This window comes from Candidatus Babeliaceae bacterium, from assembly GCA_041660765.1.
Lineage (GTDB): Bacteria > Babelota > Babeliae > Babelales > Babelaceae > JBAZVR01.
Map to the genome: position 1 here is coordinate 229,481 of JBAZVR010000001.1, position 115,343 is coordinate 344,823.

The 115,343-nt window shown below is 37.4% G+C and carries 114 protein-coding genes, 6 tRNA genes and 1 other RNA gene (2 of these 121 running past the window's edge); 64 read left to right on the plus strand and 57 right to left on the minus strand.

Annotation, left to right across the window (positions count from 1 at the left end):
* From topA to WC707_01245, 3 genes are all read right to left on the minus strand, one after another.
* On the minus strand, positions 1-195 hold the start of the coding sequence (gene topA, locus WC707_01235) for a type I DNA topoisomerase (GenBank protein MFA6065786.1). 2,082 nt of this gene lie to the left of the window's left edge; only the first 195 of its 2,277 coding nucleotides appear in the window; its start codon is at positions 193-195; its stop codon lies beyond the left edge, outside the window.
* Between the two features lie 150 nt (positions 196-345).
* Positions 346-1,620, minus strand: a complete 1,275-nt coding sequence (locus WC707_01240; GenBank protein MFA6065787.1) for a hypothetical protein — start codon at positions 1,618-1,620, stop codon at positions 346-348.
* Positions 1,617-2,906: a hypothetical protein gene (locus tag WC707_01245; protein MFA6065788.1), complete on the minus strand. Its 1,290-nt coding sequence runs from the start codon at positions 2,904-2,906 to the stop codon at positions 1,617-1,619. Before WC707_01245 ends, WC707_01240 begins: the two co-directional genes overlap by 4 nt.
* 177 nt (positions 2,907-3,083) lie before the next feature.
* On the opposite strand from WC707_01245, the gene WC707_01250 reads away from it, so the two are divergent.
* From WC707_01250 to WC707_01335, 18 genes are all read left to right on the plus strand, one after another.
* Complete coding sequence (locus tag WC707_01250) at positions 3,084-3,893, plus strand: hypothetical protein (protein ID MFA6065789.1); 810 nt, start codon at positions 3,084-3,086, stop codon at positions 3,891-3,893.
* 27 nt (positions 3,894-3,920) lie between these two features.
* The gene (locus tag WC707_01255) at positions 3,921-4,733 is read left to right on the plus strand and encodes a hypothetical protein (GenBank protein MFA6065790.1); all 813 of its coding nucleotides are present in this window, start codon (positions 3,921-3,923) and stop codon (positions 4,731-4,733) included.
* A 27-nt stretch (positions 4,734-4,760) separates the two neighbouring features.
* On the plus strand, positions 4,761-5,576 hold the full coding sequence (locus WC707_01260; protein ID MFA6065791.1) for a hypothetical protein: 816 nt from the start codon (positions 4,761-4,763) through the stop codon (positions 5,574-5,576).
* A gap of 2 nt (positions 5,577-5,578) precedes the next feature.
* Positions 5,579-6,322, plus strand: a complete 744-nt coding sequence (locus tag WC707_01265; GenBank protein ID MFA6065792.1) for a 1-acyl-sn-glycerol-3-phosphate acyltransferase — start codon at positions 5,579-5,581, stop codon at positions 6,320-6,322.
* Positions 6,315-7,304, plus strand: coding sequence for a VWA domain-containing protein (locus WC707_01270; protein MFA6065793.1), 990 nt, complete (start codon positions 6,315-6,317; stop codon positions 7,302-7,304). Before WC707_01265 ends, WC707_01270 begins: the two co-directional genes overlap by 8 nt.
* Entirely contained in the window at positions 7,301-8,260 is a 960-nt protein-coding gene (locus WC707_01275) for a VWA domain-containing protein (GenBank protein MFA6065794.1), read from the plus strand. Before WC707_01270 ends, WC707_01275 begins: the two co-directional genes overlap by 4 nt.
* Positions 8,257-9,003 carry a tetratricopeptide repeat protein gene (locus tag WC707_01280; protein ID MFA6065795.1) on the plus strand — a complete coding sequence of 249 codons (747 nt, stop codon included), beginning with the start codon at positions 8,257-8,259 and terminating at the stop codon, positions 9,001-9,003. Before WC707_01275 ends, WC707_01280 begins: the two co-directional genes overlap by 4 nt.
* A complete protein-coding gene (locus WC707_01285; protein MFA6065796.1) occupies positions 8,987-9,220 on the plus strand; it encodes a hypothetical protein in 234 nt (77 codons plus the stop codon). Before WC707_01280 ends, WC707_01285 begins: the two co-directional genes overlap by 17 nt.
* Positions 9,217-10,638 (plus strand): BatD family protein, encoded by a 1,422-nt coding sequence (locus WC707_01290; protein MFA6065797.1) that lies wholly within the window; start codon positions 9,217-9,219, stop codon positions 10,636-10,638. Before WC707_01285 ends, WC707_01290 begins: the two co-directional genes overlap by 4 nt.
* Complete coding sequence (locus WC707_01295) at positions 10,635-11,195, plus strand: hypothetical protein (protein ID MFA6065798.1); 561 nt, start codon at positions 10,635-10,637, stop codon at positions 11,193-11,195. Before WC707_01290 ends, WC707_01295 begins: the two co-directional genes overlap by 4 nt.
* Positions 11,182-12,021, plus strand: coding sequence for a M23 family metallopeptidase (locus tag WC707_01300; protein MFA6065799.1), 840 nt, complete (start codon positions 11,182-11,184; stop codon positions 12,019-12,021). The genes WC707_01295 and WC707_01300 overlap by 14 nt, the downstream gene beginning before the upstream one ends.
* A gap of 14 nt (positions 12,022-12,035) precedes the next feature.
* Positions 12,036-12,896 carry a signal peptidase I gene (lepB, locus tag WC707_01305; GenBank protein MFA6065800.1) on the plus strand — a complete coding sequence of 287 codons (861 nt, stop codon included), beginning with the start codon at positions 12,036-12,038 and terminating at the stop codon, positions 12,894-12,896.
* A 14-nt stretch (positions 12,897-12,910) separates the two neighbouring features.
* On the plus strand, positions 12,911-13,408 hold the full coding sequence (locus WC707_01310) for a rhodanese-like domain-containing protein (protein ID MFA6065801.1): 498 nt from the start codon (positions 12,911-12,913) through the stop codon (positions 13,406-13,408).
* Positions 13,409-13,429: 21 nt separating this feature from the next.
* A tRNA-Cys gene (locus WC707_01315) sits at positions 13,430-13,503 on the plus strand.
* A gap of 27 nt (positions 13,504-13,530) precedes the next feature.
* Positions 13,531-13,614, plus strand: a tRNA-Leu gene (locus WC707_01320).
* A gap of 119 nt (positions 13,615-13,733) precedes the next feature.
* A complete protein-coding gene (locus WC707_01325) occupies positions 13,734-14,009 on the plus strand; it encodes an HU family DNA-binding protein (GenBank protein ID MFA6065802.1) in 276 nt (91 codons plus the stop codon).
* An 87-nt stretch (positions 14,010-14,096) separates the two neighbouring features.
* Positions 14,097-14,450, plus strand: coding sequence for an FUN14 domain-containing protein (locus WC707_01330; GenBank protein MFA6065803.1), 354 nt, complete (start codon positions 14,097-14,099; stop codon positions 14,448-14,450).
* Positions 14,451-14,463: 13 nt separating this feature from the next.
* Positions 14,464-15,621 carry a GspE/PulE family protein gene (locus WC707_01335; protein ID MFA6065804.1) on the plus strand — a complete coding sequence of 386 codons (1,158 nt, stop codon included), beginning with the start codon at positions 14,464-14,466 and terminating at the stop codon, positions 15,619-15,621.
* A gap of 6 nt (positions 15,622-15,627) precedes the next feature.
* Here WC707_01335 and WC707_01340 read toward each other — a convergent pair whose 3' ends face one another.
* Together WC707_01340 and WC707_01345 are read right to left on the minus strand one after the other, a co-directional pair.
* Positions 15,628-15,963, minus strand: a complete 336-nt coding sequence (locus tag WC707_01340) for a hypothetical protein (protein MFA6065805.1) — start codon at positions 15,961-15,963, stop codon at positions 15,628-15,630.
* 78 nt (positions 15,964-16,041) lie between these two features.
* Complete coding sequence (locus WC707_01345) at positions 16,042-16,362, minus strand: hypothetical protein (protein ID MFA6065806.1); 321 nt, start codon at positions 16,360-16,362, stop codon at positions 16,042-16,044.
* Between the two features lie 137 nt (positions 16,363-16,499).
* Between WC707_01345 and sufC the strand changes: the two genes are divergently transcribed.
* The 4 genes from sufC to WC707_01365 are packed head-to-tail and all read left to right on the plus strand — an operon-like array spanning position 16,500 to position 20,647.
* Entirely contained in the window at positions 16,500-17,240 is a 741-nt protein-coding gene (gene sufC / locus WC707_01350; protein ID MFA6065807.1) for a Fe-S cluster assembly ATPase SufC, read from the plus strand.
* The gene (sufB, locus tag WC707_01355) at positions 17,221-18,564 is read left to right on the plus strand and encodes a Fe-S cluster assembly protein SufB (protein ID MFA6065808.1); all 1,344 of its coding nucleotides are present in this window, start codon (positions 17,221-17,223) and stop codon (positions 18,562-18,564) included. Before sufC ends, sufB begins: the two co-directional genes overlap by 20 nt.
* Positions 18,565-18,566: 2 nt before the next feature.
* Positions 18,567-19,418 (plus strand): SufD family Fe-S cluster assembly protein, encoded by an 852-nt coding sequence (locus WC707_01360; GenBank protein ID MFA6065809.1) that lies wholly within the window; start codon positions 18,567-18,569, stop codon positions 19,416-19,418.
* Positions 19,419-19,459: 41 nt separating this feature from the next.
* Positions 19,460-20,647 (plus strand): cysteine desulfurase, encoded by a 1,188-nt coding sequence (locus tag WC707_01365; protein ID MFA6065810.1) that lies wholly within the window; start codon positions 19,460-19,462, stop codon positions 20,645-20,647.
* A gap of 64 nt (positions 20,648-20,711) precedes the next feature.
* Here WC707_01365 and WC707_01370 read toward each other — a convergent pair whose 3' ends face one another.
* The 8 genes from WC707_01370 to WC707_01405 all read right to left on the minus strand — a co-directional run bounded on the left by WC707_01370 (position 20,712) and on the right by WC707_01405 (position 28,510).
* Positions 20,712-21,164, minus strand: coding sequence for a hypothetical protein (locus WC707_01370; GenBank protein MFA6065811.1), 453 nt, complete (start codon positions 21,162-21,164; stop codon positions 20,712-20,714).
* A gap of 39 nt (positions 21,165-21,203) precedes the next feature.
* Positions 21,204-23,123, minus strand: a complete 1,920-nt coding sequence (locus WC707_01375; GenBank protein MFA6065812.1) for a hypothetical protein — start codon at positions 23,121-23,123, stop codon at positions 21,204-21,206.
* A 15-nt stretch (positions 23,124-23,138) separates the two neighbouring features.
* A complete protein-coding gene (locus WC707_01380) occupies positions 23,139-23,720 on the minus strand; it encodes a hypothetical protein (GenBank protein MFA6065813.1) in 582 nt (193 codons plus the stop codon).
* 209 nt (positions 23,721-23,929) lie between these two features.
* Positions 23,930-24,739 (minus strand): M48 family metalloprotease, encoded by an 810-nt coding sequence (locus tag WC707_01385; protein ID MFA6065814.1) that lies wholly within the window; start codon positions 24,737-24,739, stop codon positions 23,930-23,932.
* A 248-nt stretch (positions 24,740-24,987) separates the two neighbouring features.
* The gene (locus WC707_01390; GenBank protein MFA6065815.1) at positions 24,988-25,863 is read right to left on the minus strand and encodes a M48 family metalloprotease; all 876 of its coding nucleotides are present in this window, start codon (positions 25,861-25,863) and stop codon (positions 24,988-24,990) included.
* Between the two features lie 11 nt (positions 25,864-25,874).
* On the minus strand, positions 25,875-26,753 hold the full coding sequence (locus WC707_01395; GenBank protein MFA6065816.1) for a M48 family metalloprotease: 879 nt from the start codon (positions 26,751-26,753) through the stop codon (positions 25,875-25,877).
* A gap of 2 nt (positions 26,754-26,755) precedes the next feature.
* Entirely contained in the window at positions 26,756-27,613 is an 858-nt protein-coding gene (locus WC707_01400) for an HAD-IA family hydrolase (protein MFA6065817.1), read from the minus strand.
* 27 nt (positions 27,614-27,640) lie between these two features.
* On the minus strand, positions 27,641-28,510 hold the full coding sequence (locus WC707_01405) for an HAD-IA family hydrolase (GenBank protein ID MFA6065818.1): 870 nt from the start codon (positions 28,508-28,510) through the stop codon (positions 27,641-27,643).
* Positions 28,511-28,956: 446 nt separating this feature from the next.
* Here WC707_01405 and WC707_01410 point away from each other — a divergent pair, with 446 nt between their 5' ends.
* Together WC707_01410 and WC707_01415 are read left to right on the plus strand one after the other, a co-directional pair.
* A complete protein-coding gene (locus WC707_01410) occupies positions 28,957-29,334 on the plus strand; it encodes an iron-sulfur cluster assembly scaffold protein (protein ID MFA6065819.1) in 378 nt (125 codons plus the stop codon).
* The gene (locus WC707_01415) at positions 29,324-30,436 is read left to right on the plus strand and encodes a DNA double-strand break repair nuclease NurA (GenBank protein MFA6065820.1); all 1,113 of its coding nucleotides are present in this window, start codon (positions 29,324-29,326) and stop codon (positions 30,434-30,436) included. Before WC707_01410 ends, WC707_01415 begins: the two co-directional genes overlap by 11 nt.
* A 1-nt stretch (position 30,437) precedes the next feature.
* Here the strand turns inward: WC707_01415 and WC707_01420 are convergent, their stop codons facing one another.
* The 4 genes from WC707_01420 to WC707_01435 form a co-directional block, all read right to left on the minus strand.
* Entirely contained in the window at positions 30,438-32,555 is a 2,118-nt protein-coding gene (locus WC707_01420) for a hypothetical protein (protein MFA6065821.1), read from the minus strand.
* A gap of 84 nt (positions 32,556-32,639) precedes the next feature.
* Positions 32,640-33,779, minus strand: coding sequence for a molecular chaperone DnaJ (gene dnaJ / locus WC707_01425; protein MFA6065822.1), 1,140 nt, complete (start codon positions 33,777-33,779; stop codon positions 32,640-32,642).
* Between the two features lie 64 nt (positions 33,780-33,843).
* Complete coding sequence (locus WC707_01430; protein MFA6065823.1) at positions 33,844-34,842, minus strand: NAD-dependent epimerase/dehydratase family protein; 999 nt, start codon at positions 34,840-34,842, stop codon at positions 33,844-33,846.
* A 3-nt stretch (positions 34,843-34,845) separates the two neighbouring features.
* Entirely contained in the window at positions 34,846-36,216 is a 1,371-nt protein-coding gene (locus WC707_01435; GenBank protein MFA6065824.1) for an FAD-dependent oxidoreductase, read from the minus strand.
* Positions 36,217-36,352: 136 nt separating this feature from the next.
* On the opposite strand from WC707_01435, the gene WC707_01440 reads away from it, so the two are divergent.
* The gene (locus WC707_01440; GenBank protein MFA6065825.1) at positions 36,353-36,661 is read left to right on the plus strand and encodes a hypothetical protein; all 309 of its coding nucleotides are present in this window, start codon (positions 36,353-36,355) and stop codon (positions 36,659-36,661) included.
* Between the two features lie 94 nt (positions 36,662-36,755).
* On the opposite strand, the gene WC707_01445 is transcribed toward WC707_01440, so the two are convergent.
* Entirely contained in the window at positions 36,756-36,962 is a 207-nt protein-coding gene (locus tag WC707_01445; GenBank protein ID MFA6065826.1) for a hypothetical protein, read from the minus strand.
* Positions 36,963-37,136: 174 nt separating this feature from the next.
* Between WC707_01445 and WC707_01450 the strand changes: the two genes are divergently transcribed.
* The 3 genes from WC707_01450 to WC707_01460 all read left to right on the plus strand — a co-directional run bounded on the left by WC707_01450 (position 37,137) and on the right by WC707_01460 (position 38,300).
* On the plus strand, positions 37,137-37,847 hold the full coding sequence (locus tag WC707_01450) for an ankyrin repeat domain-containing protein (protein MFA6065827.1): 711 nt from the start codon (positions 37,137-37,139) through the stop codon (positions 37,845-37,847).
* The gene (locus WC707_01455) at positions 37,834-38,028 is read left to right on the plus strand and encodes an ankyrin repeat domain-containing protein (GenBank protein MFA6065828.1); all 195 of its coding nucleotides are present in this window, start codon (positions 37,834-37,836) and stop codon (positions 38,026-38,028) included. The genes WC707_01450 and WC707_01455 overlap by 14 nt, the downstream gene beginning before the upstream one ends.
* An 83-nt stretch (positions 38,029-38,111) precedes the next feature.
* Positions 38,112-38,300: a hypothetical protein gene (locus WC707_01460; GenBank protein MFA6065829.1), complete on the plus strand. Its 189-nt coding sequence runs from the start codon at positions 38,112-38,114 to the stop codon at positions 38,298-38,300.
* 17 nt (positions 38,301-38,317) lie between these two features.
* Here the strand turns inward: WC707_01460 and WC707_01465 are convergent, their stop codons facing one another.
* Entirely contained in the window at positions 38,318-39,199 is an 882-nt protein-coding gene (locus WC707_01465; protein ID MFA6065830.1) for a hypothetical protein, read from the minus strand.
* Positions 39,200-39,375: 176 nt separating this feature from the next.
* On the opposite strand from WC707_01465, the gene WC707_01470 reads away from it, so the two are divergent.
* The 5 genes from WC707_01470 to WC707_01490 all read left to right on the plus strand — a co-directional run bounded on the left by WC707_01470 (position 39,376) and on the right by WC707_01490 (position 43,321).
* Entirely contained in the window at positions 39,376-40,203 is an 828-nt protein-coding gene (locus tag WC707_01470; GenBank protein MFA6065831.1) for a hypothetical protein, read from the plus strand.
* Positions 40,204-40,249: 46 nt separating this feature from the next.
* Entirely contained in the window at positions 40,250-41,326 is a 1,077-nt protein-coding gene (locus WC707_01475; GenBank protein MFA6065832.1) for a hypothetical protein, read from the plus strand.
* Positions 41,327-41,357: 31 nt separating this feature from the next.
* Positions 41,358-42,173 carry a hypothetical protein gene (locus WC707_01480; protein MFA6065833.1) on the plus strand — a complete coding sequence of 272 codons (816 nt, stop codon included), beginning with the start codon at positions 41,358-41,360 and terminating at the stop codon, positions 42,171-42,173.
* An 80-nt stretch (positions 42,174-42,253) separates the two neighbouring features.
* On the plus strand, positions 42,254-42,784 hold the full coding sequence (locus WC707_01485; GenBank protein ID MFA6065834.1) for a hypothetical protein: 531 nt from the start codon (positions 42,254-42,256) through the stop codon (positions 42,782-42,784).
* A 201-nt stretch (positions 42,785-42,985) separates the two neighbouring features.
* Entirely contained in the window at positions 42,986-43,321 is a 336-nt protein-coding gene (locus tag WC707_01490; protein MFA6065835.1) for a hypothetical protein, read from the plus strand.
* Here the strand turns inward: WC707_01490 and tilS are convergent.
* Positions 43,287-44,279, minus strand: a complete 993-nt coding sequence (tilS, locus tag WC707_01495) for a tRNA lysidine(34) synthetase TilS (protein ID MFA6065836.1) — start codon at positions 44,277-44,279, stop codon at positions 43,287-43,289. The genes WC707_01490 and tilS overlap by 35 nt on opposite strands.
* Positions 44,280-44,458: 179 nt before the next feature.
* Positions 44,459-46,876 (minus strand): DNA topoisomerase (ATP-hydrolyzing) subunit B, encoded by a 2,418-nt coding sequence (gene gyrB, locus WC707_01500; GenBank protein MFA6065837.1) that lies wholly within the window; start codon positions 46,874-46,876, stop codon positions 44,459-44,461.
* Positions 46,877-47,074: 198 nt separating this feature from the next.
* On the opposite strand from gyrB, the gene WC707_01505 reads away from it, so the two are divergent.
* From WC707_01505 to WC707_01535, 7 genes are all read left to right on the plus strand, one after another.
* Positions 47,075-47,539, plus strand: a complete 465-nt coding sequence (locus WC707_01505) for a nucleoside deaminase (GenBank protein ID MFA6065838.1) — start codon at positions 47,075-47,077, stop codon at positions 47,537-47,539.
* 1 nt (position 47,540) lies between these two features.
* Positions 47,541-47,879: a TraR/DksA C4-type zinc finger protein gene (locus WC707_01510; GenBank protein ID MFA6065839.1), complete on the plus strand. Its 339-nt coding sequence runs from the start codon at positions 47,541-47,543 to the stop codon at positions 47,877-47,879.
* Positions 47,880-47,950: 71 nt separating this feature from the next.
* A tRNA-Thr gene (locus WC707_01515) sits at positions 47,951-48,025 on the plus strand.
* Positions 48,026-48,070: 45 nt separating this feature from the next.
* Positions 48,071-48,508, plus strand: coding sequence for a 30S ribosomal protein S9 (rpsI, locus tag WC707_01520; GenBank protein ID MFA6065840.1), 438 nt, complete (start codon positions 48,071-48,073; stop codon positions 48,506-48,508).
* A gap of 18 nt (positions 48,509-48,526) precedes the next feature.
* Positions 48,527-50,371, plus strand: a complete 1,845-nt coding sequence (gene glmS / locus WC707_01525; protein MFA6065841.1) for a glutamine--fructose-6-phosphate transaminase (isomerizing) — start codon at positions 48,527-48,529, stop codon at positions 50,369-50,371.
* 73 nt (positions 50,372-50,444) lie between these two features.
* Positions 50,445-50,726 carry a septum formation initiator family protein gene (locus WC707_01530; protein ID MFA6065842.1) on the plus strand — a complete coding sequence of 94 codons (282 nt, stop codon included), beginning with the start codon at positions 50,445-50,447 and terminating at the stop codon, positions 50,724-50,726.
* 29 nt (positions 50,727-50,755) lie between these two features.
* Positions 50,756-51,364, plus strand: coding sequence for a superoxide dismutase (locus WC707_01535; GenBank protein MFA6065843.1), 609 nt, complete (start codon positions 50,756-50,758; stop codon positions 51,362-51,364).
* Between the two features lie 55 nt (positions 51,365-51,419).
* Here the strand turns inward: WC707_01535 and WC707_01540 are convergent, their stop codons facing one another.
* Positions 51,420-51,773 carry a hypothetical protein gene (locus WC707_01540; GenBank protein MFA6065844.1) on the minus strand — a complete coding sequence of 118 codons (354 nt, stop codon included), beginning with the start codon at positions 51,771-51,773 and terminating at the stop codon, positions 51,420-51,422.
* Positions 51,774-51,967: 194 nt separating this feature from the next.
* Here WC707_01540 and WC707_01545 point away from each other — a divergent pair, with 194 nt between their 5' ends.
* From WC707_01545 to rpsT, 3 genes are all read left to right on the plus strand, one after another.
* Positions 51,968-52,309 (plus strand): hypothetical protein, encoded by a 342-nt coding sequence (locus tag WC707_01545; protein ID MFA6065845.1) that lies wholly within the window; start codon positions 51,968-51,970, stop codon positions 52,307-52,309.
* 105 nt (positions 52,310-52,414) lie between these two features.
* Entirely contained in the window at positions 52,415-52,618 is a 204-nt protein-coding gene (gene rpmB, locus WC707_01550) for a 50S ribosomal protein L28 (GenBank protein ID MFA6065846.1), read from the plus strand.
* A 14-nt stretch (positions 52,619-52,632) separates the two neighbouring features.
* A complete protein-coding gene (gene rpsT / locus WC707_01555) occupies positions 52,633-52,917 on the plus strand; it encodes a 30S ribosomal protein S20 (GenBank protein ID MFA6065847.1) in 285 nt (94 codons plus the stop codon).
* A gap of 59 nt (positions 52,918-52,976) precedes the next feature.
* Here rpsT and WC707_01560 read toward each other — a convergent pair whose 3' ends face one another.
* Together WC707_01560 and WC707_01565 are read right to left on the minus strand one after the other, a co-directional pair.
* Positions 52,977-54,707: a penicillin-binding transpeptidase domain-containing protein gene (locus tag WC707_01560; protein MFA6065848.1), complete on the minus strand. Its 1,731-nt coding sequence runs from the start codon at positions 54,705-54,707 to the stop codon at positions 52,977-52,979.
* Positions 54,692-55,573: a tyrosine-type recombinase/integrase gene (locus tag WC707_01565; GenBank protein ID MFA6065849.1), complete on the minus strand. Its 882-nt coding sequence runs from the start codon at positions 55,571-55,573 to the stop codon at positions 54,692-54,694. Before WC707_01565 ends, WC707_01560 begins: the two co-directional genes overlap by 16 nt.
* A 202-nt stretch (positions 55,574-55,775) precedes the next feature.
* Between WC707_01565 and WC707_01570 the strand changes: the two genes are divergently transcribed.
* The gene (locus WC707_01570; GenBank protein MFA6065850.1) at positions 55,776-56,378 is read left to right on the plus strand and encodes a hypothetical protein; all 603 of its coding nucleotides are present in this window, start codon (positions 55,776-55,778) and stop codon (positions 56,376-56,378) included.
* 62 nt (positions 56,379-56,440) lie between these two features.
* On the opposite strand, the gene WC707_01575 is transcribed toward WC707_01570, so the two are convergent.
* Complete coding sequence (locus WC707_01575) at positions 56,441-59,074, minus strand: sigma 54-interacting transcriptional regulator (protein ID MFA6065851.1); 2,634 nt, start codon at positions 59,072-59,074, stop codon at positions 56,441-56,443.
* 170 nt (positions 59,075-59,244) lie between these two features.
* Between WC707_01575 and WC707_01580 the strand changes: the two genes are divergently transcribed.
* The 9 genes from WC707_01580 to WC707_01620 all read left to right on the plus strand — a co-directional run bounded on the left by WC707_01580 (position 59,245) and on the right by WC707_01620 (position 67,082).
* A complete protein-coding gene (locus WC707_01580; GenBank protein ID MFA6065852.1) occupies positions 59,245-59,379 on the plus strand; it encodes a hypothetical protein in 135 nt (44 codons plus the stop codon).
* A gap of 137 nt (positions 59,380-59,516) precedes the next feature.
* Positions 59,517-60,194 (plus strand): endonuclease III, encoded by a 678-nt coding sequence (gene nth, locus WC707_01585; protein ID MFA6065853.1) that lies wholly within the window; start codon positions 59,517-59,519, stop codon positions 60,192-60,194.
* 211 nt (positions 60,195-60,405) lie between these two features.
* Positions 60,406-60,978 (plus strand): hypothetical protein, encoded by a 573-nt coding sequence (locus WC707_01590; GenBank protein MFA6065854.1) that lies wholly within the window; start codon positions 60,406-60,408, stop codon positions 60,976-60,978.
* Positions 60,979-61,597: 619 nt separating this feature from the next.
* The gene (locus WC707_01595) at positions 61,598-62,167 is read left to right on the plus strand and encodes a hypothetical protein (protein MFA6065855.1); all 570 of its coding nucleotides are present in this window, start codon (positions 61,598-61,600) and stop codon (positions 62,165-62,167) included.
* 389 nt (positions 62,168-62,556) lie between these two features.
* Positions 62,557-63,090 (plus strand): hypothetical protein, encoded by a 534-nt coding sequence (locus WC707_01600; protein MFA6065856.1) that lies wholly within the window; start codon positions 62,557-62,559, stop codon positions 63,088-63,090.
* A gap of 339 nt (positions 63,091-63,429) precedes the next feature.
* Complete coding sequence (locus tag WC707_01605; GenBank protein MFA6065857.1) at positions 63,430-64,362, plus strand: hypothetical protein; 933 nt, start codon at positions 63,430-63,432, stop codon at positions 64,360-64,362.
* A gap of 294 nt (positions 64,363-64,656) precedes the next feature.
* Positions 64,657-66,432 (plus strand): hypothetical protein, encoded by a 1,776-nt coding sequence (locus tag WC707_01610; protein ID MFA6065858.1) that lies wholly within the window; start codon positions 64,657-64,659, stop codon positions 66,430-66,432.
* Positions 66,433-66,434: 2 nt separating this feature from the next.
* On the plus strand, positions 66,435-66,737 hold the full coding sequence (locus tag WC707_01615; GenBank protein ID MFA6065859.1) for a hypothetical protein: 303 nt from the start codon (positions 66,435-66,437) through the stop codon (positions 66,735-66,737).
* A 189-nt stretch (positions 66,738-66,926) separates the two neighbouring features.
* The gene (locus tag WC707_01620) at positions 66,927-67,082 is read left to right on the plus strand and encodes a hypothetical protein (protein ID MFA6065860.1); all 156 of its coding nucleotides are present in this window, start codon (positions 66,927-66,929) and stop codon (positions 67,080-67,082) included.
* A 53-nt stretch (positions 67,083-67,135) separates the two neighbouring features.
* Here the strand turns inward: WC707_01620 and WC707_01625 are convergent, their stop codons facing one another.
* Positions 67,136-67,564, minus strand: a complete 429-nt coding sequence (locus WC707_01625; GenBank protein ID MFA6065861.1) for a hypothetical protein — start codon at positions 67,562-67,564, stop codon at positions 67,136-67,138.
* Between the two features lie 191 nt (positions 67,565-67,755).
* Positions 67,756-69,456 carry a threonine--tRNA ligase gene (gene thrS, locus WC707_01630; GenBank protein MFA6065862.1) on the minus strand — a complete coding sequence of 567 codons (1,701 nt, stop codon included), beginning with the start codon at positions 69,454-69,456 and terminating at the stop codon, positions 67,756-67,758.
* Between the two features lie 154 nt (positions 69,457-69,610).
* On the opposite strand from thrS, the gene WC707_01635 reads away from it, so the two are divergent.
* A complete protein-coding gene (locus tag WC707_01635; protein ID MFA6065863.1) occupies positions 69,611-71,014 on the plus strand; it encodes a PhoH family protein in 1,404 nt (467 codons plus the stop codon).
* 516 nt (positions 71,015-71,530) lie between these two features.
* Here WC707_01635 and WC707_01640 read toward each other — a convergent pair.
* The 16 genes from WC707_01640 to WC707_01715 form a co-directional block, all read right to left on the minus strand.
* Entirely contained in the window at positions 71,531-71,854 is a 324-nt protein-coding gene (locus WC707_01640) for a hypothetical protein (GenBank protein MFA6065864.1), read from the minus strand.
* A 198-nt stretch (positions 71,855-72,052) separates the two neighbouring features.
* Positions 72,053-72,403, minus strand: a complete 351-nt coding sequence (locus WC707_01645) for a hypothetical protein (protein MFA6065865.1) — start codon at positions 72,401-72,403, stop codon at positions 72,053-72,055.
* Entirely contained in the window at positions 72,396-72,950 is a 555-nt protein-coding gene (locus WC707_01650; GenBank protein ID MFA6065866.1) for a GNAT family N-acetyltransferase, read from the minus strand. Before WC707_01650 ends, WC707_01645 begins: the two co-directional genes overlap by 8 nt.
* Before the next feature lie 30 nt (positions 72,951-72,980).
* The gene (locus WC707_01655; GenBank protein MFA6065867.1) at positions 72,981-73,424 is read right to left on the minus strand and encodes an NUDIX hydrolase; all 444 of its coding nucleotides are present in this window, start codon (positions 73,422-73,424) and stop codon (positions 72,981-72,983) included.
* Between the two features lie 139 nt (positions 73,425-73,563).
* Positions 73,564-74,838, minus strand: a complete 1,275-nt coding sequence (locus WC707_01660; protein ID MFA6065868.1) for a metallophosphoesterase — start codon at positions 74,836-74,838, stop codon at positions 73,564-73,566.
* Positions 74,839-75,276: 438 nt separating this feature from the next.
* Positions 75,277-76,920 (minus strand): hypothetical protein, encoded by a 1,644-nt coding sequence (locus WC707_01665; protein MFA6065869.1) that lies wholly within the window; start codon positions 76,918-76,920, stop codon positions 75,277-75,279.
* Positions 76,921-77,010: 90 nt separating this feature from the next.
* Complete coding sequence (locus WC707_01670; GenBank protein ID MFA6065870.1) at positions 77,011-78,861, minus strand: hypothetical protein; 1,851 nt, start codon at positions 78,859-78,861, stop codon at positions 77,011-77,013.
* A 68-nt stretch (positions 78,862-78,929) separates the two neighbouring features.
* The gene (locus WC707_01675; GenBank protein ID MFA6065871.1) at positions 78,930-80,624 is read right to left on the minus strand and encodes an OPT/YSL family transporter; all 1,695 of its coding nucleotides are present in this window, start codon (positions 80,622-80,624) and stop codon (positions 78,930-78,932) included.
* Between the two features lie 34 nt (positions 80,625-80,658).
* Complete coding sequence (locus WC707_01680) at positions 80,659-81,030, minus strand: HPF/RaiA family ribosome-associated protein (protein MFA6065872.1); 372 nt, start codon at positions 81,028-81,030, stop codon at positions 80,659-80,661.
* 10 nt (positions 81,031-81,040) lie between these two features.
* A complete protein-coding gene (gene der / locus WC707_01685; GenBank protein MFA6065873.1) occupies positions 81,041-82,360 on the minus strand; it encodes a ribosome biogenesis GTPase Der in 1,320 nt (439 codons plus the stop codon).
* Positions 82,353-84,011 carry a DNA polymerase III subunit gamma/tau gene (gene dnaX, locus WC707_01690; GenBank protein MFA6065874.1) on the minus strand — a complete coding sequence of 553 codons (1,659 nt, stop codon included), beginning with the start codon at positions 84,009-84,011 and terminating at the stop codon, positions 82,353-82,355. The genes der and dnaX overlap by 8 nt, the downstream gene beginning before the upstream one ends.
* A gap of 85 nt (positions 84,012-84,096) precedes the next feature.
* An RNA gene (gene ffs, locus WC707_01695) (signal recognition particle sRNA small type) lies at positions 84,097-84,191 on the minus strand.
* A gap of 4 nt (positions 84,192-84,195) precedes the next feature.
* Positions 84,196-84,287 (minus strand) — tRNA-Ser (locus WC707_01700).
* A 19-nt stretch (positions 84,288-84,306) separates the two neighbouring features.
* On the minus strand, positions 84,307-85,182 hold the full coding sequence (rpsB, locus tag WC707_01705) for a 30S ribosomal protein S2 (protein MFA6065875.1): 876 nt from the start codon (positions 85,180-85,182) through the stop codon (positions 84,307-84,309).
* A 147-nt stretch (positions 85,183-85,329) separates the two neighbouring features.
* Complete coding sequence (locus WC707_01710) at positions 85,330-86,742, minus strand: Npt1/Npt2 family nucleotide transporter (GenBank protein MFA6065876.1); 1,413 nt, start codon at positions 86,740-86,742, stop codon at positions 85,330-85,332.
* 112 nt (positions 86,743-86,854) lie between these two features.
* The gene (locus WC707_01715; protein ID MFA6065877.1) at positions 86,855-88,192 is read right to left on the minus strand and encodes an Npt1/Npt2 family nucleotide transporter; all 1,338 of its coding nucleotides are present in this window, start codon (positions 88,190-88,192) and stop codon (positions 86,855-86,857) included.
* Between the two features lie 272 nt (positions 88,193-88,464).
* On the opposite strand from WC707_01715, the gene lon reads away from it, so the two are divergent.
* The 3 genes from lon (at position 88,465) to WC707_01730 (ending at position 91,434) form a co-directional block, all read left to right on the plus strand.
* Positions 88,465-90,897 (plus strand): endopeptidase La, encoded by a 2,433-nt coding sequence (gene lon, locus WC707_01720; protein MFA6065878.1) that lies wholly within the window; start codon positions 88,465-88,467, stop codon positions 90,895-90,897.
* Positions 90,898-90,965: 68 nt separating this feature from the next.
* Complete coding sequence (locus WC707_01725; protein MFA6065879.1) at positions 90,966-91,136, plus strand: hypothetical protein; 171 nt, start codon at positions 90,966-90,968, stop codon at positions 91,134-91,136.
* 106 nt (positions 91,137-91,242) lie between these two features.
* Positions 91,243-91,434, plus strand: a complete 192-nt coding sequence (locus WC707_01730; GenBank protein MFA6065880.1) for a hypothetical protein — start codon at positions 91,243-91,245, stop codon at positions 91,432-91,434.
* Positions 91,435-91,473: 39 nt separating this feature from the next.
* Here the strand turns inward: WC707_01730 and WC707_01735 are convergent, their stop codons facing one another.
* Genes WC707_01735 through lysS form a run of 5 tightly spaced genes read right to left on the minus strand, consistent with a single transcriptional unit; the run spans position 91,474 to position 96,824 of the window.
* Positions 91,474-92,121, minus strand: coding sequence for an ankyrin repeat domain-containing protein (locus tag WC707_01735; protein ID MFA6065881.1), 648 nt, complete (start codon positions 92,119-92,121; stop codon positions 91,474-91,476).
* A gap of 12 nt (positions 92,122-92,133) precedes the next feature.
* Entirely contained in the window at positions 92,134-92,928 is a 795-nt protein-coding gene (locus tag WC707_01740) for a hypothetical protein (GenBank protein MFA6065882.1), read from the minus strand.
* Between the two features lies 1 nt (position 92,929).
* Complete coding sequence (gene cmk / locus WC707_01745; GenBank protein MFA6065883.1) at positions 92,930-93,616, minus strand: (d)CMP kinase; 687 nt, start codon at positions 93,614-93,616, stop codon at positions 92,930-92,932.
* On the minus strand, positions 93,604-95,325 hold the full coding sequence (recJ, locus tag WC707_01750) for a single-stranded-DNA-specific exonuclease RecJ (GenBank protein ID MFA6065884.1): 1,722 nt from the start codon (positions 95,323-95,325) through the stop codon (positions 93,604-93,606). Before recJ ends, cmk begins: the two co-directional genes overlap by 13 nt.
* A complete protein-coding gene (lysS, locus tag WC707_01755; GenBank protein MFA6065885.1) occupies positions 95,322-96,824 on the minus strand; it encodes a lysine--tRNA ligase in 1,503 nt (500 codons plus the stop codon). The genes recJ and lysS overlap by 4 nt, the downstream gene beginning before the upstream one ends.
* A 91-nt stretch (positions 96,825-96,915) precedes the next feature.
* Between lysS and WC707_01760 the strand changes: the two genes are divergently transcribed.
* Entirely contained in the window at positions 96,916-98,805 is a 1,890-nt protein-coding gene (locus tag WC707_01760) for a hypothetical protein (GenBank protein ID MFA6065886.1), read from the plus strand.
* A 74-nt stretch (positions 98,806-98,879) separates the two neighbouring features.
* A complete protein-coding gene (locus tag WC707_01765) occupies positions 98,880-100,031 on the plus strand; it encodes a hypothetical protein (GenBank protein ID MFA6065887.1) in 1,152 nt (383 codons plus the stop codon).
* On the opposite strand, the gene WC707_01770 is transcribed toward WC707_01765, so the two are convergent.
* The 9 genes from WC707_01770 to WC707_01810 all read right to left on the minus strand — a co-directional run bounded on the left by WC707_01770 (position 100,024) and on the right by WC707_01810 (position 107,791).
* Positions 100,024-100,716 (minus strand): hypothetical protein, encoded by a 693-nt coding sequence (locus WC707_01770; GenBank protein ID MFA6065888.1) that lies wholly within the window; start codon positions 100,714-100,716, stop codon positions 100,024-100,026. The genes WC707_01765 and WC707_01770 overlap by 8 nt on opposite strands.
* Positions 100,717-100,804: 88 nt before the next feature.
* Entirely contained in the window at positions 100,805-101,611 is an 807-nt protein-coding gene (locus WC707_01775; protein ID MFA6065889.1) for an ankyrin repeat domain-containing protein, read from the minus strand.
* A gap of 115 nt (positions 101,612-101,726) precedes the next feature.
* Positions 101,727-103,361 carry a trypsin-like peptidase domain-containing protein gene (locus tag WC707_01780; GenBank protein MFA6065890.1) on the minus strand — a complete coding sequence of 545 codons (1,635 nt, stop codon included), beginning with the start codon at positions 103,359-103,361 and terminating at the stop codon, positions 101,727-101,729.
* Positions 103,362-103,424: 63 nt separating this feature from the next.
* Entirely contained in the window at positions 103,425-104,528 is a 1,104-nt protein-coding gene (rodA, locus tag WC707_01785) for a rod shape-determining protein RodA (protein MFA6065891.1), read from the minus strand.
* On the minus strand, positions 104,525-105,352 hold the full coding sequence (locus WC707_01790; protein ID MFA6065892.1) for a hypothetical protein: 828 nt from the start codon (positions 105,350-105,352) through the stop codon (positions 104,525-104,527). The genes rodA and WC707_01790 overlap by 4 nt, the downstream gene beginning before the upstream one ends.
* Before the next feature lie 22 nt (positions 105,353-105,374).
* Positions 105,375-105,450 (minus strand) — tRNA-Pro (locus WC707_01795).
* Between the two features lie 50 nt (positions 105,451-105,500).
* Positions 105,501-105,576, minus strand: a tRNA-His gene (locus tag WC707_01800).
* Positions 105,577-105,639: 63 nt separating this feature from the next.
* Positions 105,640-106,950, minus strand: coding sequence for a hypothetical protein (locus WC707_01805; GenBank protein MFA6065893.1), 1,311 nt, complete (start codon positions 106,948-106,950; stop codon positions 105,640-105,642).
* Between the two features lie 10 nt (positions 106,951-106,960).
* Positions 106,961-107,791: a prohibitin family protein gene (locus WC707_01810; GenBank protein ID MFA6065894.1), complete on the minus strand. Its 831-nt coding sequence runs from the start codon at positions 107,789-107,791 to the stop codon at positions 106,961-106,963.
* A 174-nt stretch (positions 107,792-107,965) separates the two neighbouring features.
* On the opposite strand from WC707_01810, the gene uvrA reads away from it, so the two are divergent.
* The 5 genes from uvrA to WC707_01835 all read left to right on the plus strand — a co-directional run.
* Complete coding sequence (gene uvrA / locus WC707_01815) at positions 107,966-110,500, plus strand: excinuclease ABC subunit UvrA (GenBank protein MFA6065895.1); 2,535 nt, start codon at positions 107,966-107,968, stop codon at positions 110,498-110,500.
* A 35-nt stretch (positions 110,501-110,535) separates the two neighbouring features.
* Entirely contained in the window at positions 110,536-111,486 is a 951-nt protein-coding gene (locus WC707_01820; GenBank protein MFA6065896.1) for a hypothetical protein, read from the plus strand.
* 3 nt (positions 111,487-111,489) lie between these two features.
* On the plus strand, positions 111,490-112,371 hold the full coding sequence (locus WC707_01825) for a hypothetical protein (GenBank protein ID MFA6065897.1): 882 nt from the start codon (positions 111,490-111,492) through the stop codon (positions 112,369-112,371).
* Between the two features lie 71 nt (positions 112,372-112,442).
* Positions 112,443-115,010 carry a DNA mismatch repair protein MutS gene (gene mutS / locus WC707_01830; GenBank protein ID MFA6065898.1) on the plus strand — a complete coding sequence of 856 codons (2,568 nt, stop codon included), beginning with the start codon at positions 112,443-112,445 and terminating at the stop codon, positions 115,008-115,010.
* A 139-nt stretch (positions 115,011-115,149) separates the two neighbouring features.
* A protein-coding gene (locus WC707_01835) for a hypothetical protein (GenBank protein MFA6065899.1) crosses the window boundary here: on the plus strand, positions 115,150-115,343 show its start. It continues 985 nt past the right edge of the window; only the first 194 of its 1,179 coding nucleotides appear in the window; the start codon lies at positions 115,150-115,152; the stop codon falls past the right edge of the window.

The following is a 115,343-nucleotide window of genomic DNA, read 5'->3' on the forward strand; positions in this document are numbered from 1 at the left end:
AACTTTTTCTTTTTTGTCTAAAACAACATAGTCGATGACGACGTGGTGATCTTTTGGATCAAAATGAATCCCAAGTTCTTTTTGCGGCAAATCCTTAATGTGTCCCACGGTGGACATAATTTTAAAATCTTTACCTAAGAATTTTGCAATTGTTTTTATTTTAGCCGGAGATTCTACTATTAATAGTTTTTTCATGGTCATTCTTTTTGTTTTGTTATACAAGCCAGTCATTTTTAATGATATAAAAAAGCCGGCCCTTATCTATAGAGTAAAAAAGTTATTGACAAAAAGTCAAATAGTTTTCATAAAATATCTGTTTTTTGAAGTAAACAACTTTTGATTATATCATAAGTTTTGTTGTAATGTGGCAAAAAAGTTATTAAGGGATTCTTCTGATAGGCAATTATTACTATTGTCGTCCTCAAATTCTTGAGCATATCCTAATGATAATAGCTGATCTTTGAGTGCCATGACATGATCGCTTCCAACATAGAGAAGTATAGGTTTATGTGCATTTTTATTTTCAATAATTTTTGTCATAAAACCATAGTCAGCTAAATCGTTAGCCCAGATACTCCCGATATTGTTTTCTTTGTTAATGTATGATAAAACAGGTGAATAATCGTTATTCTGTGACCAAGCTTTTAATGATTCTTGTATCCAGGATTGCGTGGTTGCAAGAGTTTGTAATTGTAGTTGGTCTTGATGCACCGTTTCAAACTTTTGTTTATAAGATTTCCATAATGCTTTTTCATTTTTATCAGAGGTGCTTTGTATGCGTTGTTCAACGTCTTGTACATGATTGCGTGCGGTTGCAACAACACTATCTACAGAAATATCATAATCCATTTTTTTTACCATCGATTGTAATTTTTTGTTGAAATGCAGTTGTAATTCTTGCGGCTTATTATTTTCTTGAACAATTTTTTGCAATCGTGCATCAAGTAATAGCCTATTAAGTGCTTTTTCATCGGTATCAGCATCAAGTGCGAGAATTTTTTTCTGATATTTTTTCACATTACACAAGTTTTTTCTTTGCTTAAAGAGCAGCGAGACTATATTTTTTTTATGAGTATAATCTCTGAGACTTGTTAGCCTGCTGATGTGATTAGCTACTATTTCTTTCTTGAATTTTATTTTTTTTAAAGCATATCTTTGTGTTTCCTTAAAGGCTTGAGGCGCAAGAAAGACAATGGTATCAACTAATTTTCCTGCAACGCCTTCTCGCAAATCATGTATTTCTACGGGAGGATAATAAAAGGTTTTTCCGAAATATGTTGCAATGTATCTAAAATGTCGATCATTGCAGGGCAATGATAAAAAAGAGAGCTTTTTAAATAATGAAAGTTCATCGAAAGAATGTTTTTTTCTGCTCTCTAGCTCTTCTTGTGTAGCTTCAACAACGATTGTTGGTTTTTTGTCGTGTGCGAGGATGGTTGCAAAATGAGCTTGTGCTCGCATGCTAAATAAAGACTCATGCCGAGAAGTGTGGATGTCGCCGAGTAGACTTACCGTATGGCCTGTTTGTGGGTTGCGTAAAATATAAGCAGCCTCAGCCCATGGATGTATTATATTGCAATATAATAGCATAAAAATGATAGCAAGCGTTTTATTTTTCATATGTTTTTATGTAATGCTGTGAAAAAAGTATCTATTTGAGTTTGTGAAAGAGGCATGCAGTTTGATGTTTGCTCAAGTTCTATTTTATATCCAAGTTTTATGAGATGTTGTTTTATGATCTGCGCGTGATGAAAACCGATGTATAACAATGTTGATTTGTTGCTGCGTTGATTTTCAAGTATTTTTAACATAAATCCATACTCTGCCAGATCATTTGACCAGACGCTTGATAGCGTATCTTGTCTATGATCAGAAGACAATGCTGGTCTATAATCCCCGCGCTTGTAACTTAGGCGTAAGTTTTCTTGTAACCATGAATGATGCAATGCGCCGGATTGTATATGCAATTGATCTTGATATATTTTTTCAAATTTATTTCTGTAATAACTCAATAACCCTTTTTCTGCATGCGTAAGCGCTGCATTTTCATGACGTTGTGCATCTTCTATGTGTGTTTGTATGCACTGTATAACTTGATCAACCGTTACGTCATTTTTGTTTTCATGAGCTATTCTTTGTAATTTTTTATGAAAATTAAGTGCTATTTCATAGGGGTCAATAGTATGACGCATATAGAACTGCCGAAGTTGTGTGTCGAATAACAGTGTGTTAAGGGCAATTGACGTATCGTCATCGTTTATTTGAGCAATTTTTGTTCTAAACGTTTTTAAATCGCATAACATATTTCGCATGCGAATGCGGGAACGAAGTGTATTAAATTTATATTTTCTTAGTTTGCCGAGATTTTTTGTGATGACGCCGATACTCAGATTAATTTTTCTTAATATGTCGCACTTAGTTTCATTAAAAGCATATTCTGTATCAAACATTACTGAGTTAACGATTTTGCCAACAATATCTTTTCTTGCATCATTAATTTCTACTAATGGTTCTTGACTAATAATATTGAAATAAGATTGTGCTATTTGACAGGCAGGTTCTGCAGGTGATAATGAAAGAAGATATAATTTTTCTAACATCGTAAGTTCTGCAAAATCGCCGCGTTTGGCGCGCGATACATCTGGTGGAGTGCCTTCTGCAACTATGTTAAGACGTGGATATTGCAAGAGTGCAGATGTAAAATGATCCCGCGATGCTGTAATAAAAAATGCTTCTTCTCGTTCTGATGCATTTTCTCCATGACGATCAGGTAAAACATCGACCGCATTACCCATAGAATCCGTACAAATATACGCTTCACCCTCACCCCATCCATGTATGCTATGTATAGATAATAGTTGAATAAAATATATACAGCATAATACTAATTTGAGTTGTTGTTTCATACCCTGAGTCCACAATGTATTTTTTAAAATATATTTTGATTTTATATAATTATAGCTTGAAAATTACAATCGTAAATATTTTTCTTCTCATCCCGTATTCCCATCTGTTCGTTTTTTAGTCGCACCTTGATAAACTGAGCTTTATTATTGGTATTTCTTAAAAAACAGGAGTGAGTGATGGTAAAAAATGGTTTTTTGGGCATGCTGGTGCAGGCTTGGCGAGAATCGCTTGGGCTTTTGGCGCCCAAAAACAGTTTAAAGCTGTTAGCTTTAACGCTAAAAACGTACACGCAAATGTGGCGCGCCCTCATCACCGGCGCCTGGTGGTTCCTGCTGCCATCTATTATTGTTTTTCCTGCGGGCTTCCCCTTTGTTTTCTTTGGAGTGCATAGGTCTTTTCCGTATATTGCATTTATTTTTTATACACTTTTTCAATTTTTTTTATTATGCGCCATGCGTCCGTCAGTTGATTTAAAAAATAGTTATTATTTTTGGCATAAGCTTGTACAATATTTTTTTTATTTTCTTACATATCTGTTGATAAGTAGCTCCATATATGTGGGAATACAATATTTGCTTGGACTACATTCTAATCGAGAGTTGATGGCGCATGTTATTGTCCTGTATTTGCTAGCACCATGGTATATAGTAGGTTTAATAATGTTGGGCGTATTAATTGGCCTTTTTTTATTAGATTCTGGCGGTCGCTTTGACAAAATAATTACGGCATGGTGGCGGGCATTAAAGATGATTGTATATAATGCACCAATTTTTATTGTGCTCATCGCAATGATTTTGTTTATTTCTTATGGCTATGTTCAGGGTGCCTCATTTATAAATGGACATGTTCAAGATTGGCTTACGATCGCTGTTGTTAGTTCTGCTCTTTATTTACTTTTTATAGCACCATTCTTTATGTGCCTGTTAACAAATTTATATACCATGTGGATCCATCAGCAATTTAAGCTTTATTATGACGAAAAATAAATTTTATTTTAAATAGAGGAGAGAGTGATGGTAAAAAATAGTTTTTTGGGCGCGCTGGTGCAGTCTTGGCGAGAATCGCTGAGTCTTTTGGCACCTAAAAACAGTTTAAAGATTTTAGCTTTAACACTAAAAACGTACACGCAAATGTGGCGCGCGCTCATCACCGGCGCCTGGTGGTTCTTGCTGCTTGTTCCTATTATTTTTTTTGCAACGGCAATTATTACTTTTGGGTTTGGTGTAACGCAGCCATCACCGAGCTATTTTAGCTATATTCTTTTGATGGCGCTTTTTCATGGGCTCATTCAATTTTTTTTATTATGCGCCATGCGACCATCAGTTTCTTTAAAAAATGTTTATTATTTTTTTAAACAATTGAAACTTTTTTTCTTTTTTTACTTATATTTTTTAATCGGGCTTGCGCCAGCTTTTCGTTTTGGTTTTTTTACAATGGCTTCTTATAGTTCTGCTTTTGTAATATTTATGGTTTTTGAGACGCTTGCTGGTCTTTTTTTGCTTGATTCTGGTGGCAGGCTTGTCAAAGTCATGATGACGTGGTGGCGTGCGTTAAAGATGATTGTCTATAATGCGCCAATTTTGATGGCACTATTAGCTGTTTTTGGACTAAGCACGTATGGCTATTTTGCGAGCACGGGGTTTTTACTCAGGCCTTTATGTGAATCACATAATTATAATTTTTCTGCGGGTGGTTGTATTGCTAGCGCTCTGTTTGCCAGCATTTTTTATGTATTATGTCTTGCGGCATTCTTCATGTGTCTGTTAACAAATTTATATACCATGTGGATCCATCAGCAATTTAAGTTTTATTATGACGAAAAATAAATTTTATTTTAAATAGAGGAGAGAGTGATGGTAAAAAATGGGTTTTTCGGCACGTTGGTGCGGTCTTGGCGCGAGTCGTTGAGTCTTTTGTTGCCGAAGAATATGTATAGGCTTATGTTGCTGACGCTGACAACATATAAAGAGATGTGGAAGCGGGCTATTGCAAATCTTCAGTGGTTTGTGATTGCGTCAGTTGTCATGGTAGCGATTACGTTTGGTGCAGCACTTACATCGATGCTCTTTTTGATGTTTTTGCAACTTGAAGTGCCTATAATTTTCAGGATTGTGGATGCTCCCTGGGTATTGTTTTTTCTATTACAGATGTACTTTGTCATGTATCCCCCATTTATTTTTTATATAATATCTGTTATTCGATCGATAGTAGAATCTCATAAAACTTATTATTTTATTGACGATCTTAAGTATTTTATTATTTACATAGTTTATGGATTTTTGTGGATTTTTTTATATGCACGAGCAATGTACTATCTCAGGTTTATTGTAAAAGCAGATTCTACGTTTACTTCGATTAATTCTTTTGTTGGGGTGCTTTTTTTTGTGCTTGGTATTCTCACGTCTCTTCTTATATTAGATTCTAGCGAGCGTAAAATTGGAATTTTCTTAGTTTGGTGGCATGCGCTTAAAATGTTTGTTCTTGATGTACCATTTTTTATGAGCAGGGTTATTATGTTCTGGCTGGTGAGCTATCTGTATTTTAAAGCATTTATGTATACAGGTTTACCATTAGGCATAGCGCATGCGGTGTTTTTACTGCTTATCGTGTTGTTATTTATGTGTTGCATCGCAAATATATATGCACTGAGAATTAAAAAACGAGGTTGATTATGACGCAGCGTGAGAAAGTTTTTGAATTACTAAGAACATTATGTACGTATGTTTTGGTAGTGTGTGTAGGGATTGTTTTTTTGATGCCGGCGATGGTGCTGATAGTTATTTTGCCTGACTCGCGCCGCTATGATAATCGCGTATTATCTTGGTTGATTATGATGTTTTTTTGGTCATGTACCAAAATATTATTTATGCCAATTGTTGTTGAGGGAAAAGAAAATATTCCAGATAAGCCGGTTATTATTGTTGCTAATCATCAGTCCGTTATCGATATTGTTTTAGTAGGTTCTATTTTTTATAATTATCCGTTAATTTGGTTTGTGCTTGATTATTATGCAAAAAAAATTGCGTATGGTTTTTTTATAAAAAAAATGGGAATTCCTGTTACGCGCGATGACCCGCATCAAGCAGCACGTGCGCTTTTACGGAGTATACGTTTTGTAACGACAGGTAATCATAATTTGGTTATTTTCCCGGAAGGTACCCGTCATGTTGATGGCAAAGTGCATGACTTTTTTAAAGGCTTTGCTATTATAGCAAAGAGGTCTCAGTGCCCCGTGGTACCGGTGTACATGCCATATAATTATAGAGTGTATCCGCCCTATAGTTTTTTGGCACACCGGCATGAAATCGTAGTTGTGATCGGCAAACCGATCTATTATGAGCCGGACGACACAGACGAGACATTTGCTCAGAAAGTATATACATGGTTTTTAACAGAACAGAATAGGTATGATTGAGTTTTTGTATCCATGGATGATAATCGCAGGCGTGATTTTATTACTGTGTAGTATTGTCGCGCGTTATTATACCCATAAGCCAATACAATACACATTCCCTCTAACGTCTTTTATTAAAAAAGCATTGGGCTCTCGCTCGAATTTATCTCGCTTTTTGCGTACAGCATTATATGCGCTAAGAATTGTGGCAATTATATCTTTAATTATTGCTCTAGCGCGTCCTAGAATACCTGATTATTCAACTAGGCAGGATGTCGAGGGTGTTGATATTATGATGGTGCTTGATGTTTCTGGCAGCATGCAATGTTTTGATGATATGCATGATAGAAGACCGCGATTTGAAGTGGCAAGAACAGAAGCTATTAAGTTTATTAATCAACGCGTGCATGATCCTATCGGACTAGTTCTTTTTGGCGCAACGGCTATTACGCGGTGCCCGCTGACGCTTGATAAAAAATTACTTGTTTCATTAATTGACCAGACCAAAATTGGAGACCTTGATCCTGACGGTACGGTGTATAGTATAGCTCTTTCTATGGCAGTCAATAGATTGAAAACATCTAAGGCGCGATCAAAAATTATTATTGCGTTAACTGATGGGTCTCCGTCTGAGCATGATATTGATCCGCACATTGCGCTTGATCTTGCAAAAAAGAATGGCATAAAGATATATACTATTGGGATCGGCGGTGAGCATGGCGGGTATATACAGCATCAGATGTATGGTCTTTGTCAAATGCCGAGTCCTCTTAATAAACAGTTATTGTATGAATGTGCTCGTCAAACCGGGGGAACTTTTTTTGAAGCAAAAAATCCAAAGGACGTTGAGCGTATTTATGGCATGATTAATGATCTCGAAACAACAACGTTGTCGGCTCCAAGTTATCAATCTTATTTTGAATATTTTACGATTTTTTTGTGGATCGCCTATGTGGCGTTACTGTGTGAGCTTGTGTTAGCATTATGGTTGGTTGTCTTATGATATATGCCGGATCTTTCTATTACGTTATGCCCGCTATTGTACTAGCGCTTTTATTGTGTCTGTACCGTTTTTATCAACAAAGAAGAAGTATTTATAAGTTAGTTGCAGGGCGTACTGAATTACTGATTAATTTTTCGCGTATTAAGTTTATTATAAAACAGTTTTTATTAATCTCAGCTTTTTTTGCATTAGGCTTAGCGTTAATGCGTCCGGCTACGCAAGGTGCTGCGCAGGAAATTGATAGAAAGGGCCGTGATATTATTATTGCACTTGACGTGTCTCGTAGCATGAATGCTACTGATTGTTTGCCGAATAGGCTTGCAGCGGCGCGTGAAAAAATTAAGCATTTAATCGATCTTGATCCGAGTGCACGTGTCGGGTTATTGCTTTTTTCGGGTGATGCATCCATGCAGTGTCCATTAACTGATGATCATGATGTATTTAAGCTGTTTTTAGACATGGTGGGCAGTGAAACGGTCTCTTCCGGTACTACCTGTTTGTCGCGAGCGTTAGAAAAAATAGTAGGGCATTTTAGCGAGCATGATGCAACGAGAAGTAAGCTTGTTGTGCTTGTAACAGATGGCGAAGATTTTTCTGGGTCCCTTGACGTGGTTAAAAAGCAGTTGCAGGATCTTGATATACGCTTATGTATTATGGGTGTTGCAACGCCGGATGGCGCTCCTATACCATTACAAGAAGGGTATCAATTAGACTCATCTGGGAATATTGTCATTTCTTGTCTTAATGAACCATTATTAAAAGCTGTGGCAAACGAATGTCATGGCGTTTATATGCGTATAACTCCTGATAGTACCGATGTGCGACGTATTTTTGATTATATACAACATTTTGAACAGGAATATCAAAAAAAACAGTCGCTTGTTATTTTAGATGAAAAATATTGTTACGGTGCAGGTTTGGCGTTAGCATTACTGATAATTGAGTGGTTATTATGATGTATAAAATTTTTTGGTTGCTATGTATTGTTTTTTCTAGCGCAGCAGCGAGCTTGGAAAAACTGGAACAAAACATTATTAATAATCCTCGTGATTATGCATCGTGCTACAATGCGGGCGTGCATGTTTTTAAACAAAAAGATTATGCCCGTGCAGCAGAATTTTTTTCTGTTGCGCTTCAAAATTCTGAGTCGGCGATGTCTGCTCAACGTGAGCATATTTTGTATAATCGAGGCAATGCCTATGCAAAGCTTAAAAAGTATCAGCAGGCGTTAGAGGATTTTGAGTCGGTTGTACGAGAAAATCCTGAAAATAAAATTGCGCAGCAAAAAATTGCAGACATGAGAAGATTATTAGAAGAAGAAAAATCTCAAAAACCAGAATCCGAACAAGATAAACAAGAAGAAAAAAAAGATAAAGAAAAAAGCCAAGAGAAGCGGTCCGAGCAAAAAGAGCAGAAAGAGCAAGAAGAAAAATCCGATGACCAGCAAGAGAGCCCAGAACAAAACACAGAGAATAAAAAAACTCAGGAACATAATATACCTCAAGATAAGTGTAATGATAAAGACGAAAACGGTCCAGAGCAGCCCGGCTCAGAGCAATCTGTTCCAGAACAGTCTGCGTTAGAAAAAAAATTATGCGCATTGTTAGATGAGCAAGAAAAAGAGTCTCAGCAGCGCTATATGAAAGCTCAAGTGGTTCAGGGTAAGCAGAACGGAGTACCACATGAACATAATTGGTAATTTTTTTAAAATAATGTGTGTTCTGATGTGTGTGAGTATGCATGCACAGGTGACTGTTTCACTAGTAGATATGCACGAGCAGGTTGTTGATAAAATTGCTGTGCAGAGGCCGTGCAAAATTATTGTTCAGATAGAAAATTGCGGTGCAATCAGAGATGTTGTTTTTACGTGTCCCGATAGGTGTCGGCAGTTGAGCAATCAACGTCTACTGTTATGAAGCATATTAATGGGGTATCTGCTCGCATTGAACGATATGAATATAAAATTTTGCCGGAGATGATTGGCCAATTAGTTATACCACCTATACGTGTTATTACCGATAGAGGGACATACGATTCTCAAATTATTAAGGCAGAGGTTGTGCAAGCGCAACAGGTTGCTGGCGTTCCACAATCTAACGCTTTAATAGCATGTACGCTGACTGTTGATCAGCGCAACGTAGTTGTTGGAGAGCATGTAACGTATACTATTCAAGCACAGTATCAACCGAATGTTATCACCATTCATTCGCTGATGTCACCGACAATTGATAATGTTCAGATGATTGATATTGTTGGGCCTACGCCGGTATCGTCGCACAATCAATCAATGCAGATTATTGAATGGAAGGGAAGTTTTTACGCAAAAAAAACAGGACCACTTACGCTTACCCCGGCGTGCATATATTATTTTGAACGGGATAATTCTATTTTTTCCAGAATGGGTATTTTTGGTGGATTTGCGCCACGTGCAGAATGTTACTCGCAGCCATTAGATATTGTTGTTGATCAGTTGCCACGTAATTGTAGTGCCATAGGGCGTTTTAGTGAATATGTAGTACGAGCTGATAGAACGTCAGTTCCGTGCAGGCAGGCTGTGCGTTTGTCGTCTTATATAACGGGCTCGGGTACTTTTGATGAGTGTGAGCCTGCTGTAATAAATATTTCTGGTAACTGTAAAATATATCACGCGCCTGTATTGAAAAAAAATTCTGACACTACTATACATTATAGTGATTCGGTTGTTCAGCCGCTAGAGGATGGGTTCATGAATATACCTATGCAAGATTTTGTCTATTTTGACACGGCTCTGAGGACCTGTGTAACGTTACATGCTGATCCATCTGTTATACACGTTAGTCATGTAGAAATAGAGCCGCAGCTACCATGTATTGATAGCACAGATACTGGTGTTCAAGTGATACAAGAAGTGTATACGCCATATTATAGATTTTGTGATAGGTGGTATGTTCCGTGGCAGATTATGTTGTGCATACTGTTCTTATGTGCTCTTTTTGTAATAATAAATAAATATTGTTATCGTTTTATAATTTTTTGCATGTTTAAATTTTTTACATATAGATTGTTGTATGCAGCGCGTAAGCGATTAGCGCGCAAACAGTCGACTGTTTATGATATTTTTAAAGAATTATTTGTTTTTTTATTGCAAAAATATTCAGACGATATATCAGAGCAAGATATCGAGTGTTTTTTAGTACGCAATGGTCTTCCTGATGCTGATGTCGCTGAATGGCGAATTTTTTGGAACCATGCTTTGGAGGATAATTTTTCTGACAAAGATGGTTGTTTTGAAAAAGATTCATTATATACTAGAGCACGTTATTGGATTTTGTTGTTTCAGAAAAAAATTGTATGAAGAGAATGATTGCAGGTATGTTGTTGAGTGGTTGTGCATATAGTCAAGCAGTGCATGACGTTGAGCGAATTGAACAGTTGCGGGCTGCTCAAAAGTATGTTTCTTATCATGAATATAAAAAAATTAATGATGAAATTTATGCAATAAAAAAAGCGCATAATGCTACGCATTATTTTTCACCAACGCGTGATTATGTTGCCATTATGGCAGTTGTACCGCGTGTTTTGTGGCATATTGTATTTATTGGTTTAGCTTTTTTGCTGTGTTTTTTTTGGCAACGCATATCGTTTTTTGCGCGCGCAACATTGCTGGCGCTTTTTATTTTGCTTGGATTTTATATCGTATGGGATTATTATGATCTGCATTATTTGAGATACGTATGCGCTCCTGATCAGATGGTCGTTCGATATGGTCCAGACGAATGTTATCCTATTCGCGGCGCTATCTCCCCGTTTGATGAAATGTGCATGTATGAAAAAAAAGGTGATTGGTTGTTAGTTAAAACACCAACAATGTATGGATGGATTTTACCAATGGAACAACGTGAAGCTACGTAATACATTCTTGTTGCAGGGAGCAGGCATTATATGGTTTATTATTTTAATTGTTCTTACAGCGCTTTTGGTTTTTGAATATAAATCTTTCAAGAATGAATTGATGGATCTTGTTCAATTGAGAGAGGATTATCAGGGATTGTCGATTATGCTCAGGCGGATGATTGTTGATAATGAACGTTCAAAAACTGAAACAGCGAATGATTCTGAAATTCGAGAAAAAAAAAAAATAAATGAAGATGCTGCATTTATGGTTGTAAATAGAGATCAAGAATATTTACGAAAAGCTGCTATAAGTTTCGCCCGTGCATATAATCTTGATTGTGTTGTGGGTAAAATGTATGAAGTAAATGCTCCTAAAAAGGTTTCCATAATCAAGAAAAAAAGACGATCGTATCGGTCGCCAAGGCGCATTTTTCCGCATCTTGTTCGTAGGGAGGTTATTTTTGAGTGGCCTATAGAACGTAACCAATTTTGGCTAAGTTCTCCGTACGGTCCTCGCAAAAAAGGGTTCCATTATGGGATTGATCTTGCAGCGGTTCATGGTACTATAGTACATGCCGCGGGCGCAGGCATTGTTGTGGAGGCCGGTTATGTATCAGGTTACGGAAATACCATTGTTATTGAGCATAATACAAAATTTGCAACGCGCTATGCGCATTTAGCAAAAATATTTGTGCATGTTGGGCAACGAGTTAAGCAATGTGCCGTTATTGGTAAAGTTGGTGATACGGGACATATTTTAAAGCAAGGTAAGGACGGATCTCATTTGCATTTTGAAGTTAAAATGTATGGTAAAAAAGTGAATCCTCTCTATTTTCTTGCATAACAATGAAAGGTTGTATGATTAAAAAAGTAATAACGTGGTATAAACGTCCTCATAAATCGACAATAGAGCAATATATTGAGGCATTTATTATTATTGTGCCACTTGCTTTTTTTATACGAACATTTTTTTATGGTTTATATAAGGTTCCTACGGGATCGATGGAAACGACCATGCTTGTTGGTGAATATTTTTTGGCAGATAAGTTTACGGTATGGTTTACGCCTATTAAACGTGGCGATATTATAGCGTTTAATGATCCAAATTATTCTTATTCTGATAATAAAATTATTAATATTTGGCAGCGTTATGTGTGGGGGCCGTCTAATTGGACAAAGCGAGTGATTGGTCTTCCTGGAGAACGAGTTAAGGGCGTTATCGAAGACGGGCATCCCGTTATTTATATTAACGATATTAAATTGGATGAACCGTATATAAATAAATATCCTATTATTGCTTTATGGGCTGTTAAGCCCATGCTAGATAATCTAGAAAATGCTCGTTTTGATACCTATAAATCATATGATCCTGCTCTGCCATTTGATCAGCAAAATTTTTATAGAATTGATAAAGATATGATTATTGATATTCCCGGATTTGAAAATGTATTATCTCCTGGAACCCCAAAGAGTGATGGAGGTGATGTTTTTGAAGTTACGTTGGGTGATCATGAATATTGGGCTATGGGCGATAATAGGTTAGGCAGCTTTGATTCACGCGGTTGGGGCGCCTTAGATGGATCACAGATTCATGGAAAAATAATTTTTAGATTATTTTCACTTGATAGTTATCAATCATGGTGGATCGTTGATTTATTGCAGCATCCCCTTGATTTTTTTAAGAGAATTAGGTTTAGTCGTTGTTTGCAACGTGTTTAAATAAGGATAACAATATGATGTTTAATAAAAAAATAGGATTTTTTTCAGCAATTATATTGCTTGCTGGTTGTGGTAAAGAATCAACACACAATCAAGTTGAAAAACATGAAGCTAGTCTGTATGTGGTAAATGTTCTTGATCAAGCACAATATAATGATGCGCATATTAAGGGTTCGATCAATATTCAGTTGCAAGAGCTGGAAGAAAAAGTAAAAGATTGGAATAAAGATGCTACAGTTGTTTTTTATTGTTCCAATTATATGTGTACAGCAAGTGGGCAAGCCGCAAAAATGCTGACAGCGCTTGGTTTTAAGGATACAAGGGCGTTTGAAGGTGGAATGGCTGAGTGGTACCAATTACATAAAGACGATGCGGAGTATGCTCTGGTTGGTAAGGCTCAAGATGGTTATTTGACCATGGTTATTAAAAAACCTGCCACTGAACCCGCTGGAGTGCAAATAATTGATGCAAAAGAGTTGAAAAAACTTATGAAAAAAGCTAATCTATTATGACCAGTTAAAAATGGATAGTAGGGCGGCATAGCCAAGAGGTAAGGCATGGGTCTGCAAAACCTTGATCCCCGGTTCGATTCCGGGTGCCGCCTCCAAAAAAAAAGAAGTAGTAAATTATTCGTGCCGAGGTGGCGAAATGGTAGACGCAAAGGACTTAAAATCCTTCGGGGAGACCCGTGCCGGTTCGAGTCCGGCTCTCGGCACCACCCTTAAAATAACGAAAAGCTTGACAAAATTTGGCGGTTGAATAACGTTCAGTATAATGCTAGTTTTGTTGTGTTTGAATTATAAAAAATTAGAAACAAAAAGATTAAAGGGCGTTTTTATGAATAAGGCAAAATTAATAGAACATATGTCTAAGATGTCCAAATTGCCTAAAGCTTCTTGTAAAAAGGCTTTAGAAGCTTTCATCAAGTCAATTGGACAAACGCTAAAAGGTGGAAAATCTGTAGTATTAACCGGCTTTGGCACGTTTGCTGTTATGAAAAGAAAAAGCCGTACAGGTGTGAATCCAGCGACTGGTAAAAAAATGCAAATTCCTGCTAAAAAAGTTGCTAAATTTAAGCCAGGAAAAGCTTTGAGAGAAATAGTTGCGATTTAAATGAACTATGTATCTTAATAAATAGTAGGGCGCTTACATATTGTAAGCGCCCTTTTTTGTTAGAGTATTATAAAAAAGGATGTTCTCATGAAGGGTCAACTTACGTGGATGGATTCAATTAAAGCGCTGTTGCATAATTATCCATCATGGATTATTTCTTGTTGTTTATGGACGCTCGGTGGCGTTGTTGTTGGTTTTTTAATTAAAAATTTTGGGAAAATTATTTTTTATTCGCTTATTTTATTTTTTATACTGTTGCTGCTTTTTTATTATCTTAAAATTGTTACCGTTAATATATCTGTTGTAAAAGGCTTTTTAGGCTTGTCTTCAATATCCAGTGTTGATGCGGCCGCCCGTTTTTATGTAAGCGTGCTGCGTAATAATATTATTTCTTGTGTGGGCTTTGTTATTGGATTTATTATTGGATGGAGGTTTAGTTAATAAAGGAGTTGTCATGGATGAAGCACCGGCTATACGTCTTGTGTATGAGCTGATTAATAATGCGTTACATATTCAAGCATCTGATATCCATTGCGAGCCGTTACGAGAACATCTTCGGATTCGTTATAGAGTTGATGGGGTTTTGTTTGATCAGTCGCCTATCGAAACAAGTATTGCATCTCAAGTTCTTTCTCGTATAAAAGTTCTTGCTCATATTGATGTTGCTGAAAGAAGAATTCCTCAAGATGGTAAATTTTCAATTATTGTTGCTGCAGGAACGGTAGATTTTCGAGTTGCTACGTTTCCTTCATTGTATGGCGAAAAAATTGTTGTTCGAATTCTTGATAGATGCGCAACCATATTTAATATACAAAATATTGGTTTAAATCATGACATGCGTGCGTCGGTTTCATCGATTATGCACAAACCGCGCGGATTTTTTTTGGTAACAGGTCCTACGGGATCTGGAAAAACAACAACATTGTATGCAGCATTATCGCTGATTAATAATCACAAGAAAAATATTGTAACGCTTGAGGATCCTGTTGAATACACTATTGATGGTATTACCCAGGGTCTTATTAATCAGGATATAGGTTTTACTTTTGAGCGCGGGATACGCGCTTTGTTGAGACAGGATCCTGATGTTATTATGGTGGGAGAAATTAGAGATGCTCAGACAGCGCGGGTTGCTATACAGGCGGCACTGACAGGTCATTTAGTGATTAGTACGCTCCATACCAATGATGCGCCTGGCGCACTTATGCGATTGCTGGATATGAATATTGAGCCATTTTTGATTAATGCCGCATTGACGGGTGTGCTTGCTCAACGATTAGCTCGTAGATTATGTGCTTCTTGCAGGTATGAAGTCCCTCTTGATTCTAATATGCAAGCAGTTATTGAGCGGTATGGATTATTAATTAATCACGCTTTTATGGCTTCTGGATGTGAAGAATGTTATGGCCTTGGTGAGCGCGGTCGCATAGGTTTATTTGAGTGTCTTGCTATTTCTGAGCGAATTAGGACATTGCTGCACGATAAACCGGACTTTGATACCATTTCTGGTCAAGCATGGCACAATGGGTGGCGACCATTATTGTATGATGCTGCCTGTAAGGTTGATGAGGGTATTATTTCATTTAATGAAATTTTGAATCTTGTAGCATAATTTTTTTTATAAAACTACTATAAAAAATCGTTTTTTCGGCGTAAGAATGGATCCTAATATTTTTGTTGGATCTGTTGGGCGCTCTGGCATCGGCTTCACCTTCCAGGTTTTTGTTAGCCCCGTTGTTTTATTGGTGCAGGTTACAGCGTCAGCGGGGCCTTGTTGGGTAAGGAGTCCATTAGGGGTATAGGTACATGTTTCATTTTTTGTAAGATTGAAAACATCATTTTTTTCTATAATCATAGGGATGGGCACAATATTAACCAGGCTATTTTTTTCTATGCCCCATAGAGATACTTGATAGCAGCTTATTATTATAAAAAGCTTGAATAGCTTATCCATGTTTTTACCCCTTCCACTATTATTATAATTACATAATAGCAATTTTTAACAGGGGGTAGCAAGTGTTCTTTGTTTTCTCTATGAAATTATTTCCCAATGGTCATGCATGAGCTTTATTTCATTTGTGTAAGAAGGAACGTAGAATTCATAGAGCATTTCACGAAACATTGGTTGTTTGCTCACCGGGTGAAGCATGCATGAATATACTCTGAGCATGGCGTTTTCGGGGAGCGTTATGCTATTTTTTTTATATTCTTTGATAATGAGCGGATTATGCTTTTGTTGAGTGCTGCTAATCTCTATATACATGGGCGCAAAAGTGCCATTATGGAGCGACAATTGTTGGCCATATACCATTGCAGGTATGAAGGCTAGGTACGGTAGGGCTTGCTTGAACATATTTACTCCTATAAATTATTATTTTATCTTAATCATATTTAATTATATAGTTAGAATTATAATTGTCAATTCTTTTATATATATGCAGAAATGCGATTCTCATGCTATTATTAAAAAATAGTTGTTATGAGGGGTATATGTTGTTATCTATAAAAAATTTTTCTGTCGCTATTCAAGAGAAACAGGTGGTTAAATCGATCGATCTTGCCTGTTTGCCAGGGTCTGTTCATTTTATCATGGGGCCGAATGGATCCGGTAAAAGTTCATTGGTTTCCGCTCTTATGGGGCATCCCCGGTATGAAATTTTGGGCGGTTCTGTGCATTTAGGACAATTGGATATATTAGGACTTTCTATAGAAAAACGTGCCTTAGCAGGTATTTTTGTCGCTTTTCAGTATCCTTGTGAAATTCCAGGCGTCACTATTTTTACTTTTTTGCATGAAGCTTATCGATCTGTTCGTAAAATTGATATAACAGTTGCTGAATTCAAGCGCGTGATCGAAGAGGCATGTCATCTTGTGGGGCTTGATTCTTCGTTTATGTATCGTTATTTACATGATGGCTTTTCTGGCGGCGAAAAAAAAAGATTAGAGCTTATTCAATTGATTATATTGCAGCCAAAGGTCGCCATTCTTGACGAGCTTGATTCTGGTCTTGACGCGGATGGCTTGATAGCCGTTGGCGCAACATGTGCCATGATGAAAAAAAATCATCCCGATATGATCTTTATTATTATTAGTCACTATCAAAAATTAATTGATCATTTGCGGCCAGATTATATTCATATTATGATGCAGGGGCAATTGGTTGCTCAGGGAGACGTTTCTTTATTAACCACGCTTGAACATCAAGGATATCATGCATTCTTACAAGCTTGATAAGGGGCTCAATAGAGCAGTGGTGAAAAATATCTCCGATACGCATCATGAGCCTGGTTGGATGACCGATTTTCGATTATCAGCGCTGGAAATTTTTGAATCAAAGCCTATGCCAACATGGGGCGTTGATTTAAGTAAGCTTGATCCGTACGATATTTATTATTATGTAAAGCCGTCCGAGAAACAATATTCTCAGTGGACTGACGTTCCTGATGCTATAAAAACAACGTTTGAAAAATTGGGCATTCCTCAAGCAGAACAAACATTATTAGCTGGCGTTGGCGCTCAATTTGAGTCTGAAGTTGTGTATAAAAATTTAAAAAAAGAATGGGTCGATAAGGGCGTTATTTTTTGTGATATGTCGACAGCCCTTCGTGATCACGAAGCGTATGTAAAAAAATATTTTTCTACTATTATTCCCGCGCATGATAATAAATTTGCCGCGCTTAATTCTGCTGTGTGGTCAGGTGGTAGTTTTGTATATGTTCCCGAAGGTGTAGAAATTACATTGCCATTGCAAGCGTATTTCAGAATTAATCAATCGCAAATGGGACAATTTGAAAGAACACTTATTATTGCAGAATCGGGTTCTTCGGTTCATTATGTTGAGGGATGCAGCGCACCGATATATTCAAAAAATTCACTGCATAGTGCTGTGGTAGAGATTGTTGCCCATGCCCGTTCTCGAGTGCGGTATACTACTATCCAAAATTGGTCGACCGATGTGTATAATCTTGTCACAAAACGAGCAGTTGCATATCAAGACGCTCATGTTTCTTGGATTGACGGAAATTTTGGTAGCGCAAAGACTATGAAATATCCTGCTATTATTTTAAAAGAGCCAGGTGCTTGCGGTGAAGTTATTTCATTAGCGGTTGCCGGTGCAGGGCAACATCAGGATTCTGGTGCAAAAGTTATCCATTGTGCTCCTCATACGCAATCCACGGTGATTGCAAAATCTATTAGCAAAGAAGGTGGGCGATCCAGTTATCGTGGGTTGGTCAAGATTCCTGATGGCGTGACGCATGCTCGTTCCCGCGTTCAATGTGATGCACTTATTTTGGATGATAATTCCCGATCAGACGCATACCCAACAGTGCAGGTTGCGGAGTCACACTACAATGACATAGGGCACGAAGCTTCAGTCAGCAAAATACAAGATGATCAGCTTTTTTATTTGATGAGTCGTGGTATTTCTCGCCAAGCCGCTCTTGCAATGATTATTAATGGCTTTATTGAGCCCTTGGTTAGTCTATTGCCCATGGAATATGCAGTAGAAATAAATCGTCTCATTACGCATGAGATGGAAGGATCGATCGGTTAATCATGGTTGAATGTTGGAAGTTTTTAGGCCTCTCTGACCTTGTGAAAGACCAAGTACTTTTTGATCAAGATAGTGCATCTGTTATATATGATACGTCAGGGACGTATACTCTGCCCGCAGAAAATATTCTTTCGGTAACTATAGCATCTTCTGTGCATGTTACGTTATGTGATATGGATGCTTATACTAGTCGTAAAAAAATAACTATACGCATTAAAAATGGCGGCTCGCTGACCTATTGCTCTCAAGTAACGTTGGCCTCAGGAGATGCTGCGCTTTCGCTTTCTTTCATAACCGTTTTTTTAGAAGATAATGCCGTCTATAACGGATATGTTTTTTGTTCAGGATCCGGTGGTGTTATGTTGCAGTCGTTTGATTGTCATGTGGAAGGTCTTCGTGCGCAGGGTACCATGACCGTATTGCATTGGCTGACCGAACATGCTCGATTAGCGTTTACAAGTCGGCAAATGCATAATGTCTCGCATGGAACAAGTGCTATAACGGTAAAATCTGTCGTTGAGGATAGTGCTCGTATGTATTACGCCGGTCAAATTCATGTTGCGCAACAGGCTGAGCACACGGTGGCCTCGCAAGAATCTAAAGCATTGGTATTTAATGATGCACGTGCTCATGCTATGCCATCGTTAGAAATTTTAACCAATGAAGTGCAGTGTCGGCATGGAAGTGCAATTGGGTATGTTAATCAGGACCAGTTATTATATATGCAGTCTCGTGGTATTTCAGCTCATATGGCTGAGCAGCTCATTAAGCGTGGCTTTTTAGAAGCGCCGCTTAAGGCATGCTCTTTAGAGTATGTAAAAAGTTTATTTTTTGACAATTTTTACAAAAAATAATATATTAGTTGTAAATATTTTTCTATTATTTGGAATATGCTGTGAGTATTAAATATTTCCCCTTTTTTTCACATAATGCTATTAGATACTTGGATAATGCGGCTACGACGCATAAGCCGCAATCGGTGATCGATGCCGTCAGTCATTTTTATTCGCATGAAAATGCTTCTGTACATAGAGGTATTTACACGCTGGCGGAGCATGCAACCGCTCATTTTGAACGTGTTCGCACACAGGTTGCTCATTTTATAGGAGCCAAGGCACATGAAATTGTTGTGACAAAAGGGGCGACAGAGAGCATTAATATGATTGCCCAGTCATGGGCGGCACATAATCTTGTCGAAGGTGATGAAATTGTTATAACAGAGCTCGAGCATCATGCAAATTACTTACCATGGCAACGCCTTGCTCAAACACATAATCTTATTCTTACGATAGTGCCAGCGATGGCGCGGGGAATGAGTATCGACGCGCTTAAGCGTGCTATCACACAAAAAACAAAGCTCGTTGCCGTTACGCACTGCTCGCACGTATTAGGTTGTTATCTTGATATTGCAGATATTGTGAGCGCAGCACATGCTGTTGGCGCACGTGTATTGGTTGATGCGGCGCAATCTGTTGGGCACAAAAAAATTGATGTGCAACAATTGGGCTGTGATTTTTTAGTTTTTTCTGGGCATAAAATGCTTGCGCCTACGGGCGTTGGCATTGCGTATATTACAGAAGCGGTGCATTCTCAGTTATTTCCCTATCAGCTTGGTGGTGGTATGGTAGGGGCCGTTGAAAAAGATACTACAACGTATCGTCCAATGCCGTATATGTTAGAAGCCGGCACGCCGCCGATTGCTTCTGTTATGGGCCTCGGTGCTGCAATAGAATTTATTAATAATAATGTTGATTTTGATAATTTGCATAAGCATGAAGCATTATTATGTGCGCGCTTAATAGACGGGCTTGCCACTATTTCTGGCGTTACTATTTTTGGTGACCAGGATCAGCTTAAGCAATCAGGTCATATCGTGAGCTTTACGGTACAGGATATACATGCGCATGATGTCGCTGCGTATCTTGATCGCTTTTCAATCGCCGTCCGCGCCGGCAACCACTGCGCCCAGCCTTTACACAACGCATTGGGCATCAACGGTTCTGTTCGTGTTAGTTTTTATATGTACAATACTATAGAAGACGTCGACGCATTACTCGCCGCATTACAAAAATTGTGCGCTTAATAAATATGCTGCACCAATTCTGATGCAGCATAGTATGTAAAATCGTGTGCGTGTGATTTTATTATTAGCTTTGCGCGCTTTCAAGTAACTCTTTACATATATTTTTTTCAGCAACATGCATCAGTATTTTGTCGGCAGTCGCTTTATCGACTGTTCCACTGAGCGCTTGTGCTATTTCTTGATTGTTGCGTGCAATAGATTTTTTTAGATACCTGATAAGTTTTGTCTTAAAATCTACCGGTTCAATTTTTGATGCGACTTTTTCTTTTATAGTTCTTATTTCTTTATAATTATTTTTTGTAGCAATATGTTTTAGAATCTGTTCCGCTGCGGCTTTATCGACTACACCGTTCAACAACTGTGATATTTCTTGATTAAGATGCGTAATCTCTGCATCTACAAGCTCAAGCCCGATGTTACTGCATTTTTCATTCGCGCAGCTATTGGCACCCGCCAAAATCGCCAGCGTTAAAACCGAGAGTTTTAATGAAAAAATGTTTTTTTTATGTGTGTACATAGTATGCGTCTTTCGTAATATTGAATTAACTAATTGCCTTTAAATGTTTTTACGTTCTTCTAGATACGCATCTTTTTGAGCAATGCAACGTCTAATTTTCTCTGTATTTACTTTATCTATTGTTTTGCTTAATTCTGATATTTCGTCATTAAGATGTTCAATTTTCTTATTAATTTTGTTAATGCCTTTAAGCCGTTCAAGGATGTCAAATCGTTTAGATTTTTCCTGAAAATCTTTTTCAGATAAAGAATTTTTAAAATTTGGCATTTCGGGTTCCAGCTTCGGCTCATTAGATTCTGATAAAAATGGTTTTAACATGATACTCATGAATGATCCATGAATATCATGATCTTCTTGAAATTGACTTTTTTTAATCATATATTCAATTTCTGATTGAAGTTCTGCTTTTTCAATTACTCTTTCTGCTACTTGTTGATGCGCTGCAGTATCGGTTTTTTTAATGCTTACAATTTTATCATTAAATACGCCGTGCTTAATGGTAGGGTCAAATATTATAGAAGGCTTGTGAGTTGCTTTAATATGCGCATCAATAGCTGATTTGGTTATAATTACTTCGGCTCCATCTTCAAAGCGCGTAAATTGAGGAACGTCAAAGATTTTCCCGGGTTCTTGAACTGACAAGCTCACTTGAGAGCTCTGAATATTTCCATCAGCATCTTTTACATCGTTGATCTCGGCTTTAAAAAGACCGCTTGTTACATAGTTCATATAGTGAGTATCGCTTTGTAAACCTCTAACAATGTCCGGAAGACATCTTACTGCACTAATTATTCCAGAGTGAGTTGGTCCAACCAAACCTTTTAAAAAGGAATTATCTTTTATATCAACTACAGCTATGATCATTTTACTTTTAGGGCTCAAGCCGTGCTTCTTGATAAGATTTCTCATGAATGGCGCTTGTAGCGCCCCAACTGCTAAATGTGCAGTACTCGCTACTGTTAATGATGCAGCCGCCTTTTGAAGAGCTTCATTATCTGACCATACAGATGAAGCAACAAAAGTACTGAGTCCAGCTGCCGCAGTAGTAGCATTTAATGCCATAAAATCACAATAACCTTCTGGAAGTGAACCAATTTTATCAACAATATCATGGGATGATCTTAAAGCTATTACTTGTTCAGCATGTGACGCATAACGTTCTTCAGGTCTTTGCGGACCGGCAATGCAAATCTCTAATTTTACTGGAATACCTGTTTCTGCATTTTTTTCTTGACCATAAAGACGGAAGACATTGCATGCATGACTATGGCCAAACGTAACAACTTCTTTTACACCTTTGTAGGCTGCTTCAATATATTTATGAAGGAATGCTGCGCCATCCATACGACCTTTATCAGTCCTAAATCCTGACCACTTAAAAGATAGAAGTTCTAGTGGTCGCTGAGCAGCAGTTGAGTACCATGCGGCAAACTTTTTAACATGACGAAATTCTGGGCTCTTTGAACTATAAAATGCTGGTGTTTTGCGTCCCCATGTTCCATGACCAATAATAAATACAGTAAGTTGTTTATCATCTACAGTAGGTTCTACAGTAGGTTGTGTATTATTTAAAGCTGATTTTGGTGTGTATCGATATCTTTTTCTTATCCCGTATTCGTTCTTTGTCTTTATGTCAGAAAGGAATGGTAGCGAAAGTGACAGTGGGGCATTTTCATCAATAGGAACTCGTGGGACAGTTAATCCAAAACTTTGTGGTGTTTTCGGTTGTAGCTTTTTCCACAATGTTGGCGTTACAATATCATCAGGAACTAACTTTTCAATTTCGATGTTTTTTGAAGCTTGCAAATCTTCATTTGTTTTAATTGGTTCAGTGTGTCGTTCGTTCTGATTAAATAAATAACTATCTAAATCCATAGATTTTATATAATTAATACTATTTAATAATACTAAAAATATAGATAAATAAACTAAATAATTTTTTTCACTTTTAATAAGCATATTTTTATACCATTGTTATTTTGTACGTACTTGTACTTTCTTTTTGTTCTCGTTTATATACGACATTATTGGGCGTGTTTTTTTATCGGGAAACATTCTTGGTATATAAGCATAATCAGTCCCTTGTATCGCAAGCCATATTCCCGCGCTTGAATATCCAAGTCCGCATACAGATGCGCCTGTTAATACAACCGCCCCTATCGCTAAGGGAATTGTTTTTAGATATGAATCTTGTTGATTAAGGCAGGACCAAAGATAATGAGAGGCACGTAAGCCGCATCCGGAAAGAATCCCTACTGGTCCTATCAGATGGACACCAAAATCAATTCTATGTTTAAAGCACTCTGGGTGACAATGTCTAGCTTTATCTTCAACTATATCCCAAGGTATTTTTTCCTTATCTTCTTCAGTGGGATAATAACTTCCAATCACTGATTCAACGACTGTTTTATCATGCGTCTTTATCGCTCTTTTTATAGCCTTTTCAAACGTCTTAATGCTGCTGTCCATACCGTTACTATTTGTAGAAATGGTCAAAATGGCTATGGTTACAACCGAAAGATATGGTAAAAAACTGGATTTTTTATTTGTGTGCATATGTCCCCGATGCGATGTTGAATTTTTTACTATTTTTAATAGTAATGACTTTTATATAAAGAATCAAATTAAATGGGCGCTTTTTGTTGATAAAGTGCCGTATAGAAATGTTTATTGAGAAAGTGTGTGTTGGGTGAGAGTGTGAGTTTTTTGTTTTAAAAAAAACAAGAGAGATTGTGCGAGTGCGGCAATCTCTCTTGAAGTAGTAACTAATTTTTTAACTTTTCTTCCAACTCCCGCGCTGCTTTGGCAAATGTTTCTGCGCGTTCAGTAAATGTTGGATGAGTTTTAAGCATAAAAGCATGGGGGATTTCCTGTTGAGCCTGTTCGCGGCAAAAATCTTTTACTGCATGTAAAATTGCCGGATTTTGTGTACATCGTATAAGGTGTGCATCAGCTTTACGTTCATCTGCTCGTTGATACGCGGTAAAAATTAAACGATCGATTTCATGTTTAATGAGCATCGCTAAAATGAGATTATGGTTTTGCATTTTAGGAATAAAGGATTTGATGAGCATATGCGTGAATAAAAAAGTTGTTCCTGTAATAAGGCCAAGTGCCAATTTTCTATTGTCTCCACATACAACATGTCCTATTTCGTGCCCAATAATGGCTTGTGCTAACAAATGCTGCTGATGCCCAGAGTTTTTTAATGCGGTTTGGAGTTTTGGATAGGCTAATATGTAGTTATTCGTTGTGCTGCAATTAAGATATTGGAAATATTCTTCTTTGCGTAATGGAGAGTCTTTCTTGGTGCCATATATTTTTATATTTTTATTATCCGGTGCATACATTTTTATGAGATTGTTAATGGTAGAAGCATAAGATGGGGATGTATCAAGCAATTTTAAATGCAATTCTTGCTTTTTATCAGCATTTTCAAATTTTTTTTCATTTTTAAAGAAATGTATGCACTTAAAAATGGTGTACGTGTTAAAACCAAGTATATAAAAAGCGCCACTCGTAGTTGTGTGTATGTTATTGATGGCAATAAGTGATATGAGTAGTATTTTTTTCATTATTTGGCCTTAGCGATGATGTTATAGCAAAGAGAATTAGTAACATGCTACAACAATGATCATTAAAAGCAACCAAATATATGGTAAATGATTTTTTTAATTGGCGCTTTTTGTGGATAAAGTGCCGTATAGAAATGTTTATTGAGAAGGGGGTATGTGGGGTGTGTGTTGGGCGAGAGTGTGAGTTTTTTGCTTTAAAAAACAAGAGAGATTGTGCGAGTGTGCGGCAATCTCTCTTGAAGTAGTAACTAATTTTTTAACTTTTCTTCTAACTTCCGCGCTGCTTGAGCAAATGTCTCTGCGCGTTCTTGATCAGTTGGGTGTGTACTTAGTAATTTGTCGAATGTTGAAATATTTTTATGTTTTTCAGCACGCTGGGAAAACCAATGGGCCTGTGCATATAAAATTGATGGATCCTTAGTGTAATTAATGGCATGAGTATCAGCTTCGCGTTCAATTTTTCTGTTATATGTTAAAAAAATTAATCTGTCTGTTAAATTTTTTACTATAAGCGCTGGGATTATTTTTAAAAAATTATACTGTTTCATTTTTGTAATAGGCAGGTTGAGAAATTTGTGCGTTATGTAAAAAGTTGTTCCCGCAATTGCACCAAGTAGTAGTTCTTGTTTCTCGCCATGTTTGTGTATAACATGCCCTATTTCATGACCTATTATGGCTTTTGCGGCTAAATGTAACTCATGGGTTTGATTTTTTAATGCCTTTTTAATTAAGGGATCAACAAATATGCGACCATTAGGACCGGCTTCAGCATTATCTGAATTTTTGAGTTTATCATCTTGGCTGAATGATGATCGTGCTGTTGGACTATATATTCTGATTTCTTTATTGCCTTGAGCATAAGTTTCTAAAAGTTCATCAATAACGGACACATATTTTGAATCTTTATTAAGAAGTTTGAATTGGTCAGGGTTTGTCTCTATTGCCTCTTTAATTTTCGCTATGATTCTCCCCACTGCGTATGTTATAATTGCGTATTCATTAAAACCAAGCACATAGAAAGATTTTTTGGTAACCTTTTTTAATGCAGAATTAATTTGTATAGCACGGAGCGTGTTGACGCCCTGTCCAAAAAGTAACAATATTAATAATATTTTTTTTACCATGATATTTGTCCCTATTTTTTTAACTTTTCTTCCAAATCACGGGCCGCTTTGGCAAATGTTTCTGCGCGTTCGGTAAAACTTGGATGTGAGTTGAATAGTTTGTCTCGCATTGAAAGTGTTTTGTCATATTTGTCCGCACCCTGAGAACACCAATGAGCAAATGCATGTAAAACTGCCGGATCTTTTGCATATTTAATGAGGTGATCATCGGCATCTCGTTCATTTTTTCTCTTATATGCTAAAAAAGCTAATACGTCGGCTTGATTTTTTATTATGAGAGCTGGGATTATTTTTAAAAAATTATATCGTTTCATTTTTATAATGGGCAGATTAACAAGTTTATGCGCTATGCAAAAAGTTGTTCCCGCAATTACACCAATCGCTAATTTTTTTTTGTCAGCATCTTTATGAATAATATGTCCTGTTTCATGGCCAATACAAGCTTTCGCTAATACATGCAATTCATGGTCCGGATTTTTTAATGCTTTTTTAATTAAGGGATAAACAAATATGCGATCATTATTAAAAGCATAAGCTTGCAGTTGATCCTTGAGTTCTTCATCTTGATTGAATTGTGAAGCTGCTGTTGGGCCATATATTTTGATCATTTTGTTATCTTTTGCATAGGTTGCTAAGAGTTCATTTATAACTGGCTCATATTTCGCATCTTTATTAAGAAGTTTTGATGCTGGATCATTATCACCAAGTTTTTCTAAAGTTTTCTCTTGCATTTTGATCTCTGTATATACAAGGATGGCAAATGCATTAAAGCTCAGACCATAGAGAGCATTTTTGATGCATTTTTTTAATAAAGACGCTGCTTGTATGGCATGGAGCGTATTAATGCTGTTTCCAAAAAGTAATAAAGTTAATGCTATTTTTTTTATCATGATTAATTGCCTCTGAGTTCTTCCAATTCTTCGCGCAGCTTTTTGTAGTTCTTGTCTTGTAATTGTATCGCGGTGATGCCGCAGCTTTGCGCGCCGAGAATGTTTTCTTCTTGATCATCAATAAAGATACATTCTTGTGGTTTTATTTTATAGGTAGATAGCAAATACTGATATATATCTTTATGCGGCTTTATTTTATTAATGCGTCCAGAAATAACAATATTTTCTGGCTTAAAATAACTTAATAGTTCTTGCATTTTTTCTGATCGCGTAAAAATTTCAAATGATGTTGGATCCCAATTAGAAAGAATATACAATTCATATAATGGTTCGCCGTTTTCATCTGTTTGTTCCGCGCATTCTTTTACTAATTTGAGCGCTTTGCGTATCGGTTTCATACTGTTTGCCAGTGTTTCTGGATCAAGCATGATGCGTAATGCGTTTATCACCAAACGATATTCGCGTGGGCTGACAAAGTAACCAAGGTCATTAAGTTCTTCTACGTATTCTAATGCTTCTTCATGGATAATTTTTGGTTTAATGAATCCGCATTGCCAGTTTACGAGTGCCAGCGGGAATGGTCGTGCGTCATCTGCACGTACAATGTCACACTCAGGGCATGATTGCATGCCTTCAATGAGCGATAGTATGTCGAAAACGCATGACTTCATGTCGTCAGAATCTTTTCCGTCAAAAATTGAATAACCGCCATAGTCGATTACGCCAATTTCTGATGATAACGCTTGTTTGTTAGGTTTTACCAATGTGTAACCCAAATCAAAAACGAGTGTCGTTGGTTTGCTAAAAAGTGCGAGCGGTGCACTCATTAATAATATATAAAAATAGTTTGTGAGCTTCATAATTTTCTCCATTAAATTTAAAATTGTTTACGGTAATACTTTGAGAATTTGCAGCTGTCTTTTAACAGCTTTATAATCTTTGTTTCTCAGATGTATCCCTTTGATAGAACATGCTCGAGCTGAGTCGACATTTTCTTTTCTATCATCTATAAAAACACAATCATGCGGGTCTATAGCGTATTGCTTAAGCACTGTTTCAAAGAAACTTTTTTCTGGCTTAAGATTGCGATAATTACCAGAAATGATCATATTTTCTGGTGCAAAATAGCTGAATAAATTTTGTAATGCCGGTGTTTTACGCAGGCAGTCAAAGGTGAGCTGGTCCATATTAGAACAGATCATTAATGTATACAGCGGTTTGCCATCAGCATCCTTTTGAGCGCTTAATTCTGATAAAAGTTCCAGCGCTTCATCAACAGGGTAAAATACCTCTGCCAATAACTGAGGATCAAACATGGTGCGAATGGTTTTTAATATAAGTTTTTTTTCTCGGTTGCTGGTAAAGTAGTGTGGAATCAGTTTGCTATAACTGACTGCTTTTTTGTACACATCTTCACCGGTAATAATACCTGCGAGCCAATCACGCATGATGGGTGGCATAGCCCGGCCCTTTGTTGTTCGTGCTTCTATAGTATGCGGTGCAATGCTGCGTGTTTGAAGAAGAAAGAGATAATCGAAGGTTTTTTTCTCTATATGCATGGGATTTTGTAGGTCTATGAACATATGTCCTATAAATTTTTTTATACCGATATTACGCGCCATAGAAAAATTATTAGGCCTTGCTAGGGTATCACCAAAGTCAAACCATAGAACATGTGGCTGAGCTTGTAATAAGGGCGCTATTAGGCAAAAAATAGCTAAAAATAGCCTATTTCTACGTGTTTTTGATAAAATCATACTAACCTCCATAAGGCTTTAATTACTATACCTGTAGATAATTAATTCTAATATATTTATAATATTTGTCAATTTATTGTGATTATTTTCAATCTGAAACTTATTCTATGGCATGAAAAACGATCCCAGGGACGACATTTTAGAATTTTTTGGCATTTTATGCTAGAGTTCGCTTCGATTTGTTTAAAACCTCAATTTACCCCCTAAATAAGCAAAAGAAGATTTTATAATTTCGCTCACCCTGAGTGGCGATCCGATAGGATCGATGTATCGAAGGCGTTAGCGAAATAAAAACAAACCGCATGGTTCGATACGATTTCTGCGAAATCACTCACCATGAGCGAAACCACAGCCTGCTCACCCTGTTCTTTTGGTTGTTTTGCACATTAATGGTCTTTATCTTATACTTTTTATAGTAATATTTTTGTGTGTGTTAGTGAGTTCTTATGAAAAATACGTTATATCATGAAATTTTGATGGATCATTATAAGCATCCGCGCCATTACGGCACGCTGGATAACCCGACTTTTACGGTTGTGCATAGTAATCAGTCGTGCGGAGATAGTATAACGTTTGAAGGTATTATACGTAATAATATTCTTGAAAAGGTCGCTTTTGTGGGTAAAGGATGCGTTATTAGCCAAGCGAGTGCGTCATTGCTGGCGGAATCTGTATGCGGATTGGCAGTCGATTGCGTACAAAAACTTCATGTAGATCATGTTATGACATTATTAGGCAATTCACCATTGGGTCCGGTGCGCATGAAATGTGCTTTGTTAGCGCTTGAAGCGCTGCATAAAGGTGTGAGTCTCCATGCTCAATAGAGATAAACTGTTTAAAGATTTATCTCAGGTTACCAGCTCATTTGTAAAAGACTTCGCGCAGGGGCAGGAGCTGGCGCTGGCGTTGTGGTCGGCCATGCTGGGAGATCCTGACTATAAACAAAAAATTGAACAGATGCGTTCTAGTTATCAAATTCCATCATGGAGTGGGACATTAGACACGGCGATTTCCGTACCGAAAGAATGCGGTGATTATACCATTTTGTCTGTTGATGGATCTCAAATTTATCCTGATCGACATCAAGGATTTGAGTGCTCTTTGATTAACATCGGCACGGTGCTGATTCGTTATGGATCTACGAGTTCTGTATCCCTTGATTCTGTACCATCAGTGTTATTTAAAGATAGTTTATTTGAAAGTGACATGTCTCCGGAAGCTATTAATTGCTATCGTAGCGAAGAAGAGCTTACAGTTGCGCTCGCTGCAAGTGAAAAAGTACGTCACGAAAATCCACTTCTTCTGTTTGATGGATCACTGATTATGTGGCATTTGGAAGGCAAAGAAAAAAAATCAAAGCATTATTTTTTATCACGTTCGCTTGAGTTGATGAATAAGTTATATGATATGAAAATACTGCATGCCGGTTATATTAGCTTGCCGAAGAGTAAAGAGTTAGTAAATATTATTCGTCGAGCAGGTGAAATGGGCATGTATATGTCGCTTAATGCTCATCTATCATCACTTGATACCATAGTTGATACGGGAATCACCCATTTTTTTTTAGCTCCACATGCAAGAACCATTGTTTTCAAAAATCAATCGGCACTTGTTGATGCATATCCACAACACATAAGACCTCATTTTTTTTATCTCAATAATGGCTATGAAATAGTACGTATAGAAATTCCTGCATGGATTGCTGAAGATAATAATTTAGTTGATCGAATTGCCATTTTATCACTTGATCAGGCAATAAAGGGCAACGGGTATCCCGTATGCTTGTCAGAGGCGCATGAACAGGCTGTTGTCAAAAACGCTGATCGTGATTTTTTTTATGATCTCATGTATCGATTATCATATCAATATGGTTATGCATATCCTATGTCACAAAAATCACTTAAAAAGAAGATGAACGATATTTAAATCACGCTTTGTTGTGTGTAATTGTGGGTAATTTATGGGTTGTCAAACTCATGTTTAATTGTCGCGCAAGAAGATCTTTCTCTTTTTCGAGTAGTTGACTGCTGTATATTGCATTATGTATGTCAATTGCCGTTGCAAGAGCGATGTGTTGATTGAGCGTTGAGCCATGAAGCGCAGCACTCATGTCATTGAGCCCTTTTGCGTACGTTATGAGCAGGTCAGTTGTATTATAGATGTTAATTTTTATCGATTGATTGCAATATTGAAATGCTGCCAAGAAATTATAAAATGTATTGGATAAAACTTTTAATGTATCGAGATAGCGGTCCATGTCGAATTTTTCACTAGTTCTGCAATTTTCATACAGTAAATGTACCGATTTTGCATACCAGTTATTAATTTTTTCTGCCAGGGTAGGATCTATTTTTTTAATTTTTTGATTGCTGTTTCGTACTGCTAATAACAAGCCAGCGGTGCTTGCACAAAAACAATTCTCTTCAGCTCCAATTTGCGCGAATTGTAGTGCTTTTGTATCAGATTGGTTTATATGTATTCCATCGGCATAATATGCGTACATTAATAACATGGCAGCTTGTATTCTATATTCAGAATTTAATTGCGCTTCTACATATTTTAAAAAATGAGGCATTTGTTGCGTATTATTTGATTGTTCAAAAAAGCTTTTAAGTGTTCCATTGCAGAAGTCGTGGGTGCATAAACATTGAGCAAGATGTGAAAACGCATTGCTGAAATCATTTCTTTGATACGCCTGTATACTTAAAGACATATTTTCATGTTTAATTTCGGTAAGTTTATCCATAATTATATTGTATAGATCTTGGTAGATATAATATTGATAATTATCGTGTAATGCGTGGGGATTACAATTTTCTTGTAACATAATAATATCAGTTTCGAAATTATATACTTTTAACATATTTTTAACATTAACTTTTTTGATAAAATTTTTTATTTCTTCAGGTGTTCTGTTGATGCAATATTCTAATGCAGTAGAATATTTATCCACTATGAGATGAAATAGCGGCAAGTAAAGAGCATTGTTGACTTGTGTGGGATCGCTGATTATTCCACTCATTGTTGGAATAAGTTTTTTACGTTCTTCATTTGGTAATGTGCCGTAATAGTTGATGAGCCAGTATATATAATCTTGAAGAATGGCTTGATGTTGTTCTGAGGCTTTAATTAAAAAGGCATGAATGTGTGATTTTTTCTCAAATTTTTCGTGTATTTTTTCAAATTCTTTTTTTTGTAACAGTCCAAATGCTTCAAACGCTGGAATTAAATCGGCAAGTTGCTGTATTGTATATAAATTTTGTTCAGCTTTTTCTTGATGCAGTATATTGGTATTGGCTCTTTTACCAAGTTCTGCGGCCATTGTAGCGTATAACTGTGCTTTTTTTATGTGTATTTTTTTATCAGCTTCAAATGTTTTTTCGGTGAGCATGCAGTAGCAGTGCAAAAATGCTTGTGCTGTATACATATGATGAGATTTTTTTGGTAATTTTTCGGCAATATCTTTTAGCTGCTTGATCTGTGTAAGTGTCAGTTGCTTTTGAGGATCTGACGTAGGTATTAACAGATGAAAATAGGTATTGAAAAAAAGATCGTAATTTTTTTCCTGTACGGCATCTTCGAGTAGGTACGCTCCCGTTTTAAGATCAGATGTTTTGTCGAATAATATTTGAATTGCTTTTTTAGCGATTGGAATTAATGCGCGTTCATGCGGCGTCAAACTGAGAGCGGCAATTTTTTTTGCCGCATCTAAGTGCTGTAACGCTTTATTTTTTTGTATTTCGTTTGGTTCTTTGTTGAGCTCTAATAACCCAAGGTAGTAGTGACTAAAGGGGCACTCTACCGTGATAATTTTATGTCCAGTTATTTTTTTTCTGTACCCGCGCGCTCCGGCGTTAAAATATTTTGTTGCATGTTGCATATCGTTGTTATTAAATGCCGTAAATGCTGTTTCGCAGCATTGATCAAGATACCAATCGCCATCACTAGATGTTAGTGTGCCATCATAGTTAACCAGCAGGCGTTTTGCCATGCAAAAATTGTTGGTAAAAAATGTTAATGCGAGAATAAAAATACAATGTTTCATTACATACCTATTTTTTGAATATACAGAAGAGACTCTATATTATAAAAAAAATAGGCGTTTGTTAAGAAAAGTATCTTAGGTAATTTATCCCAAAAATTTTTTAAAAAATCCTGAGATGGTTCCTTGGCGATTATCGGTTTTTGTACCAATATGATCAGAATAGTCTCGTAGGGATTTTTCTGCATCAGCTGATAATTTTTTTGGAATATCACATACGGTGGTAATAACAAGATTGCCTCGGCTTTTGCCGCGAATTTTATTAAAACCCTTACCAGGAATAATTATTTTTTCTCCAACAGGACAACCCTGTGGAATTTTAATAGATTCTTTGCTGCCATCAAGTGACTCTATTTCCATGTGAGCGCCAAAAACTAACTGAGGATACGTTAAGGTTATAGTGCCTTCGAGATCGTCATCAGTGCGTTTAAAATGCTTATGAGGCATAACGCGTATTTTGATAAATAGGTCGCCAGCTTCTCCACCAAATATACCAGCATCGCCTTTTTCGGTTACGCGTAAATCAGCGCCATCATAGATTCCCTTTGGGATGTTGATGGTAAACGTATCATATTGCTGAATTCGGCATTGCCCTTTACAGGTCTTGCATGGCTGGGAAATAGTAAATCCTTGCCCCGAGCACGTTGTACAGGTCTGATTATAGGCAAAAATACCATGTCGATAATGAAGCTGTCCTGTTCCCTGGCAGGTTGAACACGTGTCTGGAGTGACACCGACAGGCACCCCTTTGCCGTGACAGGTAGCGCATTCGACAAAATGGTAATAAGTAATTTCTTTTTTTGCGCCGAGAAATGATTCTTCAAGAGTGATAGCGGTTTCTTGGCCAATATCATGACCACGCTTTGGTGTTGGTCCAGCCTTTTTGCCGCGTCGGCGCTGTTGTCCTGTGCCAAATAAGTCACTAAATATGTCGCCAAAATTTTCAAAAATATCGTCCGCGCTGCCCGACCCACTACCAAACCCGCCCATATTTTGACCGGCATGACCGAATTGATCGTACTGCTGTCTTTTTTGAGCATCTGATAATACTTCGTAAGCTTCTGCAGCTTCCTTGAATTGTTCTTCTGCTTCTTTGTTGCCCGGATTTCTATCAGGATGATATTTTAGTGCCAACTTTCTGTAAGCGGCCTTGATATCGTCCTGTGAAGCTGTTTTGGTAACGCCGAGAATTGTATAAAAATCTCGTTTTGTTTCTTTTTTTGCCATGGTATACAGTGCTAGATTATTAAAAAATAATAAATTTACTATAAAGTATAGCACAAATTATAGATTAATTAAGTGCAATATTATAAAGAGTCTTAAACTTTGTGCAATCTGCTGATGAATTTTTGATGTCTCCGGCGCGTGCGGGTTGGAAAATTGGCTCTTGCGCATACAGGGGATATTCTGTTTTGAGTTCATTATAGAGCTCAATTATATTTTTTGTGGTCCCTGAAGCTATATTGACTACTGTTCCGTCAAGTAATGCTGGTGGCAGCGTTGCAAACCATATGTTGGCATTGCTGACGTCTTCAACGCTAACAAAGTCTCTGGTTTGTAGACCATCGCCATAAATGGTTATTGACCTGTGTGCGTTCATAGACGTTCGCATTGTTTTTATGATACCCGTATACGCACCATTATCACGTTGTCGTGAGCCGAAAACATTAAAATAGCGCAGGCACAGCGTTTTAAGGTTGTACTGTTTGCTGTATAATTGACAAGATAATTCTCCTATTAATTTCGAGGTGCCATAGGGTGATGTGGGTGCACACGGCATGTTTTCTGTACAGGGAATTTCTTGAGTGCCGTATACGGCAGATGATGATGAAAAAATAAAACGATCAACATTGTTTATGCGCGCTGCTTCTAGAAGATTATAGGTGCCGTGAACGTTAATCAGATAACAGAGGTATGGTTTTTCTAGTGATTCGGGAACGGATACTTGTGCTGCGCAATGAAATATGAGCGTTTTATTTTGTGTTGCTTTTTTGCATGCATCAAAATTGGTAATATCGTCTTGAATAAATATGATAGAAGAAAGTACATGAGAGAGGTTGTCTAGATTCCCTGTTGTTAAATTATCTATAACAGTAACGTGGGCATTGAGTTCAACAAGTTTTTCTACGATATGTGAACCGATAAAGCCCGCGCCGCCGGTAACTAATACTTGTCGGTTATTATAAAATTCGGCAAGTTTTTTTTTGTATGGGGGAAAATTACTTGTCATAATTGCCTGCATAGTAACGTAATTGCACAAAATAAAGACACTGCTTATAAAAAGGTTCATGTATTATGATTCGGTATAAAGAGGTTGATTACTGTGTGATTGGTGCAGTATTGTTTTTTGATCTGTTTGTGATGGTGTAAACAGCAATCGATCAGCAATTTTTTTCCCATCCAAAATGGCTTCTTGCATGCTTGAGTATTTCCATTCGGCATACCTTCCACAGGTAAAAAGATCATATGATTCTAATGTCTGTAGCAGGCGAGATATATTACGATCACGCCATGCGTTATATATAACATATGCATGACTAATGGGTATAATTTTTTCTGTTACAATATCAGCAGGGCGAAGATGAAATAATTGCATGATTGCGCGACGAGCTTGTATCGTGAGTTGTGCAATTTTATGTGAGTCTGCATTAATATAAGAAATTTCTCCATATAATGAACTGCAATCTTTTGGAGCCATATACGGTGAAAAATTATGCGAGAATCCTATTCTATAAAAGGGATACTCTGACTCTGGATAATATACCCAGTGTTTATCAGAGAGTTCAGGAATTGATATGCCCATGTTAATATTGATAACTTTGGTGCACAGTAAATGACGTTGTGCTCTGCTGATATGCGATGAGCTTGGTTCTTGTAATTTTTGTATAAAAATATCAAGTGGTATGGTAGAAATTATTTGTTTATAGGGCTCTGTATGACCGTTTGCGCATACAATAATTTTATTTTTTATATCTATTTTTACAATAGTATGATCTGTTTGCACGGGCGTTGTAAGTGTTTGATGTAATGCATGCACCCATGAAAAAATGCCACCCTTAATTGGATATAAAAATTCAGAATTATATCCGATGTTTTTGTTTTTATGTATGGCGAGCGCTCCGTACAACATTTCTTGCAGTGATGTACTGGGGACAAATCTGCCAGTCCACGATGCGGTAAGTTTTTGTACATCATAATCAAAGATTTTTTTTTGATAGGGGAAGAAAAAATGTTTGCCCAGGCCTTCTCCGAAGCTTTTTAACACCCAGGAATAAAATGTTTTTGGATGATAGTTGGTGCGAGGGCGATTAATATATTTTTCTATGCATTCAACAATTACATGATGCGGCAGGCCATGAAGATTAATTTGAAAGGGGTAGGGTGTATATGTGTTGTGTGAATATATAAATGAGCGGCGTTCAATAGTGTTAAAATGCTCAAACCCGACAAGCTCCTGTACAAAATTTTTTACGTACAGATCGTTTATGTGCAGTAGGTGGCCGGTGTAATCGAACGTAAAACCATCTTGTGAAATACTTCTGCACAATCCGCCAACGCTTGATTCTTTTTCAAAGATTTTAAAGTCGTAATATCCTTTTTGTTCCAAGTGGTAGGCTATAGAAAGACCAGTTAGACCGGCTCCTAATATCACAATATCTGCCATTACAGCTCCCTTCTTTTTCTGATGAGAAGGTTATAAAATGAAAACATTAAAAAGTCTAGAAATATGTGTGGAAAAATTGTGGTAATTATATATACTGGTTGCGTTTAAAGACAATTCAATTTAGAGAAAGTTATATATGAAAAAAATAGCATATCTTATTCCGCTTTTTATTTTTTCGAACATCGTTTTAGGTGCCGCTCCGCGACTCAAAGTAGGGCGTCCCAAAAAAATAAAAATTGTGAAAAAGGAGAGAAAAAATGAGTCTACTAATCCCAGCGGCTATACTAAAAGACCGTATAAGCCTTGGGAACTGATTAATCAAGCGAAGCAAGAAAAAAAACATAACATAGTTAAGCCATGCATTATTGCAGGGGTAGCGTGTGTAGCGACAGGCGCATTATGGTATATTAATAGCATGATGCAAGCAGCAGAATCAGAAAAATAATTTTTTATAATATCAATTGTGCGGTGTCGGTAGCGTTTTTTATTGTACAGATGCGCTGCCGACGCCGCCATATCCATTACAAAAATATTCATATTTACCTAATAGCTGCGAATCTAACCCCGCTTGGACAAAGTTGTAGCCGTTCGCATGTCCTCTCTGGGCTACTTGTACCGCGGTCCAGCTCTATTATATGCTCAGACCCATCAGTGCATTTGCAGATTAAATGATGAGTCGCGTGAACTACATTAATAGCCACACCGCTTGCGAGCGCTAATACGATTAAAAGTAATCTTTTCTTCATACTATTTACCTTGTATTGTTTGTCTAAATATAATAATATCACAAATAGAAATTAAATATCAAGAGTGATATTTACACTCTTTGGGCCTGTGGTAATTATATTGATTAGTTGTATGGTGAAGCGTTATATTTTTATTTTAAAGTTTATTTTCCAGAAAGGGAGTATGTGAAAAAAATGTATAAAATAATTACAGCATTCGTTGTTGTTGGTATGAGTATATATCTGATCTATTATTTTCTTTTTGCTCCTGATCTTACCGATAAATTATTTATGGCCATAAAAAACAATAATGTTACAGAAGCAAAATTTTTAATTGATAAGGGTGCTGATATTAATGGTGTAAGAGGGCCGATAGCTGCAAAATCTATACTTACAGAGGCCATTGAATATGGAAGTTCCGAAATCGTTGCCTTATTATTAAGTAAGGGTGTACGTGTTGAAAAAAATCCAGAATGGTCAAAGCTGCCACTTGATCACTCAGCTGATATTGCATTGGGTTTTGATTCAATAACGCGTAAAGATTGGGAAACCATCCGTCAAAATCAAAGAAAAATCATTCCTCTTTTAATGGCAGGTCATGCTCCAACTAAGCATTCAGAAATTACTCTTGCTATATTAACTGGTGATCTTAATCTTGTTAAAAAACTATCTCATGAAAGTAAATTAGCTCTCGAACGTGGTGAAATAAGAATAAATGATCTTATTCGAGCAATTATTTTTTCTGGTAATAAAGAGATAATTAATCATGTGATCAATAATATGTTAGATGATAAAGATGCAGTAAATAAAATTGATTTATTGCAATTAGCTGTAAAAAGCGATAATCCAGAAATAATCGATTATATTCTCAGTTTGCCTAATATCAATATTAATGCTTCTGAATAGGTACGGAGATACAGCATTACATAACGCTGTATCATGTCGTCTAGGACATGGTGATATCAATATAGTAAAAAAACTTCTTGAAATGGGTGCCGATAAAAATATTAAAAATAAACAAGGTAAAAAGCCAATTGATATAGCACAAAGTTTTGGCAACCAAGAAATATATAACTTATTGGCTTAATCCTGATATAATCTATCTTTTTATTCAAAGTGGAGAATGGTAAGACATAAGAGAGATTAAAAATGTCTTAATTGGGAGGCCCTGTGAAGCATATATATATTTTTGATAGAGTATGTTACACGATTTGCATCGGATGTGCTTATTACATCATGCTGGTAACATTAAAATATTTTAATATAACGCTAGGCTTAGATTATTTGGGTCTTTGGATACTTATTGCAGTGACTGCGCTGAGATTATATGTGATTAATAATCAGGAGCATGAAGTATGAAGAGTATAAAGATTACTTTAAAATTCATGAAAAGTTACAAATACATTGTTGAGGCCTTGGCGTAAGACAATTTTTCCATTAACTCTAAAGATAAACACATCGCCCTTAAAATTGCGGGGAAGTTTGGGAAGTTCTGCAGAAGAAAAAAAATCTTTTATGATACGCATAACTTTTTCATCTTGATCCGGCTCTAATATAATAGAGCGCAATGTACCATCGCGGTTAATAAGCAGTTGAATGGTTGTTTTTATCCAGCGGTCGTCATGAGAGTAATAGGTTTTTGAAAAAATTCGAGCTGCTTGTGCGCATGCACGCGTCACTTTTGCATTGTAGAGATGTGTTTGAAATTCTTCAACGTGTGCCTGTGCGGTGTAATACGGCACGGGTTCTGCCTTTGGCGGCTGCTCTTGATGATAATTGGTGAGAAAATTTTTACATTGATTATCAAGTACCTGCGCTAATGCCTGTTGGTGTGTAGACTGTTTTTCAAAAATACTCGAGTTTCCTTGGACTGTTTTTTCGGTTGCTTTTTGTTCTGGTGGCTGCTTGTACCAACGATTATTGGAGCGGGCCGGTCGGCGTTTTTGCGTTATTACTGGTTGCAGCTCTCCTAATGCTTGTTCTTGCGTCGTTTGTATGGGCTGTGTTTGCTGAACTAGAGGCGTTGGCGCTGTTGTTGGTATGGCGAGTGGTAGAGGCGCGCTTGTTTGAGTATTCGTTTTTTGTCGTTTATTAAAAAAAATGGGAGCAGCTTTACGAGCAGCTTTGCTTGTAGGACCAAAGCTTTCTTTGAGCATGTGAATGGGGATGAGTAGTAAAATGGCAATAAGTATTATGTGTAAAATGCATGAAATGCTATAAGAAAAAACATGTACGATTTTTTCAATATGCGTGCTCATCGCCTCGTTACCCTTTTTTTGTAATGGCTTACCTACTCAGATCAGTAGCATAGTTTTTTTACAGGGTAAACGCTAGTAATCGATTAATCTATAATATTATTGACAATTAGAATTATTATCTGATAAAGTGTTATTATGTATAGGTATAAATAATGTAAAACAATAGGAGTATTTTGATGAAAAAAATAATAATTATAGCGACTAGTTTGTTGTTGCTGGCGCCGCAGGTACAGGCGTCATTAGTATCCAGGCCAATTTCTAAGTTTGCTGCTCCAGGGTATTGGCAAGCGTTTGGTCGGGGGGCTTTAAAGACGCCCGCAATGCCAACACAAGCAGTCCCCCAAAGCTCATTTCAACAGACATTTGGTCAGCTGCCATCGAGAGAGTTTTCGCAGGCTTCCGGAATGAAATTTCCAGCTCAAAAGAGCTTTGCAATGAGCCAACAGCAAAACTATCAAGATATTCTTAGTCAGCGACGCAGCATGGAAGAGCGTCCTTGGATGGAATTTGGGGGAGCGGGAGCAGATATAACTACTACCATGGGCCAGCCTCAAACAGTAGAACAAGTTAAAAAAAATCTTTTTGAGGGATTATACCGTAGAAATGCTTTGCAAGTTATAGAAAATACCGCAGCTGCTACGGAATTTATGTTGAACGGTGATATCAGCATTCCAGAAATAGAATTAATAGAAGAAGCTGCTCGTAGACAAATTGATCTAATTGATAGTGGGATTACCATTATGCTTGGAGGGGCAGCCGGAGTAACAGGCGCGTTTGGTGGAGCACTTATGGGGCTTCCGGGCGCTGCAATCGGTGTCTTGGGTTCCATTGGTTTTAACTCTATGTATTTGGCTATACTTAAAGTTTTCTTAGGCAACTTTAAAGCTTCAGCTGACCTGTTACTCAAGGTTACTGCCGCAGCAAAAAAGCAGTTGCAGGAACAGCAAGAACAAGAAGCAAAAAACCCAAAGACGGTCTTGGATTATTATGAAGATCTTGATTAAAAGATGCATTGAAATAACATTTTTAGCCCTATAACGGGGTATGTTAATGAAAAAAATAATAATTATAGCAACCAGCATGTTATTACTGGCGCCGCAGGTACAGGCGTCTTACATGACGCGGGCGACTCGGCTGGCTCCGGCGTATGCTCAAATCCAAAGAGCAGCGATGCGCCCGGGGGTAACGTTGCCCGTTCAACAGAGCGTTGTCCCACAAAGATCTTTTTTCGGTTTTGGCGGCCCATCGCAATGGGAAACAAAATTCCCAACTAAAAAAGAACTTGCTGCGCGTAAAGAGCTAGAAGAGGCGCAAAAGCTTAGCTTGAAAAAGCGAGAGGAACTCAAAGCCCTTGGTTTTCAGCATCGAAATATTCTTGCTGCTAACCGAGCCGCAGAAAGGCTGCCATTTATGGAATCTCCAGGCTTTGGCGATGTAACGACCGAGGAACCATTTGTGATGCCAACGGCTCAAGAAGTGAAAGCCGCGCTCATAAGGGCTTTATGGAAGGACGATGCTTTGAAAATTATGGAATACGCTGAATATGCCATGATCTATATATTGAATGGTGATATGACTTCTAAAGATGCAGCAGATCTAAAAGATGTTGCAGAGCGGAATCTTAAAATTGCACGACAATTTAGAGAGCTCGACGAAGCTGCGGCCATGGGTATGGGCGGTGGACACGGGCTATTCGCTTCGGGAATGCTTTATTCTCACGGTATTACCAGTGGCCTTGGCAGTGTTGCTTTTGGCGCTCTTACCGCAATTGGTTTTTATAATGCGTTTTTGGCGATAAGAAAAGCTGTCTTTAAAAATGATGAAGTGGCAATCTTGGAATTTTTGGAGGTTCTTGCTCGAGCAGAAGAGTTGCTGGCAGAAAAAACGCCAGAAGTAAAGATATTAGTTGAAGAATTGCCTAAAGTAAACACCAAACAAAAATCTGAAGAAGCATTGAAGGCATTTCATGACTCAGTGAAAGAATGGGATGCATCAATAAGAGACTTAGGCGAGGAAGAACGAAAAGCAGCAGAAAAGGCTTTAGATGAAGAATTATTTAAAGTAGCCAAGCGAAACATATCACCAACCCACTGGAAACCATCGAAGGCATTGGACGATCTTGATTAAAAAATAAAACAATAGAAAGTGAGATTGGCTTATGAACTATATCAGAATTGTGGTAACCAGCTTGGTATTACTGGCGCCGCAGGTACAGGCGTCTTATATGCAACGAGCGACTCGGCTGGCTCCAGCGTATGCTCAAATGCAAAGAGCCGCTTTGCGCCCCGGAGTAACATTTCCTGTTCAGCAGAATTTTGTTCCACAAAGATCATTCTTTGGTGGACCATCGCTAGAATCATCTTCATTAGCAACAACTTTTCCTACTCGTGAAGAGCTTCAAAAACGCCGACAGTTAGCAGAAGCGAGAGCTCTTGGTTATCAGCATCGAGATACTCTTGCTCGTCGCCGTAGTTCAATTTATGGAGAAGAGCCACTTGGCGATGTAACGATTGAGGAAGATGAACCATTTGTAATACCAACGGCTCAAGAAGTTATAACTGCGATTAAAGAAGCTATACAAAATAATAACGCTGCGAAAATTATGGAAATTGCTGAATGGCTTATGCTTCGTATATTAGATGGTGAAATCAGCCCTGCTGAAATAGAAAAGCTGGAAGCTCTTGCAAGAAAGAGAATCGAAATCTTAGAAGAGGCGTATAAAGAATTGGCTTTTGAAGCGCTTGACAAATCATCTTCTGGGTTAGGGGGTTTTTGGACTGGTTACTCGATGGGGAAGGGGCATTTTCATATAGAATTGGCGTTTCGAGTACTTTATGGGATTGGTTTTTATGCCGCACGGCGTTTTATAGATAGCCAAAGTATAAAAAATGCACAATTTGCTCTTGAGATGTTACTTAAAGTAACGAACAGGGCGAAAAAGTTGTTGGCAGAGAAAAAAACTAAAAAGATATAAGCCACTTGTTTTTCAAAAAGCTCAAAAAGGGATAAACTGATACAGAATAGTTTATCCCTTTTTAACATCAAAGAGAATTTATGAAAAATATGCGATATGTCTTATTGTTGCCATTAATGCATGTAGTGCTGGTAAATGCAATGGTTTTAGAAGAAAAAAGTACGTTTGAAAAATTTGAATCTGACCAGCAAGCTCGTAATGAATTTAAAACGATGTATACGGCCGATAAAGTATTTAATACTATGTCTGATAGTGAAATCGAAAAAGAAATTTTGTCACAAGAAAATAAAGCCATTGCCATAAAGCTATATCGGTTAGCAACAGAAGTTCAATCAAGAAAATTAAGACCACTTAATGATTTATTGCATATAAGTGATGATGCCATTAATAATATAGAAGATAATGCTGATAAAGAAGAAATAAAAGCGTTTTTTTGTCAAAGAACATTTGGAAAAATGTCTGAAAATACCATTGAATTTGAAATATTCACCCAATATAAAGAAAACAAAAATTTAGCCTTTGGTGTGCATAGTTTGGCCTGCACATGCGGAAGAGATTTAAAAGATTTTGAAGATTTTTACGGAATTATGGCAGCTCGAAAAGCACAATAAGATTGAAAAAATAAAATATAATTTGCCCAGCATAATTTATACACTATGCTGGGCGATTTTTTTAATAAAAAAAGAATCGCGTTCTTTGACGAGGGACCATGAGGGGGCGAGGGTGTGTTGATGCTATTCAAGAGATCGAAGGTATGATAAAATTTTCTTTACTGAATATTTTAGGAAAAAATAATATATTGTGGTGTCAAAATGATACATAAAGATTTGACGCGAGAACATTGGTTTACATTTTCCTTATTTGAACAATTGGCAAATGTGGGTTGTGATATTGAGCGGACTATTTATTGGAAAAAAAATGGAAATCTCGATTACAGTTCAAAGGCTTTCGAACGGGCTTTGGAATTATTAGATTTAACTATTGCCGACCCAAAAAATACGAGGGGCGCCTTGAGAGAACTGGTGCGTACACGCGAGGTACTTATAGATCATTTTGTCTATGATAACGAATATCATACCACTGATGAATTATGGCAAAAATATTTCTTTGATTTTAATTATGCTGCCGCTTTGCAACGGGGAAAATAAAAAAACAATCGCGTTCTTTGACGAGAGACCATGCGGGGGTGAGGGTGTGTTTTTTTGCTGACGCATGGTGTAAAAATTTGAGCGTTTCTGTGTATAAGCTTTGTGATTGCACGAACGGTGCTTTGTTTTTTATAAGCAAAAGAGATAAAAGACGCTTTTGCATAAAAAGATCTTGCGTAAGAAACTGCGTGTAATTTATATGGATCGTGTTATTGTCGACATGACTTATGCTTGTAAATATTTTTTCTGTTAACTGCTGTAAAAACAGTTCTGTTTCTGACAAATTTTTAAGCGTTGTTTGTAAATTTGAAAAAAAACGATTATCTGCTTCTTGTAATGTGGGCATGATGGTATGCCGAATTTTATTACGCAGAAAGCGTTGATCGGTGTTGGTTTCATCAGTAAGATATTCTAGATTTTTTTCTTGTAAAAACATAAGAATATCGTGCTTGCTTGTTTGTAGTAATGGCTTTATGTATAAGCCGTTGCGTGGTTGCATGCCAGATAATCCTGATATGCCGGAGCCACGAATAAGTCTTAAAAAAAATGTTTCATAGTTATCTTGAGCATGGTGCCCGAGCGCTATCGCATCAGCGTTATATTCTTGCGCGAGCGATGCAAAAAAAGTTCTTCTGAGGACGCGTCCTAATTCTTCAGGCGAGCCGTTTGTTTTGTACGTATGGGTAATATCTTGTGCATGAGCGGCAACAAATTCTACGGCATAAGATTTTGCGGTTTTTTTGCACCACGCAGCATCTGCATCTGACGCTGGTCTCCAACCATGATCAAGATGTGCAGCGATAATGCGCAGCCTGTATTCTTCTCGTAGCATGGTGAGAAAATAAAGCAAGAAGAGCGAATCCGGCCCACCCGAAAACCCGACAATAATAGTACTGTCGGGACGAATGAGCTGGTGCGCTTCGCAATAGCTTTTAATATTGTGTAAAATTTTTTCCACTGTGCTTTATACCAAAAATTGGGTGTAAGTCGCAGGATTTTTCGGGTTCGCTATGGTTCGATACACCGCTCTGCGAGCGGCACTCACCACGAGCGAACCTCCCACCGCTCATCTCGAGTGTCCATCGTAGCCCATAGGGCGAAGTCGGACGTATCGAGAGATCGCGAAGACCCGTTAATTTATATATCAAGATTTTTAACAAAATGGCCGTTTTCTTCTATAAATGTTCGTCGACCGGAAACATCATCGCCCATTAATGTATCAAACCAAGCGTCGGCTTCTAGCGCGTCACCAATACTTACTTGTAATAAGAGGCGAGTTTTAGCATCCATCGAAGTTTCCCATAGTTGTTCGGGATTCATTTCACCAAGACCTTTATAACGTTGAATTGACATATAAGGCTTGCTGATTTTTATGATACCAGAAATGAGTTCTAATATTCCCGTACCAGTTACAGAACGTTCTTTATCATGTATTTTTATCGTCCAATTGTTTTCAAGCATCGATAATGGTTTTGTAAGCCCAAGCATGACGTTAAGTTCTGGCGCCGAGAAAAAGTCTGTATCGATATACCAAACCAAATTGAGACGCTTAAAGCAAATATATGTTTTTAATGGATTAAATTTAGTTGAACCGGCTTGCGTTATCGATTGATCCATTACTGTTATAGTATAGGTACTGAACGCTTTTACTAACACTGCAAGTATTGATTCAAGATTTGAAACGTCTAATAGTGGAGCATGAGCTACCGCATTAACCAATGCGTGACATTGTTCATGGGTGAGCTTGAATTTTTGAGATGTGTGCTCAAGTTCTTGTTCATAGCGCGCCACATCATCTAATAAAACATTAAACTCTTCTGGGCTCAGTGTTATATTATCAACACTTATTGTGGTGTTTTCACGCGCCCATGTGGTCAAAAATTCTTTAAGAAATTTGTCATCTTTAAGATATTGCTCTTTTTTGCCAATTTTTGCTTTGTAGAGTGGCGGCTGGGCTATGTATAGATATCCAGCTTCAATAAGTGGTTTCATATATCTAAAGAAAAACGTGAGAAGAAGGGTGCGAATATGTGCGCCGTCAACGTCTGCATCGGTCATAAGAATAATTTTGTGATAACGTGCCTTGTCTATCGAAAAATCTTCAGTCCCAATACCGCAACCAACAGCAGCGATAAGTGCTTTAATTTCATCATTGCCCAAAATTTTATCAAGTCGTGATTTTTCAACGTTCAAAATTTTACCTTTAAGAGGCAAAATTGCTTGCGTGTGTCTATCGCGCCCTTGTTTTGCCGAACCGCCTGCAGAATCACCTTCAACGATAAATAACTCGCCCTCTGTTGGATTTTCTGTTGAGCAATCTGCTAATTTGCCGGGAAGAATAGTAGATTCTAAAACTGTTTTACGGCGTGTTAATTCACGAGCCTTTTTTGCCGCATCACGGGCTTGCATTGCCAGCTCTGCTTTTTGTAAAATTTTTCTGGCAATAAGAGGATTTTCTTCAAAATAATTTTCTAAAAAGCTGAAGGTCCACGACTCTACAATGCCTTTTACGTCACTGTTGCCAAGTTTTGCCTTGGTTTGTCCTTCAAATTGCGGTTCTGCAACTTTCATGTTAATAACGCATACAATGCCTTCTCGAACATCGTCGCTCGAAAAATTTTCAGATCCTTTCAAAAGTCCCATTTCGGTTGCTTTTTTATTGCACGCTTTGGTGAGAGCCCCCTTAAATCCGGCAACGTGAGTTCCACCTTCTATGGTGTTAATGTTATTAACAAATGAAAAGAGCTGTTCGCCAAAGCTGTCATTGTATTGAAATGCAATCTCTAATATGCTGTTTTCATCGCGCTTTTCAAAATAAATAACTTCATTAAAAAGAGGTGTTTTTTTTGCATTAACGTGCTGAATAAATGAGACAATGCCGCCTTCAAAGAAAAACTCATGATTTTTATTGGTATTTGCATCAGATATGCTGATCCGTAGACCCTTATTGAGAAACGCAAGCTCACGCATACGGGCGGATAGCGTTTCAAAATTAAATTCTACCGTGTCTTTAAAAATTTCTGCGTCAGGTTTGAATCTTACCAATGTACCGCGATTGCTTGTTGGTCCTTTTTCAATAAGACGAGTAACGGGAGTTCCTCGTTCATATTTTTGTTCATAAATAATACCATTTTTAAAAATGGTGACGATTAACCATTCTGATAGCGCGTTCACGACTGAAGAGCCTACGCCATGAAGGCCGCCAGAAAATTTATATGATTCTTTGTCAAATTTGCCACCAGCATGAAGTTTAGTAAAAACAACTTCAGCCGCGCTGATGCCTTCTGAGTGAATGTCGATTGGTATACCGCGTCCATTATCTTGAACAGAACAGGATCCATCTTCATGCAACATGACTGTAATTGCTGTACAGTGCCCGGCAAGCGCTTCGTCAACAGAGTTGTCAACGATTTCGTACACTAAATGATGTAGTCCTTGAGCTCCTGTTGATCCGATATACATCGCTGGGCGTTTGCGAACCGCTTCAAGCCCTTCTAAAATTTTAATAGATTGTGCAGAATAATCTTGATTTGATTTTGGTGACTTGTTTGACATAAGAATCTCCTGGTGCCGATTGAAATTTTACCGTGCCATTATCCTTTTTATTAAGTATAAAATATAATAGTGTTTTTTCCAAATAACCCTTTTGCCCCCTGGTCTTCTTTCAAATAGAATAATTGTTTTTTTTAAATATTTATTTATTATTATAATATTGATCTTGTTTTAATAATGGTAATGATTTGAAGAATAATTATGCAACAGTTTGATTATGATGTGATTTTTATGAATCAGGCTCTTGCGTGCGCTCGTGAAGCTTTACAGTTTGGCGAGGTGCCCATAGGAGCTCTGGTCGTTTCCCCGCATGGACATATCGTTGGATCAGGCTATAATTTGGTAGAAAAAAACTGTAGCCAGATTAATCATGCGGAAATGCGAGCAATTGAACAAGCGGGCCAGCAGCAGGGCGATTGGCGGCTAAATGGCCATACTTTGTATGTGACTGTAGAGCCATGTATGATGTGTATCAGCTTGTGTTCATTAAGCCGAATTGAACGAGTTGTTTTTGGTGCTAGGTCTCCGGTTTTTGGATTTAGCCTTGACAAAGAAGGGGTGCTTGCACTATACACTAGACAAATAAAAAATATTACTGAGGGTGTCTTAGCAGAGCCATCAGCAAAACTTTTAAAAGATTTTTTTAAATATTCAAGGGAGAAATAACGTGAGCAATATTTTACATATAAAAAAAGAATTATTGGTGCGTAAAGCGCAAATAGAGCAGGAGCTTGATCGTCTTTCTCGTGAAAAGGTAAGTGATGATCAGGTTCAGGATCCGGGTGACCAAGCGATGACCTCTACCATGGAGGAGATTAATATTTCATTGCAAAATAATGAACGTAATGAATATGATATGATCCTTAAGGCACTTGATATGCTTGAAAAGGGGACATATGGTGTTTGTAGCGATTGCGGCAGTCCTATAGCAGAAAAACGCTTGTTAATGTATCCTAATGCAACCAGGTGCTTAACGTGCCAAGAAGCGCTTGAAGAAAGACGTTAATCTTGTTTGTACGCCAGAAATTTGTATAATTTGTGGAATTAAGTATACTTAATTTTTGTTGCCGATGCGATGCCGATGTAGCTCAGTGGTAGAGCAATTGATTCGTAATCAATAGGTCGGCGGTTCAAGTCCGCTCATCGGCTCCAGTACTTATATATTATTATTTTTTGTGAAGGGTTTTTAAAATTATTATGGAAGCAACAAAAGTATCAAAAACGGCATCTCAGCCTGTTCGTCGTTCTGTAAGTCATGGTGTTGGTCGCCGCAAGGCAGCAATCGCACGTGTTTGGTTGCAGCGAGGCAAGGGCTCAGTTGATGTTAATGGCGTGGATTATGTTGAATATTTCAAGAAAGACATAACGCAAACTTCTGCTGTTATGCTTCCTTTTTTAGCGTATCCAAATGCTGCAGATCATTATAGCGTTAAGGCAAATGTTAAAGGTGGTGGTAGTTCAGGCCAGGCGGATGCAGTCAAGCTTGCTATTGCTCGCGCAATTTTTGATGTTTATGAAGAATCGCGTAGCGCATTAAAGGCACATGGTCTTCTAACGGTGGATTCGCGTGTTAAAGAACGTAAAAAATACGGTCAAAAAGCAGCTCGACGCAAATTCCAGTTTGTTAAGCGTTAAAATATTTGGTTTATATCGATGTGCACAGTTGTTGGCTATGTAGGTAATGAATATAGCAGGGCTTTTATTTTAGAAAGTTTGTCGCGTCTCGAATATCGAGGCTATGATTCTGCGGGCCTTGCTTGTCTTACTTCAGCCGACAATCGTTTAGTCTATCGCAAATCTCAGGGTTCTGTTGCTGACCTTGCAAGGCAATGTGACAATAATCCTATAGATGGCTATATGGGCATTGGGCATACGCGTTGGTCGACCCACGGCATTCCGTCGGAAGTTAATGCTCATCCACATTTTGATTGTCAGAAAAAAATATCATTAGTTCATAATGGCATTATAGAAAATTATCATGTGCTTAAGCAGCAATTGTTGAGTGAGGGGCATGTTTTTCTATCGCAGACTGATTCTGAAGTCGCGGTCCATCTTTTTGAGGTACTTTTTTCTGATACGCAGGATGTTAAGGCGGCGATAATTTCTTTGGTTGATAAATTACAAGGGGCTTATTCGCTTCTTTTTTTACTTGAAGCGTATCCAGATGCTCTTATAGCTGTTCGCAAAAAGTCCCCGTTGTGTATAGGCATAGGTACCCAAGAAATGTTTGTTGCATCCGATGTAACAGCGTTTGCGGGTCGTGCCGAGAAGGTTGTTTTTTTACCGGATGAAAGTTTCGCTTTTGTCGGTAAAAATAGTATTGAACTCTATGATTTTTCTGGGAAAAAATTGCAACCCGTTGCAGAAGATATTGATGCTATGTGGATTTATCAGGGCAAACAGGGCTATGAGCATTTTATGCTTAAAGAAATTTATGAACAGAAAAAAGTTTTACATAGCACGATAGATTTTTTGAGGTCTATTAACGTTCGTATGTGGGATCATGTTGGTTTTACCAATGAATATATTGCTTCTATAGATCATATTACTTTTATAGGGTGTGGTTCTTCGTGGAATGCGGCTGCTATAGCTCGATATGTTTTTGAAAAAGTATGTTTAATTCCCGCATCAGTGATATTGGCTTCAGAGTTTCGTCATCAATCTTTATTTGTTAATCAAAAAAATTTGTATTGTTTTATTTCTCAATCTGGCGAGACGGCGGATACTTTAGAGGCGCTTAGGCTTGTTAATGAATCCAGTCAGATAACAATGGCTGTTACGAATGTTGCTTCAAGTAGCATGGTGAGAGAAGCGCAGGGCTTTTTGCTGACGCAGGCGCAACAAGAAATATCGGTTGCTTCTACTAAAGCATTTTCTGCGCAAATAGGCTTACTGTATTTATTAGCGCATAGAATTGCCGTCACTAAAGGCATATTACCTTTGGATGCGATGAATACGGCTTTTAATGATGTGATGCTTGCTGCTGAAATTTTGGAAGGCAGTATTGAAAAATATGCATCAAAAATTGTACGTGAGCTTGCGCCAAAATATGCTCATTATAAACAGTTTATTTTTATTGGACGTCACAGCAGTTATTCATTCGCTCTTGAAGCTGCACTTAAATTAAAAGAATTGTCATATATATTTGTAGATTGTTATCCTGCGGGAGAATTAAAGCACGGAGCATTGGCCTTGGTTGACGAAACGATTCCTGTTGTTGTTTTTTCTTCTCTTGATGTACCTGTATATCGCAAGCTTATTGCGAATGCACAAGAAGTTAAAGCCCGTAGCGGGCATCTTGTTGTTTTTGCCTTTGAGGGGCAGCAGGAGTTGATTGATCTTGCTGATACTGTTTTTATATTTCCTCATGTACATCCATTATTGGCATCGCTAGCGTATTGTGGGGTTATGCAATTTTTTGTTTATCATATTGCAAAATGTCTCAATAGACCTATTGATAAGCCGCGTAATCTTGCCAAGTCGGTAACTGTTGAATAGATAAATATTGCTTTTGATAGAGAGCTTTACTTAAACTGTGTATTAAATTACATATGTTTTTAAGTAAAGTTTTATGGTTGTATATAAAAAATTTATTATCCCTCTTTTTTTATTGGTAGAAATTATTTTTTTTGGCGTATATTACGTATATGCTCCACATGGATTATCGTATCTTATAAAATTTTCGCAAGAAAATAATGATATGCGGATGACCATGAGAGATATTCAGCATGATATTGAAGTGCTGACAGGGCAAGTTCAAGATAGTACCACATTCGCCTATTATAAAGAAAAAATTGCGCGTGAACAGCTTCAAATGATGTTGCCCAATGAACAGGTATTTTATATAATCTGATAATATTATTTTTTACCGAAAGATATAACATGCTTTTTACAGTGCCAGAATTACGTTATGGTTACGATGCGCTTGAGCCGTACATTGATGCAAAAACAATGGAATTGCATCATAGTAAGCATCATCAGGCTTATGTTGACAATCTTAATGCAGCTTTGAAAAAGCATCCTGATGTTCAATGGTCTTTAGAAGATTTAGTAAAAAATTATGATAATTTACCTGAAGATATTCGTACGATAGTTCGTAATAATGGCGGAGGCCATTTAAATCATTCTTTTTTTTGGTTGCTTTTGCAAAAAACACGAGAACAGCAGCCGCGTGGCGATATTGCACGTGCTCTTGAAAAAAGATTTGGTTCTTTCGAAAATTTTAAAGAACAATTTTCCCAGGCTGCAAAAGCCAGGTTTGGTTCTGGCTGGGCTTGGCTGTCTTTTGATGCAAAGGGTGATCTTGTGATCACATCAACAGCGAATCAAGATAATCCTATAACAGATGGTATGCAGCCGATTCTGGGATTAGATGTTTGGGAGCACGCTTATTACCTAAAATATAACAACAGGCGTCCAGACTATATTCAAGCGTGGTGGAATGTTGTTAATTGGGCATATGTCGAAGAATTATATAAAAAATTGGCTTAAAGCATAGAAAAACCGCAATTTATTATGCGGTTTTTCTATAGTAATCTGTAGAAATTTATTTTTTGTGTTGATTAATCGTGTTGAGCAATTTTTGGGCAACCGCTTTAATTTCTTCATGTCCAAATTGTGTGGCATTTTTTTCCGCGGCAATGAGAGCGCTTTTATGCACAATGTTAAAATCTCCGAATGGATATACAAATTTTGATATATCTTTTTGATCGGCATCAGTTTTAAGGCCCAAGAACCACAGACCGTATTCATCTAGGGAATGGGTATTAAGAAATCGTACCTCTTCATCTCGGCTTGGGCGAACTTCTTCCCAATTGGTTGCGCTATGGTCTACTTCAAGTCCTTTGTTGATGATGGACAGTGCGTGCTCATAACCATTTTTGTTTATTATTATTGCCATGCCTTTTCCTTTTTTTAATTAAATATGGTTTACATACATAGGGAGCCTATACTACTAGTCTTGCAAATGTCAATTGGCTTATTATAATTTCTATATGTATTTTTTATTGACAAGATTCTTATTGGTGTTATTATTAATATATTATATTGATAGTTAATTTTTATATATTTTTAACATATGGTTCAAGAAAAAGTATGAAATTGAGAATAATGCTCCTATCGTTGTTTTTGATCCATTCTGTTGGAGCTCAAGACAGTTCTCAGGATACAGGCTTGGCTGCCAAAAAATTGGGAACTTTTGCTAAAAGCGCTTTTGCATGTAGCACGCTTTCTGTTATTTCTTCTTTTTGGGCCTCTAAAACTCATCAAAATGCGATAAAAAGTACGAAATTGCGGTATATTAGTCGATTGTCATCCATTGGCACTATCGTTTATTCTGTAAAGGCTGCGACTGCTTTTTATTGGTTGCCAGCGCCAAAAGAAGATCTGGGTCGGTTTTTTGCTGCTATTTCATCTTCTAAAAAAATAAATAAGTAAAATTGGTATAGAAAAGTATTAAATATTGTAGTAAACTTAAAAATTATATGGGTTTTTAGCTATAAAATTTTCAAAATATAATAATTACTGATCTAAAGGATAAAAATGTCTCGTATATGCATGATATGTGATAAGCGCCCTCAGGTAGCAAATAATGTCAGCCACGCAAATAATAGAACTAAAAAATGGGTATATCCCAATGTTCATAAAGTGCGTTTCACCATGACCGATTGTCCATCGCGTAAGGTGTATGCTGGTAAAGTTTGTACTAAATGTATGAAGGCGAAAAAAATTACTAAAGTTGTTTAAAATATAAGGTTATAATGGCAAATACTACTTCGGCAAAAAAAAGTGCATTGCAAAATGAAATTCGTAGGCAAAGAAATCTTGCTCGCAAGACAGCAATTAAAACGGCTATGAAAAAGGTTGTTGTTGCTCTAGGAGAAGGCGCTCCTGTGGAAAAAACAGAAGAACTTTTGAGAGATGTTGCCGCTCAGCTTGGTCGTGCAAAGAATAAGCATGTTCTTCATGCTAACAATGCATCCCGCAAATTGAGTCGTTTGGCAAAAAAGGTATCTCACGCGCGTCAACAGCAAACACAAGCGTAAGACTTTATTTTCGATATGATTTTTTATTAAAAGCGAAAGAAAATTTTCTTTCGCTTTTTTCATTCATTTTCTTTATGGGTTAAAAGCGTTACGCCATGATCCATAAAGTAGCAATAATTGATAAGATAGTTCCAGGCAACGGATAACGCAACGCGCGAAGAGCCTGCGTGTTCGATGAGTATTACAAGTGTAAATGGCTCATTATCTTTGTACACGACCTGGGCTACAAACCATGCATGTTCCAAATAATGCTTTCCTTCATCTCTTTTTTCAAGGCTTCCTGTTTGGGCAGTACCTGTTTTTGCCCAAATTTCTATATTTTTGAGATTTTTTAATCTTCTGCCACTGCCTTCTGTTATAACTTGCTTCATGGATTTTTTCAAAAACTGACGTACCTCTGGAGAAATATCTAAATGTTCCTTTTCTTGTGGTTCATTAACTAAAATTCGTGGTTTTACAAGATATCCCTGACATATGCCCGAAATCATACGAGCAATTTGAATAGGTGTTACCAAAAGATAGCTTTGGCCTATTGAGGCTGATAAAGTTTCCCCTGGATACCATCGCTCATGAAAGGTGGCTTTTTTCCAGCTACTTGTTGGAATCAGGCCTGTTTTTTCTGAAAAAAGAATATTGGTTTTTGAACCAAGTCCAAATTTTTTTGCTTGAGCTGCAAGCATATCTATTTTAATATGTCTTGCTATATCAAAGAGCGGTATGTTGCAAGATTGAGCTAACGCGCCTTCTATATTGAGTAATCCATGTCCGTTATGATTTGAGCAGTGATATTTTCTTCCGGCAAATGTAACAAATCCGCGACAGTTCCAAACAATGTCTTCTTGTATAATATTATTTTCTAGAGCAGCGGCAATGGTAACGAGTTTAAATATTGATGCCGGAGGGTATGTGCTGAGCGCTCGATTGAGAAATGAGTTATTGTGTTGAAGTGAAAACCACTCCTGCTCGTTAATGGGGCTGAGAAATGTGTTAGGATCAAAGCCTGGTCGCGACATAACGACTTGTAAAGCGCCTGTTTGTGGATGCATTACCAAAAGCACTCCGGCAAAATCTTGTGGAAAAACAGATTCCGCTATATGCATAAGGTCTATATTGAGTGTGGTTTGAATGGTTTGTCCTGTGAGGGCTTTTTTTACTTCTTCTTCTGATAAATTATGTCCAGCAGAATTGACCATTTTGAGTTTTTGTCCAGATTCACCCTTTAGGCTTTCTTCTAAAAGCATTTCAAGGCCCATTTTTCCGTAAATTTCTTGCCCCAGAATGCTGAGATGGCCTATAACGTGGCTACCATAAGAATTATAGGGATAATATCTTTTGAAGCATGTCGATATAAAGAGGTTACTATGGTGAGGGAAATGCTCAATAATTTTACTCAGTTGGTCAAACTGTAATTCGTGCGCAATAAGTGTTTTTTTAGTTTTTTTTTCAATGAGCGCTATATCTTTTTCTAGGTCTTTTCCAAGAATATTTTCTAGCGTATGGATGATGGCGTATTGTTCTTGAGTTAACTGTTTTTTCCCCGTCCCGTTCCAATATAATGAAATTATCGGTTTATTGGTGGCAAGTAATTTTCCATTAATATCGATAATGTTGCCGCGTGGTGATATTATTTTTTCTACACGAAGGAAATTTTTTTTACCCAAATGAAAAAGCGTTGAGCTCATAATAACTTGTAAGTAAAAAAGACGTGCAATAATAATTATAAAAAAAACGCTCGTTGTTATTTTAAAAATAACCAAGCGGATTTTAAAAATAGTTACTCTTTTGAGCATAGTTTTTTCTTTTCAGACAAAAGTCGAATATATTTTTCAACGCTTACTTTACTTAATCCGAGCTGATCTTGCAGCTCTTGTTCGTTGGCGCCCTTTTCTGCCAAGTGAGTTGCACACGTGTGTCGTAATGTATGAGGAGTGATGGGTGTATCGCTTTTTACAAGTTCTGAAAACATTTCGCAAATGCGTTGAATTGATCGTGTTGTCAGCGGCTCATTGCGATAATTGAGAAAAAGATATTCCTGCGAATGTGTTATGGGGCACCGTTCCTTGAGGTAGTCGACGAGTTTTTTGTGAACTTGATCATTGAATGAAATAACGCGCGACTTATTTTTTTTCCCTTTAATGAGTACTTTTTTTTCATCTAGCGGTAGTATGTCACCGCAGCGGATTTCTATAAGTTCTGAGCACGTTATGCCCGTTGAATAGAAGAATTCTATAATAGCTTGATCGCGATAGGGCCTTTTCGTTGGAATATTTTGTTCCGAGCTGCGCGCTAAAACGTGCTTAATTTCTTGCTCTGATAGATAATCAGGTTTTTTTTCAGCAATATAAGGACGACTTACAAGAATATTTAAGTGAAAGCCGTTGCAGTGTGCAAAGCGTTCGAGCGTATTAAAGCAAGAAATTTTGCGAGCTATAGTGCTTTTGTTATTTTTTTTTGTTGCTAATAATGAGAAATAACGTTCAATAATAGATGAAAAGGCGATCTCTTTTCCAGATCTTTCTTGAAGCATGTTCCAAAATTTTGCGCATTGCTCCAAATCTGCTATATAAGCCCGTGTTGTGTGTATGGAATAATTTTTTGTATCACGTAAATATGCCGTAAATTGGGTAATTATTGCATAAAATTCTTCGAGAGTCATGTATTGATCCTCATTAATTAAGAAATTTTTTTTATCAATTAAAAATATAAGCATGTAAAATAATAGCAATTTTTACTATAAATTCCCATAAGCTTTTTCTTGAACAAGTGCCATTTTACGGGTTTAAGTGGTTTCAATTTGACATTTTTTATAAATATAGTATATTTGATTATTGTATTTATAATAATCAAGAGGTGTTTTTATGAAATTGTATAATATTTTATTATTGCCGATAATGATTGGCGTATATACTGTTCAGGTATATGCCATGGATCATATAATTGCTGCAGATAAGATCGCTGATCGTATGCACGAAGCGTATGATAGTAGAGTTGATTGTAGCGATGCAATAAGAAATATTCCTGAGATCCCATCGTACTTTAAGATGAGTGCCTCGGCGCTTCATGCTATAAATAAAGTTGTTGGCACCGCCACCGATATTGACGCTCTTTTCGCTGCGCAGGGTTCTTCTTTGTCTTATGCGCCTACGCAGGCTTTATTTGACTATGCGGCACTTGATCCTGTTCATAAACAAGGGTTTTTTGGTACGGTTCCATCGCCAGCTCTTAGAGATAATAAAGGTATACATGGGTTGCGCGCTACGCGTGGAGGCAAAGGGCTTGCTTGTGCGAGCGTTATGTTTGGAACTGCTGCCAAGAAGATTGCCGAAGAAACGTTTAAAACAACTCTTAAAAACAATGCAGATGCTCAAGTAGCAACAAATTCTTCGCATGATTTCAAAAACGGTAAAGATGGTTTTGATAAATCTTCGTGTAAAGAATCAATTTTCTTTCCAAATAAATAAATTTTATACACAGTATTTTTTTCTTTGTCCCTCATGAAAGTAGTCTTCGTGAGGGACTTTTTTTATTCTTCTTCAGTTAAATTATATTCTTTGCATCGACGGTTAACAGAGGATCTGTTGACACCAAGCAGCATTGCAATTTTGGTTTGATTTTTGAATGTATTCCATAGATAAGACATGATATGAGGATCTTTGAGGGCATATTTCCCTCGGCGAGTTGCCTCAAGTAATTGAGGGTCATTATGGGTCATGATGTGATTGTGTAGGATGGCCTGATTGCCTTTTTTATCATGGTTTTTTGCAGCCAATACGGTATTAATGCGTTCTTTAAATTCATACAAACTTGTTGGATTTTGACTAATAATTATATCTTTTTCTTTTGCATTAAGTTGTAATAGAGGCGACAATGTCTTTTCTGGAATAGTTTGTTCTGCATACTTATCAGCAAGATCGTGAAGTTCCTGGGTTGGTAATTGATGTAAAGAAGGAAATGTGAGTGTCATTTTATTAAGTTCATTACAGAGAACGGGTAATAATTGGCCTTGTGCGATCAAGTACTCTATGTTTTTTTGTGTTGAGCAGACTATTCTTGCGCTACTCGTTATCTTTCGATCTCCTTTGTACACGTGAAAAAAACCGTAGCGTAAAAATTCTGCCAGATAGAGCTGTGTTTCTAGGTTAAGAAATTCAATATTTTCGATATAAATGGTTGCGCTGGTAGTATATTTTTCCAATAACGATTCGTGCCGTGATATTTTTAAAGGGTCATCAAAGCCAAAAAGTTTTATGGCTATGTCATTGTTTTTTTCTGGTGTTATTAATTTTATAATGTGGAGCGTTTGTTTTAAGCCAATTTTATGTATAATTTCCACGGTTGGTAGAAGATCTTTTTGTGGCATCATCAGCAACGGTGTTTTTTTATGGAGTGCCGTTTTGAGAAGATCTATTTTAAAATTTAACAAATGCTCCCCCGATCCTGGGATAAGTTGATTTATCAGTTGACCTGAAGGCGTTGTTTCTAGATATAATAAATAGTCCCATTCCGATGGATTTTTGAGTAAATCAATTTGTTGTTTAATAATATCGGTAATTTCCGGATAATAAACGGTAATGAGCGTATAATTGTCCTCGAGGCTTGGAATACCTGCGATAACGAGCTTTTTACCCTCAACGTTGCGTGTTATGATTGACTGGGCTGATTTATATTGTTGCACGTGATGGACTACGTCTCTAAAATATTTAGATAACGGGTGGCCTTCGTCATGATTTATGTTAAACGGAATCAGTTCTCTTGCAGCTTGGTTTCCAAAAACAAATCGTTTATTTTTATAAAAAATAATACCAATTTTTCGTTCTTGTGATGTTCGTAGGAACGACCGAATACTTTCTTTATATTGATTTATTTCTTGATGCTTAATGTACAGTTCTTCTTTGAGCTCTTTTTCTTGTATGAGAAGAGTGTCTAGATTTCTTTGGCGTAATAAATTAATAATATTGCCGAGGTAGCTGACAAAAACCAGCATTTCATCGCGTTCTATTGCTGTATAGAGTTGCTTTCTAGCTTCTTTATCTATAATTATGTATCCAGTTACCGTTTGTTTTTCAAAAATTGGGATAAAAATATCCGCATTAATTTCTTTTAAAAAATCTATTGCTATCTTATAATCTGGCTTATTTTCATAAAAGTATGTGAATTCTAATTCATCTTTAATCAAGATTTTAGAATGGCGTAATAATATTCCGACTGACGTTGTTTCTTTAATGTGACTGGTGATAAATTTTTCTGTTTTTTGTACGATATATTGCTCTTCTTCATTGATTTCATCTTTATTGGAGGATCTAATATAAAGATTTACTTTGTTTGCTGATACATTAAAATCATTCGCAAAAAATTGTCGCGTAATATGCTTGAGTTCTGACAAATCTATGACAAGCCCTAGTTGCTCCAGTATTAGCTTGAAATCGTTGATAAAATTAAACGGTTGCTGTGATGTTTCCACATGCGGTGCAAAATTGAGGAATCTTAATCCCATCATCCGCTTCGCTGAAAAATATATCGCATATGCCATGAGAATGGTTGAAATTGAAAGACTTGTATAATTTCCTGGCGTTACTATTGGATTAAAAAATGGCCAAAGAAAAATTGAAGGGTTTTGATTGAAAAATTCTAATATAAGCTTCGGTATTACGATGTAATATAAAAATATTTTTAATTGATCCTGAAGTATTTTTGGAAGATTATTTTTTTTTATTGTTTTGAGCGTAAAGTAAATCGTTGGAATGATAACGATAAACATGTAGAGTGTGATAAATTTCATGCCGAGCATTTCTAATAGGGGGCGCTCGTGATGACTTGTAATGTTATAATTAAATAACGCAAGATAAAGGTAGTATCCTGCGCCAATAATGTTGATAATTAATAAAATGCGATCTATGAAATTTAATTGTCTTTCGCATTTTGTTATTGTTTTTATAAAAAGTGATAATGCGAAATATTCTATAATACAAAAGGCCCAAGAAATTCTAATAATGCATATATCAAGTTCGAACGGTATGAGAGGGACGTAATAATATTTTGTGATATGTAGAATCCACGCAATATCACATAAACATTCGCCTATAAGAACCAAAATAAGATAATAGAGTAATTTTTTATGAGAAGTTGTTTTTCTGCCATACTGTATAAGTTTTATCATTAAAAAAAATTTAACGATTACAGTTATGATTTCTGTAATTAATAAAATATTATGTGTTTTGAATATTTGGGGTATTATATCTGTAAAGTTAATCATATTTTATTGATATTTGTTTGAGCATCATTATACTATTTAGAGCATTAATTGCATTACTGATAAAAGGATAACCAATGAGACCCAATTTTTTATTAATCATGATTTTTGTTTTTTCGATGTACAGTGAACTTTGTGCTTTTGATCAAAATCCACCAACAGGTGGTCCTCCAAAAAAAGGTTCTTCCCTGACCTTTCCAACCGGAGCATAAATTTCCATATAATTTTTACTATATCATGTCCCTTGATCTTTTAAAAGTTTTTATAACTCATAAAAGAATGATTGGCAAGTAAGATAAAAAAAGGGGTAGGTTGTTACCCCTTTTTTTAATAAAAAAAGTATACGAGTATGAAGCATAAAGAAAGTGATGAAAAAGCGCGAGTGGGGCGAATTATTGAGTTGCTAGAACAGGCGACAGCGGGGATGCCAAAGCCGATGTCTGAGTTAATAGCCTCTGAATATAACCGTGATCCCTATTTAATTCTTATTTCATGTCTCTTGAGTTTGAGGTCGCGTGATACTCAAACATATCCTATATGTAAAGAACTTTTTAAATATATAAAGACCCCTCAAGATGCTATCGATTTTCCTCAGGATCAGCTTGAAGCAATATTGCGGCCTATTGGATTTTATAAAAAAAAGGCTGTAGTTGTTCGACAGGTAAGCCAAGTTCTCATTGATATATTTGATAGCAAGGTGCCCGGCACGGAAGAAGAGCTGCTTGCTTTGCCAGGAGTTGGAAGAAAAACGAGCAGCCTAGTTTTGGGCGTTGCCTTTGGAATCCCTGCTATTTGTGTCGATGTTCATGTGCACCGCGTTTCTAATCGTCTTGGTATAGTCTCTACGCATACCGTTGAGGATACTGAGAAAGCACTAAAAGCTTGTATCCCCATTGATAAATGGATAGAGATAAATCATTTATTGGTAATGTGGGGGCAGAATATATGTGCTCCTGTTTCACCATGGTGTTCCAAATGCGTGCTCGCGCCGTTATGTCCCAAAATTGGCGTTGTCAGACGAAGATAAATTTAATTCATCCGTGAGTGTAAGGATGTCATTAAGCCCTCTCTATGGTTATAATTAATTATTTATAGCAATAATGTGTCGACTAGATCAGTGTTTGTGTTCTGATTTCTCATAGATATTTTTTATAAAATAACAAATTTATTATTGACTTATCATATTTTCATTTTTATATTGTATCGGTCATTTTAATATAATAATCATAAGGAGTCTCATGAAGAAAAGCAGCATAAATAGGCGCAGCCGGGTAGTTTTATGTATCGGTTTACTGTTATCGGTTACAGCATCCCGTGCAGGACAATTATCTATAAAAGACTCGTCTATATTTTCACCAAAAGAGTTAGGCATTGTTTCGCTTACTCGGGACAGTGAAGGGTTTCATGTCATACAAAATGGCGTCAAGCGTTCAGTTAAAAACCATTGGGTAGATAAGACATTGCGTAGTATACCAAGTGATAAGATGGAGAAGTTCTTACAGCACGGTTATATTTCTGTAAATAAAATGAGCGATGGCGAATTTACGCTTAATGCTAAGGTAAGAGGTAATGGTGGTGCATATTTCGGTGCTGTAGCAGGAACTATAGTTGGGGGAGCCGTAGTTCAAGGTGCTTATCATGGAACATTAGCGGGAATTGGATTTGCTCTATCACCCTTTATTACACCAGTAGGAGCAGGTGCTGTCGTAGGAATAATTCGAACCTTCACCATGCCTGCCGCAATACTCGCAACTAAAACAGTTGCGATAGCTGGTGGTATAGTTGGTGGTGTTATAACTGGCCCTATTTGAAAGATAGTTTATGTGGTATTGGTATGAATTATATTTTGTTTCATGTGGCGCATATTTTTTATGCGAAGCTATAAGAGTATTTTTCTGGGAAAAATAATATGACTCAAAACGAACACCTACTAATCGCTATTATTTTGATGATAATTACTACCGATATCTATTATTATTTTTTCCCTAGAATAAAAGAAGAAGAATTTTGGGAAAAGAAATTTCGTGATTGGTTTTCTTGAATAACAGATACCCCCGAGAAGCAGTCGGGGGTATAAAAAGAAATATTATGAGTCTGCTTCTTCAATAGCTGCGCCAGGTGGTATTTTAGGTGCAATGGCTGCGGTTGAAACAGGCGCATTAGCTATTTCTGCATTTCTCACCGCACTTCCTACACTATAATAGAGATACGTAAGTGAAAATTAAACATATTAATGACCAAGTTATTTCATTTCTTGGCGGATTATTACTTTCACTGGTAATTATTTATATTTTCTACGATGATGTAAAAAATGTAGGAAATTATAATTTATATGTATTTATATTAGTATTTCTCGTAATAATATTCAAATATAAATTTATGAGAATAGGCGAGTAATCGTCTATAAGAAAGATTAAAAAAAGGAATCTCATGAAGAAAAGCAGCATAAATAGGCGTAGCCGGGTAGTTTTATGTATCGGTTTACTGTTATCGGTTACAGCATCCCGTGCAGGACAATTATCTATAAAAGACTCGTCTATATTTTCACCAAAAGAGTTAGGCATTGTTTCGCTTACTCGGGACAGTGAAGGGTTTCATGTCATACAAAATGGCGTCAAGCGTTCAGTTAAAAACCATTGGGTAGATAAGACATTGCGTAGTATACCAAGTGATAAGATGGAGAAGTTCTTACAGCACGGTTATATCTCTGTAAATAAAATGAGCGATGGCGACTTTACGCTTAATGCTAAAGTTCGTGGCAATGGCGGATTTTTATTAACTGGTGTAATTGTTCATCAATCATGCCGAGCAGTTGGATATGTTAGTCTTGGATTTACTTCAGCTAGCACTGTGGCTACTGGCTTTGCAGTAGGTGGCATACCAGGCGCTGTTTCAGCATATATTGGTGTTTCCGCTGCACTTCCTGGAGCATTTGCTACAGTAGAATCGGTATCTTTAACTATTGGTACAGCAGCATCATTTATACCATTTCTTCCATGAAAAATAAAACTCTTTTAGAATGTGTTATACCACGAGCTCGAATATGCTTCTTAGTAATTTCTTTTATAATAATAGGTAGAGGAATAAGAGAGTTATTGATGAATTATAATATTGATAATTTTATGGCAAAGTTATTTATATTGTCATTTACACCAATACCTGTAATTAATGTTAGTTTTATAGGCGGCATTATACTTATGTGTACATCGTTCTTTCTGATTGCATTTACGGAGTATGTTTTTGATAATTTGAGATAACTATATATAGGGCCCTGTGTATTAATTTACACGGGGGTTCTTCGGCACGAACTTATTTGCATCACAATAATATATAGATAATTAAGCTCCCAGGATTTATCTAGGAGCTTTCACTTAAAATCGAAAGACATCATGTTGAAGAAAACATTATTCACAAGCGCGTTTATATTAACCACATTGTCGCGTGCGGGACAGTTATCTATAAAAGACTCGTCTATATTTTCACCAAAAGAGTTAGGCATTGTTTCGCTTACCCGGGACAGTGAAGGGTTTCATGTCATACAAAATGGCGTCAAGCGTTCAGTTAAAAACCATTGGGTGGATAAGACATTGCGTAGTATACCAAGTGATAAGATGGAGAAGTTCTTACAGCACGGTTATATTTCTGTAAATAAAATGAGCGATGGCGACTTTACGCTTAATGCTAAAGTTCGTGGCAATGGTGGTGCATATTTCGGTGCTGTAGTAGGATGTTATATGGGGAAATTTGTAGTGCATTTTGTAGGTCATGGTGCTATTTTAGTAGCCAGTGCAGCCACTGGCCCAGCAGCTCCCGCAACAGCTATGGCATTAGAGGCTGTATTTCTTCCATGGATAGAAGCTACAAGCAATGTAGCCGCTGTTGGTGCTGGTATTGCCTTCGGTGTGGCAATAGGGCTCATTTAATCAATATCTAGGATATATAATTATGTGGTTTTGCTATTGGCATTGGTATCAACATTATTTAATATCAGTCATGACAGTTTGTGTAATATATTTTATAAAATTATATATATTTTGGGATGAGAATGACTTCAATTGAACATTTTTTATTGGGACATTTTCTTTTCTTAATAACCTGGCACTTATTTTTTAAGAAATATCTTATATTTGAAAAAGAAAGAAAATTCTGGAAGCCATACATTGATAAATTTTTTGGTATATGACGGAATTATATATACTATAATAATAGGTTACCAGAAGAGAAATACGAGAAAGTATTTTTTATTAGACAGGTGGATTTTTATGAAAACTATTATCAACTTATTCAAGGCTTTTAAGCTGCAGATTATAGGCGTACTCCGCTTAAGCGGTATTATTATTTTTCTTTATCAATTGAATTCATCAATATTATGGACCTTTCAAGGTAGAATTATGTGCTCTCTTATGATGGGCTTGTATATATGTTATTTAAACTGGCAGGCAACTAAAAATCTTGCTACCAGTATGCAATATACTCCGTCAGGAGAATGCAAAGAATTATTTGATGAAATTATTCGTTTATGTGGTATGGACCCAAGTACTATTTGCTTGCGATATGCTTATACAGATGAAGCGGTTGCAATGGCAATATTTAACACGGTAGTTATTGATCCCAGCGTTTGGCATGGTATCGAACAAGATGCGGCAGCTATAAGGGTTATTGACATTGTTAATACGCACATAACACCAACAATGATCTCTGAAAAGCAACGACGACTTTTTAAGATAAAAGAAGCACTATCATTGCCTGCGCAGCGTTTTATTATTAAGCATGAATTGGGCCATATATACCATAATTATACCAATAAAAAGTTGTTTATTATCGGTATAATTGGCGTTGGTGTAACGTATTTAGGCTTGATAACAACCAAAACCCTTTTAGGTTTGTTTGGTGCAGGCGCTGTATTTTTTGGCATATTAGTTGCTGGAATAGCTGATGTCATATTGAGCTATGGTTCCAACGTTTTCTTTAAAATGAATGAAGAAAAAAAGGCTGATCTTTTTGCGGTGCAGCGAAGTAGCTCAGAAGATATAGAGGCGGCGATTCTTTTTTTTGAACAAGTGCAAGAGATTAGAGATGCGAATCCAGATCCTGATAATGTATTCTTTAAGATTCCTATAATTATTTTGAGTGGGCATTTGGACGGTAAAATACGGGCTGCTTATTTGCGCAGTTGTAAGCTGAGATATGTATAATTATGTGGGCCCCTGTGTATTAATTTACACGGGGGTTTTTATATTTTTACTCTGAACTCGTTTGTGCTCGAAGATAAGAAAAAGAGGCAATGCTGCATATAGCCATTAATACCTCCTATGGCTATAATTAATTATTTATAGTAACAATGCATTGACTAGATCGGTGTTTTCGTTCTAATTTCTCATGGATATTTTTTATACAATAATAAATTTATTATTGACTTGTTATATTTTCATTTTTATATTGTATCGGTCATTTTAATATAATAATCATAAAAAAGCAGCAGGGGTATCATGCATAAATTACAAAAGTCATTTCTATTATATTTATTGATTTTTTCTATCGGACCATCTCATGCGATGTTACAAAACAGAAATAAAATTGCACGAGAATCGATCACACATGTAACAGGTCTTGCGCATCTCATAAGAGAAAATAATCAACAAAAGCGTACGATGGGCTTTGGGGTTGTATTTGGTCCTGTTGTTAATTTTGTTAGTCCAATTGTAGTAGCGGGTGCAAAAGCTGTCGGATTTACCAGCTTTGCTGGATTTACTATTTGGGGTGCTAATAATAAGAGAGAAGCGATCTATAGAAAAATGGAGATGGATAATAAGCTAAACGATGAGATGAATAAAAGAATGCAAGCCGATCCTACGGGCAATTTCCACATTATCAATGGGGTTGTTTGCGAAGAGATTGACGGCGAATGGAAAGATGTAAATAGAAAACGTGAGCCAGTTAATTTCATGCCTTATAAGGCGCCTGATTATTCAGATGAAGTTAAGAAAGAGCTGGAAAGAAGAATAGCAGAAAACAAGCGCGATATAACACCTCCAACGCCACCTACGTTAACGGGATGCGGCACCACTAAGCCTATTGAATTTGAAATAAATCCTGGATGTGGTGATAGAAACCCAATACAAGTTCCAACCCATACTGGTCATGTTAATAATCCACCATTATCTGATTTAGATAGAAAACCAGGTTGTGGTAGCTCTACTCCTGTTCAAGTTCCTACTCATACCGGCCATATAAACCCAGTGCCAGTTAGTAATCCTATTATATTAGCTATGGCTCGTGATCCAAATAGTCCTCGTTATGCACCCGGCCCTCCAAAAGCGGATGAAATAAGAGATAAGGATGGTGGGCAGCCAAAGCACGACTGGAAACCTAAAAAGGGATGGGACGGTGAGATTGGAAGATATACTGTTGGCGATGATAAAGTAACGGGATATCCACATAAAGATGGATGCGTATTTGAACCAACGGGAGAAGGAACGCCGCTTGCTCATGGTGGTCCACATTATGATGTACAAACTGGTAGAAATTGTTCTCAAGTTTCGGGAGACTATGTTAACGTTTATCCCGGAAAGCCAACTAAGGATGCAAATGGTAAGCCTATTAGTGAAGCTAAGGGAATGGGGAAAAGTACAACCGTTAAATTTGAGGCGTTAGGTACTATAAATGCGGCAATAGACACTTCAACAGCATCTATATCAGCAGCGGCAACTGAATCTATCGCTATGTTATCTGCTTCTGCGCCATCGGCTCCTAGTTCTGGATCAGGTTATTCTCTTGGTCGATTATTTTGGGGTGCTCAGCAATCCGCTCCTGTATCGCCCATAGTTTCTGCGCCTACAAAACAATCAGAGGCACCTATAAAAAAAGCCGATGCTCCAGTAAAACAGATGTCTAATGCTCCTGAAAAGAAAGCTGATGCTGCCCCTCAGAAACAAGAACAACCATCGGCGCAAGCCAGAGATGTAAAAATGCCTGACACTATGAGTCTTGCAAGAGATAAAGATGGTAATACGATCATGATAAATTCTAAAGATCGTGGAAACCCAAACGCCACCTCGGTAGGCGCTCCTGTAAAATCAGATCAAAAGGATAGCTATGGGATGCCTATTGGGACGGTTTATGTACCAAAGAAACCAATGAAAGATAAAGATGATAAGCCATGGTATGCGCCATCAATTTATTCAACGCCTTATCAACCAACAAAAGAAGAGAAATGGGACCAAGATATTAGAGATTGGGAAAGAAAACACAGAGGTGGATGGTAATTATGAGTAAGAGAAAGCCATTAGAAATAAAAATATTCCCACAAATATTCTATGGTCACCCCAACGATGAGCATTTATTGTTTGAATGGATATCAAAAGTTAAGTGTGTAACCAAAATTGAATCTTATTATTTGACTATTAGATCCAAAAGGATATCTAGAGACGATTTAAAAAATCTAGTGGGTATTTTTAGAAGGTATCAGTTCGAAAACATAGAACAGCTTAATGTATTTAGAAATAAATATAATGATAAAACATTTGAGCGTTTTAAAATTCCCGATACTCGAGAAAAAAAAGATATATAATATAAAAATACATATACACAAAGTTATTTATCTTTAAGAAGAAATGAAAAGAAGGCATGATAAATAACAAAGAGGTGGATGGTAATTATGAGTAAGAGAAAGCCATTAGAAATAAGAATATTTCCACAAATATTCTATGTCATGTGGTGAACTATTTTTTATACAACAAACATATTGAAAATGAGCATTATGAAAATACAAAAAATTATTTTTTTATCGTACATATTAATTTTTTCCATCAAAGCAACGACAGTAAAGTTTGCTGCTTTAGATACTCTTAAACGCGCCATGGGCTTAGCGCCGGCACCAATTTCTGTTGTTGAATCTGAAGATGCCAAAATATAGGTATTGAATAAAAAAAGAGGGCAGTGCTGTGATAACAATGCCCTCGTAATGGGTTACTTGCTCGATTGGCCAAGATGATTAAGGTTTTCAACCATGGTGGACAATCTTTCCATTGCAGATTCTGGCTTTTTACGACTAACAGCTTTACGACGAGGAGCTGCTTTTTTTGCCACAGCTTTACGGCGAGGGGCTGCTTTTTTTGCCGCTGCCTTACGACGGGGAGCTGCCTTTTTGGCAACCGCTTTACGACGAGGAGCTGCTTTTTTTGCTGCTGCCTTACGTTTAGGTGCGGCCTTTTTGGCTACAGCTTTACGACGAGGGGCTGCCTTTTTTGCTACTGTTTTACGTGCTGTAGTTTTTTTGGCTACCTTGCGCTTTGCAACTGCTTTTTTAGCTACCGTCTTGCGAGCGGTTGTTTTTTTAGCTACTTTACGTTTTGCAGTAGTTTTTTTCTTTGCCGTTCTTTTTACTGCGCGTTTCATATACACTCTCCTTTTTTTAGTTAGAGGTTTTTTTACTACTCATTAATAAGGATACATGAAATGCAGCTCTATAATCAATAGTACGAGAAAATACAGTTGATCAATATTTATTATAATTATCTGTTCATCAAGCTTTTAAATCAAAATAATTGTAATAAATATTTGTGTAATTTTTATAAAAAAACAACTTTTTATACAACTTTTAGATGATTTTTTGTCATAAAATCATCGCATGAAATTCCCATTTCTTGTTTGCCGTCTAAATATCGTACGGTAACCGTTGATTGCGCTACTTCTTTTTCTCCAATAACGAGCATGAGTGGCGTTTTTTCACGTTGCGCTGATCTAATTTTGATAGAAATATGATCAGATGATTGGTCAATCTCAGCTCGTATTTTATGTTCTTTGAGCTGTGCTAAGACTTTTTCTGCATACGGTTTTTGCGCATCGGTTATGGTTAAAATAGTTACTTGTAGCGGCGCTAACCAGACGGGCAAAGCACCTTTGTGATGTTCTAATACTATAGCAAAAAAGCGTTCTAGTGAGCCGTAAATAGTTGAATGAATGATAACAGGACGTTCTTTGGTTCCTTCTGTAGACACATATGACAAATCAAAATTTTCTGCTTGGAAAAAGTCTACTTGGATCGTACCGCATTGCCATAAGCGACCCATCGCGTCTTCTATACTCATATCAATTTTTGGACCATAAAACGCGCCTTCACCTTGCTGTATCTTGTATGTTTTTCCAGAGTTTTCCAGAGCTTGTTTGAGGGCATTTGTAGCAACAGCCCATTGTTCTTCATCCCCCAATGCTTTGCTTGGTTTAGTCGATAGCGCGAGTGAGATTTTTGAAAATCCTACGCGGGAAAAAACTTGAAGAGCAATGTGTAATATTGTGGTAATTTGTTCTTCTATTTGATCTAAAGTACAGTAAATATGCACATCATCTTGCGTGAAAGCTCGTACTCGCATGAGCCCATGTAGTGTCCCTGATAATTCGTGACGGTGTACGTGGCCAAATTCTGCTAATTTAAGGGGCAGCTCGCGATATGAACGGGGTCTATTTTTATATACCAATATAGAGCCGGGGCAGTTCATCGGTTTTATGGCATAATTTGTTTCATCGATTTCTGAAAAATACATATTTTCTTTATAAAAACTATAATGTCCTGACCGTCTCCATAAACTATCGCTGAGCATGGTTGGCGTTTCGATTTCTTGGTAATTATATTCTTCACGTAATGTACGCATGTATTGTGTTAGAATATTGATAACTCTTTTGCCTTTTGGATGAAAAAAGGGAAAGCCGACGCCTTCTTCATGAAACGAAAAATAATCAAGTTGTTTGCCTAATTTTCTGTGGTCATACTCAAGAAGCTCTTCTTGTTTTTTTTCAAAATCTTCAAGCTCTTGTTCCGTGAAAAAAACAATGCCGGATATACGTTGAAGTGCTTGTTTACTTTTATCAGCACGCCAGTATGACCCAGAAATGCCCGTTAATTTAAAATATTTAAGAAGGCCGGTTGATGCAACGTGCCCACCTCGACAGAGATCGTGAAAATCTCCCTGAGACGCAAGGCCTACCGTTTCTCCGGGGATTTGATCAAGAAGTTCAAGTTTAAAAGGGTTATGCTTAAAGAGTTCGTACGCTTCTTGTTTTGAAATTTGTTTGTGTAAAAGAGGTAAATCTTGTTTTACCAGTTGGTTCATGCGTTCTGTTATCGTAACAAGGTCTTCTTCTTTAAAGTTGGTGGTTGGCAAGCAATCATAGAAAAAACCATCTGATGTTGCCGGGCCTATCGTTAAAAGAGTCCCTGGAAAGAGTTCTGAAACGGCATGTCCTACCAAATGAGCCGCCGAGTGACGTAAGCTACTGAGTGAATCTTTCATTTTTACACCTTACTATCGTTTATGCAATTTAAAAAACAAAGATAATATTATCGTCTAGTATACTCAATTTCGCACACTTGGTTAATTTGTTGTGAAAGGTGTTACGGTATTGATACGTTCAAACACGAGATTAACTTTTACAGATGAGGGAACAATGGCATCTGAGAAAATATATATACTTGATACAAACGTACTGATTCATGATCCACAATCAATTTTTAGTTTTGAGGGAGCCCTGCTGGGCATTCCGATTGTTGTTTTGGAAGAATTGGATAGGTTTAAGAGCGAAAATTCTCTTCGTGGTAGAAATACGCGCGAAGTTATTCGTTATTTAGATTTATTACGTGATAAAGGTTCGTTTGCCAAGGGGATTCAGCTTGATAATAAGGGTACGTTGTATGTTTTATTTGGCGATATAGAAACGCACATTACCATTCCACTTAATTTACATGAAGCTGATAATCGTATTTTATTAATAGCTTTGATGATGAAAGAAAAGGGCTATGAAGTCCATTTGATATCAAAAGATTTGAATATGCGCGTCAAGGCTGATGTTGTCGGTATTCAGGCGCATGATTATATAAAAGATATTGTTGCTGAAGAAGAATTTTATAAAGGTTGGGTTACTATTCAAGTCCCTTCAATACAGTTAAAAAAAGATGTTCCTGATGATCTTTTTGCGCTTGAAAAAGAATATACGTTTACGTTAAATGAATTTGTTTTAGTAGAAAGTAGAAATAACCCTTTTAATTATAGGCTATTTCGTTATGACGGGCCGGGTCGGTTTAAAGATGTTGTGATGCCAGATTTAAAGTGGCCCATTACGCCAAAAAATCCTCAACAATTAATGGCGCTTAATTTATTGCTCGATTCTTCTATTCAATTAGTTACATTGCTCGGTCCTGCTGGTACAGGGAAAACGTTTTTGGCTCTTGTTGCCGCCTTGCATGAAATTCTTGTTAAAGATGAGTTTGAAAAAATATTGGTGACTCGTCCCGTTATTCCCTTGGGCCCCGATATTGGATTTTTACCGGGCGATATTCATGAAAAATTACACAGTTGGATGCAACCTATTTATGATAATATGGATTTTATAGTACATGCCGCCAATGCCGCTGCGCAGCGGGATGGTGTATATCAAGAAGAGCCTCAGGAGCAACAGCCGTATTATGGTGGTAAAAGCAAGTATAGAAAGAGAAAATTTAATCGTGATAAGGGTATGCCAAACTTGGATGATCTTATTAAAAGGGGCAAAATCAGCCTAGAAGCAATTACCTACATGCGTGGCCGTTCTATTCCGTATCAATATATTTTGATCGATGAAGTGCAAAATTTGACGCCGCATGAGGTTAAAACATTGATTAGTCGTGTCGGTGAGGGGAGTAAAATAATCCTTGCCGGTGACCCGTATCAGATAGACTCACCGTATCTCGATTTTAGTAGCAACGGCTTGGTGATTGCGAGCCAAAAGTTTAGAAACCAGAGGCTTTTTGGCACGGTTTTCTTAGAAATGAGCGAACGTAGTGAACTCAGCAAACTCGCCGGCCAGTTGTTGTAGTTAAAAATGAGTGAATAATCTTAAAATACAACACCCCGCTTTTCTAAGAGCGGGGTGTTGTGTAATATTAATCGAGCTTTGCTAATCTAAATAATCGTCAAGACTTATTATATCTTTTTGCATATCTTTTGGTAGTTCAGTACTATCAAAAATCTCGAGATTTGTTGATTCCAGTGTCCATTCAGGCAGTGATAAACGGGAGCGAGAGCCGATCTTGTCATACCAAAGTTGGCGTTTTATTGTATCTTTTACTACTGGGTATGGATAACCATATATATTGCACGGAGCATTTTTTAGCGTAAATACAGAGCCCGGGGTAATGCTATATTTATTTTATAGCAAAAACCACTTAAATTTATACACTAACCCTTCTATACACCGCTCTACGAGCGGTACTCGGGGCGAGCGAGTGTACCGCTCGACTCGATTTAGCTATATCTGTTTTGGATTTAAAAAAAAAGCCGAGGAGCGTTGAATTACCCCTCGGCTTTAAGTATTTATATGTAATAAAACTTCTTATTTTTGCTGTAATATCTTCATCAATTCAGGGTTTTCTTTTTCAAGACGTAAACGTGTGTTTTCTATATCATCATAAGCTCTACGTGCTCTTTTAGCACATAAACATGCACTGATACCAAGAGGTACTGTTATCGCTGCCGTCAAAAAAACTGCAAAGCGCGCTCGTTTAGGTGTCAGTAAGTGTTGAACGGTTGCCCCCATAAGTCCACCAGCTATTCCCCCCTGTATTAGGGCAAGTCTCGATTGATGTTTGGCTATTTCATTTTGATGTATAGCGTTGTTGATGAGCTCACGTTGATTATCAGTGACGTTTCTATACATATCAAAATGCGCTGTACTCTAAGAAAATTGTCCTAGTAATACGATCAATGATAATGCTGTTAATATATTCTTGTTCATAGTTTTACCTTTATTTTTATACGTATTTAATTACTTCTAATATTAGCTTAACAAATATAAATCAATTGTCAAATGGGAATTTTATACTAAAGGGTGGTTCTCAGGGACGCCCAGAAGGCGTTATGATACTTTGCGTTTGTACGCATATAAAATAGCGATAAATCTGCCCAAAGATACGCCAGAAATGATTCCGGATGCAGTTATATTGCAACAGAGTAATATAGCGCTTGTTTTCATGATTGGATTAAGGGCATAAACGACGCCCAAAGTATATTTGATAAGAAAAAAACTTAATGAAAGTGATAAGGGAACAAGGCTGCCTGGTATGCGAATTAATTGTGTATTTTTATCGATGTGCAAGGTGAGTTTTTGCATAATGTTATAGCCGATTACTATGCCAACAGATAATGATAGTAAATAAAAAACAAACAATTGAAGGCAGTTATCGCATTTTTTATTTCTTTCAATCATCTAGGTTTTTCGAAGCGTTTTTAATCATAAGTACATATTCGGTGTTATTTCGCATAAAATGTACTATTTTCTTGAATCCAGCTTTTTCATAAACATGCGCAGCTTTAGGGTTATTCGCTGCCGGATCTATAATAAAGATATCGGTTTTTGGTTCAATATTTTTTTGAAAATAGCGCATAAAGTTTTCAAGTGTTGGCCCACCAAAACCTTGTCCTAAAAATTTTTTATTCCCTATCATAAAATCAAGACTAAATGTTTTACCTGTCTGAGAAATATGCTCAAGCCATACTGGGGGAAGGTCTGGTGTAGGAAGAACTTCTGAAGTCATGATTAAACAAAATGGGTCATTATGTAAGAATCCTATCCAATAATCAAATGTTCCGTTGTAATAGGGAGAAGGTGCTTCTCTCCCTTCCATAAAAATGACTATATCTTGCTTGTATTCTGGGCTATTATCCCAAAATTCTTGTATGTGTGGTTTTTTAAGCCATTCAAAAATAATATCTTTATAGAGTATTGTTGCTTTTTCAAAGTACATATCAAACATTAATCTAGCCTTATGGAACAATAGTTCATGTTAAGCTTTCCTATAATAATAAAGCAGCGCGTCATAAGCGCCGCCCATAAGATTCATGTTTTTAATTTCTTCGTGAGTCGCCCATGCATAATCTTGATGCTCTGCTAATGATATCTGAACAATGGGCATTTCATGTAGTGTGATCTTAAACATGTGATATGCATAATCAACTTCCGGCTTGCTAATATATAATGTGCCACAATCTTCTACATCATTTTGAGATTCAATAGAGATTCCAGTTTCTTCATAAAGTTCACGCAATGCACCTTGCAGGGGCGTTTCATTGAGTTCAAGTTTGCCAGCAGGAACACCCCAAGTTTCTGCTTCTTTCTTACCACGAGTTCTTTGCAATAAAAGCAATGTTCCATTAATTTCAATATAACAAGCGCCTATCTCTACTTGGGTAATGAAATTTTCAGGCTTACACTCATATATTTTGATCATAACGATGCTCCATGTTGTAAATCCTGGCGAACTTAGCAAACCCGTCGGCCAGTTGTAGTTAAAATGAGTGAATAATCTTAAAAGACAACATCACGCTTTTCTAAGAACGGGGTATTTGTCAAATATTAATCTAGCTTTGCTAATCTAAATAATCTTTAAGACTTATTATATCTTTTTGCATATCTTTTGGTAGTTCAGTACTATCAAAAATCTTGAGATTTGTTGATTCCAGTGTCCATTGGGGCAGTGCTAAACAGGAGCGAGAGCCGGTCTTGTCATACCAAAGTTGGCGTTTTATTGTATCTTTTACTACTGGATATGGATAACCATATATATTGCACGGAGCATTTTTTAGCGTGTATACATCACCAGGTTTAATAAAATATTTTTTGATCATTTGGGTATTATCAGCCCATTGATGATAAATGCCTGTTGGCGTGAGGTACATGGCTTTTATTTCAAGAGCATGTGGCACTTTTTCTGCAAAATTTTGAGGAGTTACGTGCTGGTGTCCACGAATATTAGTTCTAACTGAGTATGTAGTGGCATCAAAAAACTTTTTGCCCAATAATGCCATAGTGAATGAATTAAGACATTTTTTTAGGGACTGTTTTTTACCTGTATTTGACCAGCTTCTGAGAACTTCTTGAGTGAGTTTTTGACTGTATGTCCAGCCATTGTTATAACGAGTTGGTTCGTTGGCTAAAGCGGTATAAAAGTTCCACATAAAGCCACTTTTCTGCGGCTGCCCGATGTCTAAAAAAGCATAGTCGTGATTTTGCAACGCTCTTGTTTCTTCTCGTTTGTTGATGTCATCACTTTTAAATGCAGCATCAACCTCATCATGTATTACTTTGTTATCTGCAATGACTTCTTCACGGTTCCAGAAAAGTGGCATGCTTTTAGTTTTATTTTTGGGATCATTCAGGAATCTATCATGATCTTGCCATCCTAATTCTACTCCAGCATGAGATAAGCAGGCGTAATCAATATGATCTTTTTTTTGATTGTCATAACCAAAGAATACAGCTGCCGGTAGATAATTAAAAAAAGAATAATAAGGCTTAACAATATGTTGGAATGTTTTTTGTGAATCGAGTGCTTTTGCTGTTTCCAATTGACCAAAAAGATCGAATTTTTTATCGAGCTCATTCCCAAAGCCTTGTTGCCCAGCAAGACCAATAGTTTCGTGATTTCCTCGTACAAGAATGCACTTATCTTTATTTATAATACGTAACCGCATTAATAACGCCCATACGTCACACGATGAGTCACCGGAGTCACCACAATCACCTAAAAAAGCTAAATAATCACTATCGCCAATAAGAGTAAGGTTGTCATCAATAATCTCTTTATCTTTGAGGTCTTTCAGATGGGCGAGTAACGTGTGAATATCTCCATGCAAATCTGCCATTGTGTGAATATTAACAGGCTTGTCAGTTACATATTTGACTAAATATGGGCTAAAGTTCGTTTCATCAATGGGTTTATTTTCTCCCTTAAATGAGTTTTTAAAATTTTGTATATGTTGTAAAAATTCTTCTTATGTAAGTCCTGTGGGGTTACTGATATGATTAGCCCCAGCGCACTCTCGGTCATGAGTATTTTTGCTTTTCAATATACAGTCAATGTGTTTTTGATCGCGCGAAATGCACTTGGTCCACGTCTGCGAAGCGTTATATAGATCTGTTAAAGAACTTGTCATTAATGAAACGGGGGCTGACTGTGGTGGCGTTTCCATAGAAGAGAGCCAGAAACTGGGCAACGCCAGACAAAGTATTATTTTTTTCATAAGAGCCTTTAAAATATTAAATTTACACTAAAATTTATAATATCAGTTTTATTATAATTATCAATTAGAGAAATGGGTGGAGCTGCTAATGCCCTCTTTCTCACGCGCCTCTTGGTGTGCTCTGTTTAATGCTTCTTCAAGTGTTGTATTGATTGGAAATTTTTTGCGTATTGTTTCTGTGAACGTCCATTCATAGAGTTTTGTATCAGTTATTCCGTAAATGGTTCCGTCATCTGATGTTATCGCGAATTTTTTTATCTTATCTGTATTTTCTAATGTTGCTAAGATATCTCCGGTCAGTGACCTAATAGTAGCGGTCTTGGAGATTTGATTGGGCTTGCAGATCCAAAACATCATTTTTGGTGAGAAGGTAATATAACCAAGATAATCTAGTAAATAAATCCCTTGATCGTTTGATATTCGAGATAAGTTTAATTGTTTTTCCATAGATAATTGTGTTGTATAATTTTTCCAGATATTGGTATTTTTCCAATAATTTTTGATTTCTTCTCGTACTGTTGGATTACATTGCTCAAATGTAAAATCTATATAACTAGTTTTGTCGGTTGAGTTACTATCTGTGCCATTGTTCATAGTATATATACGTAAGAAGTTGCCACGTCGTGGATAGACAAGCTGTAATAACGTTTTTTTATCGCTTGAAGGACGAAAAATGTGTTCAGCTTCGCTATAATGATAAGTTTTATTTTTATCGAAAAATGCGCAATCGCTTTTTTTAAGCGTTTTGGTATCATATGATCGAAATTTAAAGTTGTCATGTGTAATGATTTGTTGAGAATCTGGGGTAAAGAGGACGGACCTTTCTGACACTTTCATCTCTTTAGGTTGCATCACTACTTTTTTTGTCTCTGTGTCTATCAAAATTATTGTGCCGCATGCGTCTGGAATGGGTATTTTTTTTTCCAGTGTTATTTTTTTACCATTAGGACTTATTATAAGAGTATTATCACCCAAATAATAATATTCTCCAAAATAGTGTATTGATTTTCTTGGAACGATTATTTCTTTTACTGCGAATTCTAATTTTTTTAATTCTGAATCTTGTAATTTGCAACGAGATAGAATGCATTGTGCAAGACGGCTTCTTATTGACGCGTAGATATTCCCTTGAGTAAGCCGTAGAAGTTTTGCAATATACTCGGGTGATGTTATTGATTCTGGCCGCGTAATTAACTGCTCCATACGAGCATCAATTTTGTCTGAGCTGATATCGTATTTTTGATATAGCTCCTCATGTTTTAGTAAGTTTTTTATCCGATATTCTTTATCAAAATCTGGGATTTTAAGAGCATTTGCTAATAATCGGGCTTCGCGTTTTATTGGTATTGGGAGCTCTAAGATAGGTTTTCTTGGGTCAATTTTATTGTCTAAGAGAAATTCTGTAAGTATTCTGGAATTTTTTATATGTTCTTTTTTGATAATAACGCTATTGCTTTTATCTTTTAATATTATGTCACCCGTTTCAAATGTCATTTTATCTGTTTTTGATGGATAATAAGGTATGATTGTAATGTGTTCATAGGATTCGCTTTCTATTGCGAAATTTATGTGACCAGGCGCTTTGAACGCTTGATAGAGCAAAGGCGAGCCATTAATTAAAATAGAATTGCTTATTGGAGCATTCATTGCCTGTATAAGCCCTGATGCAACGAGTAATAAGCTTAAAATTGTATAATTTTTCATATTTAACCTATATTTATTGTTAATAATAATTATACATATTTATAAAAAATTATCAACTTGAATGTGTTTTTTAAAGAATTGCTCTTAAGATCATACGGAAGAGCTAGTAGGGACAGGACGAATCGGAGTGATTAATTGAAGATTGATGGTAATTGGATTGGCCGGTAAAAAAGTGTCTCGAGTTGAGTGCATTTGCTGGTAAAAAAGTGGCTTGTTAATATCTTTCCATTTATCAAAAAATTTATGAACCATGGTTTTTATGTTAGATGGTTGAACCATATGCAATGCTTTTTTTAATGAAATGTATCTTTTTACGTTTTCATTGTGCAGCTCCCAGGCGAAAAGCTGTTCCTTGCATTGTTGCCTAGCATCAATTATTTCATATTTAATGCCATAAATGATTTTATTATCTGAAGATATGATGAATTTATCAACGAATTCGGCATTTTTGAGTATTGCAAGAGTTTTTCCAGTTATCAGTGATTTTATCCAAATTGTATTCGGGGCATAATTATTACAGATTATAAAGTCCTTGGTTGAGAAAGTAATGTTGGAGTTGTCGGTTATAGTACAAACAGGTTTTCCATTGCTGGTTTGATATACTGTATTTTTAATAAAAAATTTTGTCCCATCAGGTGTTACATGACTAATATTATCAGCGAGATGCGCAAGCCTTTGTGCCTGCTCTTGTGTTTGTATATCGCAATGTGCAAATTTTAAATCGATCAGACTTTGTACATCAATCTTAGCTAGCTGTTTATTCCAACGCTTAACTATATGTTTATGCTCGGGCGCAGGGTTGAGTTGTAGTAAAGAACTCTTATCATGTGAAATAACGAATTTAGTTTCATTATGAGAAAAAGTAATTTTACTATTTGTGTCATTAAAAAATTCACAACCATCGCTATTTTCTTGAAGTGTTGCCATATCATAAGCTTTTAGTTTTTTGTATCGGCAATTATAGGTAATAATCGTTGTAGAGTCTGGCGTAGTACCTAGTATTTTTTCATCTCGCAACATAATATCGCGTTGAATAAGGAGCATTTTTTTTTCTAAATCTAATGCGGCTATATGCAAAGACGGTGGATCCTCAAAAGGAAAATCCGGATCATTTACACGCAATGTAGTGAATAATTTTTTATTGTCTGAGCTTATGACAAGGTCGTTGGTGCCATAATAGCTATAAGGAATATCGCCAGCTGTTACTGTATTTTCAAAATCGTAGACGAGCTTTGCTGGGACATCAATGCAATCGTATTCCCTCATTTGTATAAAATCATGAGAAGCAAGAATACGTGCTGTAAGCTCGGGCTCTATCGCATTATATTTTTCATTGAGCTGTACAACTTTTTCGATATAATCATGTGACGTGATGAATGACGGTTCAAGAATTATCTGAGTCATGCGATCATATATCTTATCAAGAATGCTTTGAGTTGTAATGGTGTCAGTACCTATTTTATATTTGTTCCACATGTATCCACAGCCAAATAATTTTTCTATGGATTGTGCATTAAAATTTGAATTATCAAAAATTGGGAATTTAAGAGCTCTTGCGAGTAATGCAACTTCATTATCTATTGTTGGGTATATTGTTAAGAATTTTTCATGTTGATCAATTGGCACATCTGCTGTCAGTTCGGTTAGTGTTTTGGAGTTTTTTATATACTCTTTTTTTATTATGGTAGCATCATTGCCATCGGTTAAGACCACTTCATCAGGTTTGGCGAGTAAAGCGAGTTTTCTAGCGAAAGAATACGGCTTGCGTGCTTCTTCCACAGTAAGGCTTCCGGGTACGTTGAAGTTTTGAGAGAGAATGGCCGCGTTAAATTTACCAAAAAGGCCCTTTTTGAGCTTTTTTGAGTTGAAAATGCTTGTTCCCATTGCCTGTGTAAGTCCTGATACGACAAGTAATAAGCTTAAAATTGTATAGTTTTTCATAATTTCTCATATTGTATACTTTATAATAAATATATATATTTACAAAAAATTATCAATTTGAAAGCGTTTTAAAGAATTGTTCTGAGAACCATCCAGAAGGAGCTGGCGGCGAAGACGCCGGACCAGAATGGGTAATAGCGCTCTTTATTTTTAACCACATAGGTAAGTAGGCCCCCGAATATGAGACTCAAAGATAATTCTGGTGGCATGAGGAGACCGCCCATGACCAGTAATGGGTTTATCTTGATAAACTTAAGGCTATAGCTGAATACAGCCCCTAGGATCATAACAATATAATTAAAGTCTTTAGTTTTGACCAAGAGCGCGCGTGCATGAGCACGCTGTGCAAACAGTTCTGGAGTGCCCAGGCCAAAGTGATTAATCAGGAAATAAAAAATAACGCCTATTGATAATGCGCTGACGAGTAAGCCAAGTAATTGATAAAAAACAATGGTGTTTTTTTCCATATGGGCCAGTTTTGCCATTTTTCTGCCGAATAAAACATCAACAGCTACGCCGCAGCAGACTTCTACAAACGTTGAGACGATGGTGATTTGTATGGCATCGAATCCAAACATGAGCATGCCGGGAATAAGAACAAACGTTGCAAAACGCGGGAATGGTGCGAGCCCCGTTTTGCCCGCTATCATTAATAACTGATAGGTGCATACTGCGGTAAAAATAACGATATAGAGTTGCGCTAGCAGTGAAAATTTAAAGAACGATAAGAAAAGATAGAGCGGAATTGCCCCAAATATAACACTGATTGTGCCCATATGTTCAAAAAAAGCATTCAGTCTTATTTGTTGCATAGCCGTTAGCGCAGCAGATGGAGCCTGTGTAAATGTTATAGTACTAAAGTAGGGTGTGTAGTAATTTTTTATTTGTTGCGTTGTTGTGCTGATAAGACGCGGTAAATCAAATAATGTTATTATTGCGCCCTGAATAACCATGCCGGATACAAATGCTAATAAAAAACCTTCAGTAGTGATCGTGGCAAAAAAGTATCTTTGTAGCGGTTCAATAAGAAAAATTTTTGATATAAAGCCAAAAAGAAGCGGCAGGGCGATAAGATGCCCCGTTATAAAACCTATTGATAAAAATATAGGGAGCAAATCGCAGCGCACATATACCGACGGTATTTTGAGAATGCCATACGCAATTGTTGGGATGAGGGTAATTTTGCTGGGAATAAAGGTAGAATATTTTTGCGTGATAGTAACAAACAGCGCTAGCGCCCCTCCGAACATAAGCTCTATGGTTTGTCGTACCTGATCCTGGGCAAAAATCATACTATGCACTAAGTCCCCAATGGGGAAGGTAATATCTTTTTGTTTATATAAATGATGTTCAAAAACATGCGCTATAAAAAAACCAAGAAAACCACCAGTGAGTACCGTTGCGGTCAAAATTGCAGAAAAATAATAGGGGTTACTTATCCATAGGGTAAAAATATTTTTATCCAAAAAATATAGGGTAGGGAAAGCCCATCCACACGCAATTGCAGTAATGCCGCCAATAGCTCCGGCGGCTGTCGAATACCCAATGGCATGCTGTGCCTGAGCAACCGGCATAACGCGAGCAAGCATAAAACGGAACACAACGGTGCCCAGAAGAACGAGTGTTGGTTCTATCCATGGACCTGTTGATGTCGCCATTGCGATGTAACCCATAATGGCGGTAGAAAACACTGAAAATAGTATAGAAATTATGGTGGTAATGATCATGGTATATGCGTTATAACTTATAGGGCGATATTGCACGATATCGCCCTATAGTAGTAATTATATAATTAATTTATTCTTTGTCGTTGTCTTCTTCTTCAGGGTTAACGGACTCAACCGGTTTCTGGTGGCCATGAATATTTTTGTCGCTTACTTTTGCTTTTTCTTTGAGTAGCTGTGCGTAGGCACTATCAAGTGCATCATGGGCGACTTTATACATATCCTGTCCCTCTTTGGAAACTATGACATGAAATTCTGGTGACGTTATACGTACTTCACATTTTTTTGTTGCATGAGTTGGATGACTCTCAAAAACAATATCATAGGTGATGGGTGTGCGTGGATGTTCTTCAAGAAACGTTTCTATTTTTTTGAAATTGTCATCAACGTATTTTTCTAGCGCACCCGAATGCTCCATGCCTCTAAATACGATTCTTTTGTTCATAAGTTCTCCTTTATGCCTTTTTTCTTACAATAAATTTTATAGGAACACCAATCATAGTATATGCGCCTCTTATAATATTTTCAAAAAAACCAAGTTGTGAAGGCCCAAACCAATCAGGTTCGTTAACATCTATGAGAATAGTTATAGGTGACTGCGCAACTTGACGAGCGCCATATACACGCAATAGTTTTTGATTGTGGTATAATGGTTTTTTTTGTAACGAACTTACTATTAATCTATTAACTTCTTCATCAGATAATTTTTGACTAAAACGTTGCCATACTTCTTCAATTAAGGGCACAAGGCGCCCTACATTTTTACCTGATTTACATGATATATTAAGAAGGGGTACTTTTTTTATTAAGTGATTATAGAGACTTAAACTTCTTTCTAATTCTTGATCCATTAACTCAGTTTTTAAATCAATTTTATTAAAAACAATAATCAGCGCCTTATAATGTTCTTCAAATGCATAAAAAGCCAATTTAAGCTCTTGGTCTACCAATTTTGCTTCAGTAACATCAAGCACAAGAACAACAATATCAGCATTTTTAAGCGCAGCGAAAGAACTTTTTACCATGAGTGGTTCTAATTGACCGCCAACAGAACGTTTTCTGCGAATGCCTGGTGTGTCCGTAAGTTCTATGTTTTGTTGATAAAATTGTATTTTTTCCGAAATTGCTTCTCGTGTTGTTCCTGGAATATCTGATACGATTGATCGTTCTTCTTGCAACAATGCATTCATTAAAGAAGATTTTCCAACGTTTGGTCTTCCCAAGAAAACAACGCGATAATCAGGTTCTTTGTCTGCGGCACCTGATGTTTCTTGTGGTAATAAATCAACAATTTCATTGAGAACATCATTGATGCCTTTTGAATGTTCAGCTGAAATTGATACGGTGTGCGGAAAACCTAATTTATAAAATTCATGTATATGTTCTTGTGCCAGAGTGTTATCTATTTTATTGATAACAAGAATAACTTTCTTATTATTTTTATGTAAAAGCTGAGCAATTTCGCGGTCCTCAGGTAATACCCCGACCAGTGAATCTACGACGAAAACAACAAGATCTGTTTTTTGTACTAAATCTAATGCTGTTTGACGTACTTTTTCTAAAATAATATCTTCTGTTTTTCGTAAACTGATACCGCCTGTGTCAATAATTTCAAATCTATGATTTTTCCATTCAATAACATCTTTAATAAAATCTCTCGTAACGCCTGCATAATCAAGTGTTATACTTCTGACAGATTCTGACAGTTTATTAAAAAGGGTCGATTTTCCTACATTCATACGACCAACAATTACAACGGAACGAATGTTACTCATGGTTGTTTTCCTTAATTTCTGTTAATGTACCCGGGAAAACTTGCAATACAGATTGAGCCCGTGGTAATGATTCTAAATGTGAATTATTAATTTTTTGTTCCTGCATCGCTACAGGTTTTTTTTGCATGTTATCATGCGTTATTTTATAGGACCGTTGTTGAGAAATCGGTTCAGCTTTTTTTTGAAGTATTGGCGCTGGAGATTTTATCTCTGCGGTAAATATATAGGTGCAAACGACGCTTGGTTCAAAACACTTTTCTAATATCGGTTGCCATAATAATCGGGTTGATTCTAATGAATCTTTAAAAAATATAAGCTCCGAAGAAAAAGCTATAGTAATTTCTTTGTGTTGCTTTCCTCTGAATTGCCCTTGCCTAAAGATAGAATTTACTAGTGGTTCGTGTACCGCTTGCAATTCGTGTAAAAAATACTTCCAAGGATCATCAATAGGCGCGGTTTGTTCAGGTGTTACTTGCTGCACCACGGGCGCAGGCGCTATCTTTTTGTTCGTAATTGATGGAGGCGTGTGAACGTTATGTACGATATTTTGAGAACTATTTTTAATTTCTAGCATTTTTAACAATACTAGTTCCATGAGCCCAGGCGCTGATAATGTTTTTACATAATGCAGTTCGCTTGTATACAAAATCTCTAAAAAACGCGTTAACTGGTCTTGAGAAAATGTGTGCGCTAATTGGACCAATTGCTTTTCATGAATAATTTCACACGGTACATTGCAGACAATTGATAACAGCATGCGTACATATTCAACTATTTTTTTCCACAATATCGTTGGATTATATAAAGAAAAATCGTATTTTATGGTAATCGCAAGAACGTCATGTGCCGAATTATTACTTAATGCTGCAAATAGTTCAAGAAAAATAGTTTCCTGTGGCAAGCCTAAGACTTTTGTTACGGCGTTCATGGTTACAGAGCCATGCGCCAGACGTACACGTTCGATAAGATTTAAGGCATCACGAACTGACCCCTGGGACTCTGCTGCAATGCACGATAGCCCAAGTTCATCATATTCTAAAGATTCTTGTTGACAAATATAGACCAAATGTTTGGTTAAATGTGGCGTTGCAATGGGATCAAAAAAAAGGTTAAAACACCGAGAGCGTACCGTATCAATAATTTTAGTTACTTCTGTCGTAGCCAATAAAAAGACAACAGATTTCGGTGGTTCTTCTAAAATTTTTAAAAAAGCATTAAAAGCAGCTTTACTTAACATGTGCGCTTCGTCAATAAGATATATTTTTCTTGTACCTAAAATAGGCAAAAACGATGCCGCTTCGATAATTTGACGAACATTGTCAACGCCCGTATATGATGCAGCATCTATTTCAAAAAAATCCGGATGCGCACCCATTTTCATTGCTTCGCATGAGGCGCAGGCAAGACAGGGCAAATCAATTTCTTGTGGGTGCTGTTGAAAATCAGCAAGTCGTGCGCAGTTGAGGGCACCCGCGAAAAGGCGTCCTGTTGTAGTCTTACCACTTCCGCGTTGACCAGATAAAAGATACACAGGAAACACAATATCTTTATAAAGACTATTTTTTAAAATCTTTACGGTAAGATCCTGGCCTATCAATTCATTAAACGTTCTTGGGCGCCACGCACGCGCTAAATGTACTAACACGGTCATATACCTAACAGGTGATAAACAAAAAACTAATATTATTAAGTATACTGCAGTTAACTTAAAACTTTAAGTTAAAATTTAAGCTAAAAAAATAAGGGAAGTTCATACAAAAACCGCATTGTCCCTGCTGCTTCTTTTCAGACCTGACAGATTCTACAACCGTTTTTTATGAACTTCCCAATTTATATGGTGGAGAGAGAGGGATTCGAACCCTCGATACCCCTTTCAGGATATACATGATTTCCAATCATGCTCTTTCGGCCACTCAGACATCTCTCCAATAAAAATATTTCGTTAATTATTCGGCTTTTTTAACAAAAGGCTTTCTGTTGAGTGATGGCCGTGCCGCTCTTTTTGCAGGAGCTTGACCGGCAGAACCACGCTTAGCTTTTTTGTTAGATTCTTCTTCTTCATCGCTACCAAGCGCTTTAACCATTTCTTCAGTTAAACCAGCATGCGAAGCTTCTTCAGTTGCCATTTCGTGTGCTTTAATTTCAGCTTGCGCTTGTCCCTTATTTACCGCTTCAGCTAAATAATCAAGAACAACTTCAATTGCACGAGGAACGTCGTCATTGCCAGGAATAACAATGTCCACCATTGATGGATCACCATTGGTATCAACAAGCGCAACAACAGGTATTCCAGCTGCAACAGCTTCTTTGACAACAACGTGTTCTTTTTTAACATCAACAACGACAACTGCGCCTACCGGCCAACCCAATGTACGGATCCCACCGATGTTTTTAAGCAAGCGTTCAACTATTTTTTGAAAAACGCCAAATTCTTTTTTAGTATAAGAATATTGTTCTGTTTTGCTTAAAATGTCTTGATAATGCAACAGTTTGGTGATCGATTTTTTAACTTGTGAATTATTAGTTAATGTTCCACCGATCCAACGATGAGTTACGCTGGGGCTATTAGACGATTCAGATGCTTTTTTAATGGCAGCTTGTGCAGCCTTTTTTGTGCCAACCCATAATATTGGTTGACCGCTTGCAGCAATAGATTCAAGAAACTTTGCCGCCTTTTCCATTTGGTGTGCTGTTTTGGAAACATCTATAAGATGAACCCCGCCTTTATGCCCCCAAATATAAGGACGCATTTTTGGGCACCAGCGCCACGTTTGATGTCCATACTGAACACTATTTTTGATGAGTAATTTTAAATCTATCATGATATATTGATCCTTTCAGGGTTATCGAGTGTTTTTTGGGCTGAAGCTATTTCATCGTGATGTAGCTTCATAGCCACCCCTATAATAAAAACACCATGTGTATACTATAATTATCATTTATTGTAATAGAAAACATAAAAATAGCAATTATTCTAGCCCTATTACTTCATTATTTTCCACTGCCCTTTCAAATCGCTTGCCGAGCAATTGAGCGGTTAAGAGCCACATGCTGATAACGCCAATGAAAAAAACAGTGTGAACAGATGTTAGCAGTGCCGTTGACACATAACGGGAGACAAAAACGTTATAATATGAACCGCATCCCTTTGCTACCTTGGCACCAAACGCATCAATCCAAGATTTTGATTTAAATTTCATCTCTTTGGTAGTTGGTATATAGAGACTTTCTCGTAGTGGATACGCAAATGCATAATTAACTGATCGAATAAGTATATAAACAATGAGAACTGCATTCGCGGATTGACTTGTAAGATAATACGTCAATAAAATTCCTGTGATAGTTGGTATCAAGATCAAGCTTTTACGTTCGCCTAAAAAGTTTATTAGGGCACGTGTTCCAAAGAGCACAATAATAAATCCTGCTAAGTGAACAAATAAAACCGATTTAAATAAAAACCCACTCAGAGCAGAGGCCGAAGAAGCATGAGTTTCTCCAATGCTGAGACGTAAATATCCAAGAACTACGTTAATAATTTCCCAGAAAAAAATCATACCAAACATACCCATTACGTAGGGATAACGAACAATCATTACAAGCCCAGACACGATGCTTGTTAATGTTGCTATTAACCCAGTTGGCTCGCCATGAGACGAACGCTCTTTTTCAACTTTATAGACAGCTTCGTAGCCATGTAAATATTGAGCAGGCACTCTTGTTATCATTATATTAATAATGATGGGAACGCAAAGAAGTAAGCACGAGGCAAGCCCTAATAAAATTTGGTGATTGATTACATCAGAATAAATCAATTGCCCTAAACTATCCTTATAAGTTAATAGCCACCAAGCAAAAGCGGACATAATCATGCCCCCGAATTTTGATCCAGCAATCATAATTGTATAGTTGTTTTTTGCAGCTTTTGGACTGGTTATTGAGTTGGTAAAAGCCCAAAAAACACTTACTACAAAAGGCGAATATCCTTCTATGAAAAAATACAAAAACCATCCAAATAATCTATACGGATTCGTATCGGTGTTTGCTAAGCCGATGGTTGGATGACCTAAGAGATAAACACATATAAGTCCACCAATGCCGTACAACATGCAATAGAAATACAACAGATGCGAGCGCTTTAAAATGTCGACAAGGCGTGAATAAAAAAGAATTGGTGGAATAAGTATAAAGATGGAAAGCATTTTTGCCCATGGCATATATTCAAGGCCAACAATGTGTACAAAAATAGAATCCTTAAGCTCTTTTGCAATGGTATAACCACCAATTGCGCAAAAGAAGGCTGCCGTCAGTAAAATAACTTTTATTCGCTCGTGCGGTTCAACATCAACAAAAAATTTGAAAAAAGACTTGAGTTGTGAACTCATAACCAGAACCCTCTTATGCCCCAATATGATAAAATGAACAAGCTTTCTCGGAACATTTTTATTTCGAGAAAGCTTGTTTTCATAGATGACCTATACTAATAAATAACTGCGCTTAACAAACAACGGTGTTGCTATCAACAGCCTTTTTGTGAGTTCTGCCAAGATACAGTGCAATTAAAAACCAAATACCACACAAACCAAGAGAAGCTATAGCGCTAAACATGATAAATGAGTTTACGCTCATCAGCTTCTTGACCGCATTAATTGCAGATCCGCCCGCTTTTGATGAACGAGATCCGAACATTTCGATCCATCCCTTAGCTTTATATTTCGCATCTTTTGTTGTTGGAATATATAATTGCTCTTTTGCTGGCTGATTTAAGGCATAATTTAATGCTTTAGAAACAATCATTATCCAACATGCAACTTCTAGATTTAAATTAAGATTAAGTGCAATGGTTGCGCCGGCAATAATAATAGGCAATAGCGTTAGTGCTACCGTTAAGCCGAGCTTGCGTCCAATATTGCTTACCCCAAGCAGAAGGCAAATAAGAGCTACACCATTAGTCCAAACGCCATAGTTGCCGAGATAAGAAGCCAAAGCATCGCCGCTCATACCTTGACTTGCTGCTAGTACTTTGAAGTGGAAGTCAAAGATAGTAACAATTACTTCATAAATAGAAATAACAGCAAAAATTCCGAGAAGGTACGGTTGCGAAAGAATAAGACCTAGGCCTTCAGTAAAGCCAACTTTTTCCTTGGTTGCCTTCTTTTGTTCTGCAGTTTCTTTGCCATGATAACCGCGTAGTTGATCATGGGAAACGACCTTCATGTAGTAGTAAACCATAGCTGCTATCATGAAAATTGCAGCGGATCCAATACCGATAACTACGGCTTGACCAAGGTTTTCTGCTTGTCTTTCTACAATAAGTGGTCCAACGATACCACCAACTTGTCCACCCATAGCAATAAGGCCGTATCCACGTTTTGCAGATTCTGGTGTAGTTGTATCAGCGGTAAATGCCCAAAAAAGAGCAACCATGATAGAACCAAAGCTTTCTACATAAACATAATAGAGCCAGCCAAGTAGGCGCCATGGACTTGCATCTATATTAGGAAGGCCAATGGTAGGATTTTGCAGGAGGATAGCAAATAAAATACCCAAGGTTCCATAAATAGCGCATAAGGCATAAAAAACCCTGTGACGCGGAAACTTATCGACTAAAAATCCATATGCCATGACCAGAGGCACCACGACAAAGAGCGAAAGCCCCTTTGCAAATGGAATATATGTTGCACCAATAATAATGGAAAAAACGGAGTCTTTGGTAATACGTATTAACCAATACACGCCGATGGTAAAAAAGAATATGAACGCCAAGAGTAAAAACTTTTTAAGTTCTTCTCGACTAAAATCCCCAAACCACGCTTTTGCAAGCCTAGAAATCATATAGAAACCCTTTTATGAAAACTGTGTATAAACATTCATTAGTATCTTAATATAAGATTTATTGTTTGTAAAAAAAACAATTATATATGTATGAGAAAATATCTTTATATCATTCTATTTAATATAAATAGAATATTTTTTACAACATAGACTTCCTTTCGTTGACAAAAAAACTTATTTCAGCCACTTTGACCTAAAAACCTTCATTTTACTGAAAAATTGGCCTGTGGTACACTATATCTTATACACAATTATCTTTGTATTATTAATATATGAAAAAAATTTACACGTGTGAGGAAAAAATGACTGAAGAAAAAACATCGCAGGAGCCGCATTTTTTAGCACTTTTGCCTTTAAAAAATGTTGTTCTTTTACCAAAAAGTATCATCCCTATTATAGTAGGAAGATCGTCGTCGATTAAAGCAGTTGAATATTCTCTCAAGGTTGATAAATCAATTTTTATTACGGCGCAAAAACATTCTGAAGTAGAGGCACCTACGGCGGACGATGTGTATACGTATGGGACTCATTCAACCATATTGCAGGTAATGAGGATGCCAAAGGGAGCTTTAAAGATATTAGTTGAAGGTATTTGTCGAGCCCGCATCGTTAAAACTGAGCCGACTGAAGGATTTATTGGGGCATACATAGAAGATATAGTTACTACTGGCGTTGAGCAAAATCTTGAAAATGAGGCTATTTGGCGTCATTTGCAAACACTGTACGCAACGTTTTCTTCGCTTAATAGTAAAGCGCCGGCCGATCTTATGGCATCTGTTAAAACGATAGAAGACGTAGACACTATCGCTGATACGCTGACGGTGCAGCTTAATTTGTCATTTGAAGAGCGCCAAATGATGCTTGAGATAACTGATCTCAAGGAAAAATTGCTTAAGGTCTATGCTTTGTTAAAAAAAGAGATAGATATTTTAGAGACAGAAAAGAGAATTCAGGAAAAAATTCAAACCCAAGTTGAAAAAAGCCAACGCGAGTACTATTTAAATGAGCAAATAAAGGCTATACAAAAAGAGCTTGGTCGAGAAGATCAGCATCATGAAATTAGCCAAATTCGAACAACTCTTAAAACCTTGGGGTTGCCTCAAGAGGCTTCTGAAAAAGTAGAAAAAGAGTTACGAAGACTTGAACAAATGCCGCCATTGTCTTCTGAGGCAGTTGTAAGCAGGCATTATATAGATTGGATTGTAAATTTACCGTGGTCAAAAACAAGCAAAGATGCCATTAGTTTAGAGCAGGCTGAAAAAATTCTTAATAAAAATCATGCTGGTCTTAAAAAAGCTAAAGAGCGAATTATAGAGTTTTTGGCGGCGAAGAAATTTTCGGCGTCCCTTGTTCGCTCACCTATTATATGCTTGGTGGGGCCTCCTGGTGTTGGTAAAACGTCTTTAGGTAATTCTATTGCGGATAGCTTAGGCAGAGAATTTGTCAGAATTTCATTGGGCGGTATTCGTGATGAAGCTGAAATTCGTGGACATAGAAGAACATATATTGGAGCGCTTCCAGGGAAAATTATTCAGGCTATGCGCAAGGCAAAAACGGTTAATCCGGTTATATTGCTTGATGAGATAGATAAAATGTCTAATGATATTCACGGTGATCCTTCATCGGCGCTTCTTGAGGTGCTTGATCCGGAACAAAACAAAGGCTTTGTCGATCACTTTTTAGAAGTGGAATATGATCTTTCTAAAGTTATGTTTATTGCAACAGCTAATCATCTTGAAGGTATTCCGTATCCGCTTTTTGATAGAATGGAGTTGGTAAATCTTTCTGGGTATACCGATGATGAAAAAATGGAAATTGCGCAACAATTTTTATTGCCTAAAAACCTTAAAGAATACGGATTGAAAAAAACTCAGTGTAAGATACCTCAAGATATATTGCACAAGATTATTACTGATTACAGTAAAGAATCTGGTGTGCGGCAGTTGGAACGATTGATCGCCAAGTTGATGCGAAAATCAATTCAAATATTACTGAAGGATGAAACAATACGCTCTGTCACTATTACTCCAGAACTTATTAAGGAATGGCTTGGGACGGCAAAATACAAGAAAACTTCTTTAGATTCGAGCACTCAAAAAATTGGTCTTGCAACGGGGCTTGCGTGGACAGAACTGGGTGGAGATGTTCTTGAGATTGAGGCAACTATATTGCCAGGCAAGGGCGCTTTGACATTAACCGGACAATTAGGTGAAGTTATGCAAGAATCAGCTCATGCTGCGTTAAGTTATATTCGTTCTCGTGCATTAGAGCTGGGTCTCAAAAACTCATTTTATTCTACAAAAGATATTCACTTGCACGTACCAGAGGGTGCTACTCCAAAAGATGGTCCTTCTGCTGGTATAACGATGTGCGTTGCACTTGTTTCTGCACTTACAAAAAATCCAGTAAAGCCAGATATTGCTATGACCGGAGAAATTACGCTGCGTGGAAGAGTGTTGGGTGTTGGCGGATTGAAAGAAAAAATATTGGCCGCAGCACATCATGGTATGAAAACGGTACTTATACCACAAGAAAATTATGACGATGTGGAAGAAATTGGTAGTGAACTGGGTACCGCTGTGCATAGAATTTATGTTGATAGCATGGATAAGGTGTTAGAGCTAGCGCTGGTTAATAATCCATTTCAGTCGACAAAATCAACAAAAACCGCAAAAAAAACTAAAAAATCAAAAACAAAAAAATAATATGATATACTACTCTATTGTTATATAGTTATTTTGTTTTTTATAAAGGATTTATTATGAAAAGATTGATGCTTTTTAGTTTACTTGGTGTGCTTACTTTGACATCAGCATGTTTCAGAAGAAAAAAAGCGCATGTTGAAGAAGAAACCATTATTTATGTGGACCAAAAATCTACAACAAAACGTGTTTCAGGTCCAATGCAACCAGACGTTGCCTGGACGGATACTGATCTTAAATAGCCTAGATTAAAGGGGAAGTTCATCTTCCCCTTTTTTAACTCTTGCATAATGCGCGACACTTTTTTACACTAAAATTGGTAGTATAATTTTATTAAGGAGAGAATTCATGAAAAAATCATTCTTGGCAATGAGCATTGCTTTATTGTTTTGCCTACCAGCGTGTGAATGTGTTAAACGTTGTTTCCGCAAAAATGATTGTCATACATGCCCTGAAAAAAAACATAGATCATGTTCTGACAATAGCTGCAGCCGTAGCCATGGTAAGCACATGCATGATGAAGAAATGTCTCACAAATAGATATTTCTTGTAAATCAAACTAAAATAACCCCTGTTATATTATATAGCAGGGGTTATTTTATTAAGCATGGTAATAATATCGTCAAATCTAAAATAAGTGGCAACATCCAACGGTGTGAAGCCGCCGTTATCAGGAATGGTAACGTCAGCTCCAGCATTCATTAATATTTCTAGACATTTTGTTTGGTGATAAAAGACAGCAAGATGCGCGGGTGTTACACCATCTTTATTACGAAAATTATAATCAGCGCCGCATCGTAATAATACTATTGCGGTACTTTCTAATCCCATTCTGACAGCATAATGTAACGGCGTTGTTTGCTCGCAATCTTGTGCATTAATATCAGCACCATGTCGCATAAGTTGTATAATTATGTTATTAAGCCCTTTATGCGATGCACAATGTAATGGCGTTTGTCCCAGCGCATTTTTTGCATGTACATCGGCACCTGTGCGTAATAATAATAAAACTAGTTCTTGATCAGCGATATTAATAGCTTGGTGCAACAGTGTATTACCGGTGACATCGCGAATAGCATTAATGTCTTCGCCGTGAGAGAATAGTTGTTTTAGCGTTTGTGTATCTCTTTGGGCAACTGCCGTAAAATATTCTTCATGCGTCGTCTGTGCGCCTATGGCAGTATTAACAAATACTATTACTAGTAAAAAATAACCTATTTTTTTCATAAAATATCCTCATCATGTGACGGTTGTTGTAGGGTTTGGTCTGGCAGAATGTAGATTCCATATATCAGCGTAGTATAATTCTTTTTCAAAAACCTTTTGTATCTCCTGAGGATATCCTTTGAGTATATCTTTTAGAGTATAGTACGTAATGTGTCGCGGAATCTCTGAAAAGGGCCTCAGTAAATTTGCGTATACATACAATAAACGTTTAAACCATGTTTCATTTTTTTCTTCATACGCGTCAGGATCATCAATCGACACTTGGTCAAGTTGGTTCGGCATCTCCGTTTGTACGTATTGTTCAAGCCAATGAGAATTGCAGCATGCCCCTATATATAGCTTATTGTCTTTCGGAATGAAGGCATCGCGAATAAAAGCAGGGTCGGTAAACCATATCTGAATACTGCCCTTTTGAATAAAATGTTGTTGGTCAAGACACGTAATAATTGTATGCCAAAAAGTGTTACAATATTCTTTTTCAGTAAAAAGTTTTTTTACTATAACATTATATTTTTTTGCAATACACGCCATCTTTTTGATAGTGCGTATTTGAAGAATATCTTTATGCCCATATATTTTATAATCTACCTTATCGTATTTTTTGTTTTCAACAGCCAGTATGGCGTCGTCAAAATAAGACACATTATTATCGGATTTAATATTGCCTGCCTCAATTGCTACAAAAAATATGATATGGCGCATAATATCGTCTGGAACTTGCGATAGATAGTCTTGATTTTGCACCATAGCATGCACTGTGCCAGCATATAAAAAAATATAGGCTATTATTTTTTTTATCGCGGTCATGTTAAGCGTTTCTGTGTGAAATAGTATTGCATATTTTTGCCAGTGTTTGTTCAATAGTAAGATGTGTTGTGTCGACTATAATACTGTCAGATGCAGGTTGTAATGGTGCGTATGCGCGAGTGCTGTCGCGTAGATCACGTTGTGTAAGCGCAGCGAGTGCTTCTGCAAAAGTAAAATTATTATTATGTTGTTGTTGATCTTTTTGCCAACGTGCTGCACGTACTTCTGCATCAGCGGTAATAAAAAATTTATAATCTGCCTTATCAAAAACAACAGTGCCAGAATCTCTTCCCTCTACTACAGAAATTTTTTTATCGAGCACCAGCTGTTTTTGGTACGTAGATAACGCATCTCTTATAATCGGGGATTGGCTTGCCAGAGATGTTAATTGATCGATGGTGCTTGATTTCAAAATGCCATCGAGCACTGTATTTTTAAATACAATACGAGCGCCGTTATTACTATCATAGGTATACGCAAAATCATGCAAGAGTGTGTTAACGTTCTCGTCAGTAAGCGTATGTATTGTTTTTGCCGTATAACCATATTGTGTGTGCAATAAATAGGCGAGTCCGCGATATAAGAGACCTGTATACAAATAATACGCGTTAAGCTGTTGTGCAAGAACACGCGCAACTGAAGATTTGCCACTTGCTGCTGGTCCGTCAATTGTTATTATGATATGCATACGTCGATACCTGTAAATTCTATATTTTTTCTGTCACGCCAATAATTTTCTGTCACCTGAACAACCATATCACAGGGCTGATTAACACTATTTTCTAATAAAGGCATCAGATCGGGTCTATTAAAAAATATAACCGGTTTAATAATGCCGTCTGCAAAAATAGTACACTTTACATGCAGTTCTTTAAGCAGCGTTGGTTTATCTAATAAACTTACCTGTTTGAGTATAAAGCGCGGCTGTGGGTTTTCGCAGCCGAATGGCTCTAATAGAGCACAATCAGATAATAATTTTTCATTAGTTTCTGGTAGTGTCAGATGCGCATCAATGGTAATTTTGTGTTGCAAATCTTCGGGTGATAATTGCTGATTAATAAGCGTCGTTAACCGTTCTTTTAATAATTCTATATGCTCAGTTTTTAATGAAAGTCCTGCGGCTACGGTATGTCCGCCAAAAGTCAGTAATATATCCCGCACATCATGTAGCGCATTAAACATATTAAATTCTGGAATTGAACGGCATGAGCCTTTTGCAATACCTGATGATGTGAGATGCAATAATATTACTGGGCGACAATACTGGCCGACAAGACGAGAAGCGACCAGCCCTATGACACCGGATGGCCATGATGCTGATCCTGCAATAATAACTTTATCAGTTTCTATATTTATTTTTTTCTCTGCAATAGCCTGTTCAATGTCTTGTAATACTTTTTTTTCTATACTTTTACGTGCCTCATTTAATTCTCCGAGCGTTTTGCCAATACGTACGGTTTCTTGTTGATCAGAACCTATAAGAAAAGCTACTCCTTCGCGTGGATCTTCAAGCCTGCCAAGAGCATTAATTTGCGGTGCAATAAAAAATCCAATATCAGTTGATGATAAGTGTGGTTTAGTGACACGCGCATTGTTTTTAAGTACTTCAAGAGAAAAACTTTTTATACCATTAATTTTATGAAGCCCTTGTTGCACCCAATAACGATTTTCGCCGGTTAATGGTACTACGTCAGCAACAGTACCTAACAATAGCAATTCATATACTTTTTCGGGTAATTGTTTGCCTAGTTGTTCATACAGTAATGACATAATTTTGAAACTAATGCCGACGCCGGCAAATTTTTTATAAGGGTAAGCACATTCTGTTTGATGTGGGTCAATAACGGCATAGGCGTTTGGCACGGCTTCATGCGGCTTGTGGTGGTCAGTGATAATAACGTCTACCCCCAATTTTTGAGCCAATAGTACGGGCTCAAATGCGGTAATGCCATTATCAACGGTAATAATCAATTTATAATTATTGCGCGCGGCACGTTCTACGGTTTTAAGCGATAATCCATATCCATCATGCACTCGATGCGGTAGAAAAAAATTAACCTGCGCGCCCAAGGGCAGTAAGCAGATCAGCATGAGCGCAGAAGAAGTAATGCCATCAACGTCATAATCGCCCGCGATTAATATTTTTTCTTGATTATTAATTGCTTCTATAATTCGAGCAACTGCTTTTTGGGCATCTTTCAACAATATTGGATTGCCGACATCTTTTTCTTGCGAGGTAAAAAGAAAAGATTCAAAATCTTGTTCGCTGATATATCCACGATTGACCAATGCCTGGACAATGGGGAATGAAAGATTATATCGTAAAACAAGTTTGCTGATCAGTTCAGTATCATACTTGGGGAGTTTCCACAAATATTTAGCACCGGCAATGATCATATTTTTCTTTTGAGCGTGGGAAATAAAATAACTTCTTTAATAGAAGTAGTGCCGGTTGCTATCATGACAAGGCGGTCAATGCCAATTCCTACCCCCACAGTTGGCGCGAGTCCATGTTGCAGAGCATTGATATAATCTTCATCATAATGCATCGCTTCTTCATCTCCAGCCGCATGCGCTTTTACTTGTTCTTTAAATCGTTCTGCCTGCTCAAAAGGATCATTTAACTCATTAAAACCATTGCTAATTTCCATGCCTGCTATAAAGAGCTCATAACGTGCAGCATATTCAGGATTTTTTGCATCACGCTTTGCAAGTGGAGAAATTTCGAGCGGATAATCTATAATATACGTTGGCTGAATGAGCAACGTTTCTACGGTATGTTCAAAAAGAGCAAATATTTTTTGTCCATACGACGCTTCTTTATTTTCTATGGTAACGTCATGTTTTTTTAACGTAGCATCAATGGTTGTTGGTGTAAGTTCTGCGTCGGTAATCGAACTGTATTTGACAATTGCTTGTTGTGCGCTGAGTTTGTCGAATGGTTTTTCAAAATCAACAGTATGGTTACCAAACGTAACGTGTAATGTTCCGCAGGATTCTTGCATGACCGTGCGTAGCATATCTTCGACAAAGCTCATGCCGTACTGATAATCGTGGTATGCCATATAAAATTCAAGCATGGTAAATTCTGGATTGTGTCGTGTCGAAACGCCTTCATTGCGGAAGTTGCGATTTATTTCATACACGCGTTCATAGCCACCAATAATCAATCTTTTTAAATACAATTCTGGTGCAATACGTAAGAAAAATTTTTCATTAAGCGCGTTGTGATGCGTAACAAACGGGCGTGCTGCCGCTCCACCTGGAATGGGGTGCAGCATGGGAGTTTCTACTTCCATAAAATCATGTGTATCGAGATAGTTGCGTATTAACCTGATAATTGCGGAGCGTTTTTTAAAACGTTCACGTGTTTCTGGATTGGTCATCAAATCAAGATACCGTTGCCGATATTTGGTTTCTATGTGCGTAAGCCCATGAAATTTTTCTGGAAGAGGGAACAAGCATTTGCTTAAGAGTTCAAATTGAGCGACCTCTAATGTTATTTCGCCCATATGTGTTTTAAAAGATCGGCCATGGCATGATATAATGTCGCCAATGTCGATCATGGTATTAAATAATGCAAACAGCGCGTCGCCGATAATATCTTTTTTAAGATAAATTTGTAATGATCCGGATCTGTCTTGTACAGTGGCAAATATTGATTTTCCGTGACTACGAATGGCTAGTATCCTACCAGCAATAGTATAATTTTTACTTTCTGTTCCTGCCTCAAATTCATCACGCACCTGCTGACACGTTTCGGTTATGGTTACATTATGTGGCCAAGGCTCTATGCCTTGGTTTCTCAATGTATCAACTTTTTTAACCCGCTGTTCGTGCTCTTGAGAGTGGAGTGTTTCTAGGTCATCGTGGGGAGGAATAATATTTTTGGTCATAGTATTAATCTTGCTACATAAACGTTAAAAATTACAGAATCTTTACTCACTATATCATAAAACAGTATTATTTTGAAAAAAAGAGGTTGTGATGAAGTGTTGGTTGGCAGTATGTTTGATGCTATGCGGTACAAGTGTTGCGTATATCCCCTTTAATCCCATTATAACTGATAAAGGCCTCCCGGTTGTGTGGAAAGGCGAAAATTCTGGCATTGTTGGCTGGCTTGATGTTTTTTTTACCGTTGGTCAAGAAATTAAGCGCACAAATCGTGTCATGGCAATTAAGCTGTTTGCTGATAATAGTATTATCTTTGTTCACCCAGCAAATCCAAATGTGCCGCTGCCAAAGGGTTTGTATCTATGGCAAAGCGGATGGGATTTTTGGAAAGGGGGCAAAAAACCACATCAGGTTGATGGGCTTATACTGAAAGCCGGCTTTGAGCAATCTGAGCAAAATAATTATTTTAAAAATCTGTATTGTTCTGGTTCTACGGGCCAGGGCGTTGGAAACAGTCTATTTCGGTTTGCAGATACGACAATGAAGGTCTGGACGAGTACAAAAGATAACAAAGTATGGGTTGCTACTGATGCAAGACATGATTATCCATCGCTAGAGGTCGAAAATATTTTTAAGTGGGATAAGCGGGATAAGGATGCTGCTGAATTACCAGTTCCCGAAAATCGTTTTTTCAGACAGGGTCTCTTTTATGGCATTATGGGTGTCACAGAAGAATATTTTAGAGAATTAAGTCGTGACCAATTTGGCAAAGTTAGGTTGCCACATACAATGTTTCCATTGCCCTGGGAAGTTGAAAATCAAGAACTTGAAAAATATTTTCCCGGTAGATCGCTTGTTCCACGTCCCGAAACATTTAAAATTTTGAAATTACAAGATTTATATACACAGGCGAAAGAATTGCTGCAAAAAACGCCTGATGGCAAGGGCAAGCTATCAATTATCAATGGCTATGAGTTATTTGAGCAGATGAATGCGCGTCAAGCGACCGATATTCGTTTTTTGCAGTCTCAGTCAGAAAATGTTGATGCGGTGTTTCAATTAGCGTCAAATTTTAATGATTTAGAAGGTGGCGTGGGGGATCCGACTCATTTAGTAGAGTCTATGATGTATCGGCCAGCGCAGGGGGAAGAAGCGTGCCTGGCAACATTAGGAGCTGCCATACTGCGTAAATATTGGATTAATGAAATTAAGCCAATTAACATCTTACAGGATCTTCCACATGTTGAAGTTAATGCTGTCGGTAGAATAATAAAAATTACCCAGAAGCTTACGGAGGCTGATATACCAAAAATAGCCGTAGGTCTGCAGCAAGATGTGCCTGTTTCTAGCGGGTATTTTCGTGGATTTAGTGGTAGGTATCCTGGATATGAAAATATAGAAGATTCTTCGGTGAAAGATAGGGTCACATTTCTCTATAAATCAGGAGCAGTTGTCTCTGGACGTGATCCTCTTAATATATTTAATTCTGTGGTTGCGCCCCAAAATATCAATCAGGTCTTTACAGCTGCATTAGATGTTAATATGAAAAATAAAGGTGCTATTAATGATCCCCAGTCGGCGCAAATACTTCTTAAAGCAGCATATCAGGGGACTCTATTAGCCGCAGCGGTGAGTGGCAAAAAGAAGCTTTTTTTAACCCTGGTCGGCGCTGGAGCGTTTAAAAATGAACTAGAATGGATCAATAATGCCCTAGAATCAAACTTTACCGTAGATGGCCGTATGATAACTTTAGCGGAAATTATTGCCCGTGCAGGGTTAGAAGTGATTATTGTTATTCACTCCGACCCTCGTCCTGACCGTGTTCAAGACATAATTAAGCGTAAGGATTTTATAAAGCGGCTTGTTGCTCTTAATGATACAGTTCAGGCATTTAATCAAAAACCAAATTTTGCTGATACGCTCGGCACGCAGCCACTTTTGACGCTTTTTAATGATCTATCGGTGCTTTCAGCGCTGATGTAAGATAACTGTTGCAAGAACTATCAAAAATAGCATAAAATTTTCCTAAACAAATTTGTGTTCTTGGGAGAATGTGTATGATAGTGCGGCAAAAAATTTTACTCTTAATTGTGTATGTTTCTTTAGCTCATGGTATAACGCCATTGGCAGATCAAATAACCTTAACGCCAGAAGAACAAGTTCTTTTTAATACATATTCGTTTGATGAACTCTTCGCTCGCGGAAGAGCGTGTAAGGTTGCCGGCGAAGTTACTCAAGCTATACAGTATTTAAAACCTGCTGTATTAAAAAGACCGCGCGATTGGCCGGCTAATTGGGACTTGGGCGATATGTATTTAGCTCAAGGTGATTTTGCGCGGGGTCTTGCCGGCTTCAGATTTAGATGGCAACATGAGCAGCTCTATAAAACACAATTATGGCGTGGCGAAGATCTCAGTAATAAAACAATTCTTGTATATTGTCAGTGGGGTTTCGGTGATACGTTCATGTACTTGCGGTATCTTGCAGAATTGAAAAAATTAGGTGCAACAGTTATCTGTTGCGTTCAAAAACCACTGGTCAACATAGTGAGTTATTGTCCCTTTATTGATCGCGTGATTACCAGTAATGATACAAAGCCCGCTTTTGATTATCAAGTTCCCATTACCTATCTTCCCGAAGTTTTTAATACAACCATCGATACGATTCCACATCAGGTCCCGTATATGTTTGTCGATGATCAGTATATACAACAATGGGCGCCTGCAGGTGACAGCAAAAAAGCATTAAAAATTGGTATTTGTTGGCAGGGTGCGCTACGTGAAGACGCTCAAACGGCTAATAGGTCAATAAAGTTATTAGACTTATTGCCTGTTATAGCGATTCCTGGTGTTGAGATATATTCTTTGCAGCAGGGATATGGTGCTGATCAAATTGAAGATTTGCCAAAAAATTATCATATTGTCACATTTGGTGAAAATTTTGATAAAGGGCACGGTGCGTTTGTTGATACCGCAGCGGTGATAAAAAATCTTGATCTTGTCTTAACTATTGATACGTCTATTGCACATCTCGCTGGCGCACTAGGCGTCCCTGTTTGGGTTATGCTGCAGTACGCCAGCGAATGGCGTTTTTTTTTAAACCGATCTGATTCTCCCTGGTATCCAACTATGCGTTTATTTCGCCAGACGCAGCAGAGTGATTGGTCGCCGGTTATACAAGAAGTAGTTCATGCGCTCCACATTAATTAAAATCTGGTAAGCGTATTGGTTCATATTCAAATGCATGATATTTTTCTTCACCAGTTTCAGATGGATAAGATATTACCGAAAGATGCTTGATAGGTGTCTTGCCACTTACGAAATATTTACATTCCGTCCCATTAACTATATACGGTATTTCGGTTGTTGTAGCGTCGATATCAAATGCGCTCGTATCGCCGCTGGCAATTATTTTACCGAAAACTGTTACTTTACTCTGTGCAGTATTATTCAAAACTGTCATTTGTTGTTTTTTTGCTGGCTCTGAATCAACAATCATGTCTAATTCAAAGTCTTTTTGAATTGTCAAGATAAAGGGTCTGCCATAAGCAACAAATTTGGGTAGAAACTTTTCTACTGTTAAAATAGCGCCGTCACCGTTAGTTTTACTATGTGATATGCATTGTCTTATTTTTTTATTATCAAGAAACGTATTATTTGATTTTAGCATTATTGTCTGGCCAGCCTTTACTAAGGCGATGAGTTCCACCGTATCCGTAATCATCGTCTTTCTCTTTTTGCTATAAGTTATTTTGTTAAAGTATATTGGCCTATCGCTTTCATTTGTTATCTGACTAACGATAGCAGTAGTGGGTGTATTCTTTTTTGTAGTATTATCCATGCTATGTAAGTTTATAATTGCAATAATATTTAAAAAAAATAATTTACGTTTCATAAATGGTTCCTATGAAAAAAAATTAAATAGAATGTTTTGCGAAATTAATTATAATGTAAGATTACAAAAAAGTCATGAAAATTTTTGCTTATATGTGCTGCGCTAGAATAAGAAGGTCTTTGTGCAGTGTCTCATATAGGGCAGGAATATTTTTGCTTATTAAAAAATGGTAAATCTCTTCATGTTTTTTATCATTTGCTATAGACAGAGGGGTTTGTCCGGTTGGGTATTGTATCGTACTATGTGCGCCGTGTGCCACAAGATTTTTTACGACATCCAAGTGATTGCGATCAATTGCATATGCTAATGGGGTGTAGCCGGTATTATTTATTGCATCAACAGTCGCATTGTGTTGCAATAATAATTGTACCATATCAGCGTTTCCATAAAATGCTGCGTTATGCAGAGGGGTACTCTTGTCAGGGGCTTTTTGATTAACATCTGCTTTTGCCGTGATCAGTAATTCGGCAATGTTTTTGTTTTTTCTTGCAATAGCCATATATAAGGCAAAGTCCCCATTGCTTTCTGTAAGATTGACATCAATATTCGGCGCTTTGAGTAGTTCTTTGACTGCTTTTTCATTTTGCTCGATTACGGCAAACATAAGGGGGGTGTATTTTTTATTGTTTTGTTTATTTACATGTATTTTTTTTGATATGAGCAGCGGGATAATATCGGGGCGATTTTTTTGAACAACTAAATGGAGTAAATTGTTGCCATTTTTTGTAGTAATATTATTTATATTATCGTCTATTTTAAGTGCTGCTGTAAGTTTTTCTTGAATAGTTTTGATTGGTTCTTTTGATCCTATTGATTTTAATAGCGCTGCTACCTCATTGTTACATACGGTTGACCATGTTATACATGCTACTATCATGCTGATTTTATATTTCATATGTATCCCACGTATAAGTTATTGTTTTTGTAATCAGTGAAGCACGGTGCACGGGAAAAAATCTATAAAAAAGAGCCCGGTTTTTAGGCCGGGCTCTGCATTGGTTGTTAAGCAACTACTTTTTTTGCGGTCCGCATTGAGCGAGAACTTCTTTCACTGTTGGTGAAAGAGGGTAATAATAATTTTCTGAAAGTGCTTCTTCTTCTTTCATAATCTTGTCAAATGGAAGAGCGGTGAATACACCTTCTGTTGTTTTTATGGTCAAGAAACCAGTTGAACAACTTTTCTTGAGCACTTTACGTAGCTCTTCGAGCGTTTTAACGCGTTCTCCATTAACTTCTTTAATAACTGCACCGGCGCCGATGGTACGTGATTGAGATGCCGTTGATTCACCAAATATGTTGGTAATAATTATCGCAGGCTCCATTTGGTGTTTAAGTTCCATATAATGGGCAAGTTCTGGTGCACGTTGTAACAGTAATGGTAGATGATTGAGCGTCAGTTGCATAATAACCAAGCCACCAATAATCTCATATTCAATTTTTTCGTACGCTGGATATATGCCTCTCACCGGTGCAAGCTCAGAATGTCCAAAAGTAAGAACGAGTTCTTTTCGTTTTCCGTTGCGGTAGACAACTAATTTTATTTTATCTCCCAGCATAAGACGAGTTACATAATCGACGATCGATATTTTGTCTTCATTCCAAGAAACATTCATTTCTCCAAAGACATCAACTTTATGTCCATCAATTTCATAAATCATATCATTGGGAAGAACTCCAGCCTTATGTAATGGGCTACCAGTGTATGTTTCTACAACGTAGAGGCCACCAGGAGGCGGGTTGCCCAAGAATTTGGTGAGACTGTCAGTGCCATTATTAAAGAGCACGCCCAAAAATGGTTTGCGTAAAAATTTAGCACCAGAGGTTTCTGGCATTTGTTCAAGTTGTCGTAAAAAAAGTTTTACTTCATTGCTTGGAATAATATAACCGACATTTTGCACTCCGCCGCCAAATATTCCTGCACTATTAACACCTATTACTAAACCATTAATATCTAGTGATGGGCCGCCAGAGCTACCTGGATTGATGGGAGCGCTAATTTGGATCATGTAGTGACCGTCGATGTGTTGGCGTCCACTGACAACACCGGTAGTACTTTTTAATGATTCTTGGCCTAATGGATATCCCAGTGCCATAATTTCATCTGAGCGATGCACAGAATCAGAGTCTCCGAGACTGAGTGTTGGAATTTTACCCAGTATGCTTGTCAATTTTTCGAGTTCTCCCGGTGCAAGCCGTAGTAATGCAAGATCACGTTCTGGGCTGACTCCGACTAACGTAGCGCAAAAACGTTCTTTGCCTGTGTGGGGAATTTGTATAGTAATAAGTCGCGCCTCATTAATAACATGAGCGTTAGTGATAATAAGACCATCTTCTGATATAAAGAAACCCGTTCCTGATACCTGTCCTTGATTGGGTGATTTATAGGGTTCTAGCCAATTAAATTGAGAAATGTGTGCAAAGATTTGTACCACGGTATCTTTGGTGTGTGATTGTAAATCATTCCAGCCATTTGTAGTGGGCTTATTGATCGCCGCGTCACCAGTTGCTGGTCGTAGGTTGGAAAAATCTTGCTTGAGTTGTTCTATAAGACTCTTTTGGTGGCATTGTTGATCGTACATATAATACATGGTATAACCAGTTGCTAGCAAAATACCTGCTAGTAGTATCGATGAAATTATTTTCATGATGGGCCCTTATGGTAAAATTATTGATCAGGTTAGATTATAATAAACTTTTTATTTTGTCATTTATGTCGGTAATGTTTTTGTTGTGATAATGATACCAGAAAAACAGCCAAGACTCGCATAGGTGATCCATAAATTACTAATTCCATAACTAAGTAGGGGGAGCGGGATTCCAACGACAGGAAGTAATCCCATAACCATACCAATATTAATGAGCGTAGAAATAATAATATGAATGATAAGCCCACTCGCTAATAATTGAGCGTAAAAGTTTTTTATGGTAAGAATTTGTTGAAACAGCCGTGCAAAAAGTACAAGATATAAAAATATGATAAGCAGCGCTCCGGCAAATCCCCATTCTTCGCAGATGACCGAAAAAATAAAATCAGTACGTGATTCTGGCAAAAATTGTAATTTATTTTGCGTGCCGTTCAAAAAGCCTTTGCCTATTAATCCGCCCGAGCCTATGGCGATTTTTGATTGTTCGATATGATAACGTTCTTTTTGCCGTTCACCTTCCCCCAAAAAAACAGCGATTCTTTTTTTTTGGTAAGGTTTTAATAATGTCCAGGTGATTGGAGCAGAAATAAGAAAAAGAATGCCGGCGGCGATAAAAAATTTTTTATTAAGGCCGCTTAACCATAACATGATGCTGCTGGTAAATAAAATAATCAGCGCTGTTCCAAGATCTGGCTGTTTACGGATAAGCAACGTGCTTATGATTAGAATAATGATAATAGGGCCATAGGTATGGAGCGTGAGATCATGTTTTTTTTCTGTCATGAGATAGTAGCTAAAAAAACCTGGGAAAAAAAGTTTTGCGAGTTCTGATGGCTGAAATTTGATAATACCAATATTGATCCATCGTTGTGCGCCCATGCCAATGCTACCCTTAATGATAGTTAAAAAAAGAAGGCCGACGATGCCAAAGTACAAGATATAAGAAATTTGCTGCACAGCGCGATAATCAACATAACACATGACGCAGTATAATATGATTCCCGATACAATGCCGAACGCCTGCTTTTTAAAAAATAATGAGTATGGTATAGCGGCTTTGAAGGTAGCGCTAAAAACAAACAGCAGGCCCAGGCATGAAAGAGTCATAATGAGGGCAAACGTTATCCAATCGAAATAACATAAAAACCGGCGATTATTTGAGGTCATACTATCTCTGATGGAAGTTCATGTTGAACAAGCATGTGTAAAAAAGCGGTGTAATGGGCATGATAAAAATCGCGACGAGTTGTTTCGATAACCTGCCACATGGAATTGGTAATTTCATGACTTGTTAAAAATGCGCGCCAACACTCTTTATTAACGGTGCGATAATGTGTATCCATGGCGACAAAAGAAGATACAAAAAAGCTCTGAAAATAATTGCCAAACGCCGAAAACATACGAGCGCCACCGGCAATTTTTTTGGTGGATGATTGTTGCTGCAAAAGTTGTGCCACCGTTTTAATATGGTCTTTAACGAGTTGCCAAGAAGCAAGACTTTGTGCTTGAGTTCCCAATGCTTGTGAAATTGCTGTACGAGCATTGTTTTTTATTTTTTTTATTGCATCAAGGTGTGCTTGATTATCCAAAATGTGGCCGTTAATAATGGCATCTGTACATTGTGTATAATTTTTGTTTGTTGTGCGATAGGCGTGCATGATGGAGCAAAAATGAGCGCGTGATTCTAAAAGATCTGTATCTGATACATCGTTGGGCATAATTCTTGAAGGATTGAGGCGTGTATCGATGATATTTTCACTCAATTGCCAACCAAGTGTTATGTCTTTAATAAATGCTTCTTGCGCTTGCAGGGTTAGCAATGATCTTTGGTGCGACCAATATAAGAGACTTACAATGAGTTGGGCGTCATGTGGCGACATGTTCTGATAATCGAATGATGCTGCCCACGTGTGAGCCTGTTTGGTGAAGTCGTTTGAGAAAAGTTGTTGGGAAAGTGTTGATAGTAAGATAAGAATAACTGTGTATTTCATTAACGTACTCTCATGTAAAAAATGGTCGGGGTGGCCAGACTCGAACCGACAACCCCTCGCTCCCAAAGCGAGTGCGCTACCAATTGCGCCACACCCCGATTAATAATTGATAAGTTTATGGTCTTTTAAAATAATTTCAACTTTTTTTTGGGGTGAATGGTGGGGATCGAACCCACGACCCTCAGAACCACAACCTGATGCTCTACCAACTGAGCTACATTCACCATGCAATTTCTTTGTACAGTATAGGTTTTTTATAGTAAAAATCAACCAATAAACTAAAAAAATTATTTTTTGTTGGTTTCTTCTATAATTCTTCTCGTATGACCTATAACTGCTCCCAAAAACAGATTCCCCATTGCTTCGTTTGTTACATCAGCTGTATCAGTGACATCTTTGAGATCTACTGCCAAACCACGTACTGCCTGAATAATGTTTTCTAGGTGACGAATTTTAGATGATAGCATGAGATTGCTTTCTTCCATTGCCTGAACTTTTTCACAATTATCTTCATATTGTTTTTTATATTGCCTATAAATTTCCATATGCTGGTTTTTCAATTCGGCAATTTCTTGCTGATGCAGAGGCAGTTTGTTTTTTTGATACCAATCTTCATGTGAGCTATTGCGCCTGTCTTCTGCAAGTCGCTCAATTTCTATGTGTTGTTTTCGCGCTTCTATTGCTTGGTTTGTTTGTCTGATGGCTAATTCGCGACTTTGATTTTCTTCTATGAGCTGGCGAGCTTCTGCATTTTTACGTTGTGCGATAGCTTTATTTTCTTGTATTTTTCTTTTTTCATACTGCTTGACATCTATTTGATATTCCCTAGAGTGTGAAAGATTTTCAATGTCTTGTGCAAGAGTTCGTGCGTGATTTTGAGCGAGATAAACGAGCTCTTTGTTGCTTATTAATCCACTCGTGCCCGTGGTTATGCCATTTTGTAAGCGGTGAGGTTGCTTTTCAGCATCCTTAATTAAAGTAACAATTTTTGCATAATCAGAAGCCATTTGTTTTTTGAGCGTAACGTACGGAAATGTTTTGGCGCAATTTTTGACATCAAGATATTGTCGTTGATGGTTTTTCATAACCTCATCACGTAGTAATATATAGGGCCGCTCATCTTCTACAAGCTTGCTCAGATTGAACAATTGCTTAAGGAGTATTTCTGATTGTTCAAGACTCTTTTTTCTTTTAAAATCTGCTTGCTCACTTGTTTTTTCGAGTGCATATACGCTATTGTTAAGTTTTTTTAACTGTTCAAGCTCTTGATCTAATGCTTGTTTATAGGTGTTATAATTACGTATTTCTACTGAAGTATGTTGTATTTGACCCTGTAGACTTGCTTGGCTTGCGAGTGCCGCAAGCTCTGTTTTGTATTTTTGTTGCAATTCAGCGATTTTTATTACAAGAGCGCCACTGTCTTGCCGCGCTTGGTTTTCTTGTGAATTAGAGCCCCAAGCATATCCAGCTGCGCCGGTTCCAACCATTCCCACGGCGCCAATAATTACGCCTAGTATAGCATTATCGGGCCAATCGGCTTTGATCAGTGGGCTAGTGGCGATTAAGCCACTTAATAAAATAATGTGTATATTTTTCATAATAAAATTCTTATTTATTGAGGGTTATAAATGGGGTAGCGCTGCCGGTTACGGTGGGAAGGACGCCGTTCCATTTTTCGATAGCTTTAGCTTGTGTTTCTATTTCTTGCAAGCGAATAAGTTCTGGCGTTACAGCCTCTTTTCTCACTTTAAGCGAAAACGCTTCGGCTTCAGCCCGCATGCGTGATTGTAACGCTTCTTCGCGCACTTTTTCGGTGAGATTTTTTGCTTGTTTTGCGCGTTGTTCAGCTATTTGCTTGTCCTCCACTGCTTTAATAAAGTCATGGGAAAAATCCAAATGGGTAAAGTTAAAATCAATCAAAATAATGTGGCGCGCTTTTAAACGTTGTGCCAATTCACTAATAACAAGATCTTTGGCCTCATGCCGACGTTGAATCAGGTCTTCTGCTGTGAATTTTGCTATAACCGCTTTGACGCTTTCTTGCGTGAATGGATCTATGATAATTTTTTCATATTCTGAGCCGATTGTTTTAAAGAGCTCTAATGCGTCGTCAACTTTATAGTTCACCACCATGCCAACGCTGACCGGTTGAAGATCTTTTGACATTGCTTTCGTTTCTATGTCAGGAAATGCTTTTCTGATACGAACGTCAAATTTTGCGATGCTATCTATGAGCGGGATTTTGAAATAATAACCCGATTCATGCGTTTGTTCGATGATTTTCCCAAGCCGTGTGTGAATCGCGTAAAAACCGGGATTAACGGTATAGAAAAAATCCTGAGCGAATAAAATTGCTAATAAGAATGATCCAATAATTCCGACAACAAAAATAATTGGTTTGATCGATTGTTGTGGTGATTGATGATATGTGTAGTTCATACTGATACCCGTTGATTATGTGCGTTGTAATTCTGTTTTTAGAGTATCATGAGGGGCGAAAAAGTAAATAAGAGCACCTATTTACGCCTCTTTTTAAAAATATTTTTTTCTGTTATGCTATTTAAATACTATACTTGGAAAAAAACTTTTAATATTTTCTAATGGAGAATTGTAATGCGTAATAAAAAAATACGAGTTATCGGTGCTCGAGAACACAATCTTAAAAATATTACGGTGGAAATTCCGGTAGGGGCTTTTACGGTTGTAACAGGGCCGTCTGGATCTGGTAAAAGTACGCTTGCGTTGGATATTCTGTTTGCAGAAGGGCAGCGCCGTTATATGGAATCGTTATCTTCTTACGCGCGTCAATTTTTGGGTATGCCAAAAAAGCCTGATGTTGATCGCATTGAAGGATTGTGCCCCGCTATTGCTATAGAACAAAAAACGGTAGGTGCTAATCCACGATCAACCGTAGGGACGATTACCGAAATTTATGATTATCTTCGTGTGCTTTTTGCACGTATCGGAACAGCTCATTGCGTTGGCTGTAGCCAAAAAATTCAACCAACATCACCGCAGCATATTGCTGTATTGGTTCAAGAAAATTTTAATAAAAAACTTATTACCGTTGCGGCACCATTAGCACTTCATAAAAAAGGTGAATTTGCGCATCTGCTAGAAAAGTTTTTTGATGATGGGTATCATAAGTTTATTATTGATGGGGTGCGCATTACTGCTCAATCAAAAGACGATATTAAGGCGCTTAAGCTCAAAAAAACATTAAACCATTCTATCGATGTTGTTATAGATACACTTGAAGTTTCCCCAGAAGAAGCTCCGCGCTTGTTAGATGCTCTAGAAAAGGCATTTAATGCATCTCAGGGGCTTGCGAAAATTGTTGTCGATGAGCAAGACTATGTATATTCGTCGTTGCGTACGTGCGTAACCTGCGCTTACTCTTTCCCTGAGCTTGAACCGAGAATTTTTTCATTTAATTCACCATTAGGAGCTTGTGGCACGTGTCATGGGCTTGGTGTTTCATTAAGCTATACATGGGGAACGCTTTCTGAGTCGTCCGTGCGGGATGTCGAGTCTTTTGCAGTAGCTCAACCATGTTCTACCTGTAAGGGGAGAAGATTGCAGGCAGCAGCATTAGCAGTAACGGTTGGTACTAAAAATATTTATGAACTGGGCGAATTGTCTATTGAAGATTTGTTAACTTTTTTTAATACGCTTGAATTAACCGTAGATGAGCGTGTTATAGCCGATAGACTGCTTCAGGAAATTATTAATAGATTGCAGTTTCTTAATAATGTTGGTCTGTCGTATTTGTCATTAAATAGAACGGCTCGTACGCTTTCTGGAGGCGAAGGTCAGCGTATTCGTCTTGCAACGCAAATTGGGTCTGCTTTAAGCGGCGTTTTGTACGTGCTTGATGAGCCGAGTATTGGCTTGCATCAGAGAGATAATGATAGATTGATTGATACCCTAAAAGCATTACGTGATCAGGGTAATACCGTTATTGTGGTTGAACATGATCATGATACCATGTTGCATGCTGATTATATTATCGATATGGGGCCAGCAGCCGGTGTTTTGGGTGGATCTGTTGTTGCTCAGGGGACGCCACAAGAAATTATGGCTAACCCTGCATCGTTAACCGGGGCTTATTTATCGGGACGGTCAAAAATTGTTCGTCAGGGGCCTCTACGTAAGCCTAAGGGCTTTCTTACTATTAATAACGCGCAGGCACATAATCTTCGCGATATTACAGTCAAATTCCCGTTGGGCGTACTTTGTGGTGTTTCTGGGGTGTCCGGTTCTGGTAAAAGTTCTCTTATTATGGAGGAGCTGGTGCCGAGTATTCATGCTGCTCTCATGTATAAGCGCAAAGCCTTACAGGTAAGCAAGATTGAAGGAGTAGAGCTTATAGATAATCTTGTCGTGATCGATCAATCCCCTATTGGGCGGACTCCTCGGTCTAATCCGGCCACGTACTTAGGTATTTTTGATGAAATTAGAAAGCTTTTTGCATCTTTACCAGAAAGTAATGTTCGTGGCTATCAGGTTGGGCGTTTTAGCTTTAACGTTGGTCAAGGGCGCTGCTCCGAGTGTAATGGCGAGGGGAATATTACTGTTTCTATGCATTTTTTACCTGATGTTATTATGGTTTGTAGTCGATGCAAAGGGTCCCGTTATAATGCTCAAACGCTAGAAATTACCTATCGGGGCAAAAATATAGCCCAAATACTGGCTATGACGGCCAGGGAAGCGACTGAGTTTTTTGCTGCCCATACCCCGTTATATAAGCGACTGTCGCTGATGTGTGACGTGGGGCTTGATTATGTGCAGCTTGGACAGCCTTCTACGACCCTATCGGGTGGCGAGGCTCAGCGTATTAAGCTGGTTGATGAGCTTGCCAAGCGAGGGAATAAAACCCTTTATATTCTCGATGAGCCTACCACGGGGCTTCATGCTCATGATATTGAGCGACTTTTAGGAGTCTTTAATAGGCTGATTGATAAGGGTAATTCTATCATAGTTATTGAGCATAACCTCGATGTACTGAAGATTGCTGACTATATTATTGATCTTGGTCCTGAGGGTGGTAATAAGGGTGGTTATGTGGTTGCCCAGGGTACGCCGGAACAGGTTGCCCAGGTCAAAGCAAGCCATACGGGCCGCTATTTGAAGAAAATTTTACAATAATTTATTTCTAGTATATAATTAACTAGAGGTAAATTATGAAAAAAATAAACGCAATTTATTGTATTATTATTTCTATATGCACTATTGGTGCCAGTTTTTCTCAGAAAAATCCGGCGCCAGAAGTGTTGGTCCGTGATTTGCACAATCGTAATTGTTCTGTTGAACAGTTTGTTAAAGAAGAATTGCGAAAAGATTATAATACTGCGCTTGAAAGCCTTAAAAAAGAATTTAAAATCACTGACAATCAGATTGAATCCGTGCAGCGATTCAAAAAATATATTAATGCTAACGCTATTGGTCAATGTGCAGTAAAAATAGGTACTTCTGTACGTGAAGCTATGCCTCAAGAAGTAAATTTTATAAATAATAAAATCAGCAAAGTATGCTCGAATTTTTCATTCAAGCAGTGTTTGGGGGTTTTATTTGTACCAGAGTCGCAATTAAGAGGCAAAGATATTTATGTGTGTACTTCGAGTCAATGGGAATATAAACAAAGGCGTTTTGAGCTTGAAAAAAATATTCCTGGTCCAGTGCTTTTATATCTAACAGCATCTCATCAGAATCTGAGCGCAGAGGCGCAGGCTGGATCTCTTAATCGGCAGATAGGCGGTCATGCCAAGTATGGGAGCGCTATTGAAATAGAATTGCTTGTCGATCTCATTCAGTTTATCAATAAAAATATTACTGAAGATAAAATTCACGAATCAGATTCTTTTAAAGCATTGTGCGATTTTTATGAAGTGAGAGCTGATCGTGTTCCTGCAGCACAAGGTTTTAATTTGGCGCATGAAATAGAAGCGTATCTTGCAACACGTGGCGAAAAATGCGCTGCACGTTTAGAAAAAGTTAAAGAAATTGGATTATTGCTTCGCGCAGAGCAGCAATTTATTAATAAAAAATTTGGCGGGGCTGGTACGTATGAAAAGTACGGCGATCCGGCATATGAAAAAGCATTTATAAAGTGGTCAGAGCAAAATAGAAAGTAAATCATGAAAAATAAGATATATAAAAGCGTATTTTTTTGGGTTGTATTAGCCTTTGCGATTATAGGATTGGCGATTACTGCTGGAGCTCCGGAGGGGATTTCTTTGGCTAATGTGCAGGCGTTGCAATCAAAATATAGACAAGAGGCTGCGCGTGCTACGCTTATTAAGCGATCTGTTCAAGTTGCTACCGTTGGTGCATTGGTTGGCGCTTGTATTTATCTATGGTCACAACCGAATGATACAGTGACTCTGGGGCGCAGTGATATCGATAGTCTTACAGAAAGAATTAGCGTACTCGAAAAAATAGTTAATCTTTCGGCATATGCCAATACATTAAAAAGTATCCCTTGGGGGCAATGGTTAAAAAATAAAGTATTTTCTTTTAAAAACATGTTGATAGGCACTGCTATATATGCCGTTAATATCGGAGCGTATGATTATAGTAAATATATGATAGGCTCGTTTTTTGGGCAGCGTACCTGCGTAAGTTTTATCGCATCCAATACTAGATTACATGACGCCTTTAACGATCTTTTTAGATATGCGATATCTTATGAAAAACTGACCGATGCGTCTGAAAAAGAAGCGGTACAAAAACTTATTCAAGTTGGCCTGTATCTTGCCATACAAGATTGCGAAAAAGTATTAGGGTACATGAACTTTTCGCTAGAAAAATTATCAGATAATCGTTTTGAACATGTGCAGTATAACAATATACGTAAACGCATTGAACAGCATGTTGCCAAATTATGTGATGCGGCAAAAACACTTGATGTACGTAATGATGGTGATCAATTGTTTTCTACTACGGTACTTGCAGTACATAACGATATAACAGCTGAGCTGAAAAGCTGCGAATCACTTGAAAAAATAGCGCACGCGTAATTATGACAAAATCGCAGGTTTGCGTTATAGTATAAAGAAAAATTTTATACCTCACATAACGCAAACATACTATGACAACGCTTTCTCCTTTAATGCGACAGTACACCGAAATAAAAAATGCATATCCCGATGCACTGTTATTATTTCAGGTCGGTGATTTTTATGAACTTTTTTTTAATGATGCGGTAAAAGCGTCAGCTTTTTTGGGTATTACCCTCACAAAAAGAGGTACCACTAGTACGGGTGACCCTATCCCTTTATGCGGCGTTCCCGTCCATACCTTAGATCATTATCTTCTTAAACTTGTGCGCGGTGGATTTTGTGTTGCCATTTGCGATCAATTGACGCAAGCGGTGCCCGGACGTGTTGTTGAGCGTGGCGTAAAAAGAGTGTTAACGCCCGGTACGCTCACTGACTCTCAACTGCTTAATGAAAAATCAGCTTCGTATTTAGCAATTGTAGTTAAACAAGATACACAAGCGGCGCTTCTTTTTGTCGAGTTATTAACTGGTCACATGTTTTTAACCATATTAAATATACAGGATGCATCGCTTTTCGAGTCAGAATTGAGTAGGTTTTCTCCTGATGAAATTGTTGTGCCAGAAGAAACATCTGAAAAATATATACGATCGCTCGGTTTTTTTACCACATCTTTCAAGCATAATAATGCGATAGACGATGCAGCGTTTCAGGCATGGTATGCCACGCTTTCTATCACAGCGCGGGATATTATTGACCATAGTACTCTTGCTCATGCAGCACTTGTGCTTTTTTATCAATATATAAAAAAAAATAATACGTATGCGCTTGCGGCATGTACTCATCTGTATTGTTATACGCCGGATGATTATTTATTATTGGATGCATCGACGCAGCGCAATTTGGAGCTGGTGAAAAATACCTATGATGGGACCACGGCGCATACGCTTTTTGCTGTTCTTGATCATGCAGTTACTTCTATGGGTTCTCGCATGATAAAAAAATGGATCACTCGCCCACTGGTTAAGCGAACAGCATTAGAGCAACGTATTGATGCCGTAGATTATTGCAAAACATCGCTCATGTTACGTCAAGAATTGCGAGAGTTATTACAGGGTGTTGCTGATATTGAGCGTGTTGTTGGTCGCTTTGCATTAAAAAGGGCGCTTATAACAGATTATAAACATCTCATAAAATTTTTGACGATTGTGCCAGAGATTGCGCATAAGTTGTCGAGCGCCTCTAACGATATGTTGAATAAAATGTGCAATCGTTTGGGTGATTTTGATCAATTAAGATATTTTTTGGAACGTGCAATTGAAGTTGCTAGTGAGCAAGAGTCTTTGATTAAAAAAGGTTTTAGTGCTCAACTTGATCAGATGCGTGTGTTGTTGAATGATGGAGCGGTGCTTATTCAAGAAATTGAGGCACAGGAGCAGGAGCGAACGGGAATATCTTCATTAAAGATACGGTATAGTCAAGCGCACGGTTATGGTATTGAAGTAACCAAAACGCATGTAGGCCGTGTTCCTGATGATTACATGCGGTTGCAAACACTGGTCAATCGTGAGCGATATACAACGGAGCGGTTGCGCGAAGTGGAATATAATATTGCTCATGCGCGTAGCAATATTAATAGTCTTGAAAAAGAAATTATGGAGTCTATCACCGTAGAAATAGAAAAACAGTGTTCTGATTTGAAAAAATCGGCACAGACTTTGGCGACGCTTGATGCCATACTTGGGTTTGCTCATGCAGCATATGTGAATAGGTGGGTAAAGCCCCAATTCCATGAGTCGCGTGATATTATTATTTCTGGTGGCAAGCATCCTGTGGTGAGCCATCGGCTTGCTCAGGATTTTATACCAAATGATACGTTATTAACTGATGAACAATCATTAATGATTATTACCGGCCCCAATATGGGTGGCAAGTCTACCTATTTGCGTCAAGTTGCGCTTATTTCTATTATGGCGCAAGCCGGGTCATGTGTTTCTGCAGATTCTGCGCGGTTGCCTATTGTCGATAAAATTTTTACGCGTATTGGCGCTGCTGATAATGTGGCGCAGGGCAAAAGTACATTTTTAGTTGAGATGGAAGAAACTGCATTAATTTGTAGGCAGGCGACGAGTAAAAGTTTGGTTATTCTTGATGAAGTTGGTCGTGGCACGAGTACGTATGACGGGCTTGCGATTGCCTGGGCTGTGATTGAATATATTTATTTTCACGTTCAAGCGCGGTGTCTTTTTGCAACGCATTATCATGAATTAACAGCTTTGACGGATCAGCATCCTGGTATGATTGCGTATCATGCGGCAAGTAGTTCTACTGAGCGGGGTATTTTGTTATTGCATAAAATTATTCCTGGCGTTGCACAAGGAAGTTTTGGTCTAGAAGTTGCAAAAAAGGCGTATATTCCTGAAAGGATTATTGACCGTGCTCGAGTGATCATGTCTGAGCTTAATACACAGCACCCGCCGCACGCTGCGAGCGCTAGCAGTACAAATGCGTATATGCAGGAGCTGGAAAAAACGTGTAACGCGCTTAAAAAAGAAGTAGCTCAGTATAAAAAAATAGTCGCCGAAATGCAGAGCATTGATTACGACGCTCTGTCCCCCCGTCAAGCCTTCGACATATTGTGGCGTCTCCGGCAGCCGTAATATTATTTACCGTTCAAGTTGGATATTTGTATACATATTTTCTTGCATAGTTGATGTGTATTTAAAAATATATTTCTGTATACTATGTGTGTTCGTAAAAAATAATATTTTTTTATTAGTCTGAATAGGTTGTTTTGTTGTGAAAAATAAGATTTTTTTTGTTAAAAATAGCTTGATATTATTGTTGTGTTCATCGATAGTTGCTGCGCAGGAAGCTGAAACAAGAGAAACAAGTTATCTTGAGCTTGATCCTGCCACGATTGAGTATTACGATAATAAAATTGTAGAGTTACAAAAAAGTAATACAACAGTTTCTCAGCATGTTAAAGAGCT

What these genes read in the sequence shown, in the direction of transcription:
- rpsB (MFA6065875.1), bottom strand. Translation starts at nt 85,182, where the DNA reads ATGATAGATTTAAAATTACTCATCAAAAATAGTGTTCAGTATGGACAT.
- rpmB (MFA6065846.1), top strand. Translation starts at nt 52,415, where the DNA reads ATGTCTCGTATATGCATGATATGTGATAAGCGCCCTCAGGTAGCAAAT.
- WC707_01605 (MFA6065857.1), top strand. Translation starts at nt 63,430, where the DNA reads ATGAAAACTATTATCAACTTATTCAAGGCTTTTAAGCTGCAGATTATA.
- WC707_01455 (MFA6065828.1), top strand. Translation starts at nt 37,834, where the DNA reads ATGCTTCTGAATAGGTACGGAGATACAGCATTACATAACGCTGTATCA.
- WC707_01390 (MFA6065815.1), bottom strand. Translation starts at nt 25,863, where the DNA reads ATGGTAAAAAAAATATTATTAATATTGTTACTTTTTGGACAGGGCGTC.
- WC707_01280 (MFA6065795.1), top strand. Translation starts at nt 8,257, where the DNA reads ATGATGTATAAAATTTTTTGGTTGCTATGTATTGTTTTTTCTAGCGCA.
- uvrA (MFA6065895.1), top strand. Translation starts at nt 107,966, where the DNA reads ATGCGTAATAAAAAAATACGAGTTATCGGTGCTCGAGAACACAATCTT.
- WC707_01570 (MFA6065850.1), top strand. Translation starts at nt 55,776, where the DNA reads ATGAAATTGTATAATATTTTATTATTGCCGATAATGATTGGCGTATAT.
- WC707_01290 (MFA6065797.1), top strand. Translation starts at nt 9,217, where the DNA reads ATGAAGCATATTAATGGGGTATCTGCTCGCATTGAACGATATGAATAT.
- WC707_01450 (MFA6065827.1), top strand. Translation starts at nt 37,137, where the DNA reads ATGTATAAAATAATTACAGCATTCGTTGTTGTTGGTATGAGTATATAT.
- WC707_01615 (MFA6065859.1), top strand. Translation starts at nt 66,435, where the DNA reads ATGAGTAAGAGAAAGCCATTAGAAATAAAAATATTCCCACAAATATTC.
- WC707_01415 (MFA6065820.1), top strand. Translation starts at nt 29,324, where the DNA reads ATGCTCAATAGAGATAAACTGTTTAAAGATTTATCTCAGGTTACCAGC.
- WC707_01245 (MFA6065788.1), bottom strand. Translation starts at nt 2,906, where the DNA reads ATGAAACAACAACTCAAATTAGTATTATGCTGTATATATTTTATTCAA.
- WC707_01660 (MFA6065868.1), bottom strand. Translation starts at nt 74,838, where the DNA reads ATGGCAGATTTGCATGGAGATATTCACACGTTACTCGCCCATCTGAAA.
- WC707_01250 (MFA6065789.1), top strand. Translation starts at nt 3,084, where the DNA reads ATGGTAAAAAATGGTTTTTTGGGCATGCTGGTGCAGGCTTGGCGAGAA.
- WC707_01735 (MFA6065881.1), bottom strand. Translation starts at nt 92,121, where the DNA reads ATGAAAAAAATAGGTTATTTTTTACTAGTAATAGTATTTGTTAATACT.
- WC707_01595 (MFA6065855.1), top strand. Translation starts at nt 61,598, where the DNA reads ATGAAGAAAAGCAGCATAAATAGGCGTAGCCGGGTAGTTTTATGTATC.
- WC707_01715 (MFA6065877.1), bottom strand. Translation starts at nt 88,192, where the DNA reads ATGATTTCTAGGCTTGCAAAAGCGTGGTTTGGGGATTTTAGTCGAGAA.
- WC707_01655 (MFA6065867.1), bottom strand. Translation starts at nt 73,424, where the DNA reads ATGATCAAAATATATGAGTGTAAGCCTGAAAATTTCATTACCCAAGTA.
- WC707_01665 (MFA6065869.1), bottom strand. Translation starts at nt 76,920, where the DNA reads ATGAAAAATTATACAATTTTAAGCTTATTACTCGTTGCATCAGGGCTT.
- WC707_01370 (MFA6065811.1), bottom strand. Translation starts at nt 21,164, where the DNA reads ATGTACACACATAAAAAAAACATTTTTTCATTAAAACTCTCGGTTTTA.
- WC707_01485 (MFA6065834.1), top strand. Translation starts at nt 42,254, where the DNA reads ATGAAAAATATGCGATATGTCTTATTGTTGCCATTAATGCATGTAGTG.
- WC707_01330 (MFA6065803.1), top strand. Translation starts at nt 14,097, where the DNA reads ATGAAGGGTCAACTTACGTGGATGGATTCAATTAAAGCGCTGTTGCAT.
- gyrB (MFA6065837.1), bottom strand. Translation starts at nt 46,876, where the DNA reads ATGTCAAACAAGTCACCAAAATCAAATCAAGATTATTCTGCACAATCT.
- dnaJ (MFA6065822.1), bottom strand. Translation starts at nt 33,779, where the DNA reads ATGGCAAAAAAAGAAACAAAACGAGATTTTTATACAATTCTCGGCGTT.
- WC707_01480 (MFA6065833.1), top strand. Translation starts at nt 41,358, where the DNA reads ATGAACTATATCAGAATTGTGGTAACCAGCTTGGTATTACTGGCGCCG.
- WC707_01780 (MFA6065890.1), bottom strand. Translation starts at nt 103,361, where the DNA reads ATGAAAATAATTTCATCGATACTACTAGCAGGTATTTTGCTAGCAACT.
- dnaX (MFA6065874.1), bottom strand. Translation starts at nt 84,011, where the DNA reads ATGACCGTGTTAGTACATTTAGCGCGTGCGTGGCGCCCAAGAACGTTT.
- WC707_01505 (MFA6065838.1), top strand. Translation starts at nt 47,075, where the DNA reads ATGCAACAGTTTGATTATGATGTGATTTTTATGAATCAGGCTCTTGCG.
- WC707_01540 (MFA6065844.1), bottom strand. Translation starts at nt 51,773, where the DNA reads ATGGCAATAATAATAAACAAAAATGGTTATGAGCACGCACTGTCCATC.
- WC707_01765 (MFA6065887.1), top strand. Translation starts at nt 98,880, where the DNA reads ATGATAGTGCGGCAAAAAATTTTACTCTTAATTGTGTATGTTTCTTTA.
- WC707_01725 (MFA6065879.1), top strand. Translation starts at nt 90,966, where the DNA reads ATGCTTTTTAGTTTACTTGGTGTGCTTACTTTGACATCAGCATGTTTC.
- sufB (MFA6065808.1), top strand. Translation starts at nt 17,221, where the DNA reads ATGCATTCTTACAAGCTTGATAAGGGGCTCAATAGAGCAGTGGTGAAA.
- WC707_01680 (MFA6065872.1), bottom strand. Translation starts at nt 81,030, where the DNA reads ATGAACAAAAGAATCGTATTTAGAGGCATGGAGCATTCGGGTGCGCTA.
- rodA (MFA6065891.1), bottom strand. Translation starts at nt 104,528, where the DNA reads ATGACCTCAAATAATCGCCGGTTTTTATGTTATTTCGATTGGATAACG.
- WC707_01625 (MFA6065861.1), bottom strand. Translation starts at nt 67,564, where the DNA reads ATGAAACGCGCAGTAAAAAGAACGGCAAAGAAAAAAACTACTGCAAAA.
- WC707_01420 (MFA6065821.1), bottom strand. Translation starts at nt 32,555, where the DNA reads ATGAAACATTGTATTTTTATTCTCGCATTAACATTTTTTACCAACAAT.
- WC707_01400 (MFA6065817.1), bottom strand. Translation starts at nt 27,613, where the DNA reads ATGAAGCTCACAAACTATTTTTATATATTATTAATGAGTGCACCGCTC.
- lon (MFA6065878.1), top strand. Translation starts at nt 88,465, where the DNA reads ATGAAAAAAATTTACACGTGTGAGGAAAAAATGACTGAAGAAAAAACA.
- WC707_01465 (MFA6065830.1), bottom strand. Translation starts at nt 39,199, where the DNA reads ATGAGCACGCATATTGAAAAAATCGTACATGTTTTTTCTTATAGCATT.
- cmk (MFA6065883.1), bottom strand. Translation starts at nt 93,616, where the DNA reads ATGCATATCATAATAACAATTGACGGACCAGCAGCAAGTGGCAAATCT.
- der (MFA6065873.1), bottom strand. Translation starts at nt 82,360, where the DNA reads ATGAGTAACATTCGTTCCGTTGTAATTGTTGGTCGTATGAATGTAGGA.
- WC707_01440 (MFA6065825.1), top strand. Translation starts at nt 36,353, where the DNA reads ATGAAAAAAATAGCATATCTTATTCCGCTTTTTATTTTTTCGAACATC.
- lysS (MFA6065885.1), bottom strand. Translation starts at nt 96,824, where the DNA reads ATGACCAAAAATATTATTCCTCCCCACGATGACCTAGAAACACTCCAC.
- WC707_01580 (MFA6065852.1), top strand. Translation starts at nt 59,245, where the DNA reads ATGAGACCCAATTTTTTATTAATCATGATTTTTGTTTTTTCGATGTAC.
- WC707_01560 (MFA6065848.1), bottom strand. Translation starts at nt 54,707, where the DNA reads ATGCTCAAAAGAGTAACTATTTTTAAAATCCGCTTGGTTATTTTTAAA.
- lepB (MFA6065800.1), top strand. Translation starts at nt 12,036, where the DNA reads ATGATTAAAAAAGTAATAACGTGGTATAAACGTCCTCATAAATCGACA.
- WC707_01435 (MFA6065824.1), bottom strand. Translation starts at nt 36,216, where the DNA reads ATGGCAGATATTGTGATATTAGGAGCCGGTCTAACTGGTCTTTCTATA.
- WC707_01775 (MFA6065889.1), bottom strand. Translation starts at nt 101,611, where the DNA reads ATGAAATATAAAATCAGCATGATAGTAGCATGTATAACATGGTCAACC.
- WC707_01730 (MFA6065880.1), top strand. Translation starts at nt 91,243, where the DNA reads ATGAAAAAATCATTCTTGGCAATGAGCATTGCTTTATTGTTTTGCCTA.
- WC707_01620 (MFA6065860.1), top strand. Translation starts at nt 66,927, where the DNA reads ATGAAAATACAAAAAATTATTTTTTTATCGTACATATTAATTTTTTCC.
- WC707_01760 (MFA6065886.1), top strand. Translation starts at nt 96,916, where the DNA reads ATGAAGTGTTGGTTGGCAGTATGTTTGATGCTATGCGGTACAAGTGTT.
- WC707_01825 (MFA6065897.1), top strand. Translation starts at nt 111,490, where the DNA reads ATGAAAAATAAGATATATAAAAGCGTATTTTTTTGGGTTGTATTAGCC.
- nth (MFA6065853.1), top strand. Translation starts at nt 59,517, where the DNA reads ATGAAGCATAAAGAAAGTGATGAAAAAGCGCGAGTGGGGCGAATTATT.
- glmS (MFA6065841.1), top strand. Translation starts at nt 48,527, where the DNA reads ATGTGCACAGTTGTTGGCTATGTAGGTAATGAATATAGCAGGGCTTTT.
- WC707_01810 (MFA6065894.1), bottom strand. Translation starts at nt 107,791, where the DNA reads ATGAACTACACATATCATCAATCACCACAACAATCGATCAAACCAATT.
- WC707_01345 (MFA6065806.1), bottom strand. Translation starts at nt 16,362, where the DNA reads ATGTTCAAGCAAGCCCTACCGTACCTAGCCTTCATACCTGCAATGGTA.
- recJ (MFA6065884.1), bottom strand. Translation starts at nt 95,325, where the DNA reads ATGATCATTGCCGGTGCTAAATATTTGTGGAAACTCCCCAAGTATGAT.
- WC707_01545 (MFA6065845.1), top strand. Translation starts at nt 51,968, where the DNA reads ATGAAATTGAGAATAATGCTCCTATCGTTGTTTTTGATCCATTCTGTT.
- WC707_01410 (MFA6065819.1), top strand. Translation starts at nt 28,957, where the DNA reads ATGAAAAATACGTTATATCATGAAATTTTGATGGATCATTATAAGCAT.
- WC707_01535 (MFA6065843.1), top strand. Translation starts at nt 50,756, where the DNA reads ATGCTTTTTACAGTGCCAGAATTACGTTATGGTTACGATGCGCTTGAG.
- WC707_01710 (MFA6065876.1), bottom strand. Translation starts at nt 86,742, where the DNA reads ATGAGTTCACAACTCAAGTCTTTTTTCAAATTTTTTGTTGATGTTGAA.
- mutS (MFA6065898.1), top strand. Translation starts at nt 112,443, where the DNA reads ATGACAACGCTTTCTCCTTTAATGCGACAGTACACCGAAATAAAAAAT.
- WC707_01565 (MFA6065849.1), bottom strand. Translation starts at nt 55,573, where the DNA reads ATGACTCTCGAAGAATTTTATGCAATAATTACCCAATTTACGGCATAT.
- sufC (MFA6065807.1), top strand. Translation starts at nt 16,500, where the DNA reads ATGTTGTTATCTATAAAAAATTTTTCTGTCGCTATTCAAGAGAAACAG.
- WC707_01740 (MFA6065882.1), bottom strand. Translation starts at nt 92,928, where the DNA reads ATGACCGCGATAAAAAAAATAATAGCCTATATTTTTTTATATGCTGGC.
- WC707_01640 (MFA6065864.1), bottom strand. Translation starts at nt 71,854, where the DNA reads ATGTATAGAAACGTCACTGATAATCAACGTGAGCTCATCAACAACGCT.
- rpsT (MFA6065847.1), top strand. Translation starts at nt 52,633, where the DNA reads ATGGCAAATACTACTTCGGCAAAAAAAAGTGCATTGCAAAATGAAATT.
- WC707_01340 (MFA6065805.1), bottom strand. Translation starts at nt 15,963, where the DNA reads ATGGATAAGCTATTCAAGCTTTTTATAATAATAAGCTGCTATCAAGTA.
- WC707_01325 (MFA6065802.1), top strand. Translation starts at nt 13,734, where the DNA reads ATGAATAAGGCAAAATTAATAGAACATATGTCTAAGATGTCCAAATTG.
- WC707_01270 (MFA6065793.1), top strand. Translation starts at nt 6,315, where the DNA reads ATGATTGAGTTTTTGTATCCATGGATGATAATCGCAGGCGTGATTTTA.
- WC707_01335 (MFA6065804.1), top strand. Translation starts at nt 14,464, where the DNA reads ATGGATGAAGCACCGGCTATACGTCTTGTGTATGAGCTGATTAATAAT.
- WC707_01470 (MFA6065831.1), top strand. Translation starts at nt 39,376, where the DNA reads ATGAAAAAAATAATAATTATAGCGACTAGTTTGTTGTTGCTGGCGCCG.
- WC707_01260 (MFA6065791.1), top strand. Translation starts at nt 4,761, where the DNA reads ATGGTAAAAAATGGGTTTTTCGGCACGTTGGTGCGGTCTTGGCGCGAG.
- WC707_01530 (MFA6065842.1), top strand. Translation starts at nt 50,445, where the DNA reads ATGGTTGTATATAAAAAATTTATTATCCCTCTTTTTTTATTGGTAGAA.
- WC707_01310 (MFA6065801.1), top strand. Translation starts at nt 12,911, where the DNA reads ATGATGTTTAATAAAAAAATAGGATTTTTTTCAGCAATTATATTGCTT.
- WC707_01360 (MFA6065809.1), top strand. Translation starts at nt 18,567, where the DNA reads ATGGTTGAATGTTGGAAGTTTTTAGGCCTCTCTGACCTTGTGAAAGAC.
- WC707_01295 (MFA6065798.1), top strand. Translation starts at nt 10,635, where the DNA reads ATGAAGAGAATGATTGCAGGTATGTTGTTGAGTGGTTGTGCATATAGT.
- WC707_01610 (MFA6065858.1), top strand. Translation starts at nt 64,657, where the DNA reads ATGCATAAATTACAAAAGTCATTTCTATTATATTTATTGATTTTTTCT.
- WC707_01380 (MFA6065813.1), bottom strand. Translation starts at nt 23,720, where the DNA reads ATGCACACAAATAAAAAATCCAGTTTTTTACCATATCTTTCGGTTGTA.
- WC707_01275 (MFA6065794.1), top strand. Translation starts at nt 7,301, where the DNA reads ATGATATATGCCGGATCTTTCTATTACGTTATGCCCGCTATTGTACTA.
- rpsI (MFA6065840.1), top strand. Translation starts at nt 48,071, where the DNA reads ATGGAAGCAACAAAAGTATCAAAAACGGCATCTCAGCCTGTTCGTCGT.
- WC707_01490 (MFA6065835.1), top strand. Translation starts at nt 42,986, where the DNA reads ATGATACATAAAGATTTGACGCGAGAACATTGGTTTACATTTTCCTTA.
- WC707_01255 (MFA6065790.1), top strand. Translation starts at nt 3,921, where the DNA reads ATGGTAAAAAATAGTTTTTTGGGCGCGCTGGTGCAGTCTTGGCGAGAA.
- WC707_01265 (MFA6065792.1), top strand. Translation starts at nt 5,579, where the DNA reads ATGACGCAGCGTGAGAAAGTTTTTGAATTACTAAGAACATTATGTACG.
- WC707_01600 (MFA6065856.1), top strand. Translation starts at nt 62,557, where the DNA reads ATGTTGAAGAAAACATTATTCACAAGCGCGTTTATATTAACCACATTG.
- WC707_01805 (MFA6065893.1), bottom strand. Translation starts at nt 106,950, where the DNA reads ATGAAAAATATACACATTATTTTATTAAGTGGCTTAATCGCCACTAGC.
- WC707_01395 (MFA6065816.1), bottom strand. Translation starts at nt 26,753, where the DNA reads ATGATAAAAAAAATAGCATTAACTTTATTACTTTTTGGAAACAGCATT.
- WC707_01445 (MFA6065826.1), bottom strand. Translation starts at nt 36,962, where the DNA reads ATGAAGAAAAGATTACTTTTAATCGTATTAGCGCTCGCAAGCGGTGTG.
- WC707_01770 (MFA6065888.1), bottom strand. Translation starts at nt 100,716, where the DNA reads ATGAAACGTAAATTATTTTTTTTAAATATTATTGCAATTATAAACTTA.
- WC707_01285 (MFA6065796.1), top strand. Translation starts at nt 8,987, where the DNA reads ATGAACATAATTGGTAATTTTTTTAAAATAATGTGTGTTCTGATGTGT.
- WC707_01820 (MFA6065896.1), top strand. Translation starts at nt 110,536, where the DNA reads ATGAAAAAAATAAACGCAATTTATTGTATTATTATTTCTATATGCACT.
- WC707_01475 (MFA6065832.1), top strand. Translation starts at nt 40,250, where the DNA reads ATGAAAAAAATAATAATTATAGCAACCAGCATGTTATTACTGGCGCCG.
- WC707_01575 (MFA6065851.1), bottom strand. Translation starts at nt 59,074, where the DNA reads ATGATAAAACTTATACAGTATGGCAGAAAAACAACTTCTCATAAAAAA.
- WC707_01645 (MFA6065865.1), bottom strand. Translation starts at nt 72,403, where the DNA reads ATGATTGAAAGAAATAAAAAATGCGATAACTGCCTTCAATTGTTTGTT.
- WC707_01635 (MFA6065863.1), top strand. Translation starts at nt 69,611, where the DNA reads ATGGCATCTGAGAAAATATATATACTTGATACAAACGTACTGATTCAT.
- WC707_01385 (MFA6065814.1), bottom strand. Translation starts at nt 24,739, where the DNA reads ATGAAAAAAATACTACTCATATCACTTATTGCCATCAATAACATACAC.
- thrS (MFA6065862.1), bottom strand. Translation starts at nt 69,456, where the DNA reads ATGAAAGATTCACTCAGTAGCTTACGTCACTCGGCGGCTCATTTGGTA.
- WC707_01790 (MFA6065892.1), bottom strand. Translation starts at nt 105,352, where the DNA reads ATGAAATACACAGTTATTCTTATCTTACTATCAACACTTTCCCAACAA.
- WC707_01375 (MFA6065812.1), bottom strand. Translation starts at nt 23,123, where the DNA reads ATGCTTATTAAAAGTGAAAAAAATTATTTAGTTTATTTATCTATATTT.
- WC707_01590 (MFA6065854.1), top strand. Translation starts at nt 60,406, where the DNA reads ATGAAGAAAAGCAGCATAAATAGGCGCAGCCGGGTAGTTTTATGTATC.
- WC707_01650 (MFA6065866.1), bottom strand. Translation starts at nt 72,950, where the DNA reads ATGTTTGATATGTACTTTGAAAAAGCAACAATACTCTATAAAGATATT.
- WC707_01405 (MFA6065818.1), bottom strand. Translation starts at nt 28,510, where the DNA reads ATGATTTTATCAAAAACACGTAGAAATAGGCTATTTTTAGCTATTTTT.
- WC707_01670 (MFA6065870.1), bottom strand. Translation starts at nt 78,861, where the DNA reads ATGAAAAACTATACAATTTTAAGCTTATTACTTGTCGTATCAGGACTT.
- WC707_01240 (MFA6065787.1), bottom strand. Translation starts at nt 1,620, where the DNA reads ATGAAAAATAAAACGCTTGCTATCATTTTTATGCTATTATATTGCAAT.
- WC707_01430 (MFA6065823.1), bottom strand. Translation starts at nt 34,842, where the DNA reads ATGAACCTTTTTATAAGCAGTGTCTTTATTTTGTGCAATTACGTTACT.